This is a genomic window from Nocardioides sp. CER19, assembly GCF_029846275.1.
Taxonomy (GTDB): Bacteria; Actinomycetota; Actinomycetes; order Propionibacteriales; family Nocardioidaceae; genus Nocardioides.
Genome location: NZ_JARVWS010000003.1, coordinates 283,575 through 397,302, shown reverse-complemented (window position 1 = coordinate 397,302; position 113,728 = coordinate 283,575). Strand labels below are relative to the sequence as shown.

Below are 113,728 nucleotides of genomic sequence, written 5' to 3'. Positions count from 1 at the left end.
TCCGCTTCCGCGAGATGACCGAGGCCGACCTGCCGCTCATCGCCACCCTGGACCTCGGCGGCTCACGTGGTCCGGAGGGCTGGATCGCGTGGAATCGGCGCAACTACGACGAGCACGGCTTCGGGCTGTGGGTGCTCGAGACCCACGCCGGCGAGTTCGTCGGCGACTGCGGACTGACCCTGCAGGAGGTGGAGGGGGAGTGGTACGTCGAGGCAGGTTGGCACGTTCGTTCCGACCTGCGCGGTCAGGGCTATGCGACGGAGGCAGCGGGCGCGGTGCGACAGACCGCATCCATGGCCGGGATCGAGCACCTGATCGCGATCATCCGGCCGGACAACGTCCCCTCGCAGCGGGTGGCGACGAAGATCGGGCTCGCCCTCGAGCGTGAGGTCCACAAGTTCGGTGGGCCGGCGTTGGTCTTCGGTGCTGACCTGAGACGGTGACGAACGACTCCTGACCGAGCAGCAGGGCTGAGCGAGGCAGGGCTTGGTGTGTTCCCCATCGATGCGCGGCTCCTGAGGTCTGCCGGCCACCTGCAGCCGGTGAGGTCAGTGCACGGCGCGGAGCCCTCCGGCCGATGCTCGCCGGAGATCGACGAGCGCCGCCGCGGACGCTGCGTCGGCGGGCACGAGGACGACGACCTGCTGGGCGTCGCCGGCGGGCAGCTCGAGGATCTCACGCTCGAAGCGGAGCTCTCCGGCCTCGGGATGCCGCCAGGTCCACGTCCCGGCGTCCGGGAGCGCCGGGCTGTCCAGACGCCGGGCGAGCTCCGGGCCTGCGGCCGTCATCATCTCCGCGGTGAACAGCCCCTGCCTCCCCTCGGGCGGCCCGAGCCACAGGTCGCTGACGACCGCATCGGCGACCCGGTGCCAATCGGGGAACGTCGCGCGAGCGTCGGGGTCGAGGAAGACGAAGCGGGTCAGGTTGGGACGCGGCACATCGACGAGGCTGCTCGGCGCGATCGCGGCGAAACCGCTGGTCATGGCGAGGATGTCGCCGAGCCGGTTGCCCACGTACGCCACGCCCGGCTCGAGCATGTCGAGAAGTGCGAGGACGGGCCGGCGTACGTCCTCGCGGGGCCGCAGGTGGGCGCCACAGCCGGCGTTGAGCTTGGACAGGTGCCTCAGATAGCTCCGCTGCGAGGCATCGAGCCGCAGGGCCGTGGCCAGACCGGCGATCACCGAGGGCGATGGGTTGGTGTCGCGGCCCTGCTCCAGGCGCACCAGGTACTCCACGCTGATCCCCGCCAGCCCCGCCAGCTCGGAGCGGCGCAGGCCGGGCACGCGCCGTCGTGCACCGGCGGGCAGACCCACCGCCTCGGGCGACGTCGCGTCTCGTCTGGCCCTGATGAAGTCGCCCAGCGCTGCGCCCACGGCGTCCAATCTACGGCCCGTCGCCGCCTCGAAGGGTGGTCCTGTCAGGGCCAGCCTGGAGCCGGGCTGGTTGATGGTCGCAGGTCGGTCCAGCTTGGGAGCATGACCGAGAACCTCAACCTCGCCATCGTGATCGGCAGTGTCCGTGAGGGCCGCCACGGCCCGATGATCGCCAGCTGGGTCGCCGAGCAGGCACGGGACCACGGCGCTTTCGATGTGACGGTGGCCGACCTCGCCGACTACGACCTGCCGGTCGCGCTGCCGGAGATGCCGCCCATGAACGCCGGCGACGGCTACCCACGACCGGCCGGCCTGCTCCCGTTCACGGACCTGGTCACACGAGCCGACGCCTTCGTGCTGGTCACCCCGGAGATCAACCACAGCTACCCGGCCTCGCTGAAGACAGCCATCGACTGGCACTTCACCCAGTGGGCCGCCAAGCCGGTCGCCTTCGTCGGGTACGGCGGCGCCGGCGGCGGACGGCACGCGGTGTTGCACCTCGAGAACGTCCTCATCGAGCTGAATGCCGTCCCCATCCGCGACGGCCTGGCGTTCCCCTACTTCCGCCGTGCCTGGGACGACGGCCACCCCACCGACCCCGACGCCCCGCTCTACGCCAAGACCATGCTCACGCAGCTCGCCTGGTGGGCCGACGCGCTCAGGAACGCACGCGCCACGACGCCGTACCCGGGCTGAACGGATGAGAACCAATCGTCATTCGGTCCGCCGACTGATCCGTCGGTCAGATGGGACCCGTGATGGTCCGACCCGCACCACGTTGCACGGGGGCTCACGGCTTGCCCTGGGGTGGTTCGCCGGGTGCTGCGTCCCGTGGTCGTGGGAGCAGGAGCGTGAAGCGTGTGGAGGCCGCTGCTCCGAGGACCACACGACCGCCGAGATCGGCTGCCAAGGACCGGGCCATGCGTAGTCCGAGATTGGTCCCCTCCGGCGGAGGCCAGGTGATGGGGGTGACGCCTTCATCTTCGACGTCGATGGCCACGGTGCCGCCGGATGGCCGCGCGGCGATGCTGACGACGCCCGCGCCGTGGCGGTAGGCGTTGTCGAGAAGCACCTCCAGGATCTGGCGCAGAGCAGCCGGCGTTGCGGCGACTCGCAGCCCTGGCTCAGCGCGGACACGGACCGGCCGGTCCTGCGCGGCGAGCGGTCCGCGCCACACGTCGGCGAGGGCGTCGAGCACCGGCTCGACCGCAACTCCAGCCCCCACGCGGGGCGAGCGCGCGATCTCGAGGACGTCGTCCACGGTCTCAGAGAGGTGCTCGGCCATCCGGAGTGCGCGCGACGCCGCCGCGGGCAGGTCCTCGGCAGGACCGTTGATGCCGGTCTCGAGCTCGAGCTGCAGGCGCGTCAGCGGGGTGCGCAGCTGGTGGGAGGCATGCGCGGCGAAGCTGCGCTCACGCTCGAGATGCGCGGCGACCTGTTCGGCCGTGGTGGCCAGGGTGTCGGCGGTCTTGTCGATCTCCGGTACGCCCGAGCGGGGTGCGCGGGCGGTGAAGTCGCCCTCCCCGAGGGCGGCGGCGGTGGCGGCCAGTGCGTCCATGGGCTGGGCGAGGCGGCGTGCCTGCCAGAACGCGAACCCGCCGGCCAGGACGAAGGCGATCGCAGCGAGGCCTCCGAGTCCGAGGAGTCGCCGAAGGATGCTTGCGCGCACGGCTGCGGTCGACGAGGTGGCGACGACCACCGCGGTGACCTTCTCGTTGCTGCTCACCGGGATCGCGACCGCCATGGTGCCCGGTCCGCTGCCATCGGTCGCCGCCTGGGCGCGTGCCGCTCGGGCAGCGATGTCGGAGTGTGCCGCCCCGTTGCCCTGGAGAAGGTCGCCGGTCGAGGAGAACACGGCGAGGCTGACCCCCGACGGTGGTGCGGGCAGCTCGGCCGGGTCGCCCTGCGCCAGCGTGGGACCGATCACGGTCACGGCCCGCAACGCGGAGCGTTCGAGCGTGCTGCGCTGGGTGGCATCGGCCTCGTGCACCGTATAGAAGGTCAGCGGTATGCCAAGGAGGATCGCGGCGAGCAGCAGCGTCGAGATCGCCACCAGCAGGATCCGTCGACGCATGGGGCCAGCCTCCCACCCGCCCGCGTCGGAACGGGGCCGCTGCGTCGGTCCGACCAAACGCTAACCTGACGCTGGCCGGTCGCTGGCCGCCCGCGACCTAGCGTCGCCGGTATGCGCCACCAGACCTCCCGCGTCCTCGCCGATCTCGCCCTGGCAGGCGTGGTCTCGGCTGCACTCGCGGCCTGTGGGTCGGGCAATTCGAGGTCGACCAGCTCGCCGATGACCCCACCCACGAGCACCGATGGGATGTCGTCCTCGGCAACGACAGCAACCGCGGCGCCGCCGACGACACAGAGCACGGCGCCGGCGACGCACCCGACCGAGTTCAATCCGCCCGGAGACATTCCTGACAACGCGGTCTTCGTCGACCACGTGGCACCGGGCAGCCATGTCCATTTCACGGTGCCCGAGGGCTGGGCACAGTCGGCCCAGCACGGCACGGCCTCCTTCACCGACCACTACAACAGCATCGCGATCCAGGTCGTCGCTGCCCCACAGGCACCCACAGCGGCGTCGGCCAGGCAGGTCGACGTCCCGCAGCTCAAGGCCAGCGAGTCGCACTTCCAGCTCATCGGCATCGACACCGTCAGCCGAAAGGGCGCCGGGACCGCGGTCCGGATCCGCTACCTCATCGACTCCAAGCCTGATCCCGTGACGGGCAAGGTCGTCCGCGACGCGGTCGAACGCTACGAGTTCTGGCACCACGACCAGGACGCGATCCTGGCCCTGACCGGCCCGCGGAACGCCGACAACGTCGACCCTTGGCAGACCGTCAGCGATTCGGTGACCTGGAAGTGACCGCCGTCCCGAGTCCCACCGCGAACCCTGCCGACACGACCAGCCATGGGACCCCGCCGGCCCTGGAGGCGCGGACCCTGTATCGGTTCTTTCGGGCCGATGAGGAGGAGACGCTCGCCCTGCAAGGGGTCACCCTCGCCCTGGCGGCCGGCGAGCTGGTCGCTCTGTCCGGACCGTCCGGGTCCGGGAAGTCGACCCTCCTGAGCTGCCTCGCCGGCACCGACGAGCCCTCGGGAGGAACAGTGTGGATCGGTGGCGAGCGGATCAGCGGCCGCACCGAGGCCGACCGGGCCGGACTGCGAGCCCGCTCCATCGGCACCATGGCGCAATCGGGCAACCTGCTCGACCACCTCACGGTGGCAGGCAACATCCGCCTTGCCCAGAGCCTCGTGCGCCGCAGACCCGCAGACGCGACGCAACTGCTCGAGGGGCTGGGCATGGCGCAGAGGGCTCACGCCTATCCGGGCCAGCTCTCCGGGGGCGAGCGCGCGCGTGCCTCGCTCGCTGTAGCGATGGCCAACACCCCGCGAGTCGTGCTTGCCGACGAACCGACAGGAGAGCTCGACCAGGCCACCGAGGAACGTCTCCTCCAGCTGCTGCGCCAGCAGGCGCGGACCGGGTGCGCGGTCCTGGTCGCCTCTCACAGCCCGGCGGTGTCCGACGCAGCGGACCGGACGTTGCGACTGGCGGAAGGCAGACTCGTATGACGACCCCCAGCAACCCGGCCCCCACCAGGTCTGGGACAACGGCAACACCCCAGAGGACCGGCTACCTCGTGACCTGCGACGGAGTCGGGCGCACCTACGGCGCCGGCGAACGAGCAGTCGTCGCGCTGCATGGCGTGACCTGTGCCGTCGAGTCCGGCGGCCGGGTCGCTCTGACGGGGCCGTCGGGATCGGGCAAGTCGACCCTCCTGCATCTCATGGCCGGCCTGGATCGACCGACCTCGGGTGTCCTCGACTGGCCGGTCTGGGCCGGAACGCCCTTCGGGCACCCCGAGCGTGCCGGCGTGGTGTTCCAGGAGCCCAGCCTCATCCCGTCGCTGACGGCCTTGGAGAACGCCGCCTTCCCGCTCCTGGTTCGCGGCGAGGATCCCGCGACTGCGTTGGAGCAGGCGGCGGCCGCGCTGCGGATTCTCGGACTGACGCTGCTCGAACGCCACACCCCTGACGAACTCTCGGGCGGGCAGGCTCAACGGGTCGCGGTGGCACGTGTGATCTGCTCACGCCCCGCGTTGATCCTGGCCGACGAGCCGACCGGCAAACTCGATCGTCACAACGGCGCCATGGTCGTCGAGCAGCTCGTTGCCGCGGCCGACCAGGTCGGCGCCGGTCTGGTGATCGCGACCCACGACCCGGCCATCGCCCGTTTCCTCGACCAGCGCTGGGCCCTGGGCGACGGCGAGATGGTCGCATGATCACCCTCTGGCTCGCCGGCTTGATCCGGCGCCGCCCGACCCGACTGGCCGCGACGGCGCTGGGCATCGGTATCGCGGTCGCCCTGATGGCGGAGCTGGGTGGGTTCCTGGTGGACTCCGAGCAGACCATGACCGCTCGCGCCGCCCAAGGCGTCGCGGTCGACTGGCAGGTCCAGGTCGCACCCGGCGGATCTGCCGTCACCGTGGCCCAGCAACTCCGAGCCGACCATCGCAACACCACCGTGCTCCCCGTGTCGTTCGGTGATGCCGCTGGCCTCTCGGCGGCCACCGGCGGCACCCGACAGCAGACCGGCGCCGGAAGAGTCCTCGGCCTGCCACCCGGCTACGGCACCGCCTTCCCCGGCGAGATGCGGCTTCTGGCGGGTGCCACGAATGGGCCACTGCTGGTCCAGCAGACGGCAGCCAACCTGCACGCCGCCCCCGGCGACACCGTCACCGTCGACCTCGGGGGAGGCAAGCAACACCAGCTCAAGGTGGCCGGAGTCGTGGAGCTGCCGCAGGCCGACTCCCTGTTCCAACGGGTGGGGTCGACAGCTCAACTCGTCGCCCCACCGGACAACGTCGTTCTCCTCCCCGCCCCCGAGTTCGCCCAGGCGTACGCCGGGCAACCGACCATCACCCAGTTCCACATCGCCCGCGACCACGCCTCACTCCCTCACTCGCCGGCCGCGGCATACGCCGACGACCTCGGCGCCGCCAACAACCTCGCCGCCAGGACCGCCGGCGCGGCCACCGTCGGCAGCAACCTCGGCGCGGCTCTGGGCGCAGCCCGCGAGGACGCCGCGTACGCCCGGATCCTGTTCCTCTTCCTCGCCGTCCCCGGTGCGCTGCTCGCAGCCGGCCTCACCGGTTCGGTGGTCGAAGCAGGTGCTGAGCGACGCCGCAGCGAACAGGCACTGCTGCGCGCCCGCGGGGCGTCGACCGGACGGCTGACCGCGCTCAGCCTCATCGAGGCCCTCGTGAGCGGCGTGGTCGGAGTCGCCGCAGGCCTCCTGATCGCGTGGGCCGCCGGGTCACGGCCGGCCATGCTGTGGGACTCGATCGCAGCGGCGATCGGTCTCGGCGTGGCATGTCTCGTCGTGGCGCGACCCGCCATCCGGGACGCCCGCGCACTCTCCGCTCGACCCGACCAGTCGAGGCGCTCGCGCCCACCCTGGCTCGGCTTCGGTCTCGACGTCGCTCTCGTCGCCGCCGGGATCGGCATCTACCTGCTCGCCGGGCAGAACAAGTACACCCTGGTCCTGGCCCCCGAGGGCGTCCCGACCGTCACAGCGAGCTATTGGGCCTTCCTCGGCCCGATGCTCGCCTGGCTTGGCCTCGGGCTGCTTTGCTGGCGCCTTGCTGACGCCGCACTCCGCCACGGTCGTGGCCTCGTCACCCGCGTCGCCCGACCAGCCCTCGGATCCCTCGCACCCGCCGCCGCCTCGATGCTTGCCCACCGCCGTCGCGGCGTCGCCCGCGCCACCGTGCTGCTCGCCCTGGCCCTGGCCTATGCGATCTCGACTTCCACGTTCAACGCCACCTATCAGCAGCAAGCCGAGGTCGACGCCCAGCTGACCAACGGCGCCGACATCGCCGCGAACACCTCGCCCGGCGCCCAGACCCCGCCGACCTACGCCGCCACGCTCGCCAAGGTCTCCGGCGTACACCATGTGCAGCCGATGCTGCACCGCTTCGCGTACGTCGGCTCCGACCTCCAAGACATGTACGGCATCGACCCGACCACCCTGCCCAGCGCGACCCACCTGCAGGACTCCTACTTCCAGGGCATCACGGCCGCCGAGGCGATGAACCTGCTCCGCAGCCACCCCGACGGCGCCTTGGTCAGCGCCGAGACCGTCAACGACTACCAGCTCAACCCGGGTGATCTGCTCCGGTTGCGGATCCAGGACGCCCGCACCCACCAGTTCCGCCAGGTGCCGTTCCACTACATCGGCGTCGTCAACGAGTTCCCCACGGCCCCCAAAGACAGCTTCATCGTCACCAACACCACCTATCTGGCACAGCAGAGCCACAGCGATGCCGTCGGCAGCTTCCTGATCGACACCGGAGGACGATCCATCGCCGCGACCGCGGGCCAGGTCCGCCGGGTGGTCGGCACCCAAGGCCAGGTGGCCACGCTCCTCGACGCGCGCGGCCAGGTCGGCTCCAGCCTCACCTCCGTCGACCTCGGTCGACTCACCCGCCTCGAGCTGAGCTTCGCACTGGTCATCGCGGCGCTCTCCGGGGGGCTCGTGCTCGGGCTCGGACTTGCGGAACGGCGCAGGGGACTCGCCGTCGCCACCGCGCTCGGCGCCAGCCCGCGTCAGGTCAGGCGCCTCTTCGGTGCTGAGCCCGCCTTCGTGTTCCTCATCGGCGCCGCCGGTGGGATCCTCAGCGGCGCCGTCCTCGCCGAGCTCACCGTCAAGGTCCTCACCGGCGTCTTCGACCCGCCCCCGACCTCTCTTGCGTTCCCGTGGCTCTACCTCGTCGCTGTCGTCGCCGGGGCGGGCGCTGCGGTCTGGATGGCGACTCGGCTGGTTGTGACCCGAACACAGAACCAGGCCCGCGACCTGCTTCGGTCCCTAGGCTAGGGACATGGCGACGCTGCTCGTGGTGGAGGACGAGGAACGCATCGGCGAACTCCTCACCTCCGCGCTGGTCGCGAACGGTCACGACGTACGACGAGCCACCACGGGTGCAGAAGCGCTTCACGCCGCCAGTGCGGGCCATCTCGACCTTGCGTTGCTCGATCTCGGCCTGCCCGACATCGACGGCATCGACGTCTGCCGGGAGCTGCGCCGCAGTCAACCAGGCTGCATCGTCGTCGTCCTCACCGCACGCAAGGACGAGATGGACGTGGTCGAGGGACTCGAGTCTGGGGCCGACGACTACCTCACCAAACCCTTCCGGCTCACCGAGCTCCTCGCCCGCGTCCGCGCCCACCTACGACGCGCGAGCATCGCCCCGACAGCCGAAACCCTCGAGTACGGCGACCTCACCATCGACCTGGCCGCCCGTCGCTGCCACATCCACGGAAACGACCTGGCGCTCAGGCCCAAGGAGTTCGACCTCCTCGCCCGGCTGGCCGCCGAGCCCGACCGGGCGGTCAGCCGAGTAGCCCTCATCGACGACGTCTGGGACACCCACTGGTACGGCTCGACCAAGACTCTCGACGTCCACATCGCTGCCCTCCGGCGCCAGCTCACTGACGCTGCGGCTCACACGGAGCACGTACGCCTGCCCGCCATCACCACCGTCCGTGGCCACGGCTACAGGCTGGACACGAGAGCAGAATGACCGTCGTCACGGGCGGCCGACGTCGACCACTGGTGGAGCCGAACCTCCGCACGACGACCGCTCAGTCCGTCCGTGTCATCAAGCCCCTGCTCCGTGGGCACGTCGGCGCTTGATCTCAGCGTTGATCGCGGGAACCACCTCGTGCAGGTCGCCGATCACGGCGTACGTCGCCCTCGTGACCATGGGCGCCTCGGCGTCGGTGTTGATCGCCAGGATCGTCTTGGCAGAGGAGCATCCGGCCCAGTGCTGGATCGCACCGCTGATGCCACACGGGACGTAGAGATCGGGGGAGATGCGTGAACCGGTCTGGCCGACCTGTTCATGGTGCGGACGCCAGCCGAGGGATGTCACCACACGAGAGACGCCCAGAGAGGCGCCGAGGAGCTCGGTCAGCTCGAGCAGGTCGGCGAACCCGTCGGCCGACCCGGCGCCGCGCCCAGCGCCGACGACGACCTTCGCGGACCGGAGGCTTCCGGACAGGTCCGGCTCAGGATCCTCCGTCGACACCACGCGCGCGACCAGATCGGCGGCGGCGATCTCGGGTCGCTCGAGGACGACGTTCGCCGTTCCCGGTTGCCCTGCCGGCCGAGCGTCCACCGCGTGACCGGCCACGGTGAACACGACCGGCCGCTGCGTCAGCCGCATCTCCTCGAGCGCGGAGCCCCCGACCACCTGACGGGTCACCGTGAACGGGGCCAGGCCGGAGAACGACAGCACGTTGGCCGCCATGGGGACGTCCGCCCGGGCTGCGGTATGGGCCATCACCTCGTTGCCGCGCGGCGTGCCGGCGGCCATCACGACGACGGCGCCGGTGCCCGCGCGCACATGGAGCACGCCGGCGGCCCAGGCGGCGCCGGCGTAGCCGTCGAAAGCTGCGCCGGTCAGCGCGTGCACGTCGCGGACGCCGAAGGCTCCGAGTTGCTCCACGACGTCCGGCGCAGGCTCACCGACGACGACGGCGTCCAGTGGTACGTCGCCACCCGCTTCAGCGAGCGAACGGCCGAAGGTGAGCGCTTCCCGGGAGACTTCGGCCACGGTGCCGGCCAGGTCGGTCTCGACGAGCACGAGGATCATCGCGAGATCACTCCCAGCTGCTCGAACAGGTCGACGACGGCCGGCGCCGCCTCGGCGCCCTTGCCCAGCACCTGCACCGAGGAGGGGACCGGCGGTCGCAGCAGCAACCGCACCCGGCCCGGACCCTGGGGTTGTGAGGTGGGCTCTCGTTCGTCGATGGCCACCTTCTTCGCCCTCATCCGGCCGGGCACGGTCGGGTAGCGCGGTTCCACCCCGCCCTCGAGCACGGTGACGACCGCGGGCAGCGGAAGCCGGTAGGTCTCCACGCCGCCGGGTCCGGCGCCTCGCGCGGTGACCACGCCGTCGTCCACCGACACCTCCGTCACGCCGTTGACGACGGGCCAACCGAGCTCGTAGGCCAGCCGGATCCCGACCTGGAAGTCGCCGGTGTCCGAGGCGTCGTTGCCCAGGAGCACGAGGTCGTGGCCCTGGTCACGTACGACGGCCGCGATCTCCCGTGCGACGTCGGCCGGGCCGAACGCCTGCTGGTCGGCGACCACGTGCGTGGCCGCCGTACAGCCGACCGCGAGCGCAGCTCGAAGCTGCTCGACGGCGTCCGTGTCGCCGAGGGTCATGACCGTCGCATCACCGGTTCGCACCGCGATCTCGACCGCGCACTCCTCGTGGACGCTCATGGTGAAGCCGGCGTAGCGACCGTCGACGGCCTGGCCGTCCTCCGTCAGCACGACCTGTCCTGACGAGTCGACGACCCGCTTGACGCACACGAGCGTGCTCATCGGATGCGCTCGTTCGCAGCGTCGAATGCCGGGGTCGCGTCGGTGGAGACGACGGTGACCGGATAGAGCTCCTCCATGTACGACACCGCCAGCTCGTTGCCGACCACGGCCTCGTCAGGCGGCAAATAGGCCATCAGCAGGTGCTTGCCGAGCGACGGCGCGGGGCCGGCGCTGGTCACGTAGGGATGGGCGCCGCGGTCGTCGGTCAGAGGAGCGCCCGACCGGGTGAGGACCGGCTCGCCGCCGAGCATGTACCGCTTCGTGCCGGCCGCCGAGGTGTGGTCGTCGACCGCCATCGTGCACAGCACGCGGGCCGGCGCGGACTCGCGCTGGTGCAGGTAGGCCGCCTTGCCGACGAAGTCGGCCGCCTTGACCTTCGGGCGCTGCATGCCCGCCTCGACGATCGTGCGCTCGCCGTCGAGCTCGAAACCGAAGGCCCGGTAACCCTTCTCGATGCGTCCGGTGGTGCCATAGACGCCGATGCCCACCGGGACCGCGCCGTACGTCGTCCCTGCGTCCAGCAGGGCGTCCCACACAGCGGCCGCGTCGTCGACCGTCACGTAGAGCTCCCAGCCCAACTCGCCGACGTAGGAGATCCGCGACGCGAGCACGGGAACGCCCTTGACCTGGATCTCGCGGCAGGTGAGGAAGCCGAAGCCACCGTCCGAGACGTCCTCGGAGGTCAGCGACGCGAGGATGTCGCGGGCGCGCGGCCCCCACAGCCCGATGGTGACGACGTCGTCGGTGCGGTTCATCAGCGTCGTCGCGCCGTCTGCAGGCACGTGGTCGCCGAACCACTTCCGGTCGACCGGCCCGTGTGCCGCTCCGGTCACCACCCGGAAGTGCTCGCCGCCCAGCCGCATGACGGTCAGGTCGGACCGGAGGCAGCCGGCCGGATCGAGGACCGGTGTGTAGACGACCTTCCCGACCGGGACGTCGCACTGGGCGACGCAGACGGTCTGGACCGTCTCGAGGGCTCCCGGGCCGACGATGTCGAAGACCTCGAACGCGGACAGGTCCACGATCCCGGCCGCCTCGCGCATGCGCAGGTGCTCGGCGTTGATGATGGGACTCCACCAGCGGGCATCCCACTCGTGCTCACGGGGCATCACCGCGGCGCCGTACTCGACCACCAGACCGGCATTGGACTCGTACCAGTGCGGGCGCTCCCAGCCGCCGGTCTCGAAGAAGACCGCACCGAGCCGCCGCTGCGCGGCATGCATCGGGGCGAGCCGTCGACCGCGGTCGGACTCGTACTGCTCCCCGGGGTGGACGATGCCGTAGGTCTTGATGAACGACTCCGTGGTCCGCAGCCGGGTGTGCTCCCGCCGCATCTGGTGCGGGTGGAAGCGGGCGATGTCGCTGTGGCTGAGGTCGATCTCCGACCGGCCGTTCACCATCCACTCGGCGACGGCACGCCCGACCCCGGGGCCCTCCTTGATCCACACCGCCGCGGCGGTCCACAACCCGTTCACCAGGCTCTCGCCGAGGATCGGGCTCCCGTCGCAGGTCAGCGAGAGCAGGCCGTTGATGGCGTACCGCATCTGGGCGCCCTCGGCACCGAGCAGGTCCGGCATCAGCTCGTAGGCCTGCTCGAGCTGCGGGTCGAAGTCGTCCGGGGTGAAGGGCATCTCCGTCGGCGACAGCGTGGCCTGCTCGAGCGAGGGGATGTCCTCGGGCTCGTGCAGGATCGCTCGGTGCGCGTAGGAGCCGACCTCCATGTCGGCTCCGTGCTGGCGCTCGTAGCAGAAGGTGTCCATGTCGCGGATGATCGGGAAGGAGATCTCACCCTCCCGCTCGGCGAGCTGCGGGCAGGGCCCGACGCTGACCATCTGGTGCACCGCCGGCGTGAGCGGGATGGAGATGCCCGCCATGTCGCCGATCTTGGGGCTCCAGACGCCGCACGCGATCACGACGTGCTCCGCCTCGATGTCGCCCCGCGACGTACGCACCCGGCGGATCCGTCCGTCGTCGACGTCGAGCCCGACGACCTCGACGTTCGGTACGACGGTCAGCGCACCCGTCTCGAGCGCCCGCTCGCGCATGATGGTGCCGGCGCGCAGCGAGTCGACCACTCCCACGCCAGGGGTCCAGAACGCGCCGATGAACTGGTCGGTCTCGATGAAGGGCACCTTGTCCTTCACGAACTCCGGGTCCACCAGCTGCGCCTCGATGCCCCAGGCCCGGGCGCTCGACATCCGACGTCGGAGCTCCTCCATCCGTGCCTCGGTGCGGGCCAGCTCGAACCCGCCGGACTCGGTGAAGACACCCATCTCCTTGTACTGGCGCATCGAGTCGAGCGTCAGGTCGGTGATCTCCCGGGAGTGGTCGACGGGGAAGATGAAGTTCGAGGCGTGCCCGGTGGAGCCGCCCGGGTTCGGCAGTGGCCCTTTGTCGATCTGCACGATGTCGCGCCACCCGAGCCGCGCGAGGTGGTGGACGAGGCTGTTGCCGACGATGCCGGCGCCGATGACGACGACCTTCGCCGTGGCGGGGACGGTGGCCATGGGTCCCTCCCGGGGCCTGTTCGACGATCTGAGTGTTGCGTATCGTGCACTACGATGCGCGATACGGAACTCCTGACAGCATGGCTCGCGCCGGTCCGGGCAGTCAATCCCCGGTCCGGGCGAGCGCGACCGGTCGTCGGTTCCTGGTCGTCATCAGCGACCGCCGGCCCGAGGCAGCCACGCCTCGACCTTGGTTGCGTTGGCGTCGATCCACTTCTGAGCCGCGTCCTCCGGCGTCATGCCGTCGGCGGTGATGTACTTCGCGACCAGGTTCTGGTCGTCGGTGGTCCACTTGAAGTTCTTGATCAGCTGGTAGCCGGTGCTGTCGGCGTTGGCGAACTGCTTGCCCACGATCTTGTCCAGCTTGTAGATCGGGTAGTCGCAGTCGACCTTCGCCGGGTCCGCGTCGCAGCCCTCGGTGTACTTCGGCAGGTTCACCTTGACCAGCGGGACCTCGGCCAGGAACCACTGCGGCGAGTAGAAGTAGCCGATGACCGGCTTGTGCTGCGCCTCTCCGGTGCGGAAGGCCTGGATCAGCGCGGCCTCGCTGCCGGCGAAGACCACCTTGTAGTCGAGCTTCAGGTTCTTCACCAGCGCCTCGTCGTTGGTCACGAACCCGGGGTCGCCGTCGAGCAGCTGACCTTTGCCACCCGACTCGGAGGTCTTGAACAGCGAGGCGTACTTGTTGAGGTTCTTCCAGTCGGTGATGTCGGGGTACTTCTTCTTCATCCAGGGCGGGACGTACCAGCCGATCACGCCGTCGATGCCGATGGTTCCGGCGTCCTCGGCGACGCCGAGCTTCTTGACGTACAGGTCGACCAGCTCGGGGTGGCCCCAGTTCTCGAGGACGGCGTCGACCTGGCCGCTCGCGAAGCCCTGCCAGGAGATCTGCTCGTCGACGTAGATGTAGTTGACGATGCAGCCCAGCTTCTCCTTGGCCACCTGACCGACGACGAACGCGTCGGCCTCGTAGCCGACCCAGTTGTTGACCGCGATGTTGACGTCCCCGCACGCGGAGAGGCCCTTGGTCTCGACGTCCTCGATGTTGCCGCCGAAGGCGGGGATCACCATCGCCAGGATCACGCCGACGACGGCGACCACCACGGCGATGCGCCGGCCGGTCATCGCCGGCTCCCCTCGCCGCGGCGGGCCGCGTAGGTGGTGATCCGGTCGAGCATGATCCCGAGCAGGACGATCGAGAAGCCCGCGGCCAGGCCGCGGCCCTGCAAGGGCTGTTGCTTGAAGCCGGCGACCACGTCGTAGCCGAGGGCGCCCGCACCCACGAGGCCCCCGATCACGACCATGGACAGGACGTAGAGGAGGCCCTGGTTGGCCGCGACCGTGAAGGCCGAGCGGGCCATGGGGATCTGCACCTTCGTGATGATCTGGATCGCGACCGCTCCGGCGGACTGTGCGGACTCGACAGTGGTGGCCGAGACCGCCTTGATGCCGTCGGCGACGATCTTGATCGCCGCCGGTGCGGCGTAGGCGACGGCCGCGACGATGGCGGTGAAGCGGGTGGCCCCGAAGAGGGCCAGGACCGGGATCAGGTAGACGAACGGCGGCATCGTCTGCCCCGCGTCCAGGAAGGGCCGGATGATCCGGTCACCTCTGATGCTGCGGCCCATGAAGACGCCGACGACGGCCGCGAGGATCATCACGAACACCGTGGCGACCAGCGTGGACGTGAGCGTGACCATCGAGTCGTTCCAGAGCCCCAGCCAGCGGATGCCGGCCAGGCAGATCAGGGCCGCGACGCACGCCTTCCAGCCGCCCACGATGAGGGCGATGGCGAGGATCGCCAACCCGGTGATGAACCACGGGGACCCGGCGATGAGCTTCTCGAGGGGGTTGATGAACCAGTTGGTGAAGTGGTTCGAGATCGACAGGGTCGCGTTCGCCCAGTTCGTCGAGATCCAGTCGACCGCACGCTGCATCCCGTCGGCGATCCAGCGGCCGAGCGAGGAGTCCGGGGGCTTCGCCGCGAAGGTGAAGACCCGCGAGAGGTAGACCGCCACGACCGTGACGACGGCACCGACGAGCAGGAACTGGGCGCGTCGGACGGCCATGTCCTTGTTCTCGCTGCGCGCCAGCCGGTCGGCGTTGGTGCTCGCCGCGGTGGTGACCCGGTCGAGCATGATCGCCATCAGCACGATGCACAGGCCAGGCACGAAGGCGTCGCCGACGCGCAGCGCGTTCAGCGCCCGGACCACGGGCTGGCCGAGCCCGGGGCCGTTGATGAAGGCCGCGATCGTGGCCATCGACAGGGCGGCCATCGTGGTCTGGTTCAGCCCCACGATGATGGTGTGCTTCGCCATCGGCAGCTCGACCTTGAGCAGGCTCTGCCACCTCGTCTGGCCCATGGAGGTGGTGGCCTGGAGCGTCGTGCTGGAGACGTTCTGGAGCCCGTGGCTGGCGATCCGGATCAGGGGCGGCAACGAGTAGATCAGCGTGCAGACCACGGCCGCCGCGGCGCCGATGCCGAACAGAAGCATCAGCGGGAGCAGGTAGGTGAACGAGGGCAGCGTCTGCATCACGTCGAGCACCGGCGTGACCACGGCGCGGGCCTTCCCGTCGTGGGCGATCCAGATCGCGATCGGCAGCCCGATCAGCGCCGAGATGGCCACCGCGACCCCGATCACGATCAGGGTGTCCATGCTGTCCTCGTAGAAGCCCAGCAGTGCGAACATCACGAAGCATCCGGCGGTCAGCAGCGACATCCGCCAGCCCGCGATCAGGGCGGTGACGAACCAGGCGATCGCCAGGACGCCCAGGAACCCGATGGCCGGGTAGGGACTGGGGAAGTCGGGCACGGAGACCAGGCGCTGGAGCCACTCGACGACGGCGGACAGGACGTCGGCGATCCAGTGCGTGATCGTGAGCAGCCAGTTGTCCTGGCTGGCCGTCAGGATGTCGTTGGCGCGGTCGCCGAACCAGTTCTGGACGCCGACCTGCTCGGCGCCGCCGATCTCGAGGGTCCGCCGGCCCTGGAAGATCGCTGCCAGCACGATCCAGACACCGACGACGCCGGCCAGCATCCAGGAGCGGCGTAGGTGGATCCGGTGTCCGCCCGGGGGTTCGGGCTCGGGCGCCGTGGTCTCCGGCGCCGGGCTGGTCAGGGTGGTCATGCCGACTCGCCCCCGGCCTTCGTGTCCTCCTCGGCGACGACCACCCGCATGATCGCCTCCTCGTCGACGATGCCGACGACCTGGCCGTCCTGGACCACGCGGATCGGACTGGGTGAGTCGATCGCCGCCCGGGCCGCGTCCTGGACGACGGTGTCGGGAGCCATCGTCGGCCCGTCCAGCGGGTCACCCGGACGCGGGTCGCGCATCACCCAGCGCAGGGTGAGCACGTGCGCCCGCGGTACCTCCTGCACGAAGCGGCGGACGTAGTCGTCGGCCGGTGCGCCGATGACCTCGTCGGGGCGGCCGACCTGCACGACCTCGCCGTCGCGCATGATGAGGATCCGGTCGCCGAGCTTGAGCGCCTCCTGCAGGTCGTGGGTGATGAAGACCATCGTCGTGCCGAGCTCCGCCTGCAGCCGGACGACCTCGTTCTGCATGTCGCGGCGGATCAGCGGATCCAGCGCCGAGAAGGGCTCGTCGAAGAGCAGCACCTTGGGGTCGACGGCGAGGGCCCGCGCCAGCCCGACCCGCTGCTGCATGCCGCCGGACAGCTGGTCGGGGAAGTGGCCCTCGTACCCCTTGAGGCCGACCAGCTCGATCACGTCACGGGAGCGGGCGTAGCGCTTGTCCTTGTCCTCGCCCCGGATCTCCAGGCCGAAGGCGACGTTGTCGAGAACGGTCCGGTGTGGCAGCAGGCCGAAGTGCTGGAAGACCATCGCGACCTCCCGTCGGCGTACCTCCATCAGCTCCTTGCTCGACATCGTGGCGACGTCGCGGTTCTCGAGCTCGACCTTGCCGGCGGTCGGCTCGATCAGCCGGGTCAGGCATCGGACCAGGGTCGACTTGCCCGAGCCGGAGAGGCCCATGACGACGAAGACCTCGCCCTGCGCCACGTCGAAGGAGACGTCCTTGACCGCGGCGACGCAGCCGGTCTTGTCGAGCAGCTCGGCTCGGGACAGCTCGGCATGCGGTGAGCCGATGATCTCGTCGGCGCGCGGGCCGAAGACCTTCCACAGGTCCTTGACCGCCAGAGTGGGCTCGGCGGTGGCGGTCGCGGGGGACGCGGTCGCTGACAATGTCATGGCTGCCTTCTCTCCGGGATGGTGTGCGACGTCACGAGTTGCGGCTGTCGCCGGGCGGATAGAGCGGGGTGCCGTCGCGATGGCGGTAGTACGGCACGTCGGCGCGCTCGAGCGGTGTGTGGCCGGCGATCAGGTCGGCGGCCTTCTCGGCGACCATCATCACGGGGGCGTAGATGTTGCCGTTGGTGACGAACGGGAAGACGGAGGCGTCCACGATCCGCAGGCCCTCCACACCGTGGACCTTCATCGAGGTGGGGTCGACCACCGCCATCTCGTCCACGCCCATCTTCGCTGTGCAGGACGGGTGCAGCGCGGTCTCGGCGTCGGCACGGACCCAGTCGAGGATCTCCTCGTCGGTCTCGACGCGTCGGCCCGGCGAGAGCTCGCCGTCGTTGTAGGGCTCGAACGCGGGTTGGTTCAGGATGCTGCGCGCGACTCGGACGGCCTCGACCCACTCGCGCCGGTCGTTCGCTGTCGAGAGGTAGTTGAACCGGAGCGACGGGTGCACCTTGGGGTCGCGCGAGCGGATCCGCACCCAGCCCCGGGTGTCGGCGTACATCGGGCCGATGTGCACCTGGTAGCCGTGTCCCTCGGTCGGCGCCGAGCCGTCGTACCGGATGGCCACGGGCAGGAAGTGGAACATCAGGTTGGGGTAGTCGACATCGTCGTTGCTCCGGCAGAAGCCGCCACCCTCGAAGTGGTTCGTCGCGCCGAGCCCACGCCGATGGACCAGCCACTCGTAGGCGATGCCAGGGCGGCGACGCCACCTCAGGCCGGGCGCGATCGAGACCGGCTGCTTCGACGCGTACTGGATGTAGACCTCCAGGTGGTCCTGCGCATTCGCGCCCACCCCGGGCAGGTGCTGCACGACCGGTACGCCGTGCTGCTCGAGCAGCGCCTGGTCGCCGACCCCGGACAGCTGCAGCAGCTGCGGCGTGTTGATCGCACCCCCACACAGGATGACCTCGCCAGCGTGGGCCGTGCGCCGTAGGCGGCCACCGCGCAGGTAGTCCACGCCGACCGCCCGGTGTCCGGCGAACCGGACCTCCGTGGCGAACGCGAGCGTCTCCACGGTCAGGTTCGTCCGGTGGCGGACCGGGTGCAGGTAGGCGCGGGCCGCCGAGAGCCGGCGGCCGCGGTGGACGTTGCGGTCGAACTTCGCGAAGCCCTCCTGGCGGTAGCCGTTCACGTCGTCGGTCAACGGGTAGCCGGCCTGCTGGACCGCCTCGAAGAAGGCGCCGAACAGCGGGTTGTCCGCCGGTCCGCGCTCGAGGACGAGCGGGCCGGTGCCGCCGCGCCAGTCGTCGGCACCGCTCGTGCCGTCCTCCAGGAGGACCCGTTCCATCTTCTTGAAGTAGGGGAGGCAGTGGAGGTAGTCCCACTCCTTCATCCCCGGCTCGGTCGCCCAGCGCTCGTAGTCGAGCGGGTTGCCGCGCTGGAAGATCATCCCGTTGATCGAGGAAGACCCGCCGAGGACCTTGCCGCGCGCATGGAAGACCCGGCGGTCGTTGAGGTACGGCTCGGGGTCGGTCTCGTAGCGCCAGTCGTAGAACCGGTTGCCGATCGGGATCGGCAACGCCGCGGGCATGTGGATGAACGGGTCGACACGGAAGTCCGATCGGCCGGCCTCGAGGACGAGCACCGAGGTGCCCGGATCGGCGGACAGCCTGTTGGCGAGCGCACACCCGGCGGAACCGCCGCCGACGATGACGTAGTCGTATCGGTCTGCACCCATGAGGCTCGCCTCCCGCTCGGCCTATCCCTCGAACCAGCGCTGCTCGACGGGTCGGATGTTGTGCCACACGTGCTTGGTCTCGCGGTACTCGTCGAGGCCCGCCGCGCCGAGCTCGCGCCCGATGCCCGACTGCTTGTAGCCACCCCACTCCGCCTGCGGGACGTAGGGGTGGTAGTCGTTGATCCACACCGTCCCCATCCGCAGCCGGGCGGCGACCCGCTGTCCCTTGCCCGCGTCGTCGGTCCAGACCGCCCCGGCGAGGCCGTAGATCGAGTCGTTCGCGATGCGCACCGCGTCGTCCTCGTCGACGAAGGTCTCCACGGTCAGCACCGGGCCGAAGGACTCGTCCTGGGTGACCGACATGTCGCTGCGGCAGCCGTCGAGGATCGTCGGCAGGTAGTAGTAGCCGTCGGCCAGGTCGGGGCTGTCGGGACGCCGGCCACCGCAACGGAGGACCGCGCCCTCGGCGATGCCTCGGGCGACGTACGCCTCGACCTTGTCACGGTGCACCGCGCTGGTGAGGGGACCGGTCTCCGCCTTGTCGTCGAAGGGTCCGCCGAGCCGGATCCGCTCGGCGCGGTCGACGAGCCGGTCGACGAACTCGTCGTGGACCTGGTCCTGGATCAGCAGGCGGGCACCGGCCGAGCACACCTGCCCGGAGTGGAGGAAGACGGCCGTGAGCGCGAAGTCGAGGGCGACGTCCACGTCGGCGTCGGCGAACACGATGTTCGGGTTCTTGCCGCCGAGCTCGAGCGCCACCCGCTTGACCGTCCCTGCGGCGTCACGCATGAGCCGGCGGCCGGTCTCGAGACCGCCCGTGAAGGAGATCAGGTCCACGCGAGGGTCGGTCGCCAGCGCTGCCCCCGCGGCGGCACCGGCGCCGAGGACGAGGTTGCCGACGCCGGCCGGCAGGCCGGCCTCCTCCAGCACTCGCATGAGGTGGATCGAGCTGTGGGGTGTCAGCTCGCTCGGCTTGAGGACGAAGGTGTTGCCGGCGGCCAGGCAGGGCGCGACCTTCCACGAGACCTGCAGCAGCGGGTAGTTCCACGGAGTGATGAGGCCGCAGACACCGACCGGCTCGTGCACCACACGACTCACCACGTCCGGTCGCCCGGTGTCGACCACGCGGCCGGCGTCCTCGCCCGCGACGCGTCCGTAGTGGCGGAAGACGGAGACGACGTCGGCGACGTCGTACTCGCTCTCGACGAGCCGCTTGCCCGTGTCGAGGGACTCCATCCGCGCGATGTCGGCGGCGTCGCGCTCCAGCAGGTCGGCGACCCCCATCAGGAGCTCGCCGCGGTCCCGCGCCGAGGTCCGGGGCCAGTCGCTCTCGTGGAAGGCGGCGTACGCCGCGGCGATGGCCAGCTCGGTGTCGGCGCCGGTGGCCTCGTCGACCTCGGCGACCAACGTGCCGTCGGCGGGGCACCGGATCGCGCGGCGCGCTCCACCGGACGCGTTCCGCCACGCTCCGCCGAGATAGAGATCGGGCATGACGGCCCCTCGCTCCCCGCGCGGCGAGGAGGTTGCGTATCATGCAACCGAGTGCTCGTCGCGCAACTAGCCCTTGGACCTGAGAATGGTGTGGCGGCCCGCCCCCGTCAAGAGAGCGGAAGAGTTCTCAGCGACCGGTGGCCCTGTGGGTCGGGCAGGACGGCGCCTACCGGTGACCCCAGCCAAGACGGTGCGAGACCTCCTGCGCGGACGTCACGACCAGCGGGATCACTTCGGCCACCCGGTCCTCGGGGAGCCGGAAGGTGGGACCCGAGACGCTCATCGACGCCACGACGTCGCCGTGGGCGTTGCGCACTGGGGCTGCGACGGCCGTCAGACCCTCCTCCAGCTCGTCGATCGCCAGGGCGTACCCGCACTCGCGCACGTGCGCGACCTCGGCGCGCAGCTTGCTCCTGGTCGTGATGGTGAGCGAGGTGTAGCGGGGCAGGGACCTGAGCAGCTCGTCCAGCCGGCCGTCGTCCAGACCGCTGAGGAGCACCTTGCCGTTGCTCGTCGCATGCAGCGGGATGTGCTGACCGACCCAGTTGTGCGGCTGGAGCGCCGACGAGCCGGCGACCTGGTCGAGGTAGAGCGCGGAGCTCTCGGAGAGTACGGCGATGTTCACCGTCTCGCCCGTGTCGGCGGCCAGCTGGCGGCACACGGGGCGGGCCTCCTGCACCAGGTCGAGGCGCGCGGTCGTCGCACCCGCGAGGCGCAGCAGGCCGAGACCGAGCCGGTAGCGGCCGCGGTCGCTCGTCTGCTCCACCAGCCGGTGCGCCTCCAGCGTGGTGACCAGGCGGAACGCGGTGCTCTTGTGGACACCCAGCTCGGCGGCGATCTCGGTGACTCCGGCCTCGGCGACGCGGCTGAGCACCTCGAGGATGGTCAGCGCGCGGTCGACGGACTGGACCCCGCCGGCCGCTTCGCTCATAGCCGGAGGCTAGCGCAGAGATGTTGCGTATCGCAGCGTGGACCTCGTGCTGCGCAACACCCGTGGCCGAAGCGCCGGACCTCAGTCGCCGAGCTCCGTGCGGCGACGCGACACGTACGCCTCGAGCTCCTCGCGGACGGCTTCGTCGAGCGCCGGCGGCTCGTACTCCTCGAGCTTCTTGCGGTAGACGTCCTCGGCCCGGGCCGCTGCGTCCTTCGCGCCGTTGCGCATCCAGCGCTCGTAGTTCTCCGAGGAGGAGAGGAACGGGCGGTAGAAGCATGTGCGGAAGCGCTCGAGCGTGTGCATCGCGCCGAGGAAGTGGCCACCGTGGCCCACCTCCTGATGGGCGTCGAAGGCCAGCGACGCCTCGTCGACCTCCAACGGCGTGAACTCGTGCTGCAGCATCTGGACGAGCTCGCAGTCGATCACGAACTTCTCGTAGCCGGACACCAGGCCGCCCTCGAGCCAGCCGGCCGAGTGCATCACCCAGTTGGCACCGGCGAGGAAGGTCGGCAGCAGCGTCATCATCGCCTCGTAGCCGGCCTGCGCGTCGGGGACCTGCGAGGACGTGAGACCGCCGCCGGTCCGGAACGGCAGCCCGAAGTGCCGGGCTATCTGACCCGTGCACAGCAGCCCGATGCCGGACTCCGGCGTACCGAAGGTCGGCGAGCCCGACTGCATGTCGATGTTGGAGAGGAACGAGCCGAACACCACCGGACAGCCGGGCCGGATGAGCTGGGAGAGCGCGATGCCGGAGAGGGCCTCCGCCATCTGCTGCACCAGCGCCGCGGGGATCGTCACCGGCGACATCGCACCCATGAGGATGAACGGCGTCAGCACGACGGGCTGGTTCGCCGCCGAGTACTCGAACTGCGCCTGCAGCATGCGGTCGTCCCAGCGCAGCGGCGAGTTGCAGTTGATCAGGGAGATGATCGCAGGCGTCTCCTCGATCGCCTCGCGTGAGCCGAAGAGGATCTCCGTCATCGCGATCGTGTCCCGGGCGTTCGTGCCCGAGACGACGTTGCCCATGTAGACCTTGTCGGTCAGGGTCTGCAGCGCGTACGTCATGTCGAGGTGCCGACTGTCGAGCGGCGTGTCGTTGGGCTCGGCGATGACGCCGCCGGCCGAGTCGAGGACACCGAAGGCCTGGGAGAGCCGGGCGAAGTTGCGGAAGTCGTCCATCGTCGCGTCGCGACGTACGTCGCCCTGGCGGACGAACGGTGGGCCGTAGACGGCGCCGAAGGCCATCGCGTCGCCGCCGATGTGGACGGAGTTCGCGGGGTTGCGCGCCTGCAGATCGAACTCCTTCGGAGCCTTGGCCACCTGCTCGAGGACGAAGTCCGGGTCCAGGTGGACGGTGTCGTTCTTCACCGTCTGGCCCGCCGCGGCGAAGAGGTCCCGCGCCCGGGCGTCCAAGAACTCGACGCCGATCTCACTGACCAGACGCCGCCACCCGGCGTCGAGGGTCTCCATGGCCTGCTCCGAGAGCACCTCGTAGCGCGGCATCTGGTTGCGGAACATCAGACCTCCCGCCTAGCCTCATGATGTGGGCCACAGTTCCACAAGATGGGATCCGTGACCAGAGGAGCCCGGATGGCCGAGTCGTCGAGCGGCACGCAGGCGGTCGACCGCGCCATCGCCCTGCTCTACCTCGTCCTGGGCGCCGACCGACCGCTCACGTTCGCCGACCTCCAGGAGGCCAGCGGGCTGGCCAAGTCGACGACGTCGAGGATCCTGACCGCGCTCGAGCGCGGCGCGCTCCTCGAGCGCGGGGGCGACGGCTCCTATGTCGCCGGCAGCCTGTTCTCCCTCTATGCCGCCCGGCACGACCCGTGGGAGGAGCTCGTCCGGCTGGCCCGCCCCACGATGGAGCGCATCGGGGAGCAGACGTCGGAGACCGTGCACCTCTCCGTCGCCCGGGGCGACCGGGTCGCCCAGATCGCTCAGGTCGACAGCCGCTACCTGCTCGGCACCCGCGACTGGACCGCGATCGACGTGCCGCCGCACTCGTCGGCGCTCGGCAAGGTCTTCTACGCCTGGGGCGTGCTACCCATCCCGGAGGAACCGCTCGAGCGGCTGACCGACGCGACGCTGACGGAGCCGGAGGCGCTGTGGCGTGAGGGCGTCCGGATCCGGGCCCGCGGCTGGGCCTCGACCGACGGGGAGCTCGAGGTCGGGCTGACGGGCATCGCCGTTCCGGTCGAGGGTCCACGCGGCGACGTCGTCGCGGCGCTGGGCATCTCGGGTCCGACGGCGCGGCTCGAGCACCGCCTCGACGAGCTCGGGCGCAACCTGACGTCCCACGCCGCCCAGTTGTCGGACCTGCTGCGCGGCCGAGCGCCCGATCGCCGCGACGACCCCAAGGAGGGAGTGGCATGACACCGGAGGAGATCCTGCAGGGGCTCTACGACGAGACCCTGATCGGCAACGCCCCGCGCGTGCTGGAGCTGACCGAGGAGGGGCTCGGGCTCGACATGGCCCCGCAGACGCTGCTCTTCGACGCGCTCATCCCGTCGCTGGAGGAGGTCGGCGCCCGGTTCGAGCGCGGCGACTTCTTCGTGCCGGAGATGCTGATCGCCGGGCGCGCGATGGCGGGAGCGATGGAGCGGTTGCGCCCGCTGCTGGCCGAGACGGGGGTGGAGACCATCGGCAAGTTCCTCATGGGCACGGTCAAGGGCGACGTGCACGACATCGGCAAGAACCTGGTCGACATCATGCTCGAGGGCGCCGGCTTCGAGGTGGTCGACCTCGGTGTGCAGGTCGCGCCGGAGAGGTTCGTCGCGGCGATCGAGGAGCACCAGCCCGACATCGTGGGGTTCTCGGCCTTCCTCACCACGACCATGCCGATGTTCAAGGCCAACATGAACGCCCTCGAGAAGGCGGGGATCCGCGACTCCGTGATCGTCATGGTCGGCGGCGCTCCCGTCACCCAGGAGTACGCCGACGCCGTCGGCGCCGACGGTTACGCGGCCGACGCCTCCGCCACCGTCAAGAAGGCGAAGGCCCTGCTCCACGAGCGTCGCGCGAAGGTGCCGGCGTGATGCGGTACGACGGGGAGCCGCTGCACACGGTCCTGCGCTCGGCGAGCAAGGAGGTCGTGATCGGACACGACCAGCGCTTCTGCCTGATCGGCGAACGCATCAACCCGACGGGCCGCCGGCTCTTCCAGGAGCAGCTTCGCGCGGGGGACCTGTCTGCGGTCGAGCGCGACGTCAGGGCGCAGGTCGAGGGCGGCGCCGACGTGCTGGACATCAACATGGGCGTCCCGCTCACCGACGAGCCCGCCCTGCTCGACCAGGCCATCCGGCTGGTGCAGTCGCTGACCGACCTGCCGGTCTGCATCGACTCCTCGGTCGTCGAGGCACTCGAGGCGGGCCTGGCGGCGTACGAAGGGAAGGCGCTGGTCAACTCGGTCACCGCCGAGGACGAGCGGCTCGCGGCCATCCTGCCGCTGGTCAAGCAGCACGGCGCCGCGGTGATCGCGCTGCCGAACGACGAGGACGAGATCCCGATGGACGCCGACAAGCGCCTGGCGCTGACCGGCAAGATCATCACGGTGGCGACCGAGGAGTACGGGATCCCCAGAGCAGACCTCGTCATCGATCCGCTGGCCATGCCGATCGGCGCGGACACCGCGACCTCGCTGGTGACGTTCGAGACCATGCGCCGTATCCGCGACGAGTACGGCGTGAACATGAGCTGCGGCGCGTCGAACACCTCCTTCGGCATGCCGGACCGCCACACCCTGGGCGCAGCCTGGTTGCCGATGGCGATGAGTGCGGGCCTGACCAGCGCGATCATGGACGTGCGGACGCCGGAGATCGTGGCGGCGGTGAAGGCGGCCGACGTGTTCTTGAACCACGACGACTGGGGCATGGCGTGGATCGCTGCCCACCGGGCGAAGGCGGCAGCGCCGGCGTGACCGAGGCCGAGGCGCAACACGACGGGACCGGCCGCGTCGAGCTGTCGTTCACCGTGCGCGACCGAGAGCGCGCCACCCACCGCCAGGTGCGCGTGCCCCCGGGCGTCACCGTCTTCGACTCCGCCTCGTGGAACGGCATCGCGATCGACTCCACCTGCGGTGGCCACGGCACCTGCCACAAGTGCCGGGTCCGCATCGACGAGCGCTGCCCGACCACGCCGCACGACCTCAAGACGTTCTCGCGCGAGCAGCTCGACGCGGGCTGGCGGCTGGCCTGCCTGGTCAACGCCACCCGTGACCTCGAGGTGGAGATACCGCCGCTCACCACCCGGCCCAAGGCTGCGACCGTCGGCGTCGGCCGTCAGGTGATCCTCCGGCCGGCGATCCAGAAGAGGTACGTCGAGCTGGCGGAGCCGACCCTGGCCGACCAGCGCACCGACCTCGCCCGGTTCCTGGACGCGATCGACGACCTGGAGCCGGCGCCCGACCTGGCGGTGCTGCGCCGGCTGCCGCCGGTGCTGCGGGAGGCGGACTTCAAGGCGACGGCCGTCGTGGTCGGCGAGACGCTCATCGACGTCGAGCCGGGGGACACGACACGGGAGCAGTATGCGATCGCGTTCGACCTGGGGACCACGACCGTCGTCGCCACCCTGCTCGACGTCACCACCGGGACGCCCGTCGCGGTGGCGTCGGCGCTGAACCGGCAGCAGCCCTACGGCGGCGACGTCATCACCCGGATCAGCGCCACGATGCTCGATCCGCAGGCACTCGACCGGCTGCGCGCCGCGGCGTGCGAGACGCTGGCCGCGCTGGCCGGCGAGGTGTGCGGGGAGGGCGGCGTCGACCCGGCTCGCGTCTACGAGGTCGCCGTCGCCGGCAACGCCACGATGACGGCCCTGGTGCTCGGGATCGACCCCGAGCCGCTGGGCGTCGCACCGTTCGTGATGTCCGCCGCACAGCCGCCCGACGTCCTTGCCTCCGAGGTCGGGCTGGCGCTTCACCCGCGGGCCCGGGCGACCTTCTTCCCGGCCCTGGGGGCCTACGTGGGCGGCGACGTCGTCGCGGGCATGTTGGCCAGCGGCATGGACCGGGACAAGCGCACGCGCCTGTTCATCGACGTGGGGACGAACTGCGAGATCGTCGTCAGTGACGGCGACCGGATCCTGGCGACCGCCGCGCCGGCCGGTCCGGCGTTCGAGGGCGGCGTGATCCGGTGCGGCATGCGCGCCGCCGACGGCGCCATCGAGGTCGTGCGTCTCGGCGACGACGTCGAGCTCGGGGTCATCGGCGACGTCGAGCCACGGGGGTTGTGCGGCTCGGGGCTGGTCGACGCGGCCGCCGAGCTGGTCCGGACCGGGCTCCTCGACCGGTCGGGCCGCTTCGTCAGCGACGACGTCGCCAAGGAGGTCGCCCCCAGCCTCGCGGACCGGCTCCGGATGCTCGAGCAGCAGCGGGTCTTCGTCCTCCACCGGCCGACACCCGACGCCGAGCCGGAGGACTGCGTGGTCCTCACCCAGCGTGACGTGCGGGAGCTGCAGTTCGCGAAGGCCGCCATCTCCACGGGCTGGACGCTGCTGCTGGAGGAGCTCGGCCTGCACCAGGACGACGTGCAGCAGGTCCTGCTCGCCGGCTCCTTCGGCAGCTACCTCTCCGCCGCGGCGGCGGTGCGGATCGGGCTCGTCCCGGCTCTGCCGTTGCTGCGCATCGTCGCCGCCGGCAACGTCGCCGGCGAGGGGGCGAAGATGGCGCTGCTGTCCGTGCGCGAGCGCGCGGGCGCCCAGGCGCTGCTGGGGGAGGTGACCTATGTCGAGCTCTCGGACCGCCCCGACTTCAACGACCGTTTCGTCGACCAGCTCGCGTTCTGACCCGCCCGACCGGGTGGCGCTCGTGGCCTGCGGGGCGATCGCCGGCCCGTGCCGAGAGATCGCGGTGCGCCACGGCTGGCCGCTCGACGTCCACCCGCTCCCGCCGCTGCTGCACAACCGCCCGGCCGACATCGCCGCGGAGGTACGTCGGGCCGCGGTCCGGCTCGGCCCGGCGTACTCCTCGATCGCGGTCGGGTACGCCGACTGCGGGACCTACGGGGCGCTGGACGAGGTGTGCGAGGAGCTGGGTCTTCGGCGCCTGCCCGGGCTGCACTGCTACGACCTCTTCGGCGGGGCGGCGAACATCGAACGGCTCCTCGCTGCCCAGCCCGGCACCTACCTGCTCACCGACTTCCTGGTCAGGTCCTTCGCGAGGACGGTGGAGGAGGAGCTCGGGCTGGACCGCTGGCCCGAGCTGCGCGATGCCTACTTCGGTCACTACACGCGCGTCGTCTGGCTGGCGCAGCAGCCGGCCGAGGAGCTGCGCTCGCTGGCGCAGGCGGCGGCCGAGCGGATCGGTCTCCCGCTGACGGTGGTGGAGACCGGCGACGCGCGGCTCGAGCGCGCGCTTGCGGACCTGTGGGCGCTGGACCGCGGGGGTCCCGAGCAGCAGGTCAGTCCTGCAGCCGCCGCAGAAGGTCCTGCCGCCAGGCCTCCGTCTCGGCGAGCTGGTTGAAGGTGTAGACGTGCAGCCCCTCCACGAGGGCGGTCGGCTCGCTCAGCGTCGGAGCGCACTTGGCGAGGAACGACTCGCCCGTGAAACCGCCCGGAGCCGCCAGCCGGACGAGCGTCCGCCGGTGCTTCATCAGGAAGCGGGTGGACTCGCCGACCCCGATCTTGGTGGCCATCGACATCAGCTTGGCGCGCTCGACGGGGCCTGGTACGCCGAGCAGGAGCGGCATCGTGATGCCGCGAGCCCGCATGCGGTGGATCCACGCCCGGACGACGGCGGCGTCGAAGGTGAGGTTGCTGACCACGTGCGTGGCATACCGCCGCTTGTCCCACATGGACTGCACGGTGAGGTCGTCAGCGATCGTCGGGTGGGACTCGGGATAGCCGGTCACGCCCACGTGCGCGAACGGGCGCCCCAGCTCGGCCAGGTCCTGCAGGAGGGACAGGGCGTCGGGGTAGTCACCTGCGGGGTCGGCGTCACCGGCCGGCACGAAGATCCGCGAGATCTCCTTCCCGGTCAGGCGCTCGCAGATCGCGGCCAGCTGGGCGCGGTCGCGGACCATGCGCGCCGCGACGTGCGGCACGACGGTGTACCCGTGCCCGGCGAGTCGCTCGGCGAGGTCGAACGTCGCGTCGAGCCCCTTGGACGGGGAGGCGGTGATGGTGACGGCGACGACGCGAGGCACGTGCTCGAGCACTCGGTCCTCCGCGCTGGGTGTGGGCAGCACCTCGTACCGGGCCTGCTCGAGCAAGCGCACGATGGTTCGCCGGGACCTCGCCTTGTTGCGCAATACGGAACTCGTTTCGGGATGCGCACCAACGCCCGGAGTCTAGCCGTCGAGGTGCGTGGCGTCACGGTGCTCGCCCGGATGGGGGTTGCGCCGCGCGGCCGCGGCACTAGCGTGGCTCCCGTGGGCCGTGATGCCGACGTGGACGCCCGAACCGTCACCGACTTCCTGGACCGCCTCGCCGACCGGACACCGACTCCGGCGGGCGGCTCGGTGGCGGCCTTGTGCACGGCCCAAGCCGCAGCCCTCGTCGCCATGGTGGCGCGCTACTGCGAGGCGCCGGTGCTCGTCGAGCGGGCCGTGCGGCTGGTGGCCCGGGCGCAGCAGCTGGCGGTCGACGACGAGCGAGCCTTCCGTGCGGTCGCCGAGGTCTGGGAGGTCCCCCGAGGAGCGTGGTCCGACGACGAGGAGCGACGCTCCGCCATCGGCGCGGCCCTCCTGGATGCGTCAGAGCCCCAGGCACAGGTGGTCGAGACAGCGATCGAGGTCCTGGTGCTGATCGACCTCCTGCGCCCGGCCACGGCCGCGAGGCCCGGGCTGGCGTCCGACCTGGTCGCGGCCGGGGAGGTGGCGAGGGCCGGGTCGGCCATCGCTCGGATGAACGTGGAGTCCAACGTGCGCACCCTGCCGGACTCCGAGAGCCGCTCGCGCCTGCTGCGGCGCATGGGCGTCACGAAGGGGAGGGCCTGAATGCTGTCGGACATCGAGATCGCCAACGCGGCCGAGCTGCGCCCCATCACCGAGGTCGCCCTGGACGAGCTCGGGATCGAGCCTGCCCACCTGGTGCCCTATGGCCACCACAAGGCCAAGGTCGACCTCCGCTACCTCCAGTCCCTCGAGGGACGGCCGCTCGGCAAGCTGATCCTGATGACGGCGATGTCTCCGACGCCGGCGGGGGAGGGGAAGACGACGACCACCGTCGGGTTGGCCGACGCCCTCCGCGGGCTGGGCCTGAGGACGATGGCCTGTCTCCGGGAGCCGTCGATGGGTCCGGTGTTCGGCATGAAGGGCGGCGCGGCGGGCGGCGGGTGGTCACAGGTGGTGCCGATGACCGACATCAACCTCCACTTCACCGGTGACTTCGCCGCGATCGCGGCCGCGAACAACCTGCTGGCGACGCTGATCGACAACCACGTCCACCACGGCAACGCGCTGGGCATCGACGTCCGCTCGGTGGACTGGAAGCGGGTGATCGACCTCAACGACCGGGCACTTCGGGACGTGGTGGTCGGCCTCGGCGGGCTCGTGAACGGCTACCCCCGCGAGGACGGCTTCGACATCGTGGTGGCCTCCGAGCTGATGGCGATCTTCTGCCTGACCGAGTCCTGGGCCGACCTCAAGCGGCGGATCGGCGACATCGTGGTCGGCTACACCCGCGAGAAGAAGCCGGTCACGGCCCGCGACCTCGAGGCGCACGGCGCGATGGCGGTGCTGCTGCGGGACGCGCTCGCGCCCAACCTGGTGCAGACCCTGGAGCACACTCCGGCGTTCGTGCACGGCGGACCGTTCGCGAACATCGCGCACGGCTGCAACTCGGTGATCGCCACCCGGGCGGCGCTGCGGCTGGCCGACTACGTGGTCACGGAGGCCGGTTTCGGGGCCGACCTCGGCGCGGAGAAGTTCGTCGACATCAAGTGCCGCAAGTCCGGACTCCGTCCCGATGCCGCGGTCGTGGTCGCCACCGTTCGGGCACTCAAGTTCCACGGCGGGAGGGATGCTTCGGACCTGGGCCGCGAGGACCTCGGCGCCGTGGAGCGCGGCATGGAGAATCTTGCCCGGCACCTGCGCAACGTTCGTGAGGTCTACGGGATCCCGTGCGTGGTCGCACTCAACCGGTTCCCGACCGACACGGATGCGGAGATCGCCCAGGTGATCGACCTGGTCGACGACCTCGGCGTCCGCACCCATCCGGCGACCCACTTCGTCGACGGCGGCGCCGGCGCCACCGACCTGGCGAAGGGCGTCCTGGACCTGCTCGAGAATCCCGGTCCCATGGAGTTCTCCTTCACCTATCCCGACGGGCTCCCCCTCAAGGAGAAGGCGGAGACACTCGCCCATCGGCTCTACGGCGCGTCCAGCGTCACGTGGGACGGCAAGGCCAAGCGCCGGCTCGACCGACTCGAGGCCGACGGGTACGGCGGCCTGCCGGTCTGCGTCGCCAAGACGCAGTACTCCTTCTCGACCGACGCCACCTTGCGGGGGGCGCCGTCCGGCCACGACCTGCACGTGCGGGAGGTCAGGCTCTCTGCGGGTGCGGGGTTCGTGGTCCTCGTCTGCGGTGACGTGATGACGATGCCCGGGCTGCCGGCGAAACCTGCCGCCGCCCGGATCGACCTGCTCGACGACGGGACCATCGTTGGTCTGTCTTGACCGATGGATGGTCAGCGCGCACCTGCCGGGAGGCTCGGTCTCACCGCGACCACCCGCTCCGAGGTCTCCGGCCACGGGTCCGTCGGGCACGCGACCCGGTGCGGAGACACGTCCGGCCTGGGCGTCCAGTGGGCGCTGGGTGGGCACGCCGTCGGGGGAATCTTGGGGACAAGGCCGCTGGTGCACCTCGCACCGGTTGATCCATGCCGTGAGTGGATGGAGTTCAGCGAGGCATCGTCACACCTCCACCTGACGGTCAGGACGACGCTCATCGGCCGGCCAGCATCAGGGCGACGTACGCGGTCACGCGGTAGACCCACCGGTTCAGGCCGACCAACAGGTCGGGCAAGGGCGCCAACGGCAGCGCGCCGATCAGAGCGGCCGGTGACCAGGATCGCGAAGAACACCAGGAACCACTTGACCAGCCAGAGCCCACAAGTTCAGCTGCGGGTCCTGCGCGCCGACCAGGGTCACCGGGACGTCGGGCCCGACGGCTCCCGGGGGCTGACCGGGCCCGGCTCGGCGGGGGACCCGAGCGCAGGTCGCTGATCTCGTCGTACGACGCGCTGCCCAGATACCGCGCAACGTCGGGGCCCATGAGGGCGAGCAGGATGCCGATGACGAGGGGGACGGGGCGGTTCCCCCCTTCTCGCGCCGGGCGACGTCATGACGGGGGCGCTAAGCCGACGCACCCCGGAGCGGCGGTATCCGGAACCCACAGTGGGGTTCCGGAGAGCGCCGCCCGTGTGTGCGACTACTTGACCTCGGAGCGGCGCAGGGACAGCAGTCCGATGACGAGGGGAAGGGCGATCCAGATCATCGTGGTCGAGCCGAGCATCGCCCACTCCTTGACAGTGTTCGTGGCGCCATCGAGGAGCGCCACCTGCGTGTAGTGCCAGTCGATCCACGGCTGCAGGTCCTCGAACCACGAACGCACCTGAGCCAGGAGCGTGAGGATGCCCGGCATGACCAGTGAAGCGACGAAGTAGCCCACGATCGCGGCCGCGGAGTTGCGCAGCACGACACCGAGGGCGAAGCCGAAGGCCATGCCGACCAGGTTGTAGAGCATCACCTGGAGAGCCATGGACAACGAAATGTCCCACGCGGTGTCGACGCCTGCGAGCGCGGACCCGGCCACGTTGCCGAGGGCGCCGACCGCGAAGGCGACGGAGACGGCGCCGAGGCCCACCAGGAGGGTCGCGATCGCCTTGGCGCCGATCACGCGGCCGCGGCTCGGCACCAGCGTGAAGGTCGTGAGCCCACTTCGCTGGTTCCACTCACCTGTGACGGCCAGGATCGCGATGATCGGCAAGATCACTGACATCGGGTACCCGCTCGCCCTCACGAAGTTCTGGTAGGTGACGTCGCTGTTGAGGCCGAGGACGAGGAGCGACCCGGCCGAGATGGGCGACAGGACGCCGATGCTGATGAGCATCCAGAATCCCGAGCGGGTGTTGAACATCTTGCGCAGCTCGACCTTGACGAGTCGGGTGGTCGGGATGGGCTGAGCGGTCCGTCGGGCCGGCTCGGCCTCGATGGTGTCGGGAAAGACGATCGTGGCGGTCATGCCGCAACTCCTTCGCGTTGGGTGTCGGCAGTGAGGGACAGGAACATGTCTTCGAGCCCGGTGCCCTCGGCGGACCGGAGCTCGGTGAGGGCGATGCCAGCTGTCAGGGCCACCGCCCCGACCCGAGCAGGGTCGGCGTCCGTGCGTACCGAGCCGTCCCCTGCGAGCGTGCTGGGGATCCCGGCCCGCTCGAGGGCGTACGCGAGGTCGCGCGGTGATTCCGACCGGACGAGCGTCCCCGCTGCGGCCAGCAGCTCTTCCTTGCTGCCGGATGCGACGATCTTGCCGTTCCCGATCACGACCAGGTCGTCGGCGATGACCTCGATCTCGTGGAGCAGGTGCGAGGACAACAGGACGGTGCCGCCCTGGCTGGCAAAGGCCGTCAGCAGGTCGCGCATCCATCGGATCCCAGCAGGGTCGAGCCCGTTGGCTGGTTCGTCGAGGATCAGAACCCGGGGGTCCCCGAGCAGTGCGGTGCCGATGCCCAGTCGCTGACGCATGCCGAGGGAGTAGTTGCGCACCCGGCGCTTGGCCTCCGAAGGTGTCAGGCTGACGAGCTCGAGCATCTCGTCGACGCGGCGGCGGGGCAGACCCATGGTGTCAGCGGCGATCGTGAGGATCTCGCGTCCGGTGCGGCCTGCGTGCTGGGCAGACGCGTCCAGGAGGACGCCCACCTCGAGGCCGGGGTTGGGGAGGTCGGCGAACTGTTCTCCGTTGATGGTCGCAGTGCCGGACGTCGGGGCGGTCAGACCGACCATGACGCGCATGGTGGTGGACTTGCCGGCGCCGTTCGGGCCGAGGAAGCCGGTGACGCGACCCGGCAGGGCGGTGAAGGAGACGTTGTCGACGGCGGTGAAGCCGGCGTACCTGCGGGTCAGTGACTCAACAGTGATCATGTGACCACCCTCGGCGCGTCGCGGCGTGCGCACATCGGCATACGGGCCGGACCCATCTTGGCCATCGGGAGGAGCAGCGTCTCGTTCTTTCGGTCGGTCCCCGGGGCCTCGGCTGTCCCTAGGCTGGTCGGGTGGTCACCAACGCCCTGCGCTCGCTGTGGGCCGAGCCTCGCGCAGCCGCCGCTCCCGAACGGCTGTCGCGGGACTGGGTGCTGGTCGGGGTGTTGATGATGGCGGCGCTGCTCGAGGGCGTCTTCCGGGACGACGTCGTCTGGCGACCGTTCGCGACGATCGTGGCGGTCGGGCTCGCGCCCGTGCTGCTCTGGCGGCGTACCCAGCCCTTGGCCTGCGTCGTGGTGGGCTTCGGCACCGCGATGGCGTTGGGACTGGCGACCCTGGCGGGCGGCCCCTCGCACGTGGGGCTCAACGCAATGATCTACATCCTGGTGCTCGTCTACGCGCTGGTCCGCTGGGGCTCAGGGCGCGAGATCGTGATCGGGCTGATGTTCGTGCTGATCGCTGCGGTCATCGGTACGGTCGCCGACTACACCGGCCCGTCCGACGCCATCGGCGGGTTCGGCATCCTGACAGCGTCAGCAGCGGGCGGAGCGGCGTTCCGCTACCGCGCCGAGAGTTGGCGACGGGCGCTGGAGCAGATTCGCAGCCAGGAACGGGTAGGACTCGCGCGCGAGCTGCACGACATGGTCGCCCATCACGTCTCGGCGATCGCGGTGCAGGCGCAGGCGGGCCGGGCGCTGGCCGGGCAGCGACCCGAAGCGGGGCTCCAGGCGCTGGCGGCCATCGAAGGGGAAGCATCGCAGACGCTCGCGGAGATGCGGGCGATGGTCCGGGTGCTGCGCGAGGGAGCGCCGGCGGAGTACACCCCCCAGCCCGGTGTCGCCGACCTGGCGTCCCTCGCCCGCCGCGACCCGGTGCCAGTCGTCGACGTGGAGGTGCCGGGTGACCTGGACGAACTTCCGCTCCAGGTCGACGCGGCGGTCTACCGGCTGGCGCAAGAGGCGCTGACGAACGCCCTGCGGCACGCCCGCAACGCCTCGCGCGTGGAGATCCGGGTCGTCGAGGGTGAAGGAAGGCTGCGGCTACGCGTGACCGACGACGGACAGATCGACCCGGCGCGGCCGGCGAACCACGGCTTCGGGCTGCTGGGGATGACCGAGCGCGTGCAGCTGCTCGGCGGCACATTGCGCGCCGGGCCGGCGTCTGGCGGCGGGTGGACGGTCGACGCCGAGTTGCCGGTGGAGGTACGCCGATGACGGTGCGCGTGCTGGTGGCCGACGACCAGGACCTGGTGCGGACCGGCCTGTCCATGATCCTCGAGGCCCAGCCCGACATCGAGGTCGTCGGTCAGGCCGCGGATGGCCACGCCGCGGTCGAGCTGGCGCGCACGCTCCACCCCGACGTGTGCCTGGTCGACATCCGGATGCCCGGGCTCGACGGCATCGAGGTGACCGATCTCCTCGCCGGGCGGGGCGTCGCGGACCCCATGGCGGTGGTGGTGATCACTACCTTCGACCTCGACGAGTACGTCCACGGCGCCCTTCGGGCCGGCGCCCGAGGCTTTCTGCTGAAGGACGCTGGGCCTGAGCTGCTCGTCCAGGCCGTGCATGCCGCCGCCGTCGGCGACGCACTGATCGCGCCAAACGTCACCCGTAGGCTGCTAGCGACCCTTGCCGCGGGGGCCTCGTCGAAGCGCCGTACCCCACCGATCGATCCGCTCACCCAACGCGAGGAGGAGGTGCTGAAACTGGTCGCTGTCGGTCGCACGAACGCCGAGATCGCCGCCGAGCTGTTCATCAGCTTGACGACCGTCAAGACCCACGTCGCGAGCCTGCTGACCAAGATCGGCGCCCGCAACAGGGTCGAGATCGCGATGTGGGCCTACGACACCGGCCGCGTGGGGGACTAGAGGGCCACCCCTCCAGGAACTCCACTTGGGGTCGACTCGCGGCGCACCTCGGGCCCTCGGCTTGTAGGTCGTTGGCGGGCGACTGCCCGAGCGAGCGCGGGCCCGCTGCGGGCATCCCGGGGAAACCTCGCAGGGGCCGCACGCTCGTGCAGGTCAGGGCCGGTGTGGCCCGATCGGCTAGATGTCGTAGTAGAGCTCGAACTCGTGCGGGTGAGGACGCTGCTGGACGGGCAGGATCTCGTTGGTCCGCTTGTAGTCGATCCAGGTCTCGAGCAGGTCGGGGGTGAAGACGTCGCCCACGGTGAGGAAGTCCTGGTCGGCCTCGAGGGCCTCGAGGACGGCGCCGAGGGAGGTCGGCACCTGGTTGATCTCGGCCATCTCGTCCGGCGGGAGCTCGTAGATGTCCTTGTCGATCGGCGCGGGCGGCTCGATCTTGTTCTGGATGCCGTCGATGCCGGCGAGCAGCAGAGCCGAGAACGCGAGGTAGGGGTTGGAGGACGGGTCCGGGAAGCGGGCCTCGATGCGCTTGGCCTTCGGGTTCGACCCCGTGATCGGGATGCGGAGCGCGGCGGAGCGGTTGCGCGACGAGTAGACCAGCGAGATCGGCGCCTCGAAGCCCGGCACCAGGCGGTGGTAGGAGTTCACGGTCGGGTTCGTGAACGCGAGCAGCGCCGGCGCGTGCTGCAGGATGCCGCCGATGTACCAGCGGGCCAGGTCGGACAGTCCGCCGTAGCCGGCCTCGTCGTAGAACAGCGGCTCGCCGTTGTTCCAGACCGACTGGTGCACGTGCATGCCCGAGCCGTTGTCGCCGAAGATCGGCTTCGGCATGAAGGTGACGGTCTTGCCCGCCTCCCAGGCGGTGTTGCGGATGATGTACTTGAACTTCATGACGTCGTCCGCGGCCTTGAGCAGCGTGTCGAAGCGGTAGTTGATCTCCGCCTGGCCGGCGGTGCCGACCTCGTGGTGCGCGCGCTCCACGAGCAGGCCCGACGCCTCGAGCTGCTTGACCATCACGTCACGCAGGTCGGCGAAGTGGTCGGTGGGGGAGACGGGGAAGTAGCCGCCCTTGTACTTGACCTTGTAGCCGCGGTTGTCGCGCTCGAAGGAGTCGCCGGTGTTCCAGGCGCCGGCGTAGGAGTTGATCTCGTAGAAGCCGGTGTTGGCCTTCGTCTCGAACTTGACGTTGTCGAAGATGTAGAACTCCGCCTCGGGAGCGAAGTAGGCGGTGTCGCCGATCCCGGTCGTCGACAGGTACGCCAGCGCCTTGCGCGCGATGTTGCGCGGGTCGCGGCTGTAGGCCTCGCCGGTGATCGGGTCGTGCACGAAGAAGTTCATCGCCAGGGTCTTGGCGGCGCGGAACGGGTCGATGAAGGCGGTCGTCACGTCCGGGAAGAGGGCCATGTCCGACTCGTTGATGGCCTGGAAGCCGCGGATCGAGGAGCCGTCGAAGGCGAGGCCGTCCTCGAAGACCTCGGGACCGAAGGACGAGACCGGCACCGTGAAGTGCTGCATGATGCCCGGAAGGTCGACGAAGCGGATGTCGATCATCTCGACGCCCTCGTCCTTGATGTACTTGAACAGCTCGTCCTGGTTGCTGAACATCCGTCCTCCTTGGCTGCGCGCCTGGGGCGCAGCCTCGAAACGCTTGAGTGGTGATCCGACGGCCGCACTGTCGCCAGATCGTGCCTGAACGGTAAGCAGGCGCAGTTGCGCAGTCGTGTCGGAATTGTTTCAGCCATGTAACAGGTTCCCGGGCGCGGGGGTCCAGCGGCGTCCCCCTAGGCTGTCCCGCCATGACCGACCCGACGTACCCGACCGCCTCCTGGACCCGACGCGGCGTCGCGCTGCTCGTCGACTGGGTGGCGTCGACGCTGGTGGTGATCTTCTTCGTCGGCTGGCACGAGTACGCCTCGCCCGGTGGCCCCGAGCAGTTCTTCGTGCTCGCCGCGTACGTCGTCGAGTCGGCCGTGCTCACCGCACTGGCCGGTGGGTCCTTCGGCAAGCTCGCGACGCGGCTGCGGACGGTGCGCGTCAACGGCGACCCGCGCCCGCTCGACCTGCTGCGGGCGATCGCCCGGCAGATCATGGTCGCGGTCGTCGTACCGCCGCTCATCTTCCGGCCGGACGGGCGCGGTCTGCACGACCTCGCCGCCGGGACGGCGACGGTCACCCTCGACACCTACCGGAGCGTGTTCCGAGGAGCATGATGGGAGGCATGAACCTGCCCCCACCTCGTGTCCTGGCGGCCGGGGCCGCGGCCGCCGCCGTCCTCGCCCTGGCCGGATGTGGGGGCACCCGCGACGACGCCGAGCCGGCGACCACGGGGACGACGACCTCCGTCGGTGCCTCGACGTCCACGACGACCGCCGACTCCTCGGGCGCCAGGCGCTCCCTGGCCGACGTCCTCGCCAAGTCGATGACGGAGGGCAAGACCGCCCACATCACCGTCGACATGAGTGGCCAGGGCTCGGGCGAGGGCGATGTCAGCTTCGCCGGCGGCTCGCAGTCGATGCAGCTGAGGATGCAGGTGGGCGGGCAGAAGACCGAGGTGCGGATGGTCGACGGCGGCGTCTACGTGGCCGTCCCGGGGCAGGACGGCAAGTTCATGAAGATGGAGCTCGGTCAGGCCGGCCAGATGCTCGGCATGGACCCCTCCCAGGCGCTCGAGGAGCTCGAGAAGAGCGGCGCGGACGCCCAGGACCTCGGCAACGGCCACTGGCGGCTGTCCAAGGACGGCGTCACGACCGACATCTACGTCGGCTCGGACGGCTACCTGCAGAAGATCGTGGTGAGCAGCGGGAGCGCGCAGACCGTCACGATGACCTTCTCCGACTGGGGGAGGAAGATCACCGTCCAACGGCCCCCGGCGGCGGACACGGTGCCGATGCCCGGCCAGTGACCGGCCAGTGACCGGCCAGCGGCCGGCCAGCGGCCGGCCAGCGGCCGGTCACGGCCGGTCAGCGGCCGGTCAGCGGCCGCGCAGGTTGCCGCGCATGCCCTTCATGGACGTCGGGACCGGGCCCTTGGGGAGCGGGACCTTGCCGCGGGTGGCGTCGATCGCCTTGAGGCGGTTGAGCAGGTCGGTGATCTCGGCCGGCTTCACCTGACGCTTCTGCTTCATCACGGTGCGGACCAGCTTCGGCAGCGGCACCTGGCCCTCGCCGTCGCCCACGATGATCTCGGTGACGGGCACCTCGTAGAGCACCCGCTCGTGACGCTTGCGCTCGCTGACGAGCAGCGGGCGCAGCCTGTTCACGTTGCCCTCGCCGACCAGGACGATGCCCGGAGGGCCGACCACGCGGTGGACGACGTCCTGCTGCTTGTTGAAGGCGACGGCCGGCTCGGTCGTCCAGCCCTTGCGCAGCATCGTGAGCGCCGCGGCAGCGCCGCCGGGCTGTCCCTCGAGCCGCTTGTAGGCCGCGTGCTGGGCGCGGCGACCGAACACGATCATCGTCAGCAGGGTGCCGCCGAGGATCGCGCCGACGATCGCCATGACCAGGCCGAAGACGCCGGTGCCGGGCAGCACCCAGAACACGGCGAAGCCGACGATGGCACCGACGAGGAACGACCCCAGCAGCCACAGACCGATGGACGGGTCGGACTGCTTGGTCAGCCGGTAGGTCTCGACGATCTGCCGGCGGCGGCTCATGGTGCTCGGATCGACCTGGGACATCTGGTGCTCTCTCAGTTCAGGACGGAAGGGTCAGGCGGAGATGCCCTCGCGGGCCTCGATCGCCTGACGGTACAGGCGACCGGCCCGGTAGGACGAACGAACGAGCGGGCCCGACATGACGCCGGAGAAGCCGATCTGGTCGGCCTCCTCGCGCAGCTCGACGAACTCCTCGGGCTTCACCCAGCGCTCGACCGGGTGGTGCCGGACGCTCGGGCGGAGGTACTGCGTGATGGTGATGAGCTCGCAACCGGCGGCGTGCAGGTCGCGCAGGGCCTGGGAGACCTCCTCGCGGGTCTCGCCCATGCCCAGGATGAGGTTGGACTTGGTGACCAGGCCGAAGTCGCGCGCCTGGGTGATGACGTCGAGCGAGCGCTCGTAGCGGAACGCGGGCCGGATCCGCTTGAAGATCCGCGGCACGGTCTCGACGTTGTGGGCGAGCACCTCGGGGCGGCTCTCGAAGACCTCGCGCAGCAGGTCGGGCTTGCCGTTGAAGTCGGGGATGAGGTTCTCGACGCCGGTGTCGGGGTTGAGCTCGTGGATGGCGCGGACCGTCTCGGCGTAGAGCCAGGCGCCGCCGTCCTCCAGGTCGTCGCGGGCGACGCCGGTGATGGTGGCGTAGCGCAGGCCCATGCTCTTCACCGATTCGGCCACACGGCGCGGCTCGTCACGGTCGAGCGGCTGCGGCTTGCCGGTGTCGATCTGGCAGAAGTCGCAGCGGCGCGTGCACTGGTCGCCGCCGATGAGGAACGTGGCCTCGCGGTCCTCCCAGCACTCGAAGATGTTGGGACAGCCGGCCTCCTGGCAGACGGTGTGGAGTCCCTCGGACTTCACGAGCTGCTGGAGGTGTTTGTACTCCGGGCCCATCTTGGCCCGGGTCTTGATCCATTCGGGCTTCCGCTCGATCGGGGTCTCCGAGTTGCGGACCTCCAGCCGGAGGAGCTTGCGACCTTCGGGTGCTGGCGCAGTCGTCACGCGTTCAGGGTACGCCGAGAGCCCACTCCGTCCGCAGTCGGGACCGTTACCGCCCGGTCACCCGCGAGAGGGTGTCAGCAGCTCGATCCGCGGGCCGTGCGCGGGCTCCGGTTTGGGCTCGTAGTCGGGTGTCGACTCGTAGGGCTCCCAGGCGAGGAAGCGCTCCAGGTCGGCACGCAGCACCGGCAGCGCCTCGGCGACCGTCACGTCGCGGCCCGTCTCGACCGACAGCGTGCTGACGCCCGCGTCGGAGATGCCGCACGGCACGAACCGGTCGTACCACGCCAGGTCGACGTCGCAGTTGAGCGCGATCCCGTGCATCGTGACGCCCTTGCTGACCCGCAGGCCGATCGCACCCAGCTTGCGCTCCTGTCCGCGGTCGTCGGCGGCGTGCCAGACACCGCTGCGGCCCGGCACCCGGGCCGTGGGGACCTCGTGGGCCGCGCAGGTGCGGATCATCGCCTCCTCGAGGCGGCGTACGAAGTCGACCACCTTGACGTGGTCGGGGAGCCGGACGATCGGGTAGGCGACCAGCTGACCGGGGCCGTGGAACGTGATCTTGCCGCCGCGGTCGACGTCGACGACCGGCGCGCCGTTGGTGTCGACCGGGCGCTCGTGCGGGTCGGTCCGCTTCCCGGCGGTGAAGACCGGCGGGTGCTCGAGCAGGAGGACGGTGTCCGGCTGCTCGCCCGCGACGACCTTCGCGTGCACCTCGCGCTGCAGCTCCCACGCGGCGAGGTAGTCGATCGTCCCGATCTCCTGGAACAGCAGCTCAGTCACGCTGCGAGGGTACCTCCGAGGAAGGTCAGCTCGGCCGGCAGCACCCGACGCCAGTAGCCGCGGTCGTGGCTGCCGAAGGAGAAGCCGCCTCCGGGCCGGTGCGCGAAGCCGGAGCGGTAGCTGCGCACGGCGTCGGCGAACGGGTCGCTGCGGCCGCAGTCCACGCGGACGGGGATGCCGTCGAGCTTCCGCTGGTCGCCCATGACGGAGTAGCGGCGGTAGTCGGCGGCGTCGTCGAACCCGGAGTGCGACGCGGATGCCGGGTCGGTCCACAGGGCGGGGCTGACCGCCGCCACACCGGCCACGCGGGACGGTCCGAGCAGGCCGGCGAGCCGCAGGGCGCCGTACCCGCCCATCGACCAGCCGATGAGGGCGATCCGGTCGGAGCGCAGGTCGTGGTCGGCGAGGCGGGGGAGCAGCTCGTCGGTCACCATCGCGCCCGCGTCCTCGCCGTCGTGCGGGTGCCAGTACGACGTACCACCGTCCGGGGCGACGAGCGCGAACGGCGTCCCCGCGGCCGCCAGCGCCGCCGCTCCGCCGATCGCGGGCACGTAGCCGTGGTCGCCGCCGAGACCGTGCAGCGCGACGACCACGGGCAGCGTGCCCCCGGCGCCGCGCGGGCGCATCAACGTCCAGCGCGTCGTCCGTCCGCCCCGCGCCGCCGAGACGAACTCGTGGGTCTCCACCGAGACGCCGTGGGCGACGCCCGAGGCCCGGGCACAGCCGCCGGTCGCGAGTCCGGCGGCGGCCACGAGGACGGTACGACGGCTCAGCACCCGCAGATCCTGCCCTGGGTCTGTGGACAACGCCGGCGCCGACGCGCGGTCGGCGGGAAGAGTGTCGGCATGGATGATGCTCGGCCTCCTGCTCAGCGCCTGCTGGTCCCGATCCTCGTCGTCGGGCTGCTGGCCGGCGTGTTCGTCGTCCTGGCCTGGCCGACGACGGGGTCCGGCGGGAGTGGGACGCATCCTGGGGGTCGATCGGTTGCGACGCCGGGCGGCGCGCCGGATCGTCGGCCGGGCGGGCCGCCGCGCGTGGAGGCGCAGGCGGCGGCCGTGCTCCGTGCCTGGGACCGGCAACGTGCCGCTGCGTGGGCCGCCGGCGACGGCGGGGCGCTGGCGGCGCTCTACGTGCCCGGCGCGAGCGCGGGCGACGCTGACGTGGCGATGCTCCGGGACTGGACCACGCGCGGGCTGGCGGTCGACGCGCTGACCACGCAGCTGCTGGCGGTGCGGGTCCTCGGCCACGGGCAACATCGCTGGGTGCTGCGCGTGCGCGATCGCGTGACCGGTGCCGTGGCGGCCGGCGCCGGCCGCTCGGAGCCGCTGCCGGCAGGAGCGACCGCCGTGCGGGAGGTGGTGCTGCGCCGTCTCGGCGATGGCTGGCGGGTCGCGTCGGTCAGGCCGGTACCGACGACTCGAGGGCGGCGGTGAGGATCGCGCGGATGTCGGGGTCGCGGAACTCGAAGCCCGCGGCGATCAGCGCGTCCGGCCGTGCGTCGACCGAGGCGAGGAGCTCGGGGGAGAGCCGGCCGGCGCCCAGCCGGATGAGCGGTGCCGGGACGGCGAGCAGCGCCGGACGGCCGACCAGGCGAGCGAGCTCCGTGGTGAACTCGGCGTTGGTCGGTGGCTGCGGACAGGTGATGTTCACGGGGCCCGCGACGTCGTGCTCGACGAGGTGAGCGACGGCGCCGACCCAGTCGCGCAGGGAGATCATCGGCATGCGCTGGCGGCCGTCGCCGATCCGGGTGCCGAGTCCGGCCCGGAAGACGGGGAGCAGCTGCTGCAGCGGCGGGCTGCTCCGGTCGATGACGGGGCTGGTGCGCAGGAACGTGACGCGCCCACCGGCCTCGACGGCGGGACGGGCGGCGTCCTGCCAGTCCCGGCACACGGTCGTCATCAGCGTGTGGCCCCGGCTGTCGGCCGCCTCGCCGACCGCGTGCGATCCGTGGTCGCCGTACCACCCGATGGCGTTGCCTGCGAGGAAGGCCGGGCGTCGCTGCGACGCGGCGATCGCCTCGGCCAGCACCCGTGTGGTGATGACCCGGCTGTCGTGCAGCCGCCGGGACCACCGGTGTGAGTGCGGGTTGCCGAAGGTCGGGCTGCCGGCGAGGTTCACGACGACGTCGGCCGCCTCGACGACGTCGGGGTCGAGCATGCCGGCGTAGGGGTTCCAGCGGGACTCGCCGGCGCCCGCCGGGCGGCGTACGAAGGCGGTGACCTCGTGGCCGCGTCTGATCAGCTCCTCGCGCAGGTGCGACCCGAGGAACCCTGACGACCCGGCGACCACGACACGTGCCATGGGCCCAACCTACCGACCCCGAAATGCACCGAGTCGCGGGCTCTGACGTGCAGAACCCGCGACTCGGAGTGGAGAGGTCAGACCTCGAACGCGCCGGCCTCGAGACGCGTCTTGACGTCCCTCAGGAAACGCCCGGCGTCGGCGCCGTCGACCAGGCGGTGGTCGTAGGTCAGCGACAGGTAGACCATGTAGCGCACGGCGATGGTCTCGCCGAGGTTCGGGTCGTCGATGACGACCGGACGCTTCACGACGGCACCGGGGCCGAGGATGGCGACCTGGGGCTGGTTGATGATCGGGGTGTCGAAGAGCGCCCCGAAGCTGCCCAGGTTGGTGATCGTGAAGGTGCCGCCCGAGAGCTCGTCCGGCGTGATCTTGTTGGTGCGGGTGCGCTCGGCGACGTCGGCGATCTTCTTCGCCAGGCCGGCGATCGAGAGGTCGCCGGCGTCCTTCACGACCGGGGTCAGCAGGCCACGCTCGGTGTCGACGGCGAACGCGATGTTCTCGCGGTCGTAGTAGGTCACCTCGCCCGCCTCGGTGTTGAGGTTGGCGTTGAGCTTGGGGTGCTGCTTCAGCGCGTCGATCGCAGCCTTGGCGAAGAACGGCAGGTAGGTCAGCTTGACGCCCTCGCGGGCCAGGAACTCGCCCTTGAGGCTGTCGCGGAGGCGGGCGATGTTGGTGACGTCCACCTCCATCACCTGGGTGAGCTGCGCCGAGGTGTGCAGCGACTCGGTCATCCGGTCGGCGATGACCTTGCGCAGCCGGCTGACCTTCTCGGTCGTGCCGCGCAGCGGCGACGGCGACACCGGAGCGGCGGCCGCGGGAGCACCGGCGGCCGGAGCGGCGGGCGCTGCCGGGGCGGCGGCTGGAGCCTTGGCGGCCTCGGCCGCGGCGAGCACGTCCTCCTTGCGGATGCGACCGCCGACGCCACTGCCGTTGACCGCACCGAGGTCGACGCCGTGCTGGGCGGCGAGCTTGCGCACGAGCGGGGTCACGTAGCCGTGGCCGTCGCCCGACGCGCTGGCGGCAGAGGTGTCGGCAGAAGCCGGCGCGGCCGGGGCCTGGGCGGGCGCGGCGGCGGCCGGAGCGGCAGGCGCGGCCGGAGTCGCGGCCGGTGCGGGAGTCGGCTCCGGCGCAGGAGTCGGCTCGGGGGTCGGCGCGGGCTCGGCGGCGGGCTCGGCCTCGGCGGCGGGCTCGGCCTCGTCGGCGGGCTCGGCCTCGTCGGCGGGCTCGGCGGCGGCCTTGGGCTCGGCGGGAGCGGACGGAGCAGACGGAGCCGCCGAGGCGTCGCCCACGATCGCGAGCTCGGCGCCGACCTCGACCGTCTCGTCCTCCGAGACCTTGATCTCGAGGAGCGTGCCGGCGACCGGCGAGGGGATCTCGGTGTCGACCTTGTCGGTGGACACCTCGAGGAGCGGCTCGTCGACGGCGACGCTGTCCCCGACGTTCTTGAGCCAGCGGGTGACCGTGCCCTCGGTGACCGACTCGCCCAAGGCGGGAAGCGTGACCGAGGTGCCGGACGTGGCGCCGGTGGTCGGCTGGGTGTCGGCGGTCGGCTTCGGAGCCTCCTCGGCGGCCGGCGCGGGCGCCTCGGCGGCGGCGGGCTGCTGCGCCTCCTGCTCGACGGGCTCGGACTGCGCGGGTGCCTCGGGCGCTGCCTCCGGGGCCGGGGCGGAGTCCGCCTCGTCGGCGGCACCGACGACGGCGAGCACGGCGCCGACCTCGACGGTGTCGTCCTCGTTGGCGCGGATCTCGAGGAGCGTGCCGGCGACCGGCGAGGGGATCTCCGTGTCGACCTTGTCCGTGGACACCTCGAGCAGCGGCTCGTCGACGGCGATGGTGTCGCCCACGTTCTTGAGCCAGCGGGTGACGGTGCCCTCGGTGACGGACTCTCCGAGTGCCGGCAGTGTGACTTCAGTGGCCAATGCAGTTCCTTCGCTCGCCTCTGTTGATGCGCCTGTGATGCTTGGGGTCCGGGATTCCCGTCCGCGCCCCATCTTTGCACCCCGACACGCGGGGTCGACACCGGGGCGAGTTACCCACAAGTCACCCTCCACCGCGTGCGACACAGGGCACACTTGGCGTCATGTCGTTCCTCGACCGCTTCCGTCGTGCCTCCGGCGTCCGGATGAACCGGCCGGCCCGCGACGCTCGTCGCACCGGCTCGACCCGCGTCCGGGCCGCCGACGATGCCGACGTCGCGTACCTCGCGGAGTTCATCGCGTCGCGGCGCGGTGTCGAGGGCTTCGTCGAGCCGCGGACGGCGGTCAGCGACGTCACGCTCCTGCTGGTCGCCCACGACGGTGAGTGGACCCGACGGCGGGTGCCGTCAGCGGCGTGGGCCCACCACTTCTGCAACGACCACATGACGCCGTCGTACGACGCTGCCGTCGTGGGCATCCCGCAGCGGATGCGGGACTACAACCGCCGCAAGAAGCAGCAGGGCTGAGCCGACGAGGCTCGGTCAGCGAGCTGCCAGCGCCCGCAGGTAGTCGACCAGAGTCGTGACCGAGACACCGGTGCCGCCGAAGGCGACATGGCCATAGGCCCCGCCCCCGTTGTACGCCGGCCCGGCGATGTCCAGGTGCGCCCATGGCAGCCCGGCGGTGAACTCGCGGAGGAAGGCCGCCGCGAACAGCCCGCCACCCCAGCGGATCCAGTCGTGCTGCGCCAGGTCGGCGACCTTCGACGAGCGGATCCGCTCGTCCATGATCTCCGGGATCGGCATCGGCCAGCTCTCCTCACCGGCCGTCTTCGCGGCCGCAAGGACCGCCTCCACGACCTCCGGGGAGCCGAGCACGCCGGTGATCTTCTCGCCCAGGGCGGCGACCATGTGCCCGGTGAGCGTGGCCACGTCGATGATGACGTCCGGCTTCGCCTCGGTGGCGCGCACCATGGCGTCGGCCAGGATGAGCCGGCCCTCGGCATCGGTGTTGCTGATCTCGACGGTCGTGCCGCCGTAGAGCGACAGCACGTCGCCGGGTCGAGCGGCCGAGCCCGAGACCATGTTCTCCGCCATCGGGGCGTAGGTGGACAGCCGCACCGGCAGCCCGAGCGCAGCGACGGCGAGGGTCACCTGGACGACGGTCGCGGCACCCGCCATGTCCTGCTTCATGTCGTGCATGGAGCTGCCCGGCTTGAGCTGCAGGCCGCCGGTGTCGAACGTGACGCCCTTCCCGACCAGCGCGACGTGCGCCACCGGGTCGGCGGGCTCGTAGGTCAGCTCGACGAGCCGGGGCGGGGCGTCGGAGCTGTTGCCGACGCCGAGGATGCCGCCGCAGCCCATCTCGGCGAGGGCGACCTCGTCGAGCACGGTCACCGACACCTCCGGGGCACCCTTGGCGACGCCCTTGTTGTGCGCCGCCACGGCCGCCACGACCGCATCCGCGAACAGCGGGGGAGTCAGGTCGCTGGCCGGGATGTTCACCCAGTCGCGGGTCCCGGCCACCGCGGCGGCGACCACCTGCGCCTCCTCGAAGGCGGCCGTCGCCTCCCTGCGTCGTGCGGCCGGGCTCAGGACGATGACCTCGCCCGGCCCGCGGGACTCCGTGGGAGCCCGGTAGGTCGTGAAGGTGTAGCCGCCGAGCAGGTGGCCCTCCGTCACGGCCCTGACCAGCTCGGGGGAGTCGGCCGGCAGCGCGAGCGCGACCGACGTGGCGTTGGGGACGGCGCGCGCGGCCGCACCCGCCGCCCGGCGTACGGCGTCGGGGGCGGGGTCGGCGCCGAGGCCGACCAGGACCAGCAGGGAGGTGGCGAGGGTGTCGCCGACCGGCACGCGGACGACCTCGCCCTCCTTGCCGGTCACGCCGAGCGTGGCGAGCAGCGGCCGGAGCTTGCGGCCGTAGGCCGACGCGACCTCCTGCGCCCCGTCGGCGAGCTCCGGACCCTTCGCGCCCTGCACCACGCCGACGACGACCGCCTCCGCCCGGGTCTTGGCGGGGCTCGCGGTCCTGAGGGAGTAGTGGGCGCTGGCCGACGACACTGTCACGGGGCGCAGATTACCCGCGGCGGCGCCGCGGCCCGCCTGCGGTAGTTTGCGCGCTATGTCCGACGATCTCCTGCAGTCGCCGCTCCACGACCGGCACGCCGCTCTCGGGGCCAAGTTCGCCGAGTTCGGTGGCTGGTCGATGCCCCTCGAGTACGCCGGCGCCGGCGTGGTGAAGGAGCACGCCGCCGTCCGTGACGCGGTCGGGATCTTCGACGTCAGCCACCTCGGCAAGGCCATCGTGACGGGGCCCGGCGCCGCGGGGTTCGTCAACGCCACCCTCAGCAACGACCTGCGCCGCATCGGGCCCGGGCAGGCCCAGTACACCCTCTGCCTCGACGACGAGACCGGTGGCATCGTCGACGACCTCATCGCCTACTACCGCGACGAGGAGCACGTGCTCCTCGTCCCCAATGCCGCCAACACCGGCGAGGTCGTCCGCCGGCTCACCGCGGCCGCCCCCGAGGGCGTCACCGTCACGAACCACCACCGCGACTACGCCGTCCTGGCGGTCCAGGGCCCCAAGTCCGACGAGGTGCTCGACAAGGTGGGCCTGCCGACCGGCCACGACTACATGTCCTTCGTGACGGCCGAGTTCGCCGGCGTCGGGGTCGTGGTCTGCCGGACCGGCTACACCGGCGAGCGCGGCTACGAGCTGGTCGCCGCCAACAGCGCCGCCGGCGAGCTGTGGGACAAGCTCCTCGAGGCTGGGGCGGACCTCGGCATCCAGGCCTGCGGCCTCGGCGCGCGCGACACGCTCCGCACCGAGATGGGCTACCCGCTGCACGGCCAGGACATCTCCCTCGACACCACCCCCAACCAGGGCCGCCTCGGCTGGGCGGTCGGCTGGAAGAAGGACACCTTCTGGGGCAAGGCCGCGGTCGTCGCCGAGAAGGAGGCCGGCCCGAAGCGGATCCTGCGGGGCATCGTCGCCACCGGGCGCGGCATCCCACGGCCTCACATGCAGGTCTTCCTGAGCGCCGACGTGGCGGCCGGCGAGGTCACGTCCGGCACGTTCTCGCCCACGCTGAAGAAGGGCATCGGGCTGGCGCTCGTCTCGACCAGCGTCAACCCGGAGGCGGAGGTGAGCGTCGACGTACGCGGCCGACGTGAGGTCTTCCAGCTCACCCAGCCGCCCTTCCTCGACACCTCGGTCCGCGAGTCGTGAGCCTGCCCGACCTGCCGCCCACGTTCCGGCAGCCCGCGCCCGCCGACCGCCCGTGGTGGTGGCGGCTCGTCGACGTCCTCGGGGCCGAGGCCTCCGTCTCCGCCGAGTACGCCGACCAGCGGTTCGCGTCCCAGGGCGACGCCGAGTCCTGGGTCGGTGAGGTCTGGCGGGAGCTCGCCGAGGAGGGCGTCGACTCGGTGGTGCTGTTCGAGCACGACCGCGAGGTCTACGGGCCGATGTCCCTCCGCCCCTGAGTTCCACCAATCCACCCTCTCTGAAGGAGACCCATGGACCGGTTCTTCCGGATCACCGAGCGCGGCAGCAGCGTCGGCACCGAGGTGCTGGGCGGCGTCGTGACGTTCGCGACGATGGCCTACATCCTCATCGTGAACCCGTCGATCCTCGGCAGCCTGGCGGACTCGGGCGGCACCACCCTCGACCACGCGCAGCTGGTGACCGTCACCGCGCTGGTCGCCGGTGTGATGACGATCGCCATGGGTGTCTTCGCCAACGTGCCGATGGCGCTGGCGGCGGGTCTCGGTGTGAACGCCTTCGTCGCGTTCACCCTGGTCGGTGGGAAGGGCCTGAGCTGGCCCGAGGCGATGGGCGTCATCGTCATCGAGGGCATCGTGATGCTCGTCCTCGTCCTCGTGGGCCTGCGCGAGGCGATCATGAACGCGATCCCCGACGGCCTCAAGCGCGCCATCGCCGGCGGTATCGGTCTCTTCATCGCCCTCATCGGGTTCGTCGACGGCGGCATCGTGGCTCACCCGGAGAGCGGCACGATCGTCGCCCTCTCGCCCGACTTCGGCTCGCGCAACACCCTCGTCTTCGTCGTGGCGCTGGTCCTCATCGCCGTCCTCATGGCCTGGCGCGTCCCGGGCGCGCTGCTCATCGGCATCGTCGTCGCGGCCGTCGTCGGGATCATCATCAACGCAGTCTCCGACGGGACCCCGGTCCCCGGCGCCCAGCTGCCCGACAAGGCGTGGGCCACCCCTGACTTCGGCCTGGTCGGCAACATCAGCTTCAACGTCTTCGACGTCGTCGGGTTCGGTGCCGCGCTCGCCTTGATCGTCACGGTCCTGATGGCGAACTTCTTCGACGCCATGGGCACCGCGCTCGCCATCGGCCGCGAGGCCAACCTCACCGACGCGCAGGGCCAGCTGCCCCAGATGCGCCGCGTCCTGATCGTCGAGTCCGTCGGCGCGATCGCCGGTGGCGGCGCGTCGGCGTCCTCGAACACGATCTTCGTGGAGAGCACCGCCGGCGCCGCCCAGGGTGCGCGCACCGGCCTGGCGAACGTCGTCACCGGCGCCCTCTTCCTGCTGGCGATGTTCTTCGCGCCGCTCGCCGGGATCATCCCGGCGGCCGCCACGGGTCCGGCGCTGGTCGTGGTCGGTGCCCTGATGATCAGCCAGGTCGCGGGCATCGACTGGACCGACGTCGGCATCGCGGTGCCGGCGTTCGCGACCATCGCACTGATGCCGTTCACGTACTCGATCGCCAACGGCGTCGGTGCCGGCATGGTGCTCTACGCGCTCATCGCACTCGGCCGAGGGCAGTGGCGCCGGATCCACCCGCTGATGGCGCTCGTCGCCGCCGTCTTCGTCTGGTACTTCCTCCGCGGACCCATCTAGAGTCGCCGGTCGAGGTGCGAGCGCAGCGGGCCTCGAAACCGAGGGCCCGCCCGTACGATCCCGCCATGCGCACCTTCCGACAGGTCGACGTCTTCAGCTCCGAACCGCTCATGGGCAACCCCGTCGCTGTCGTCCACGACGCGGATGCGCTGTCCGACACCCAGATGGCGGCGTTCGCCCGGTGGACCAACCTGTCGGAGACGACGTTCCTGCTGACCCCGACCGACCGGGCCGCCGACTACCGGGTGCGGATCTTCACGCCCGGGGGCGAGCTGCCGTTCGCGGGACACCCGACCCTCGGGACAGCGCACGCGTGGCTCGAGGAGGGCGGCGTCCCGCGGGGCGAGCGGATCATGCAGGAGTGCGGCCTCGGACTCGTCCAGCTGCTGCGCGAGGACCAGCGACTCGCCTTCGGGGCGCCGGAGCCCTTGCGGTGGGGACCGGTGTCGGAGGAGGACCTCCAGCGGATCGCGGCCGGTCTCGAGATCCGGCGCGACGAGATCGTCGACGCCCACTGGACCGACAACGGTCCCGGGTGGGTGTCGGTCCTGCTCGCCGACGCATCGGCGGTGCTCGCCGTGCGTCCCGACCCGGTCAGGCTCGGCGACTTCGCCGTCGGCGTGGTCGGGATCTACCCGGAGGGGGAGTGCGCGATCGAGGTCCGGGCGTTCGTCGGCGGCCTCGGCGTCGACGAGGACCCGGTGACCGGCTCCCTCAACGCCGGCGTCGCTCAGTGGCTGACCGCCAACGGCACGCTCCCGTCGTCGTACGTCTCCTCGCAGGGGACCGCGTTGGGGCGCCGCGGACGGGTGCACGTCACCACCGATGCGGACGGCGTGATCTGGGTCGGCGGGGACACGCGCACGACGGTCCTCGGCAGCGTGACCTTCTAGAGCTGGTCTCCACCGATAGGGTGAGGCTCGTGCGGCAGTACCTCGACCTGATGCAGCGGATCCTCGACGAGGGCGTCCAGAAGAGCGACCGCACCGGGACCGGGACGCTGAGCGTCTTCGGTCACCAGATGCGCTTCGACCTCAGCGCCGGCTTCCCGTTGGTGACGACGAAGAAGGTCCACACCCGGTCGGTCTTCGGCGAGCTGCTGTGGTTCCTACGTGGCGACACCAACGTGAAGTGGCTGCAGGACCGCGGCATCACGATCTGGGACGAGTGGGCCGACGACAACGGCGACCTCGGCCCGGTCTACGGCGCCCAGTGGCGCAGCTGGCCCACGCCCGACGGGCGCCACCTCGACCAGCTCGCGCAGGTCGTCGAGGAGATCCGCCGCAACCCCGACAGCCGCCGGCACATCGTCAGCGCCTGGAACCCCGCCGACATCCCCGACATGGCGCTCGCTCCGTGCCACGCGCTCTTCCAGTTCTACGTCGCCGACGGCCGGCTCAGCTGCCAGCTCTACCAGCGCAGCGGCGACGTCTTCCTCGGCGTGCCCTTCAACATCGCCTCCTACGCCCTGTTGACCCACATGGTCGCCCAGGTCGTCGGCCTCCAGGTCGGTGACTTCGTCCACACCCTCGGGGACGCCCACCTCTATCTCAACCACCTCGACCAGGCCCGGCTCCAGCTCACGCGCGAGCCGCGGCCGCTGCCGACGCTGGTGCTCAACCCGGCCGTGACGGCGATCGACGCCTTCGACCTCGAGGACATCAGCGTGGCGGGCTACGACCCGCACCCCGGCATCAAGGCCCCCATTGCTGTCTGAGTCTCCGGACGAGCAGCTGGCCGTCCTCGGCAAGCGGGTGGTCCTCGTCGCGGCGGTGGCAGAGAACGGCGTCATCGGCAACGGACCCGACATCCCGTGGCGGATCCCGGGGGAGCAGGCCGAGTTCAAGGCGCTGACGATGGGCCACACGCTGGTGATGGGCCGGACGACGTTCGAGTCGATCGGCCGCCCGTTGCCGGGCCGCACGACGATCGTCCTCACGCGCGACCCGGAGTGGTGCTACGACGGCGTGCTGGTCGCGAACACGATCGAGGACGCGCTCGCGCTCGCCGCCGGCCTGCCCGGTGACGTCATGGTCGCCGGGGGAGCGCAGGTCTACGCCGCCGCCCTGCCGTATGCCGACCGTCAGGTCATCACCCGGGTCCGACTGGCTCCCGAGGGCGACGTGCACTACCCGGCGTACCCCGACGCGGAGTGGGCCGAGACCGGTCGCGAGCCGCACGAGCTCTATGACCGGGTCGTGCTCGACCGGCGGGCGGCCGACGGGTGAACCTCCTGCAGGGCCGGCTCGGCTCACTCGTGGCGCGGCTGCAGTGGACCATCAGTGTTCCGGCGGTGGCGACGCTCGAGCTGGCTCTCACGTGGGGCAGCCACCCCAACGGACTGATCGTCGCGATCATCGCCGCCACCCTGATCGGCGCGGTGCTGGCCTCCGTGCACCACGCCGAGGTGGTCGCCCACCAGGTCGGGGAGCCGTTCGGTTCGCTCCTGCTGGCCGCCTCGGTGACGGTGATCGAGGTCGGCCTCATCGTGACGCTGATGGCCTCCGACGGGAGCGACACCTCGGCGCTCGCCCGCGACACGGTCTTCTCCGCGGCGATGATCTGCATCAACGGCATCGCCGGCGCGTCCCTGCTCGTCGGCGCCCTGCGCCGACGGCTGGCCGTGTTCAACCCCGAGGGCACCGGGTCCGCGCTGGCGACGGTCGCCACCATCGCCGTCGTCTGCCTCGTGCTGCCGACGTTCACCACCTCGCACCCGGGGCCGGAGTTCTCCGGGGCGCAGCTGGCCTTCGCGGCCGTCTCGTCGCTAGCGGTCTACGTGCTCTTCGTCTTCACCCAGACCGTCCGCCACCGCGACTTCTTCCTGCCCGTGGCCGCCGACGGGACGCTGCGGGACCTCGACGGTGACGACCACGCCGACCCCCCGGGCATCCGCTCCGCGGTGATCAGCGGCGTCTTCCTCCTCATCGCGCTCGTGGCGGTGGTCGGACTGGCCAAGGTCGAGTCCCACCCCATCAAGGAGGGCGTGCACGCGCTGGGACTGCCCGAGGGCTTCGTGGGCGTAGTGATCGCGTTGATCGTCCTGCTGCCGGAGAGCATCGCCGCCGTCCGGCACGCGCTCGCCGACCGGGTGCAGATCAGTCTCAACCTCGCCTACGGCTCGGCCATGGCCTCGATCGGCCTGACCATCCCGGCCATCGCGGTCGCGACGATCTGGCTGGACGGTCCGCTCGTGCTCGGGCTGGAGTCGACGCAGATCGTCCTCCTGGCGATCTCGCTGCTGGTCGCCACCCTCACCGTCGTCCCCGGGCGGGCGAAGACGCTGCACGGCGGGCTGCACCTCGTGCTCCTCGCCGCCTTCCTGTTCCTCGCCGCCAACCCCTGACGCTCACGCAGCGCCGTCGGGCGCCTCACCCGGCCGCGTGAGCCGGCGGACGACGGCACCGACGACGGCACCGACGACCAGGAGGGTCGCCGACGCCGCCGCGAGCCTCCCGAGGAGCACGAGGCCCCAGCCGGCCCCGGCGACCTTGACCGCGCCGAAGCCGATGGGGACCGTGAGGAGCAGCGCCGCCGTGCCCGCGCCGCGGCCGGCCACGAACGAGGAGCCGAACGTGAAGCTGTCAGCACGGCGAGCAGCGTGAACAGCAGCACGCCGCTGGTTCCCCCTGCGACCAGGTCTCCCGCCGCGGCGTGGAGCCGCTCGCGGGCCGGTCGGCCCGGCGTGGCGAGCACCCGCCCGGCGTCGTACAGCGCGACGGCGAGGGAGAGCGCCAGGACGGGGACGAGGACGAGCGAGACGACGAGGAGCAGCACGACGATCGGCACCGCGAGGTAGCCCAGCGGGGCGAAGACCAGCGCCCCGAAGAACGCATCGGTCCGGTACTCGCCGGTGGGCGAGGAACTCGCCGGGCTCGTCGTGGGCGCGAGCCGCGCGCACAGGGCTGCGACGCCGAGGTGGACGACGGCGTAGGCGACGAAGAACCACCAGCGCACGACCTTCGGAGTGGCACGGCGGTCCGTGCGGGGGGCGCGCTCCGGGAGCAGCGCGACCGTGGCGTGGATCGTGCCGGCGGCGCCGCCGGCCAGCGCGAACAGCAGGGCGTAGCGGACGGACCAGGTCGAGTCGTGGTGGAGGGTGTCGGTCTCGTTGGTCCGGTAGTAGTGCGGCCCGAGGACGACGGACGCCAGCACGACGAGGCCGATCCCCAGCACGGTCCCACCGTGGAAGAGCAGCCGCCGGGTGCTGAGCGAGAGGCTCCCGAGCCGCCTCCGGGCGGCGCCCGCGACCCGGCCGGGGACGGCCAGTCGCCCGCCCACCGTCGGGAGCGGCCTGCCGATCGGTGGGCTCGGCCGGTCGGTGGTCACGTCGTCGGTGGTCACGTCGTCGTCGGACACGCTCTCGGAACGCTGCGTCACCGGCGCAGGTTACGGTCCGCGCGCCGACCCTGCGCAGGGATTCCGCTCAGCGGCCGAGCAGTGCCAGCGCCTCGAGCCAGGGGTCGGTCCCCGAGACCTCCTGTGGCGGCGCGAACACCCCGGGCGTCCCGCCGGGTCGCCCCGCGATCTGCCGCGCGCTCTCGAGCACCACCTGCGCGACGGCCTCCGCCGGGCGGTAGTGCTCGCCGAGCGCTGTCGCGACGTCCCAGGCGTGCACGGCGTTGTCCACGACCTGCATCCCGAGCGCGACCGACACGGAGACCTCCCTGTCGAACTCGGCCAGCCGCAGGCGTCGGTCGGGCGGCGCGTCCTGGAAGGCGGCACGCAGGCGGTCGGCTGACTCGTCCCAGCGCGGCCTGACCTCGTCCTGCCGCAGCGCCGGAGCGGCGTACGCCGAGAGCGGGGCGTCACCCGCGCTGACCGCCGCCGCGAACCCTTCGTTCTGGCCGACCATGTGTCCGACCAGTGCTCCGAGGTCCCAGTCCGTGCAGGGGGTGGGTCGGCCGAGGTCGGCCGAGGCGGCACGCGCCACCTGGGTGGTCGCGTCGTCGAGAGCCTGCTCGAAGAGCCCCCGGAGGTCGTCGGTGAAGGTCATGAGTAGACCATAAGCGCCCGTAGACGATCTGTCGTGAGGAATAATCGCCTCTCATGGACCGCCCGGACCTCGGCAAGCTGACCGCCCAGCTGCTGCGCGAGATCATCCGCCGCGAGACGCCGATCCTGGAGCGTGCCGGGCTGGAGATGTGGGACTACGTGATCCTCAGCAGTCTGCTCGCGGGCGACGCGGCGACCCAGCGCGACCTCGCGGCGGCCTCGGGACGGGACAAGACCCGACTCATCGGCAACCTCGACGCTCTGGAGGGCCGTGGGCTCGTGTCGCGCTCGCCGGACCCGGCGGACCGTCGCAACAAGGTGGTGTCGCTGACCGCCGCCGGCCGACGCCTGGTGACGGCGTGCCGGTCGGACATCAGGGCGATGGAGGGCGACCTGCTGTCCGCGCTGCCTGCCGCCGACCGGGCCGCCCTCGAACGCGCCCTGGTGCGCCTCGTCGACCTGTGAGCGGGCGGGCCAGGGGCGCTCACTAGGCTCGACGTCATGGAGCTGCGCATCTTCACCGAGCCCCAGCAGGGGGCGACGTACGACGACCTGCTTGCCGTTGCGACGACCGCCGAGGACCTCGGATTCGGGGCGTTCTTCCGCTCGGACCACTACCTGACCATGGGTGGGAGCGGTCTGCCGGGGCCGACCGATGCGTGGACCACGCTGGCCGGCCTCGCGCGCGAGACGCGCACCATCCGGCTCGGCACGCTGGTCACCAGCGCGACCTTCCGCCATCCCGGCCCGCTCGCGATCCAGGTCGCCCAGGTCGACCAGATGTCCGGCGGCCGGGTCGACTTCGGTCTCGGGGCCGGTTGGTTCGACGCCGAGCACGCCGCCTACGGGATCCCGTTCCCGGGCACCAAGGAGCGGTTCGACCGGCTCGAGGAGCAGCTCGAGGTGATCACCGGCCTGTGGGCGACCGAGGGCGGGTACGACTTCGAGGGCACCCACTACGAGATCAAGGACAGCCCCGGCCTGCCGAAGCCGGACCAGCGCAGCGGCCGTCGCGGCGGTGTCCCCGTCATCATCGGTGGCCACGGCAAGAAGCGGACCCCCGCCCTCGCCGCGGCGTACGCCGACGAGTTCAACGTGCCCTTCGCCGGCGCCGACGACGTCGCGACCCAGTTCGGCCGGGTCCGCGCGGCCGTCGAGGAGGCCGGCCGGCCTGCGGACTCGATGACCTACTCGGCGGCCCTCGTCCTCTGCGTCGGGGCCGACGAGGCGGAGGTCGAGCGCCGCGCCGCCGCGATCGGTCGCGAGAAGGACGAGCTGCGCGAGAACGGCGTGGCCGGCACCCCGGAGGAGGCGGTCGCCCGGCTGGCCGCGTATGCGGAGGTCGGCGTCGAGCGGGTCTACCTCCAGGTGCTCGACCTCGCCGACCTCGACCACCTGCGGCTGGTCGCCGCGGAGGTCATGCCTCGCGTCTGACCCAGCAGAACCGCAGCTCCTGGCAGGCCGTAGCGTCCCAGCGGCACCCGCCACGACGACGACGGCCGCGCGTCCGCCAGGGCGCGCGGTCGTCGGTGTCGCGGGTGCGGAGCGATACCCTGGGGCCATGTCCTCTGCTGCGCACTTCGGCACCGTCCTCACCGCCATGGTCACGCCGTTCCGCCCGGACGGGTCCGTCGACCTCGACGGGGTGCAGAAGGTCGCGAAGCACCTGGTCGACCACGGCCACGACGGCCTCGTCATCTCCGGAACGACGGGCGAGTCGGCAACGACCACGGTCGTCGAGGACGCCGAGACGCTCGCGGCGGTCCGCGATGCGGTGGGCGACCGGGTCAAGATCGTCGCCGGCGTCGGCACCAACGACACCCGGACCAGTGTCGAGCTGGCCGAGCAGGCCGCGAAGGTCGGCGTCGACGGGCTGTTGCTCGTGACGCCCTACTACAACAAGCCCGGCCCGCGCGGCATCCTCGAGCACTTCCGGACGGTCGCCTCGGCGACCGACGTGCCGGTGATGCTCTACGACGTCCCGGGACGCACCGGCTCGACGATCGGCTTCGACACCTACCGCGAGGCGATCACCTGGGACACCGTCGTCGCCGTCAAGGAGGCGACCGGCGACCTCGCCCGCGGCACTCGGCTGATCGATCTCGGCTACTCCATCTACTCCGGTGACGACGGCCTCAACCTCGCCTGGCTGGCGCACGGCGCCGTCGGGGTGGTCTCGGTGGTCGGTCATGCGGCCGGCGACCAGCTCCGGGCCCTCGTGGACGCGGTCGCCGCCGGCGACCTCGCCACCGCCCGACAGACGTATGCGCGGATGCTCCCCGCGATCGACGCCGTCATGGGCGTCCCGAACTATGGAGCGACCACCGCCAAGGCGGCCCTGGAACTGCTCGGAGTCCTCGACAACCGCCGCGTCCGGCAGCCCCTCGTGGCGCTGGACGAGGACGAGGTCGCCGCGCTGCGCGAGGGGTTGACCGCGGCGGGTCTCCTCTGAACCCAGTTAGGAACTGCATGTCCCACTCCCACCCGGAGCTCGCTGCGCCCGCTCCGCTGCCGAAGGGCGCCCTGCGGGTCACCCCCCTCGGTGGTCTCGGCGACGTCGGCCGCAACATGACCGTCTTCGAGTACGACGGCCGCCTGCTGATCGTCGACTGCGGCGTCCTCTTCCCGGAGGACCACCACCCCGGCGTCGACCTGATCCTCCCGGACTTCACCAGCATCCGTGAGCGGCTCGACGCCGTCGAGGCCCTCGTGCTCACCCACGGCCACGAGGACCACATCGGCGCGACGCCGTACCTCCTCCGCGAGCGCGAGGACATCCCGCTCGTCGGCTCCAAGCTCACCCTCGCCCTGCTCTCCTCCAAGCTGCGCGAGCACCGGCTGCGCGAGACGGTGCAGCACGTCGTCAAGGAGGGTGACCGGATCACGTTCGGGCCGTTCGAGCTCGAGTTCGTCGCGGTCAACCACTCCATCCCCGACGCCCTCGCGGTCGCGATCCGCACCGGCGCCGGTCTCGCGCTGCACACCGGCGACTTCAAGATGGACCAGCTGCCGCTCGACGGCCGGATCACCGACCTGCGCGCGTTCGCGCGGTTGGGGGAGGAGGGCGTCGACCTCTTCCTCACCGACTCGACCAACGCCGAGGTCCCTGGCTTCACGACGTCGGAGCGCAAGATCACGCCGGCCATCGAGCAGGTCTTCCGCGAGTCGACGCAGCGCATCATCGTCGCCTGCTTCGCCTCCCACGTGCACCGCGTCCAGCAGGTGCTCGACGCCGCCGCCGCGCACGGCCGCAAGGTCGGGTACGTCGGCCGCTCGATGGTCCGCAACATGCAGATCGCCGCCGAGCTCGGCTACCTGCACGTGCCGGAAGGCGTGCTCGTCGAGGCCAAGACGCTCGCCGACCTGCCGCCGGAGCGCCAGGTCCTCCTCTCGACCGGCTCGCAGGGCGAGCCGATGTCGGCGCTGTCGCGCATCGCGCAGAACAGCCACAACTTCGTGCGCATCGAGCCCGGCGACACCGTGCTGCTGGCGTCCTCGCTCATCCCGGGCAACGAGAATGCGGTCTATCGGGTCATCAACGGGCTCGCGAAGCTGGGCGCCAAGGTCGTCCACAAGGGCAACGCGCTCGTCCACGTGTCCGGCCACGCGTCCGCCGGTGAGCTGCTCTACTGCTACAACATCGTCCGCCCGCGCAGCGTGATGCCGGTGCACGGCGAGATCCGGCACCTGCTCGCCAACGGTGACCTGGCCCGCCTGACCGGCGTCGACAACGTCGTGATCGCCGAGGACGGCGTGGTCGTCGACCTCGTCGACGGGGTCGCGAAGATCGCCGGCAAGGTCGACTGCGGCTACGTATTCGTCGACGGCCAGTCGGTCGGCGACATCACCGAGACCGAGCTCAAGGACCGCCGGATCCTCGGCGAGGAGGGCTTCGTGTCGGTCATCGTCGTCGTCGACTCGGTCAGCGGCAAGGTCGCCGCCGGCCCCGAGATCCACGCCCGCGGCAACGCCTGGGACGAGGGCGCGTTCGACGGCATCACCCAGCCGATCCGCGACGCCGTCGACACGGCGCTGCGCGACGGCGTCACTGACACCTATCAGCTGCAGCAGACGATCCGCCGGGTCATCGGCCGCTGGGTGTCCGACACGCACCGGCGCCGCCCGATGATCATCCCGGTGGTGCTGGAGGCCTGACGGCCCGGCACGGGTCTCGATACGCCTTCGCCTAGCGGCTCCGGCTACTCGACCAGCGATCGTTCGTTGGTCGAGTGCGAGCGCCGGCTACTCGACCAGCGATCGTTCGTTGGCCGAGTGCGAGCGCCGGCTACTCGACCAGCGATCGTTCGTTGGTCGAGTGCGAGCGCCAGCGAGCGTATCGAGACCCTCAGGGCCGGCTGGCCGCGAGCCGCTGGAACCAGCGGAACGAGTCCTTCGGGGTGCGTACGAGCGTCGAGTAGTCGACGTGCACCAGCCCGAACCGCTCCCGATAGCCCTCGGCCCACTCGAAGTTGTCGAGGAGCGACCACGCCAGATAACCGCGCACGTCGACCCCCGCGTCGATCGCGCGCACGACCGCGCGCAGGTGGGTGTCGTGGTAGGCGATCCGCCGGTCGTCGTGCACGGCGCCGTCCGCGCCGACGACGTCGTGGAAGGAGCAGCCGGACTCGGTGATCCACACCGGCGGCAGCGCCGGGTAGCGGGACGCGAGGGTGGTGAGCACCTCGGTCAGTCCTTCGGGCACGATCGGCCAGCCGACGTCGGTGGTCTCGCGGCCGAGCAGCTGCCGCATCTCGAACCCGATGTCAGCGGGCACGGGGAAGTCGCCGACGGCCGGCGCCGCGTCGGTCGCCGTGCCGGGCGCGCCGATGAGCGAGGGGTTGTAGTAGTTGACGCCGTACCAGTCCAGCGGCGTCGAGATGACGGCGAGATCCTCTGCGACCGGACCGGGCATCGCCTCGGCGAAGCCCTCGGGGTAGACGCCGAGCAGCACCGGGTCGGCGAACAACCGGTTGTAGAGCAGGTCGAAGAGCCCGGCCGCGCCCTCGTCCTCGGGCGAGGCCGACGCCGGCCAGACGGGCGTGTGGTTGTTGGCGATGCCGATGCCACCCGTGACGCCGGCAGCCCGCAGCGCCTGCACGGAGAGGCCGTGCGCGAGCAGCTGGTGGTGGGCGACGGGGAGCGCGTCGAAGCCGAGGCTCAGGCCGGGCGCGTGCATGCCCAGGGCGTAGCCGAGCAGCGTCACCACGACGGGCTCGTTGAGCGGCATCCACATCCCGACCCGGTCGCCGAGGCGTTCAGCGACCACGGCGGCGTACTCGGCCATGCGCTGGGCGGTGTCGCGGCTGCGCCACCCGCCGGTCTCCTCGAGAGCCTGGGGGAGGTCCCAGTGGAACAGCGTGGCGGCGGGCGTGACGCCGGCCGCCACGAGCGCGTCGACGAGCCGGTCGTAGAAGTCCAGCCCGGCGGCGTTGACGGTGCCGGCGCCGGTGGGAAGAACCCGCGGCCACGAGATGGAGAACCGGTAGACGTCGCTGCCGAGCTCGTGGATGAGCGCGACGTCCTCCGGCATCCGGTGGTAGTGGTCGCAGGCGACCGACCCGGTGTCCCCACCGGCGACCTTTCCGGGGATCGCACAGAACGTGTCCCACACGGACGGGCCGCGGCCGTCGGCGGCGACGGCGCCCTCGATCTGGTAGGACGCGGTGGCGGTGCCCAGCTGGAAGCCGGGCGGCAGGGCGGGGAAGTCGGTCACGGGTGGCTCCTTCGAGCGAGAGCGTCGCTTCGGATGCTAGGGGTCAGCGCGCGACCAGGACGCCGACGGCGAGCAGCGCCTGGCTCACGTGGTAGGTGACCATGACGGCGACGTGCGCGCTGCCCTTGTCCTGGGCGAACTCGTTGCGGGCCAGGCCGAGGGCGATGAGGGAGTCGCTCACGACGAAGAGCGTGGCACCGAGGGCCAGGAGCGGCTCGCCGGTCAGGAACGCGAAGACGGTCATCGCCGCGATGACGAGCGTGTAGGCCAGCAGGGGCACCGCGAGCCGAGGTCCGCCGTGGCGCCAGGCCGCCGGGACCAGCGCCCGCGTCGGCCAGCTCGTCGCGATGAGGACCACGACGACGAGCGGCCACCAGACCTCGGGCGAGACGCCGAGCACCACGAAGCAGACCAGGTAGGCGAGGTGCCCGACGAAGAATGCCGCCACGCCGGCCAGCAGCCGGCGCTCGGTGTCACCGAGGAGCGCCGCGTCGCCGAGCAGCCCGAAGGCGAGCGCCACGACCAGCCAGGTGCCGGGCGCGTCGTCGAGCGCGCCGGCAACGAGCACAGTCGCGATGAGCGCGACCATCGTGAGGAGCTTGGTCCACCACTCGACCCGGAACCAGCCGCAGGCGACCGAGACCCAGTTGAGAAGCGCGAGAGCGGCGGTCAGAATCGCTGTGGCCCAGGTCACGGCGGCCAAGCATGCACCACCCGGCCGGGGACGTCACGCCCCCGCGCCGCGCTCACTCCGCCAGCAGCGGTCCGAGCGGCCCCAGGTCGATGTTGAGGTCGGACGCGGTCAGCCCGTAGCGATCCTTCAGCTCGTCCATCGCCTGCTCGAGCCGCCACAACGCGTTGCCGAGCGCGTCGATCTGGTCCTCGGAGAGGTCGCCCTCGTCGACGCGGCGCAGCGCCTGGCGCTCCATGAGCTGCCGGATCAGCTCGACGACCGTGAGCACGAGCTTGAGCAGGTCGCGCTCGACCGACTCGGCGTCGGTCTCGATCCGCTCCGGCAGGAGACGGCGCTGCTCGCTCATCGCGGCTCGTCCATCCCGGCCCGGACGGTCATGATCAGGGCGTGCAGTCGCACCTGGACCAGGTCGATGCCGGCGAGCGAGATGACCACGTCGCCGGCGAGCACGACGCCGGCGCCCAGCAGCCGGTCGAGCAGGTCGACCAGCGCGATCTCGCCCGCGGGTCGGGCCTCCACGACGTCGGCGTTGTGGACACTCATGCGTCCTCCAGGGTGGCGAACGAGTACGGCGGCCACGGACCGCCCGCTGACACGCGCGCGTCCGGATGCTCCCGCGCGAGACGCTCGACCTCGCGGGCGAACGCGTCGCCGTCGGCCTCGTCGACCAGGTAGGCGGCGTTGAGCGTCATCCGGCCCTCGTGGCCGCTGAGCCGCGGGTCCTGCGGCGGCAGTCGACGGCTCGCCACCGCCAGCCGCGACAGTACGTCGTGCAGCTCCTCGGCCGTCGCCATCGCCGCCTCGTCCTGCGCACGGCGGCCCTCGACGGCCGCCTTCCGGGCCCGCAGGTAGGCCGCGCCGCCGCCCGCGCCCACGGCCGTGGCGCGCTCCTCGGCCGCGGCCGTGGGTGCGAACGCCTTCACGCTCCACTCGGTGCGCCCCTCCACACGCGCCAGGGCCTGCACGATCTGGTCGTAGGAGTCGTCGAGTCGCGCCAGCACGCCGGCGTCGTCGAGACAGATGGTGACCAGCCGCATCGGCGCGGTGGCGCCGCGCTCGGCCGCGAAGCGGACGACGTCGTCGTGGCCGCGCGCGGTGGCCTCGAGCCACGCCAGGTCCTCGAGATTGCGGCGGAGCGCGTCCTCGCCGAACTCGTCGAGGTCGACGGTGCTCACCAGCACCGACAGGCCGCGGTGCTCGATGACCTCGAGCGGCGAGCCACCGAGCGCCCGGGTGCCGGCGACGGCGTCGGGGGAGAGGTCGCGCGTGACGGCGTACAGGTAACGACCCTCGCTCATCGGCGCCGCCCTTGCGTCTTCTGCTCGTCCTCCTCCAGGACCTCGCCGCTGGTGCCGTTGCCGGCCTCCAGCTCCTCGATCCTACGCTTCAGCTCGGCGTTCTCCTGAGCGACGCTGCGGGCGCTGCTGCTGAACATCGGGTCGTTGCGCCACCAGTCGATGCCCATCTCCTCGGCCTTGTCGACCGAGGCGACGAGCAGCCGGATCTTGATCGTCAGCAGCTCGATCTCGAGGAGGTTGATCTGGATGTCGCCGGCGATCACGATTCCCTTGTCGAGCACCCGCTCCAGGATGTCGGCCAGGTTCTGCGGCTGGATGCGACCGGCCTGGCTGTTGCCGTAGGAGCGTGCCGCGACCGGCTGCGACGGCTCGGGGAGCTCATGGCTCATCGGCCGTCACCCACGTTGCCGCGAACGAAGCGGTGCTTGCGGCGGTAGCCGACCAGGTCGCCGTTCTCGTCCACCGTCACGTGGTAGGTCGCGATCACGTCGGTCGTCGCCGGGATGCGGCGCAGCTCGAGCAGGTCGACCTCGACCACCCAACCGTCGTCGTCGCGGTGTACTGCGGTGATGCCCTCGATCTCGTGACCGATCAGCTCGTAGAGCTGGGCCGCGGCCTCGCGGGCGATCGCGCCGGCCCGGGGCCGGCGCGGCGGTGCCGCCTTGGCGGCGGCCGTCTTGGCGCCGGTCCGCGTGGTCCCGGCGTTCTTCTTGGCGGCGGTCTTGCTGCCCGCCGCCTTCCTGGCGGGCGCCTTCTTGGCGGGTGCCTCGGTCGTCTCGTCGGCCGTGTCGTCGGTCGTGGTGTCGTCGTCTTCCGCCATCACTGACCACCTTGTCGTTGCTGTCCTTCGAGCAGTCGCTCCACGAGGGCGTCCTCTTGGGCGACGGCCTCCTCGTCCGTCAGCTCGCCTGCGTCACGCAGTCGGTCGACCTCCTCCATCATGGCCTTGATCCGGCCAGGGTCGTAGTACTCCTTCTCCGCCTGCTCCAGCACCTGCTCGGCCACCCAGACCGTGCCGCGCACCGGGGCGAACGGCAGGCCGAGCAGCCCGGTGATCAGCCCCATGCCTCGCCCTCCACGAAGTCGTACGGCGCCATGGGGCCGACGAGCCGGAGCTCGATGCGCTCGTGGACCGTCTCGGCGACCACCTCGAGCACGTCCTCCAGGGTCTCGACGCGGGAGCGGTCGACGAGCAGTGCGGCGTCGAGCAGGCCGTCGAGACCCCGAGCGGGCTGCTCGGCGACCCCGACGCAGAGGGGCGCGACCGTGTCGAGAAGCTCCTGCGCGTCACCCTCGCGGATCCGCTCCACCGCCTGCGCGACGAGCTGGCCCAGCTGCACCCGCTCGGCGTGGTAGGCCTCCTCGGGAGCGTCCCTGGTGAGGTCGCGCAATCGTGCGATGTCGGGGTCGTCGGCGACGAGACCGGCCAGCAGCACCTCCTGCCGGTAGGTGGCGGTGAGCCGCAGCTGGGTGCGGCCCTGGAGGTCGGCGAGCAGCGTCGCGAGGTCGTCGGTGGACGGGGCGAGCAAGTGGTCGACGACGTCCTGGTCGTCGGCGAAGATCGACCCGAACCGCACCGGCGCGACCGGCGACTCCTCGGCCAGCGTGTCGAGCACCGTCGTGTAGGCGAGGATCTCGGCCCGCCGCCCCGGCGGGCGGTCGAGAAGCGCCGCGCTGGCGACGGCCGCCAGCTCGCCGTACGTGAGCAGGTGGACCGGCTGGTCGTCGACGCCACGGATCGACTCCGGCACGGACACCGACCGGCTCGTGATGCCGTACACGAACCAGCCGGTGTCCGTACCTGCCCCAGGCAGGGGCAGCGGCGTCGGCGCCTGCGTCCCCGTGCTCACGACTCCTCGCGCCGCGTGCTGCGGCGACTGCTGGACCGGCTGCGCCGCTCATCGTCGTCGTCGTCGCCACCACCCGTGAGCGCCTTCTTGGCGCCACGGACGGCCCCACTGACCTTCTTCGACGCGCCCGACTCCTGCATGCTGCCGATGAACTCGTCGAGCGGCTTGCCCGCACCGTGCTCGAGCAGGTCGAGCCGGTTGGTCGCCTCGGCGAACCGCAAGTAGGTGTCGACGCTCGCGATCACGATGCGGAGGTCGATCGTCAGCAGCTCGATGCCGACGAGTGCGACACGCACGTAGGCATCGACGACGATGCCCTTGTCGAGAATGATCTCGATGACGTCGGCGAGGCCGCTCGGCGCGGGGCGCTGCAGGTAGCCGCCGCCGCTACGACGCGACTGGCTTTGGACTGTCATGTCTGCTCCCTCTCCGTCTGTTCCTGCGGGTCACCGGCGCGCACGACGGCGCCGGGCGGGCTGCTTGTCCTCGGACTCCTCCTCGGACTCCTCCTCGGACTCCTGCTCGGAGTCCTCGGGCTCGCCCTCGTAGTCCTCGGCCTCGTCCTCGGGCTCGGCCTCTTCTTCGGGCTCGCCCTCGTCCGCGGCCTCTTCGTCGTACTCGTCCTCGGGCTCGGCCTCTTCTTCAGGCTCGCCCTCGTCCTCGTAGTCCTCGGCCTCGTCCTCGGGCTCGCCTTCTTCTTCGGGCTCGCCCTCGTCCGCGGCCTCCTCGTCGTACTCGTCCTCGGGCTCGGCCTCTTCTTCAGGCTCGCCCTCGTCCTCGTAGTCCTCGGCCTCGTCCTCGGGCTCGCCTTCCTCCTCGGGCTCGCCCTCGTCCTCGTAGTCCTCGGCCTCGTCCTCGGGCTCGCCTTCCTCCTCGGGCTCGCCCTCGTCCTCGCCCTCGTCCTCGTAGTCCTCGGTCTCGTCCTCGGGCTGCTCCTGGTCCTCGCCCTGCTGGGACTGCTCCTCCTCGAGCGCGTCCTCGTGGGACTGTACGACCTCGCCGTCGTGGATCTCGCCGCGCCAGCCCTCGAGCTCGTCCTCGTTGAGGATTGTCTGGGTCATGACGTGCTGGCGGAACCGCTTCAGCTCCGAGCGGGCCCGGCGGCCCTGGGCGCGCCAGATGTTTCCGGTGCGCTCGAACAGCCCCTGTGGGAAGTACTCGAGCGTCAGGGAGATGCGGGTCAGGTTCGGCGCGATCTCGTGGAACGTGACGGCGCCGTCGACGTGCCCCTTCTGGCCCTTCGACCGCCAGACGATGCGCTCGTCCGGCACCTGGTCGATGATCGTGGCCTCCCACGTCCGGTGCGACCAGACGATCTGGGCCTTCCAGTTGAGCTTGGTGTCGTCCTGGGCCTCGACCTTCTCGACCTTCCGCATCATCTGCGGGAAGCTCGCGAACTCGGTCCACTGGTTGTAGGCGACCGACACCGGGACACCCACGTCGATGTCCTCCAAGATGGTGGTCGCCTTGGTCTCGGGCTTGCTCTTGCCCTTGCCACCACCTCCGCCGCCGGTGATCTTGTCCTTGATGCCCGAGAACGCGCCCTTGAGGGCGCCGCCGGTGGTGGAGCCGCCCTCGACCTTCGACTTCAGGGCGCCGCCGACCAAGCCCGAGACGGGGCCGCCGCCGGCGACGTCCTCGAGCTTGTCGGTCAGGCCGTCCATGTGGGAGGAGACGGCGCTCATCGCGCGGTCGCCGAGCGTCTTCAGGAGCTCGCCGGACGCGTCCTTGAGGCCCTGGGTGCCATTGCTCGCCATGCGATCAGCTCCTCGACCGCGACGTCGACTTCTTGGCCGTCGTCTTCTTGGCAGCGGACTTCTTGGCCGGCGCCTTCTTGGCGGCCGACGACGTCTTCGCCGGAGCCTTCTTCGCGGCCGACGACGTCTTGGAGGCCGATGCCTTCGCGGCCGACTTCTTGGCGGGCGCCTTCTTGGCCGGGGCCTTCGTAGCCGGTGCCCTCTTGGCGGGGGCCTTCTTCGCCGGCCGGCGCGGGGGCTGCTCCTCCTCGGGCTCCTCCGACTCGTCCTCAGGCTCTTCGCCGGCCTCGTCCTCCGGCTCGCCCTCGTCCTCGGGCTCGTCCTCGTACTCGTCCTCGGGCTCCTCGGACTCAGCCGACTCGTCCTCAGGCTCGTCCTCGTACTCGTCCTCCGGCTCCTCGCCCTCGTCCTCGTCCTTCGACGAGCCGCCCTCGCGCAGCGACGAGGTGAGCGCCTCGACGCGCGCGGTCGCCATGTTGACGGCGGCGCTCTTGGCCGCGTCCATGAGGCGTCCGCGCAACTGGTCCTCGAGCTTCTTGATCTCGGGGTTGTCGTTGAGGCCCGCGAGCAGCGCGCCGGGCTTGGCGCCGGCCAGCTTGCCGCCCGCCAGCAGGCTTCCGACGGTGATCGCGAGCTTGAGCTTCTTCGTCCGACCGAGCAGATAGCCAGCAGCCACCGCGGCCGCGACCCTGGATGTCGCAGGCATGTGTCCCTCCCTTTGCGGAGCCGCGCCGTGCGCGGCTCCCTGTTCTGGGTCTGGGCGATCCCTCTGTCGCCCATGGCGGAGTCGGTACCCGGGGACTTTCGTCCCAAACCGACGGGGGAATCGGGGTCTCGTCAGGTCAGGTCACGAACTCGAGCCATCAGGTCGATGCTCGGGAATTCGTCGTTCCTGATCTTCTCCATGAGGACGCCGGCGTACGCCGGGACGTCCTCCGGGGCCAGGATCTCCTCGATGAGGTCCATCATCGTGGTGGACGGGTAAGGATCCCGGCGCACCTTCTCGATCAGCAGCGTCACCAGCTCGTGGTGGACGTCCATGTCGCCGTTCTGCTGATCCCTGTCGTTCTGCTCGGCCACGGGCCCTCCCAGATCCGTAGGTGCATGGAACCAGCCGGTACCCACGCTTCACGCCGCCGTCACCCGCGACACGCACCCTTGTGATGCCTGTGACTGGTGGGGTTCTGAAATAGGTTGGTCACATGGCGACCCGTACGTCTTCCCCGCCGGGGTCGCGGAGCAAGAGCACGTCCTCCTCGAAGGGGGGACGAGCTCCCAGCACGCGTGCCCGGAGTGCCGGATCCACCACGAAGCGATCGACCTCGCGCACGGCCCGCAAGCCGGCGGCGCGAGGTTCGTCGAAGCGCCCAGCGCCCCGCGCCGTGCGCAACGGTCGAGGCCCGGTCGCCGGCCTCTTCCTCGCCCTCTTCAGGGGCGTCGCGGCCATCTGGCTCGCCGTCGCGGGCGGGATCGGCTCGATCGCGCGCAGCGTCGGGCACGGCGCCCGTGACCTCGACCCGGAGCACCGCCGGGACGGTGCGGGGCTCTTCGTGCTCGGTCTCGCCGTCGTCGTCGCCGCCGCTGTCTGGTTCGGCATCGAGGGCGGCATCCTCGGCTTCGTCCGCACCATGGTCACCGGCAGCGTCGGAAAGGTCGGCTGGCTCGTGCCGCTGGCGCTCGTCTACGTCGCCGCCCGCACGATGCGCGACCCCGAGGGCGCCGGTCCGGCCGGCCGCCAGGTGATCGGCTGGTCCGCGCTCGGCCTCGGGGTGCTCGGCATCGTGCACATCGCCAACGGAAACCCGCAGCCGCAGGGCGGCAACGCGGCGGCTCTGCAGGACGCCGGTGGCGCCATCGGCTACGTCGTCAGCGCGCTGCTGCTCGACCTGCTGCGCTCCGCGTACGTCGTCGTCCCGCTGCTGCTCCTGCTCGCCTTCTTCGGCGTGCTGGTCGTGACGTCCACGCCGCTCTACCAGGTCCCCGAGAAGCTGGCGGCCCTCCGCGACCGCGCGCTCGGCCGCGAGCACGACGAAGCGGAGGAGTTCAGCGTCGGCCCGCACGACACCCAGCCCATCGCACGGCGCAAGCGGAAGATGGACGACTCGTTCATCGACCCGGACATGGGCGACCCGGCCTACGACAGCCCGGTCCTCGAGGACCGGGAGATGCGCAAGCGTCGGCGCCGCGGCCAGAAGGTCGACCTGGACCAGTTCTTCGCCGACGACCCGTTCGCCGCGGGGGAGGGCGAGGCCGCCGAGGCGGGTGTGGAGGCAGCCGCGGAGGCCGTCGAGCCGACGGTGCGCCGCGCCAAGCCGGGCGCCCGCCAGGACAAGGCGGAGAAGACGGAGCTCGAGCCGCCGCCGCACAGCCCGCTCCCGCCTCGCGTCGAGCAGCTCTCGCTGTCCGGCGACATCACCTACACGCTGCCGGCGAACGACCTGCTCAAGCAGGGTTCGCCCCACAAGGCGCGGTCCAAGGCCAGCGACGACGTGGTCGGCCGCCTCACCCAGGTGCTCGACGAGTTCAACATCGACGCCGCGGTCACGGGTTACACCCGCGGCCCGACGGTCACGCGCTACGAGGTCGAGCTCGGCCCGGGCGTCAAGGTCGAGAAGATCACGAACATCCAGAAGAACATCGCCTACGCGGTGGCCAGCGCCGACGTCCGGATCCTCAGTCCGATCCCCGGCAAGTCGGCGGTCGGTGTCGAGATCCCGAACATCGACAAGGAGATCGTCACCCTCGGTGACGTGCTGCGCTCCAACACCGCCCGCAACGACCACCACCCGATGGTCGCCGGCCTCGGCAAGGACGTGGAGGGCGGCTTCGTCGTCGCCAACATGGCGAAGATGCCGCACCTGCTGGTGGCCGGTGCCACCGGCTCCGGAAAGTCGTCGTTCATCAACTCGCTGATCACCTCGATCCTCATGCGGGCCACGCCCGACGAGGTGCGGATGATCATGGTCGACCCCAAGCGGGTCGAGCTGAACGCCTACGAGGGCGTGCCGCACCTGATCACGCCGATCATCACCAACCCGAAGAAGGCCGCCGAGGCGCTGGCGTGGGTCGTGCGCGAGATGGACATGAGGTACGACGACCTCGCCAACTTCGGCTTCCGCCACATCGACGACTTCAACAAGGCGGTGCGGGCAGGGAAGGTCGAGGTGCCCCTCGGCAGCGAGCGCGAGCTGGCGCCCTACCCCTACCTGCTCGTCATCGTTGACGAGCTCGCCGACCTCATGATGGTGGCGCCGCGCGACGTCGAGGACTCGGTCGTCCGCATCACGCAGCTCGCCCGTGCGGCCGGCATCCACCTGGTGCTCGCGACGCAGCGGCCGTCGGTCGACGTCGTCACCGGCCTCATCAAGGCCAACGTGCCGTCGCGGCTCGCCTTCGCGACGTCGTCGCTCGGCGACAGCCGCGTCATCCTCGACCAGCCGGGCGCGGAGAAGCTGGTCGGCCAGGGTGACGGCCTGTTCCTGCCGATGGGCGCGTCCAAGCCGATCCGGGTCCAGGGCTCGTGGGTCGGTGAGGGCGAGATCGCCGCGGTGGTGAAGGCGTGCAAGACGCAGCTGGAGCCGTCGTACCGGGAGGACGTGACGGCGCCCGCCGCGTCGAAGAGGGAGCTCGACGACGACATCGGCGACGACCTCGAGCTGGTCGTCCAGGCGGTCGAGCTGGTCGTGTCGACGCAGTTCGGCTCGACCTCGATGCTGCAGCGCAAGCTGCGGGTCGGCTTCGCGAAGGCCGGTCGTCTCATGGACATCATGGAGAGCCGCGGCGTCGTCGGCCCGAGCGAGGGCTCGAAGGCACGAGACGTGCTCGTCAAGCCCGACGAGCTGGACAGTGTGATCGCAACGCTTCAGGGGGAGATGTGAGCGAAGCGCGAGGCCACTGCGGCCTGTACTTGGTGTTCAAAGGCGAGGCTGTGGCCGAGCTGCGAGTGAACGGGGAGGCACTGTGAGCGACATCCAGATCGGCCGCAACGGGCGGCTGGCCGCGGTCGTCGGCGGTGTCGCCGGCGTCCTCGCGCTGGCCTTCCTCGTCCGCCACCACGGCGTCGTCGACCTCGCGCTCGGGCTGGTCCTGCTGGCGATCGCCGGCGCCCAGCTGTGGAGCGCGTGGGACGCGCGCACGCCGCTGCTGGTCGCCGACGACCACGGCGTCCGCGTCCGTCTCGGCCGGGTCTGGCAGGGCATCCCGTGGCGGGAGCTCGACGAGGTCGAGCACCTGCCGCGCCGCTCCTGGTGGCGCGACGGCCGGCTCGTGCTGCTGCCCCAGGACGACGACGCCCAGATGGCGGCGCTGCCCGCCGCCGGTCGGCGCCACGCGACGCTCTCGCAGAGGCTCTACGGTGCCCCGTTCGCCGTACCGCTCGGACTGACCACCGTCGTCGCGGGTGGCAGCCGCGACCTGTCCACGCGGCTCGCCGACCTCGCCGGTGACGACACCACGATCGTGGAGATCGACCCGGGCGTCGAGGACGCGGCCGTTGCCCACGACGGGTCCGAGAGCATGTCCGAGAACACCGAGAGCGCGCCCGAGCCGACCCGCGCGGTCGACCGCGACCCGCTCACGGACACCGCCGAGCGCCCGGCCGTCGCCAGCCCGACGCCGTCGCCGCTGCGCGAGCCGACCGTCGCCGTCCGCGCCGAGGTGACCCGCGACTTCTCGACGATCGGCGCCAACGCTCTCAAGCTGGACCCGTCCGAGACCGACGACGAGGGCGACGCCGCGCTGCCGGAGGCCGGGCACCTGCACCGCCCCTTCTTCGGCTGGCTCGGCGGTCACGACGAGGGCGTGACGCCGATCGCGAAGCCGGGGGAACCGGTCGAGCCGCTCGTCGTCGAGGACCTCGGCCCGACGCCGGCCGCCGAGCCGGTCATCGGCCCCGAGCTCGCGGCCGCCCGCACCCGGATCGGCCTCTCGGTCGACCAGCTCGCCGAGCGCACCCGGATCCGTCCGCACGTCATCGAGGCCATCGAGGTCGACGACTTCGGCCCCTGTGGCGGCGACTTCTACGCCCGCGGGCACCTGCGCACCCTTGCGCGGGTCCTCGGCATCGACGCCCCGCCGCTGCTCCAGCACTACGACGCCACCTACGCCGACGCCCCCATCGACCCGCGCCGCGTCTTCGAGTCCGAGCTGGCCACGGGTGCGGGTGGCCCGATCCGCCGCATGAAGGGCGGTCCGAACTGGTCGGTGCTGGTCGCCGCCGTCATGGCGATCGTGCTGGCCTGGTCGATCGCGCGGCTCGTCCTGGACGGCTCCTCCACCACCCCGCCGCCGGCACCCAGCCTGGGCAGCGGCTCGGCCGGTACGTCGAACCCCTACGGCAAGCTCGCCCCGGCCGTCCCCGTGACGATCAGCGCCGCCGGCGGGGGAGCCGAGGTCGTCGTACGGGATGGCAGCGGCGACGTGGTCTTCTCCGGCTCGCTGGCCTTCGGCGAGTCGAAGACGCTGCGGGCCTCGCCGCCCGTGCGGATCCAGGCCTCCGACGGCTCGACGACGGTCGCCGTCGACGGCGGCAAGGCGGCGCCGGTCGGCAAGACCGGTCAGGCCGCCCAGCAGACCTACACCGCCGACTGAGCTCGCTCACCCGCCTGCGGGGCGTTGGGATGAACGTCCCGGCGGCCCGCACGGCTATCGTGAACCCCGATCATGACGACTGACACTCAGCACTCCGTGGACCTCTCCGTCGCCCTCGTGACCCTGGGCTGCACCCGCAACGAGGTGGACTCCGAGGAGCTGGCCGGTCGGCTTGCCGCCGGCGGCTTCCGGCTCGTGAGCGACCCGTCCGAGGCGGACACCGTCGTCGTCAACACGTGCGGATTCGTCGAGCAGGCCAAGAAGGACTCCGTCGACACGCTGCTCGAGGCGGCCGACCTGAAGGACTCCGGCAAGGCCCAGGCCGTCGTCGCCGTCGGCTGCATGGCCGAGCGCTACGGCAAGGAGCTCGCCGACAGCCTGCCCGAGGCCGACGCGGTGCTCGGCTTCGACGACTACCCCGACATCGCCGCCAAGCTGCGGGCGATCGTCAGCGGTGAGGCGCACCACCCGCACACGCCGCAGGACCGCCGCCTGCTGCTCCCGATCTCCCCGGCGGAGCGGGACGCCTCGGCCGTCTCGACGCCCGGTTTCGACGATCTCCGCGCCCGCCTCGACGACGGCCCGTGGGCGCCGCTCAAGCTGGCCAGCGGCTGCGACCGGCGCTGCACCTTCTGCGCGATCCCCAGCTTCCGCGGGTCCTTCGTCAGCCGCCGCCCGAGCGACGTCCTCCACGAGGCGCAGTGGCTCGCGCGGCAGGGTGTCAAGGAGCTCTTCCTGGTGAGCGAGAACTCGACGTCGTACGGCAAGGACCTCGGCGACCTGCGGCTGCTCGAGGCGCTGCTGCCCGAGCTCGCGGCCGTCGACGGCATCGAGCGGGTCCGCGTCTCCTACCTGCAGCCGGCCGAGACGCGCCCCGGGCTGGTCCAGGCCATCGCCTCCACGCCAGGCGTCGCGCCCTACTTCGACCTCTCCTTCCAGCACGCCAGCAACGCGGTGCTGCGGCGGATGAAACGGTTCGGCGACCCCGACAGCTTCCTCGGGCTCCTCGACACCGTGCGCTCGCTGGCACCGACCGCCGGCGTCCGCTCCAACGTCATCGTCGGCTTCCCGGGCGAGACCGAGCAGGACCTCGAGATCCTCTGCGACTTCCTCGTCGCGGCCCGGCTCGACGTCACCGGCGTGTTCGGCTACTCGGACGAGGACGGCACCGAGGCGGCCGCCTTCCCCGACGAGCTCAAGCTCGACGAGGACGAGGTCCGCGCCCGCTTCGAGCACGTCCAGGCGCTCGTCGAGGAGCTGAACGCGCAGCGAGCGGAGGAGCGCATCGGCGAGTACGTCGACGTGCTGGTCGAGACCGTCGACGAGGGGACGGTCGGCCGGGCGGCCCACCAGGGCCCCGAGGTCGACGGGACCACCCTGCTGCTGGAGTCGACCGCGACGGTCGGCGACATCGTCCGGGCCGAGGTCGTGGCGACCGACGGCGTCGACCTGGTCGCGAAGGCCGTGTGAGGACCGCACCGATGACCGAGACCCAGGCCAGCAACCTCAACGTTCCCAATGTCCTGACCACGCTCCGGATCGTCCTGGTGCCGTTCTTCGGCTGGGCCCTGCTGGCCCAGGGCGGCGAGGACGCCTGGCTGCGGCTGCTCGCGTGGTTCATCTTCTGCGTCGCCATGATCACCGACAAGATCGATGGCGACATCGCGCGCAAGCACAACCTGATCACGAACTTCGGCAAGATCGCCGACCCGATCGCCGACAAGGCGATGACCGGCATGGCGTTCATCGGCCTGTCGATCGTGGGCGACGTCTGGTGGTGGGTCACCATCGTCGTCCTCCTGCGCGAGTGGAGCGTGACGCTGCTGCGCCTGTCCATCCTGAGCAAGGTGGTCATGGCGGCCGATCAGCTCGGCAAGATCAAGACGACCGTCCAGGCCGTCGCCCTCGCCGGGCTGTGCCTCCCGCTGCGCGACCCCGACCTCGCCGACTGGTTCCACGTGCCGGGCGAGGTCCTGTTCTACGCCTTCCAGGCCTGCCTGGCGGTCGCCGTGGCGCTCACCCTCTGGTCGGGCTACGAGTTCTACGCGAATGTGTGGAAGCAGCGCCACGCGATCCGCTCCGCCTAGCTGCGCGTAGCCCGGGGGGCCCCGAGCCGGCATCGGCAAGACCTGCCGAGGGCCGACGCCGAATGTCGTCGGCACGTTAAAAGTTCGTTCACCTGGGGGATACGCAGCAGCGCCGAGCCGTCGTAGGGTCGCCCAGTCATACGAGGCTCGGGCGGGACGCACGAGCCTTCTTGCTCCATCCCTCGGAGGCGTCATGTCCCGTCGTACCCCCGCTCGCCTCGCAGCGAGCACCCTCGGTCTGGCCCTCGGCGCGGCCGGCCTGAGCATCGTCACCACGTCCGCCGCCGACGCCGCCGACCCGGTCGTCGTCAACCTGGTCGGCATCAACGACTTCCACGGTCGGATCAACGCCAACACCGTCAAGTGGGCGGGAACCGTGGAGCAGGTGAAGGCCCGCGGCACGGCGGCCGACACGCTGTTCGTCGGCGCCGGCGACCTGGTGGGCGCCTCCGAGTTCGCGTCGGCGACCGCCAACGACCAGCCGACCATCGACGTCCTCAACGAGCTCGGCCTGGACGCCTCCTCGGTCGGCAACCACGAGTTCGACAAGGGCTGGGCGGACCTGCGCGACCGCATCATCGCCGGCGGCTCCAACGCCAGCTGGGACTACCTCGGCGCCAACGTCTACGCCAAGGGCACCCAGAACCCGGTGCTCCCCGAGGCGTTCATCAAGGACGTCGGCGGCATCAAGGTCGGCGTCATCGGCGCCGTCACCGAGGAGACCAAGTCGCTGGTCAGCCCGGGCGGCATCGCCGACCTCGACTTCGGGCCGATCGTCCCGGCGATCAACCGGGTCGCCGACGAGCTGACCGACGGCAATCCGGCGAACGGCGAGGCCGACGTCCTCGTGGCGACGGTCCACGCGGGCGCGATCAAGGGCGCCGGGTCGTCGTACGAGGAGCAGGTGCTGCAGAACGGCGAGTTCCGGGACATGGCGCTCAACCTCTCCCCGAAGGTCGACGCCGTCTTCCAGGGCCACACGCACCAGGTCTACGCCTGGGACGCCCCGGTCACCGGGGGTGACCTGCCGACCCGGCCGCTGCTCCAGACCGGCAACTACGGCGACAACGTCGGCAACATCCAGCTGACGGTCGACCCGGCCACGAAGCACGTCCTCTCCTACACCAAGCAGAACGTCGCCCGGGTGACCACGCCCGACGCCGACCTGATCGCCAAGTACCCGGTGCTCAGCCAGGTCAAGACGACCGTCGACGCCGCGCTCGCGAACGCGGCCGCCATCGGCAACCAGCCGGTGGGCTCGGTCACGGGCGACATCACGACGGCGCTGCCGAACCCGTCCCAGCCGCCCGCGGCCGGCGGCACCGGCAACCGCGACGACCGCGGCAGCGAGTCGACGCTCGGTGACCTCGTCGGCAACGCGCTCCGCGACGGCATCCCGTCCGACATCGGCAAGGCCGACCTCGGCATCGTCAACCCCGGCGGCCTGCGCGCGGAGCTCCTCTACGCCGGCGACACGTCGACGAACCCCGCGAACACCGACGGCGTCGTGACCTACGCCGAGGCCAACAACGTGCTGCCGTTCGTCAACAACATCTGGCTCGTCGACCTCAAGGGCTCCTCGCTGAAGAAGGTGCTCGAGCAGCAGTGGCAGCCCGCCGGCTCGTCGCGTCCGTTCCTGGCGCTCGGGCTCTCGGACAACGTCCAGGTCACCTACGACCCCAACGCGTCGGCCGGGTCGCACATCACGTCGGTCACGATCAACGGCCAGCCGCTCGACCCCGACGCGACCTACACGGTCTCGACGTTCAGCTTCCTCGGCACCGGCGGCGACAACTTCGGCGCGTTCACGGAGGGCACCCCGCACGACACCGGCCTCGTCGACCGTGACCTGTGGATCTCCTACCTGCAGAGCCACCCGCACCTGGCGCCCGACTTCGCCCGCCAGCAGGTGGCGGCCACGGGCCTGCCCGCAGCGGTCGGCGCCAAGCAGCACTACGAGTTCACGCTCAGCAAGCTCGACCTGACGTCGGCCGGTAGCCCGGCCAACACCACGCTGGCCATCACGGCCGACCGCGGGCACGGCTCGCTGGTGAAGGTCGGCACCGCGACGGTGTCGGGTGGCGCGGCCAGCGTGTCCTTCGACCTCCCGGCCCAGGTCAAGGACGGCGTGCTCACGCTCGTCGCGCAGCCCAGCGGTACGACCGTCACGATCCCGGTCGCCAGCAAGAAGTAGCACCAGGACCACCTTCGTCGGGGCCGGCAGCGGCCCCGACGAAGGCCGACCACGACCACTACGTCAAACCTCGGAGAACCCATGTCGTCCTCACGCCGCGTCGGCATCGCCGCCGCGCTCGGCGGCCTCGCCGTCACCGCCCTCACCCCCCTCCTCGTCTCCTCGCCCGCGCACGCCAACCCGGGCGGCACCGGGCTCGTCATCAGCGAGGTCTACGGCGCGGGCGGCAACAACGGCGCCGTCTACAACGCCGACTTCGTCGAGCTCTACAACCCGACCGCCTCGGCGCTGTCCCTCAGCGGACTCGCGGTCCACTACCGGTCGGCCAGCGGCGGCTCGGGCGGATCGCCGTTCGCGCTCTCGGGCTCGGTGCCCGCCCACGGGCACTGGCTGATCCAGATGAGCGGCGCGGGCAGCAACGGCGCGGCGCTGCCCACGCCCGACGCGACCGCCGGCTTCAACATGGCGGCGGCCGGTGGCCAGGTGGCGCTGCAGCAGGGCACCGCGGTCATCGCGACGTCCGGCGACGTCAGCACGACGACCGGGCTCGTCGACTTCGTGGGCGCGACCGGCGCGAGCAGCTTCGAGAAGGCCGCCACCAAGTCGGCGGCCACCGCCACCCAGTCGCTCAACCGCACGGCCGGCGGGATCGACACCAACGACAACTCCGCCGACTTCGCTCTTGCTGCGCCGACGCCGACCAACAGCGGAACGCCGGGCGGTGGAGGGGACGAGCCGCCGCCGACCGCTCCGATCGACGCCACGATCGCCCAGATCGAGGGGACCACCGACACCTCGCCGTACGCCGGCGCCGCGGGCGCGCTCGGCACCCAGAACCTCACCACCCAGGGTGTCGTGACGGCCACCTACACCGGCTCGGGCTCCTTCAACGGCTTCTACCTCCAGACGCCGGGGACGCCCGACACGCCCGGTGCCTCCGACGGCATCTTCGTCTTCGGCTCGCAGGCCGCGGCCCTCGTGCACCGAGGCGACAGCGTGCGGATCACCGGCCGGGTCCAGGAGTTCAACGGCCTGACCGAGTTCTCCGTCAACACGCCGGTGACCGACAACCTCGCGGTGCTGCCGACATCGCTCGGCGAGGTCACGCCGCTTGCGGTGAGCGACTGGTCTGCGCTCGACACCGACGCCGAGAAGGAGGCCCACGAGAGCGAGGTCGTCGACCCGACCGCGCTGAAGTTCACCGTGTCCGACAACTACGACACCAACGTCTCGGGCACCTTCGGTCTCGCCGTCGGCGACCACCCCCTCGTCACGCCGACCGAGGTGGCCGATGCGCAGGACGCCGCCGCGATCGCCGCGGCCAAGGCGGACAACGCGGCGCGGGCGATCGCCCTCGACGACGGCTACTCCGGTGACTTCTTCACCAACACGACCGGCAAGAACACGCCGATGCCGTGGCTGACGCTCGACCACTCCGTGCGGGTCGGCGCCTCCGCCACCTTCCACCAGCCGGTGATCCTCGACTTCCGGAAGAAGGAGACCAGCGGCACGGTCTCCGGGGACCCCGCGCAGTGGACCCTCGAGCCGCTCGCCCAGGTGACCGGCACGGGCGACGACGTGGTGTCGTTCTCCGACACGCGGGCCGACAACCTGGCCCCGAAGCAGGTCGGCGGAGACATCAGGATCGCCACCTTCAACGTGCTCAACTACTTCCCGACCACCGGTGACGAGTTCGTCAACCAGCTGGGCGGCAAGTGCACGTTCTACACCGACCGGGCCGGCAACAACATCGCCACCAACCAGTGCGGCTACGCGTCCACCGGCGCCGGCGACGGCCCGCGCGGCGCGGCCGACGCCGCGAACCTCAAGCGCCAGCAGGACAAGATCGTGCACGCGATCAACACCCTCGGCGCGAGCATCGTCTCCCTCGAGGAGATCGAGAACTCGGTGAAGTTCGGCAAGGACCGCGACTACGCGCTCTCCACCCTGGTCGACGCGCTCAACGCCGAGGCCGGCTCGCAGGTGTGGGCCTTCGCGCCGTCGCCCGCAGCGGCCGACCTGCCGTCGCTGGCCGAGCAGGACGTCATCCGGACCGCGTTCATCTACAAGCCCGCCGCGGTGACGCTGGTCGGTGCCTCGCACGTCCTCGTCGGCTCCCAGCCGTTCGCCTCCGCCCGCGAGCCCCTCGCGCAGGGCTTCAAGCGTGCCGGCGCTCCCGACAGCGACGCCTTCGCGGTCATCGTCAACCACTTCAAGTCGAAGGGCTCCGGCGTCGACGACGGCACCGGCCAGGGCAACTCCAACCCCGACCGCGTCGACCAGGCCAACGCCCTGGTCGGCTTCGCGAACGGCGTCGCCGGCGACCTCCACACCGACAAGGTGTTCCTGACCGGCGACTTCAACGCCTACTCGCAGGAGGACCCGATCCAGGTCCTCGAGGGGGCCGGCTACACCGAGCTCAACGGCGCCTTCAACGGCGGAGAGTCGACGTACTCCTTCGACGGCATGGACGGCTCTCTCGACCACGTCTTCGCCAGCCCGGCCGCCAAGGCCTGGGTCACGGGCGTCGACGTGTGGCAGATCAACGCCCAGGAGTCGGTGGCCTACGAGTACAGCCGCTACAACTACAACGCCACGCTGCTCTACGACGACAGCCCGTTCCGCGCCTCGGACCACGACCCCGAGGTGATCGGTGTCGACCTGCCGGAGATCTCCTACACGCCGACCGTCGACGCCGCGGACACCACCGTCGTCTTCAGCAAGGCCGCCGCGGAGGTCGCGATCACCGTGACGGCAGACGGCGTCGTGCCGACCGGCACCGTGTCGGTGCTCGACGGCGACCAGGTCGTCGGCACGGGCACGCTGGTCGACGGCCGGACGGTCGTCACGCTCGCGAAGAAGTCCTACAAGCGCGGCACCTACACCCTGACCGCCGCCTACTCGGGTGGCGGCCGGGTGCTCCCCGGCACGGACACCTTCACCCTGACGGTGACGAACCCGGCCGGTCAGTGATCTCGGGGCCCGGGCCGGTGGTGCCCGGCCCGGGCCCCTTCCAGCCGTCGCTAGCATCGGCGACGTGACAGACCTGGCGAAGCGCGTCCACCTGCTGCTCCGTGCCGAGGGCGGCACGGTCTCCACCGCCGAGTCGCTCACCGGTGGTCGGCTGGCGGTCCGCTTCACCGACGTGCCGGGGATCTCGGAGACGTTCCTCGGTGGCGCGGTCACCTACGCGACCCCGCTGAAGACCTCGATGCTGGGCGTCGACGAGGAGATCGTGGAGGAGCACGGGGTCGTCTCGGCCGAGTGCGCCGAGGCCATGGCCAGCGGCGTCCGGGCGATGACCGGGGCGACGTACGGACTGTCGACCACGGGGGTCGCCGGGCCGGACGCGCAAGAGGGCAAGCCGGCGGGCACGGTCTACGTCGGGATCGCCGGGCCGGGGTTCGTCACCTCCGAGCTCGTGGAGCTGGACGGGGACCGCACCGAGATCCAGGAGGCCTCCTGCGAGGCGGTCCTCGCCGCGCTGGAGGTGCGCCTGCGGGAACAGACTGCTCTCAGGTAGCGTTGGGGCAACGTCAGCGCAGGGTCACCCTGCGGTGGCAGCAGGACAAGGCCCGACGCGGCCCGATGTGAGGAGGCAGTCCGCATGGTGCTGTTCCGTCGACTTCTCGGCGACGTGCTCCGCGCGCAGCGGGTGGAGCGCGGCATGACGCTGCGCGAGGTCTCCGCGGAGGCTCGCGTCAGCCTCGGCTACATCTCCGAGATCGAGCGCGGTCAGAAGGAGGCCTCCTCCGAGCTGCTCGCCTCGCTGTGCGGCGCCCTCGACGTGCGCCTCTCCGACGTCCTGCGTCAGGTCTCCCACGCGGTCGCCGTCGAGGAGGCCGCCATCGCACCGACGCCCATCCCGGTGCGCGCCGCCGGCGCCGAGGTCGTCGCCTCCGCCGCCTGAGCTCCGCGTCACCGCGCAGGCTGGCAGTTGGGGCAGAAGTACGCCGGCCGCGGCCTGCCCTCGCGCCCGCCCATCTCGATGCGGCGGATCGGCGTCCCGCACCGCCGGCAGACCGCCCGCTCGCGGCCGTAGACCGCCAGCGGACCCGGTCGCTCCATCGCCTGCTGCAGCTTGAGCCTGGCCACCCGGACCGTTCGCACCAGGTCGGGCACGTCGCCGACCCGTGTCATCGGGTGGATGCCCATCGTGAAGCCGGTCTCGGCCGCCCAGATCGTGCCGAGGCCGGCCAGGCTGGTCTGGTCGCGCAGCGCGTCGAACACCGGCTCGTCGGGGTGGGTCAGCAGACGGCGCACGGCCTCGTCCTCGTCCCAGTCGGCGCCGAGGAGGTCGGGGCCGAGGTGCCCGACCGCCTCCTCCTCCCCGGCGCGGGGGAGCACCTCCACGATGCCGAGCAGGAACCCGACCGCCTGCGTCGCATCGGTCTCGAGGACCACGCGCGCCATGTGGGCCGGCTTCGGCCACCGCTGCCCGGGACGCAGGGTCGCCCACGACCCATCCATCTTCAGGTGCGTGTGCAGCGTCCAGTCGGCGCCGATGCGGGTCAGCAGGTGCTTGCCGCGGGTGACGGTCCCCGTGACCGGCTGCCCGGCCAGGTCGACGGTGGCGTAGCGGGGCACCCGTACGTCGGTGCGGGTGAGCACACCACCGGTCAGCGCCCGGTCGAGCCGGCGCGCCGTGCGGAGGACGGCGTCACCTTCGGGCATCGCTGATCCGCAGCCCCTTCGGTGTCGCGACGAAGCCGGCCGACTGCAGCGCGTGCCGCAGCGGCGTGTCCCCGGCGCCGAGCAGGCGGTCGCCGTCGGCACGCTCCACCGTCAGCCGGCCGAGCGCACCTCGGCGTACGGCCTCTGCGAGCGCCCCGGCGGCCGGGTCGAGCCGCTCGGGCTCCTCGCTCCAGGTGAGCAGGGTGCGCCCGCCGCGCTCGACGTAGAGCACCAGCTCGCCGTCGACGAGGACGACGAGGGCGCCGGCCTTGCGCCCGGGCCGGTGTCCCGCCGGGCCGGTCGTGCCTGCGCCGTCCTGAGCCTGTCGCGGGGTCGAGGCCGGCCACGGCAGCGCGGCGCCGTAGGGGTTGGCCGGGTCGGTCGCCGCCAACGCCACCGCCACCGGCTTGGCACCGTCGTCGGCGGGACGGCTGTAGGTGCGCAGCCGGTCGACGGATCCGGCAGTGCCGAACTGGGCGGCGCCCAGCCCCTCCACGAAGTAACCGCGCCGGGCTCGGCCGGAGTCCTCGAAGGCGCTCAGCACCTTGTAGACGGCCGCGAACCCGCCGGGGACCCGCTCGCTGACGACCGCGCCGCGCGTGACGACGCCGTGCCGCTCGAGCAGGCGCTCGGCCGCGGCATGGGCGCGCCGGGTCGGATCGGGATCGATCTCGGGCAGCAGCGCCCAGCGACCGGCCGTCTCGGGCGGCCCCGTCCGGGCCGGCATCCGGGCTCGACCACCGCTGAGCCGGGCACGCGGCGGCTGGCGGCGGGTCCGGTGCGCGGGGGTGCCCGAGCCGGTGAGCGCCCGCAGCGGAGCCAGCGTGTCGTTGCCGATCCGGCCGGTCCAGGCGAGGTGCCACAGCACTGCGCTGAGGCGAGCGTCATCCTGGGAGCCGACCGCGTCCGAGAGCTGCCGGAAGAACCATGCGCCACCGGGCGCGAGCGCCTGCAGGACTGCCTCGGCGAGCTCGGCGTCGCGGTGGTCGAGGCCGTCGAGCGGCTCCGGCTCGGGGAGGGTGAGCTCGGCGGTGTCGGCGGCGTGGAGCGAGACCCAGCCGTCGGCACCGGGTAGCGGACCGTGCCCCGCCCACAGCACCTCGCCGCTCGCGGTGAGCTCGTCGAGGTAGGAGGGCTCGTAGTCCACCACCCGTGCGGCCAGCACCAGCGGTTCCAATGCACTCGCCGGGACCGGGCAGCCGGCGAGCTGGTCGACGACGCCCAGGACGCCGTCGATGCCGCGCAGCCCCTTGGAGCTCGCCGACACCCGCTGCCACGCGGGTAGGAAGCGGCCGAGCGTCGCCGGTTCCACCGGCTCGATCTCGTGCCGCAGCCGGGCGAGCGAACGGCGGCGCAGCGTGCGCAGCACGTCGGCGTCGCACCACTCCTGGCCGCCGACCCCGGTCGACCCCATCGTGGCGGCCGGCCGGAACTCGCCGTCGAGCACACGGCCGCGCGCCTCGAGCCGCTGCAGCGTGTGACGCACGACGGCGACCCCGAGCCCGAGCCGGGCCGCCACCTCGTCGGCGGTGAACGGCCCGTGCGTCCGGGCGTAGCGCGACACGAGGTCACCGAGCGGGTCGTCGACCGGTTCGAGGAAAACCGCCGGCACGCCGGGCGGCACCGCCACGCCGAGGCCGTCACGCAGCCGGCCGACGTCCTCGACGACCGCCCAGCGCTCCTCGCCGGCCACCCGCACAGGCACGACGCGGCGGGCGGCGACGAGGTCGTCGATCCACGCGGCCGCCTCGGGGGCCGACCGGTCCCGCACCTCCTCGGTCGTCAGCGGGCCGAGCAGGCGGATGAGGTCGACCACGCCCTCGGCGCCCCGGGCCCGCCGGTCGGGCGCCAGGCGCTGCAGCTCGGCCTCGAGCTCGGCGAGCACGTCGGGGTCGAGCAGCTCGCGCAGCTCGGCCCGCCCGAGCAGCTCGGCGAGCAGACCCTGGTCGAGGGTGAGCGCGGCCGCCCGCCGCTCCGCGATCGGGGAGTCTCCCTCGTACATGAACTGGGCGACGTAGCCGAACAGCAGGGTTCGCGCGTAGGGCGACGGCGCGGTCGTGGCCACGTCGACGACCTGCACCTCGCGGCGCTCGACCCGGCGCAGCAGCGCGACGAGAGACGGCAGGTCGTAGACATCGCGCAGGCACTCACGGACCGCCTCGAGGACGATCGGGAAGGAGGGGTACTGCGCCGCCACCTCCAGCAGGGCCGCCGACCGCTGCCGCTGCTGCCACAGCGGGCTGCGCCGCCCCGGGTCGCGGCGGGGGAGCAGCAGGGCGCGTGCCGCGCACTCGCGGAACCGGCTGGCGAACAGCGCCGACCCGCCGACCTCGGTCGTGACGACGTCCTCGATCTCGGCCGGGTCGAACACGACGACGTCGGCTCCGGGCGGCTCCGCCTCGGTGTCCGGGATCCGGATGACGATGCCGTCGTCGGAGGCGACCGCCTGCCCGTCGACGCCGTAGCGCTCCCGCAGCCGGGCGTTGATCGCGAGCGCCCAGGGGGCGTGCACCGGGGTGCCGTAGGGGGAGTGGACGACCAGCCGCCAGTCGCCGAGCTCGTCGCGGAACCGCTCGACCAGCAGCGTCGTGTCGCTCGGGAGCACCCGCGTGGCCTCGCCCTGCTCGGTGAGGTAGGAGACCAGGTTGCCGGCGGCCCACTCGTCCAGGCCGCCCTCCCGGGCGCGCGCCTCGGCCCTCGCGGGCGGTAGCGCGGCCAGCTCGCGGGTGAACGCGCCGATCGCCTCGCCGAGCTCCGCCGGTCGGCCGAGGCTGTCGCCCTTCCAGAACGGCAGCCGCCCGGGGACGCCCGGTGCCGGCGTGACGAGCACCCGGTCGTGGGTGATGTCCTCGATGCGCCAGCTGGTGGCACCGAGCGCGAACACGTCGCCCACCCGTGACTCGTAGACCATCTCCTCGTCGAGCTCGCCCACCCGGCGACCCGGACCCTCACCGGCGGCGAGGTAGACGCCGAACAGGCCCCGGTCGGGGATCGTGCCGCCGCTGGTCACGGCGAGGCGTTGAGCACCGGGCCGGCCGGTCAGCGTGTCGGTGACCCGGTCCCAGACGATCCGCGGCCGCAGCTCGGCGAACTCGTCGCTGGGGTAGCGGCCCGCCAGCAGGTCGAGGGTCGCGTCGAAGGCGCTCCGTGGCAGCGACGAGTACGGCGCCGCGCGCCTGACCAGCTCGAACAGCTCCTCCGCGCGCCACTCGTCCATGGCCGTCGCGGCGACGATCTGCTGGGCGAGGACGTCCAGCGGGTTGGCCGGGACGCTCAGCGACTCGATCGCCCCGGTCCGCATCCGCTCGACGGCGACGGCCGTCTGGGCGAGATCGCCGCGATGCTTGGGGAACAGGATGCCGCGGGAGACCTCGCCGACCTGGTGTCCGGCCCGGCCGACGCGCTGCAGCGCGCTGGCCACGCTGGGCGGCGACTCGATCTGGACGACGAGGTCGACCGAACCCATGTCGATGCCCAGCTCGAGGCTGCTGGTCGCGACGACGGCCGGCAGCCGGCCGGCCTTGAGGTCGTCCTCGATGAGGGCCCGCTGCTCCTTGGACACCGACCCGTGGTGGGCCTTGGCGATGACGGCGCCGGCGCCGTGGCTCTGCCCCGACTGCGCCATCAGCTCGGCCGGGGGCGCGCCGTCGCGGTCGACGCCCGACGCGATCTCGTTGAGACGCGCGGTGAGCCGCTCGGCGAGCCGGCGGGAGTTGGCGAAGACGATGGTCGACCGGTGCCGGCCGATGAGGTCGGCGACGCGCTCCTCGACGTGGGGCCAGAGGGAGCTGCTCCGCTGCGGGTCGTCGGACTCCTCGTCGTAGTCCTCCGGGGCGGTCATGTCCTCGACCGGCACCACGACCTGGAGGTCCCAGCGCTTGTCGGCGGGCGGCGCGACGATCTCGACCGGACGGCTGCCGCCGAGGAAGCGGGCCACCTCCTCGAGCGGGCGCACGGTGGCTGACAGGCCGATCCGCTGGGCCGGCCGCTCGAGCAGGTCGTCGAGCCGCTCGAGGGTGAGGGCGAGGTGGGCGCCCCGCTTGGTGCCGGCGACGGCATGCACCTCGTCGAGGATGACCGTCTCGACACCGCGCAGCGACTCGCGGGCCCGGCTGGTCAGCATGAGGAACAGCGACTCGGGCGTGGTGATGAGGATGTCGGGCGGCGCAGTGGTGAGCCTGCGCCGCTCGTTGGCCGGCGTGTCGCCCGAGCGGACGCCGACGCGGACCTCCTGCGTCGAGACCCCGAGCCGCTCCGCGGTCTGGCGGATGCCGACCAGCGGGGTGCGCAGGTTGCGCTCGACGTCGACGGCCAGCGCCTTGAGCGGGCTGACGTAGAGCACGCGGGTCCGCTTCGCCTTCTCCGGCGGCGGCTCGGTCAAGAGCCGGTCGACGGCCCACATGAACGCGCTCAGCGTCTTGCCGGAGCCGGTCGGCGCCACGACGAGCGCGTGACGCCCCTTGCTGATCGCCTCCCACGCGCCCTGCTGGGCGGGCGTGGGCTCCGCGAACGCAGCCGAGAACCACACACGGGTGGGCTCACTGAAGCGCTGCAAGGGCATGCCGCCATCTTTGCGCACGGCACCGACAGCGGCCGGCGTACGGCTGCCGATCCCAGCGGCCCGAACTGCTCAGACCCGGTCGCCGCCGGCCGTACGTCTAGCCGCCACCCCTCACCGAGAGCAGACATGAACAACACGACCATGCCCGGGCGCGGTCGCATCGCGGCCCTCGTCCTCGCCGTCGGCGCGCTCGCGCCGCTGACGGTCGCCCTGCCCGCCTCCGCCTCCGCACCTGCGGGCGGGCACCTGGCGCACGCCCACCGGGGCCGGCACACGGGCTGCCGCCGAAGGCGGTGTGGCTCCGCGACGTCTCCCGCTCGTTGAGAGCCGTGCACCCCTACCTGGCCGCACGCGCACGTCAGGGCGGCCGCCTGGCCATCGTCCTCGGGATCGACAACGTCGCCCTGGCCACCCACTACGACTGGCCGAAGGGCGTCCGGCCGACGCTGTCGGTCGCCCGGCCGACGCTGTCGGTCGCCCGGCAGGCCCGCGCCCTCGGCATGGCCGTCTTCTTCGTGACCGGCCGCCCCAACAGGGAGGTCCGGCGGCTCGTCGGCCCGCTCCGGAGGGCCGGCTTCGAGTGGAACGGCCTCTGCGGACGCCCGCGAGGCGTGCGGGTCAGGGTCGCCAAGCAGCGGTGCCGCCAGGCGATCTCGGCACGCGGCTACACCGTCACCGCCAACATCTCCAGTCACCAGCTGGCGTTCTACGGTGGCTACTACGAGCGCGGCTTCATGCTCCCCAACTACGGCGGCCGGCTGACGTAGCTACCTCGGCCACTCCTCGGCCAGGAGGGCGTAGCCGTAGGCATCGACCCACTCGCCCGACCGGTGCAGGGACTCCCTGACCAGGTGCTGCTCGCGGCGCATGCCGAGCCGCTCCATCAGCCGCCACGACGGCTCGTTGTCGGCGAAGCACAGCGCGACGACCCGACGCAGCCCCAGCGGCCCGAAGCAGAGGTCGACGAGGGCGCGGACCGCCTCCGTCGCATAGCCGCGGCCGCCGTACGCCGGGTCGAGCGTCCATCCCAGCTCCGCCTGCGTCCCGCGGGCCCGCTCGGCGATCTCGTGTTGGGCGTAGGCGTCCTCGATCCTGATCATCGTGTCACCGACGACGGTGCCGTCCCGCTCCACCATGATCATCTGGTCGAGGTGACCGCGCTCGATGAAGGAGGCCCGGTGCTCGGCCAGCGTGCCGGGCGCGGCGGAGAGCCAACGGGTGACGGCCGGGTCCCGACGGTAGGCCCAGATCGCCTCCAGGTCCGGCTCCGTGCCGCGTCGCAGGGTGAGGCGGTCGGTGCGCAGCGGCCACTCGACGGCGCCCAGGGGATCGGTGGTCATGGGCACATCCTGCGCGATCGTCGGTGTTCTCGGGCAAGGTGTGCCCGTGGATCTCGTCCTCGACCTCAGCGATCGCGGCGACCGGGCCGGCGCGCTCTACCGCGCGCTGCGCGACGCGGTGCGTGACGGACGGCTGGCCCCTGGCGACCGGCTGCCGGCGAGTCGCGCGCTGGCCGGCGACCTGGGGATCTCTCGCACCACCGTGGCGACGGTCTACGAGCGGCTGGTCGCCGAGGGGTTCCTCGACGCCCGGGTCGGCGCCGGCACGTTCGTCAGCGCGGTCGCTGCGACGCCGTCGCGCTACGCGACGGGAGCGGTGCGGCCACGCCCCGGCTGGCGGTGGGCGCCGGTCCCCGTGAGCGGCGAGAGCGCGGTGCCGGTCTACGACTTCCGGGTGGGGATCCCGGACGCCTCGCTGTTCCCCTTCGACACATGGCGCCGCATCCTCGCCGCCGAGTCGCGGCTGCACGGACACCATCCCGGGGCCTACGGCGGCCCGGCCGGCCTGCCCCGGCTGCGCGAGGCGATCGCCCGGTCGGTCGCCTACGGGCGCGGCGTTCGTGCCGACCCCGACGAGGTGGTCGTGACCAGCGGCACCCAGCAGGCTCTCGACCTGGTCGCGCGGGTGCTCGTCGAGCCCGGTGACGTCGTCGCGGTCGAGGACCCCGGCTATGCCTCGGCGCGCGACCTGTTCGCCTCCCACGGTGCGAGGGTCGTGCCGGTCCGGGTGGACGGCGAAGGGCTCGTCGTCGACGAGCTGCCCGACGAGACCCGGCTGGTCTACACGACGCCGAGCCACCAGTTCCCGCTCGGCGTCGCGCTGAGCCTGGCCCGCCGCCGGCAGCTGCTCGCCTTCGCCGCCAGCCGTGACGCGGCGGTGGTCGAGGACGACTACGACAGCGAGTTCCGCTTCAGCCAGCGACCGCTCGAGCCGCTCCACGCGCTCGACGAGGGCGGCCGCGTGATCTACGTCGGCACGTTCTCGAAGTCGCTGCTGCCGAGCCTGCGCGCCGGCTACCTGGTGGCGCCGGCCAGCGTGATGGACGCGCTGCTGGCCGCGAAGCAGCTCACCGACGGGTTCGGCTCGACCCAGCCGCAGGCCGCGCTGGCGCGCTTCCTCGAGGAGGGGCTGCTGGCGCGGCACGTCCGCCGGGCCGCGAAGGTCTACGCCGAGCGTCGCGAGCTCGTCCTCGACGCGCTGGCCGGGATGCCGGTGGAGGTCGTCCCATCGGCCGCGGGGCTCCACCTCGCCGCGTTCGCCGAGGTCCCGTCCGGGCTCGCGGAGCGGGCGCTGGCCGCCGGCGTGGCCGTCGACACCATCGGTCAGCACCGGATCGGTGCCGGGCGCGACGGCGTGGTGCTCGGCTACGGCGCAGCGCTCACCGAGGCGATCAGGCCGGGACTGGCGCGACTGGCCCGGGCCGCGGGGTGGACCTCCGCCTGACGACCGTCCACACCAGCCCGCCGGCGGCGAACAGCAGCGGCCCGACGACGTGCGTCCCGGTCATCGCCAGGAGTGCGAGGGCGGCGACCAGCGACACCAGGGCGCACCACCAGGCCGGCGTACGGCGCGGGAGGAGGCGCAGCGCGGAGGCGGAGCCGACGACGTAGATGAAGGCGAACGTCCCGGTGGCGAGCAGGAGGGGCGCGTCCGTGGACAGGCCGAACACCGCCATCGTCGCGATCGTGCCGAACGCGGTCACGGCGATGACGGCCAGCGCCCGCCGCGGCACCTCGCCCGAGCCGCTCCCGGCGGCCAGGACGCGCGGCAGTCCGCCGTCGCGGGCGAGCGCCGCGCCCAGCCGCGAGCCGCCGGCGAAGTAGGCGTTGACCGCCCCGAGCGTGAGCAGCACCGCGACGACGGTCGTCACCGGACGGGCGCCGCCGCCGAAGCCGAGCACGAGCAGGTCGGACAGGGGAGCGGGACCCGTGTGCGGACCGAGGACCGCCACCGTGGCGAACGCGATCCCGAGGTAGAGCACGCCCACCACGACCAGCGCGATGGCCGTCGAGCGGCGGATGTCGCGGGCCGGGTCGGCGTACTCGGCGGACAGCGAGGTCAGGACCTCCCAGCCGGCGAACGCCCAGACCAGAAGCCCGGCGGCGCGGCCCACGGCCGTCCAGCCGTGCGGGGCGAACGGCGTCAGGTTGGCGGCGTGGGTGTGGGGGAGCGCGACGAGGACCGCCACGGCGAGCAGCAGCGCGATGGTCGCGGCGATGCCGAGCTGGACCCGACCCGAGATCCTGATGCCGAACCAGTTGAGCACCGTCACGAGGGCGACGATCCCGGTGGTGGTGGCGAGGCTGGCCGCGCGGCCACCGCCGACGGCGTCGGCCACGTAGGACCCGGCGAACCCGGCGGCCGCGGGAGCGCCGACGCCGATGGTCAGGTAGAACGCCCAGCCGACCATGGTGGAGACGTGCTCGCCGAAGGCGAGCCGGGCGTACGTCGACACGCCGCCCCCGTCGGGGTGGCGGGCGCCGAGCGCGGCGAAGGTGGCGGCGAGCGGCACCGAGAGCACGATGAGGGCGATCCACGCGACGAGCGAGGCGGGCCCGGCCTCGGAGGCCGCGAGGGCGGGGAGCGAGATGACGCCCGTGCCGAGCACGGCACCGAGCGTGAGAGCGGCGCCCTGGGCGACGGAGAGGCCGGTGCGAGTCACGATCGGAGACTATGGGTCGGCGGCGGTCTGCCGCGTGGCCAATATCGGCCCGTTCGGATGGACCAATCCGAATCCCGTGTGCGGGCCGTCGGCGGGCCGTCCTAGGGTCGGGACCGTGTCCGACCAGACGTCCATGATCTCCGCGCGCGGCCTGCGCAAGTCCTTCGTGCAGCGCTCGCGCAAGGGCCCGGGCATCGAGTTCGAGGCGGTGCGCGGCATCGACGTCGACGTACGACGGGGCGTGGCCTTCGGCTTCCTCGGCCCGAACGGCGCCGGCAAGTCGAGCACCATGCGGATGATCTGCTGCGTGTCGCCGGTGAGCGGCGGCGAGCTGCGCATCTTCGGACTGGATCCGGCGACCCACGGTCCGGAGATCCGGTCCCGGATCGGAGTGTGCCCGCAGGAGGACACGCTCGACAACGAGCTCAACGTCTGGGAGAACCTCTACGTCTACGGGCGCTACTTCGGCCTCCCGCGTGACGTCGTCCGGGACCGGATCGACGAGCTGCTCGACTTCGTGCAGCTGACCGAGAAGGCGCAGGCGAAGGTCGACGACCTGTCCGGAGGGATGAAGCGCCGCCTGACGATCGCCCGGAGCCTGATCAACAAGCCCGAGATCCTCATCCTCGACGAGCCGACGACCGGCCTCGACCCGCAGGCACGCCACGTCATCTGGGACCGGCTGTTCCGGCTCAAGCAGCAGGGCGTGACCCTCGTGCTCACCACGCACTACATGGACGAGGCCGAGCAGCTGGCCGATCGCCTGGTCGTCATGGACAAGGGCGTCATCGTCGCCGAGGGCTCGCCGCGCGAGCTGATCGAGCAGTACTCCACCCGCGAGGTCGCCGAGATCAGGTTCGGCGTCGGCGAGAACGAAGCGCTGGCCCCGAAGGTCGAGGACCTGGCGGAGCGGGTCGAGGTGCTGCCCGATCGCCTGCTGCTCTACACCGACGACGGCGAGCGGGCGCTCCAGGACGTCCTGGGCCGTGGGCTGCGCCCCGAGACCACGCTGGTGCGCCGGGCCACGCTCGAGGACGTCTTCCTCCGGCTGACCGGACGGAGCCTCGCGGACTGATGGCGACCCCGATGCCGCTCAGCGGCGCCCTGCGACTGGTCGACTACTGGGCCATCGTCTACAAGCGCACCTGGAAGGGTGGCGTCATCACGTCCTTCGTGACGCCGTTCTTCTACATCCTCGCGATGGGCGTCCTGCTCGGTGACTTCGTGACGGCCGACCCCGCGCAGCTCGACGGGGCGCCGTCCTACCTCGCCTTCATCGCCCCGGGCATGGTCGCGGTGCAGGCGATGACGATCGCGATCAGCGAGACGACCTACCCGGTGATGGGCATGGTCAAGTGGCAGCGGATCTACTACTCGATGATCGCCTCGCCGCTCAGCGTCGGCGAGATCGTGCTCGCTCAGCTCGGCTTCGTCCTCGTCCGGGTGCTGTTCTCCTGCGGCGTCTTCCTGGCGGTCCTGGCACCGTTCGGCGTGTTCGAGTCGGTAGGCGGCACCCTCGCGGCACTGCCCGTGCAGCTGCTCATCGGGCTCGCCTTCGCCACGCCCGTGTTCGCGTTCGCCGCCGGACTGGACAACGAGTCGGCGTTCGCCCTGATCTTCCGTCTCGGCATGATCCCGCTGACGCTGTTCTCCGGCACGTTCTTCCCGATCGGCAACCTCGGGCCGGTGCTGGAGGCAGTCGCCCGGGTCACCCCGCTCTGGCAGGGGGTCGACCTCACCCGCATGCTCGTGCTCGGTGACGTCGACTGGGTCTGGGCGGCGGTCCACGTCGTCTACCTGGCCGCGCTCGCCGCCGTCGGCTGGTGGCTGACGGTGCGCCGGCTGACCCGACGGCTGGTGAAGTGATGGCGCTGGTCAACACGGCCGTCACGACCGCCGTGGCGCGGCCGGTGCGTCCCGGCGAGGCTGTCGGCCTGCTGGTCTACCGCAACCTCTTGTCCTACCGAAGGGCCTGGTTCGTCTTCGCGACGGGCTTCCTCGAGCCGGTCCTCTACCTGTTCTCGATCGGGATCGGGGTCGGCAGGATCGTGCACGGCTTCGAGTTCAACGGCGAGGCGATCGACTACCGAGACTTCGTCGCGCCCGGCATGGTCGCGGCGTCCGCCATGAACGGCGCGCTCCTCGACGCCACCTTCGGCTTCTTCTTCAAGCTGAAGTACGACAAGCTCTTCGACCAGATGCTGGCCACGCCGCTCACGACGCTCGACGTGGCCCGGGGCGAGCTGGCCTGGTCGTTGCTGCGCGGCGGGATCTACTCGGCGGCCTTCGTGGTCGTCATGCTCCTCATGGGCCTGGTCGGCTCGTGGTGGGCGGTGCTGGTCGTCCCGGCCGCGCTGCTCATCGGGCTCGCGTTCGGCGCCGTGGGGATGGCGCTGACGACGTTCATGCGGTCGTGGCAGGACTTCGAGTACGTCACCCTCGGCATGCTTCCGATGTTCCTGTTCTCGGCCACGTTCTTCCCGGTCACGGCCTACCCGGACTGGCTGCGCTGGGTGGTGGAGTGCACACCGCTCTACCGCGGCGTGGTCCTCTGCCGGGAGCTCACGACCGGTGCGCTCTCGTGGGGCTCCGCCGTCTCCGTGGTCTATCTGGTCGCGCTCGGGGTGGGCGGGCTGGTCGTCGTCCGCCGGCGCCTGGATAGGTTGTTGCTGAAATGAGGCACACGGAGTTCTGGGCACGGATGGAGAAGGCCCTCGGGCCCGGCTACTACGACGTGTGGGCCGACCAGTACGTCATGAGCGAGCTCGGCGGCCGGACCGCGCGACAGGCGCTCGACGCGGGGTTCACCCCCAAGGAGGTGTGGCGCGCGGTCCACCACGCCCTGGAGCTTCCGCCCAGCGAGCGCTGACCACCGACACGCCGCGAAAATGGATGGGTCGAACATCTGTTCGGGCTAGTGTGATTCCACACGCGGCGCTCTGGTCGAGGATTTCCACAGGCCCGACGAGCCGTATCGAAGGTTGTCGGCGGTCCCGTCTAGCGTCACGCACGACGACACGGAACCCAACCAACGAAGGCACGAGGCAAAGTGGCAAAGGCTCCCGGACCCAAGGTCCAGGCGGGAAGGAACATGATGGCTGGTGGAGGAGACCGCGAGAAGGCGCTCGACGCCGCGCTCGCCAACATCGAGAAGCAGTTCGGCAAGGGCTCGGTCATGCGACTGGGTGACGATTCCCGTGCTCCGCTCGAGGTGATCCCGAGCGGCGCGATCGCGCTCGACATCGCGCTCGGCATCGGCGGCCTCCCGCGCGGCCGCGTCGTGGAGATCTACGGTCCGGAGTCCTCCGGTAAGACGACGGTCGCCCTCCACGCGGTGGCCAACGCCCAGCGCAACGGTGGTGTCGTCGCGTTCATCGACGCCGAGCACGCGCTGGACCCTGAGTACGCGAAGGCCCTCGGCGTCGACACCGACGCCCTCCTGGTCAGCCAGCCCGACTCCGGTGAGCAGGCGCTCGAGATCGCCGACATGCTGATCCGCTCGGGCGCGCTCGACCTGATCGTCATCGACTCCGTGGCGGCGCTCGTGCCGCGCGCCGAGATCGAGGGCGAGATGGGCGACAGCCACGTCGGTCTCCAGGCCCGACTCATGAGCCAGGCGCTCCGGAAGATGACCGGTGCCCTCAACGGCGCCGGCACGACGGCGATCTTCATCAACCAGCTCCGCGAGAAGATCGGCGTCATGTTCGGCTCGCCCGAGACCACGACGGGTGGACGGGCGCTGAAGTTCTACGCGTCGGTCCGTCTCGACGTGCGCCGCATCGAGTCGCTCAAGGACGGCTCCGACGTGGTCGGCAACCGCACCCGCGTCAAGGTCGTGAAGAACAAGGTCGCCCCACCGTTCAAGCAGGCCGAGTTCGACATCATGTACGGCAAGGGCATCAGCCGTGAGGGCGGCCTCATCGACGTCGGTGTCGAGGCGGGCCTCATCCGCAAGGCCGGCGCGTGGTTCACCTACGAGGGCGACCAGCTCGGTCAGGGCAAGGAGAACGCCCGCACCTTCCTCAAGGACAACCCCGACCTCGCCAACGAGATCGAGAAGAAGATCCTCGAGAAGCTCGGCGTCGGCCCGACCGTCGACAGCCCCGAGGGCGTCGAGCTGCCGGCCGACCCGATCGGTGTCGATGACTTCTGATCCGTGGACGAGCGGTGAGGCCCCCGACCCTTCGCCAGGCTCAGGCCGACGCTGGGTCGGGGATGTCACCCTCGGCGTGGACGTGTGGACCCGGAGGGGCGCCGACGCGGTGCCCCCGCCGGAGGACGAGGTCGCGCAGGGGCCTGACGCGGACGCCGAGGCGGTGGCCCGCAAGATCCTGCTCGACCAGCTGACGGGCCAGGCGCGCAGCCGGAAGGAGCTCGCGGACAAGCTGGCCAAGCGCAACGTGCCCGACGAGATCGCCACCGGCCTGCTCGACCGGTTCGAGGAGGTCGGGCTGGTCGACGACCAGGCCTTCGCGCGACTGTGGACCACCAGTCGCCAGTCGTCCAAGGGGCTCGCCCGGCGGGCACTCGCCCAGGAGCTCCGCCGCAAGGGCGTCTCCGAAGAGGTCGCGCGCGAGGCGCTCGACGAGCTCGACCCCGCCGACGAGGAGGCCGCGGCCCGGTCGTTGGTGCAGCGCAAGCTGCGCTCGATGAGCCGATTCGACGACACGACGAAGGCGCGACGCCTGCTCGGGATGCTCGCGCGGAAGGGCTACCCCTCCGGTCTCGCGATGGCTGTCGTGCGGAGCGAGATCGCGGACATGCCAGAATCCGAGGCGTGACACTCCTCGACAAGCTGCGCGTCCCGCCCGGACCGGTCGACCTGTCGTCGTACTCGACGTCGGCGACTCGCGGATTCAAGGGTCGCAAGCAGGACGGCGAGGAGCGACTGGCCGAGCTCGGTCCCCGGCTGCTCGACCTGCAGACGAAGCTCTTCGCCCATCGGGGGCGGTCGGACGCCAAGCGGCTGCTGCTCGTCCTGCAGGGGATGGACACCTCGGGCAAGGGCGGCGTCCTCAAGCACACCATCGGCCTGGTCGACCCGGTCGGCGTGCGGATCACGTCGTTCAAGGCGCCGACGGCCGAGGAGCGCGCCCACGACTTCCTGTGGCGGATCGAGCGCGCCGTGCCGGAGGGTGGCTACGTCGGCGTCTTCGACCGGTCGCACTACGAGGACGTCCTCATCGGACGCGTCCGCTCGCTGGCTCCGCCCGACGAGATCGAGCGCCGCTACCAGGCGATCAGCGACTTCGAGCGGCGGCTCGTCGACGACGGCACGGTGGTCGTCAAGTGCATGTTGCACATCTCGCCCGCGGAGCAGAAGCAGCGGCTCCTGGCGCGCCTCGACGACCCGACGAAGCACTGGAAGTACAACCCCGGAGACGTCGACGAGCGCCAGCTCTGGGATGCCTACACGGAGGCCTACGAGATCGCGCTCGAGCGCACCAACGCCGAGCACGCGCCGTGGTTCATCGTGCCGAGCGACAAGAAGTGGTACCGCAACTACGCCATCGCCGAGATCCTCCAGGAGGCGCTGGAGTCGATGGGGCTCGACTGGCCGCCCGCCGACTTCGACGTGGCGGCCGAACGCAAGCGGCTCGCCGAGGACACCATCGGGGAGCGGGACGCGTGACGCTTCCGGTCGTCCGCGTCACCCGCTACGTGACGCCGCTGCGCGAGGGCGGCAGCCTGCCCGGCATCGTCGAGGCCGACGACCTCGGCACCTACGTCTGCAAGTTCCGCGGCGCCGGCCAGGGGTTGCGGGTCCTGGTCGCAGAGGTGATCGTCGCCGGCCTGGCCCGCGCGCTCGGGGTCCCGACCCCTGACCAGGTCGAGCTCGAGCTCGACCCGGAGATCGCCCGCTACGAGGCCGACGAGGAGGTCCAGGACCTGCTCAACGCGAGCAGCGGCGCCAACCTCGGTATCGACTTCCTGCCCGGCGCGTTCGGCTACGACGCCGCCTACGAGCCCGATCCCGAGCTCGCCGGTCGGGTGCTCTGGCTCGATGCGCTCACCGCCAACGTCGACCGCAGCTGGCGCAACCCCAACCTGCTGGTCTGGGGCGGCACGATGCAGGCGATCGACCACGGGGCCTCGCTCTACTTCCACCACTCCTGGCCGGGAGCTCCGGGCAGCCCGGAGCGGTTCGCGGCCCAGCCCTACGACATCTCGGAGCACGTGCTGCGCGGGTTCGTCGAGCAGGCTCGTGATCAGGACAAGGCGCTGGCCGGCCGACTCGGCGACGACGTGCTGGGCGCCGTGCTGGCCGCCGTACCCGACGGGTGGCTCGAGCCGGTGCCGGGTGCCGAGGACGCGGCCGCGCTGCGCGAACGCTACGTGACGTTCCTCCGAGCACGGCTCGACGGTGGGCGGGGGTGGCTGCCCGCATGAACCCCTACCAGTACGTCGTCCTGCGCTGCGTGCCTCGCGTGGAGCGTGAGGAGTTCGTCAACGTCGGGGTCGTCGTCTACTGCCCCGAACAGCAGTTCCTCGGCTGTGCCTGGCGGCTCGACGAGGAGCGGCTGCGCGCGCTGGCGCCCGAGCTGGACCTGGCTCACGTGCGAGCGGCGCTGGCGGCCGTCGAGATGGTCTGCGCCGGCGAGGCGCACAACGGCTACGGCGAGGCCACCCGCGCCACGGCGTACGGCGTCCGCGTCCTCGGCGACACCCAGAGCTCGCGCTTCGGCTTCCTCAAGGCGCCGCGCAGCACGGTCCTCCAGCCCGGCCCGGTCCATGGTGGCGTCACCGTGGACGCCCCGGCCGAGCTGGAGCGACTGCTCGCCCGGCTCGTCGGCTGACCCCGGCGCGACGGGTCAGGGAGAAGTCGCAGCCACTGCCAGGGCGCCTTGCCGACGTGGCCGCGCAGCCAGCGCACCGATCCCAGGACGCCGTCGACGTGGTCGGCCGTCGTGCTCTGGACCGAGGCCCTCAGGGCGCCGCCGCGGCACGTGAGCGTGAGACGTCCGGGTCGGCTGGCCGGGACAGAAGGAAATGGCCCCCTAGACCGGGACGAGCTCCACGGCGCCGACCGCGTAGCGGGCCAGGATCGTCCGGGCCAGCTCCGGGTGGGCGCCGAGCGGCTCGGCCACCGCGATCGCGCCGGCCTCGAGGGCCAGCTCGGCCGCTCGGTCCGGCAGCGAGCCCGGCGCCAGGAACAGCGAGGCCACGGCGATGTGCCGGCGGCCCTCGGCGCGGAAGGCACGCACCGCCTCGCCGGTCGCCGGCGGCGCGGCCGAGGCGTACGCGGCGACGACCGGGAGCTTGTGGTGGGTGCCCCAGAGCCGGGCGAGCCGCGCGACCGAGGCGTTCGCGAGAGGGTCGCTCGAGCCGGCCGCCGCCAGCACCAGCGCGTCGAGCTCGCGGACCCGCGCCTTCTTGAGGGCCGCCCGGAGCCGCTCGTCGATGATCTCGAGCAGCCGCGTCTCGTGACCGAGGACCGCGGTGGCGCGGATCTTCACCGACGGGTGGCGCTCGCCCGCCGCGGCGACGGCCGCCGGCACGTCGACCTTGGCGTGGTAGGCCTCGGTGAGGAGGAGGGGGACGACCACGATCTCGTCGTGGCCCTCGCGGACGAGCTTGTCCACGACCTTGTGGAACCCGGGGGAGGAGAGGTCGAGGAAGGCCTCGGCGATGCGCAGGTCGGGGCGCATCGCGCGGACCTCGTCGACCAGGGCGGTGATCGTCGCCGCCGAGCGGGGGTCGCGCGACCCGTGCGCCAGGGCGATCAGAGCGGGAGCAGCCATGGTGTGCCGCCTTTCGTGCTGCGAGAGGGGCTCAGGGGAGCCCGGTGGGAGAGATCAGGTGTGGATGCCGCACTCGGTCTTGCCGGTGCCGGCCCAGCGCCCGCTGCGCGGGTCCTCGCCGGGGGCCACTCGGCGCGTGCACGGTGCACATCCGATGGACGGATAGCCGTCGTAGACGAGCGGGTTGACGAGCACGCTGTTCTCGGCGATGTAGCGGTCGACCTGCTCGTCGGACCATCGGGCGATCGGGGAGACCTTGACCTTGCCCTTCTTGGCGTCCCAGCCGACGACGGGCGCGATCACCCGGTTGTGCGTCTCGGCGCGGCGCAGCCCGGTCGCCCAGGCGTCGTACCCGTCGAGCGCCTCCTGGAGCGGCTGCACCTTGCGCAGCTTGCAGCACAGGTCGGGGTCCGTCTTGTAGAGGTCCTTCCCGTACGTCGCGTCCTGCTCGGCGACCGACTGGACGGGGGTGATGCTGATCAGGTTGACGTCCAGCGTCGCGGCGACGGCGTCACGGGTGCCGATGGTCTCGACGAAGTGGTAGCCGGTGTCGAGGAAGACCACGTCGACGCCTGGCACGACCTTCGCCGCGAGGTGGGCGAGCACGGCGTCGCCCATGGACGACGTGATGCAGAAGCGCTCGCCGAACGTGGCGGCTGCCCACTCGATGATCGTCTCGGCCGGCGCGAGCTCGAGCTCGGCGCCCCAGTGGGAGACCAGCTCCCGGAGCTCCTCGGGCGAGCGTCCCTCCGTGTGCGCGCCCTTGAACTCGCGGGCGGCGAGGGTGGTCGCGGTGCTCATGCCGTCACCACCTCCAGGACCTTGTCGCCGCGGACGAGCGTCTCGTCGGCGCGCAGGACCCACGTCGTGAACGTCTCGCCGGCCTCGCGGTCGGCCAGGTAGTTCTCCACGAGCGTGCTGACGTAGTCGTCGAGGTCGACGCTGGCCACCTTGTGGGCGCGGAGCTTGCGGCCGAAGTTGGCCTGCAGCCCGACGGCGCCGCCCAGGTGCACCTGGAAGCCCTCGACCTGGTCGCCGTTCCGGTCCACCACCAGCTGGCCCTTGAGCCCGATGTCGGCGAGCTGGGTCCGGGCGCACGCGTTCGGGCAGCCGTTGACGTTGACCGTGATGGTGGCGTCGAGCTCCGGGAAGCGGCGCTCCAGCTCCGCGATCAGGTCCGCCGAGCGCTGCTTGGTGTCGACGATCGCGAGCTTGCAGAACTCGATGCCCGTGCAGGCCATCGTGTTGCGCCGCCAGTTCGACGGCCGCGCAGAGAGCCCGATCCCGTCGAGCGCCGCGACGAGGGCCTCGACCCGGTCGGGCTCGACGCCGATGAGCACGATCTTCTGGTACGGCGTCAGCCGGGCGCCTTCGACCCCGTACTGCTCCATCAGCTCGGCGAGCTGGGTCAGGAGCGTGCCGGAGATGCGACCGACGACCGGGGCGACGCCGATGTAGCGACGCCCGTCCTTCTGCTCGTGCACGCCGATGTGGTCGCGGTAGCCGAGCGGCGACGCCGGCGACGGGTTGGTGGTCAGGGGCTGACCGAGGTACTCGTTCTCCAGCACCTCGCGGAACTTCTCGGTGCCCCAGTCGGCGACGAGGAACTTCAGTCGCGCCTTGGAGCGCAGCCGGCGGTAGCCGTAGTCACGGAAGATGCCGGCCACGCCCGCCCACACGTCGGGAACCTGCTCGAGCGGGACCCAGACACCGAGCTTTCCGGTGAAGTGCGGGTTGGTCGACAACCCGCCACCGACCCAGACGTCGAAGCCGGGGCCGAGCTCGGGGTGGACGGTGCCGACGAAGGCGACGTCCTGGATCTCGGGGGCGACGTCGTGCTGCGGGTGGCCGGTGATGCCCGTCTTGAACTTGCGCGGGAAGTTCGAGAACCGCGGGTCGCCGATGTAGCGCCGCTTGATCTCCTCCAGCGCCCAGGTGCCATCGATGATCTCGTCGGCCGCGACGCCGGCGACAGGGGAGCCGAGGAAGCCACGCGGGCTGTCGCCGCAGGCCTCGAGCGTCGTCAGGCCGACCTCGAAGAGCTCGTCCCAGATCGTCGGGACGTCCTTGATGTCGACCCAGTGGTACTGGATGTTCTCGCGGTCGGTGACGTCGGCGGTGTCTCGGGCGAAGCGCTGGCCGATGGTGCCGAGCACCCGCACGGCCTGCGGCGGGAGCAGCGCGCCGTCGGTGCGCACCCGCATCATGAAGTAGCGGTCGTCGAGCTCCTCCTCGCCCAGCGACGCCGTCTTGCCGCCGTCGATGCCGGGCTTGCGCTGGGTGTAGAGACCCATCCAGCGGAACCGGCCGCGCAGGTCGGCGGGGTCGATGGAGTCGAAGCCGCGCTTGGAGTAGATGTGGAGGATCCGGTCCCGCACGTTGAGCGGGTCGTCGTCCTTCTTGGACTGCTCGTTCTTGTTGAGCGGCTCGGTGAAGCCGAGCGCCCACTGGCCCTCGCCCCGCTTCGGGCGGGGGATCTCGGTGCGCTTCGCGAATGCGGGCTTGTAGCGCAGGTCAGGCATGAGGGATCACGGTCCTTCGCTGAGAGTGCGCCGCAGCGTGGGCGGCGCAGGCAACCGTCGGTGGAGAAGAGGTCGGGGGAGGTCAGCGAGGCCAACACATCATGCTGCGGGTGCGCCCGAAGTCCACGTGGCGACGAACCACGAGGTGCGCATGAGTTGCAGCAGTGACCATGTCAAGGAGTCTCAGGGTTCGGACCGCCGTCCCACAACTCCAGATCTCGTGATGTGAGATCGATGCCCACGATACGAGACGGTAGCCGTTCCTTGCCCCGTGGGCTGCGACCCAGGTCACACCGCGTCCGGCCCTCGGGAGAGGATTGGTCGGCCCCCGCGACCGTCACTAGGCTCAGCCCCATGGCCGACGTCAACGCCCTCACGAGCAGTGCTTACTCCCAGGCTCTGGAGGTCATCGCCTCCGTGGAGCCCCGCGTCGCCGAGGCCACTCGGCAAGAGCTCGCCGACCAGCGCGCCTCCCTCAAGCTCATCGCGAGCGAGAACTACGCCTCGCCGGCCGTGCTGCTGACGATGGGCACCTGGTTCAGCGACAAGTACGCCGAGGGGACGGTCGGGCACCGCTTCTACGCCGGCTGCCAGAACGTCGACACGGTCGAGGCGCTGGCCGCCGAGCACGCGCGCGAGCTGTTCGGCGCCGAGTACGCCTACGTGCAGCCGCACTCGGGGATCGACGCCAACCTGACCGCCTACTGGGCGATCCTCGCCCACCGGGTCGAGGGTCCGTGGCTGCAGAACGCGGGCGTGAAGAACATGAACGACCTCTCCGAGACCGAATGGGAGAGGCTCCGCAACGAGCTCGGTAACCAGCGCCTGCTCGGCATGAGCCTCGACGCCGGCGGTCACCTCACGCACGGCTTCCGGCCGAACATCTCCGGCAAGATGTTCCACCAGCAGCAGTACGGCACCGACCCGGAGACCGGCCTCCTCGACTACGACGCGCTCGCCGCCAAGGCCCGCGAGTTCAAGCCGCTCATCATCGTCGCCGGCTACTCCGCCTACCCGCGCCGGGTGAACTTCGCGAAGATGCGCGAGATCGCCGACGAGGTCGGAGCCACCCTGATGGTCGACATGGCGCACTTCGCCGGCCTGGTCGCCGGCAAGGTCTTCACCGGCGACGAGGACCCGGTCCCGCACGCCCACGTGGTGACCAGCACGTCGCACAAGTCGCTGCGCGGCCCGCGCGGTGGCTTCATCCTGGCCACCGACGAGTACGCCCCGTCCGTCGACCGCGGTTGCCCGATGGTGCTCGGCGGCCCGCTCTCGCACGTGATGGCGGCCAAGGCCGTCGCGTTCGCCGAGGCCCGCCGCCCGGAGTTCCAGACCTACGCGCAGGACATCGCCGACAACGCCAAGGCGCTGGCCGAGGGTTTCCTCAAGCGTGGGGTCAAGCTCGTCACCGGTGGGACCGACAACCACATCGTGCTGCTCGACGTGTCGTCGCTCGGCATCACCGGTCGGCAGGCGGAGTCGGCGCTGCTCGACTCCGGCGTGGTCACCAACCGCAACTCGGTCCCGTCCGACCCCAACGGCGCCTGGTACACCTCCGGCGTCCGTCTGGGCACCCCTGCCCTGACGACCCGTGGCCTCGGTGCCGACGAGTTCGACCAGGTCGCCGACCTGATCGTGAACGTCCTCAAGAGCACCTCGCCGGGCACCACGTCGGCCGGCGCACCGTCCAAGGCGTCGTACGTCATCGCCGACGGGGTGGCCGAGAAGACCAAGGCCGCCGCCGCCGAGCTGATGGGCAGGTTCCCGCTCTACCCGGGCCTCGACCTCAGCTGAGCCGGCCGCAGCCCATCCGGGCGAGCACGCGGTCGAGGGCCTCCGTCACGAACGTGGCGGAGGCCTTCGTCATGACGAGGGGCGGCTTGATCTTGAGGACGTTCTTGTGGTCGCCGGTCGGCTGCACGATGCAGCCCTCGTCGAGCAGCGCCTCGCAGACCCGGTGCGTCAGCTCCGTGGCCGGGGTGAACGACTCCCGGTCGGTGACCAGCTCGACGCCGAGGTAGAGGCCGAGGCCGTGGACGGCGCCGATGACGTCGTACGTCGACCCGAGCGCCTCCAGCCCGGCCTTGAGCGCGTCGCCCACGGTCGTGGCGTTCTCCTGCAGGTGCTCGCTCGCCATCACGTCGAGCACCGCGAGGCCGATCGCGGAGCTGACCGGCGACCCACCGGCCGACGAGAAGAAGCTGCCCTCCGCCGCGAACGCCTCGGCGATGGGGCGCGTCGTGATGACGGCGCCGAGCGGCTGCCCGTTGCCCATCGCCTTCGCCACCGTGATGATGTCGGGCACCGCGCCCTGCTGTTCGAAGCCCCAGAAGTGGTGGCCGAGGCGGCCGTAGCCCATCTGCACCTCGTCGCTGATGCAGACGCCGCCGAGCGCCCGGACGCGGTCGAAGACGCCCACGAGGTAGCCGTCCGGGAGCAGCACGCCGCCGCCGTTGCCGAAGATCGGCTCGAGGATCACGCCGGCGATCCGGTCCGTGTCGAGGCCGGCGAGCTGGGCGTCGAGGTCGGCGAGGTAGCCGGCGGCCGCGCGCGGGCCACGGTGGGTACCGCGGATCGCGTTCGGCGCGTCCATCAGCTCGACCCAGTCGGGCCTGGTCCCGAGGGCACGGGGGTTGTCGCCGAGGCTCGTCGTGATCGCGTCGGAGGCGAGGGTCCACCCGTGGTAGGCCTCCCGGGCGGCGAGGATCCGGGGCCGGCCGGTCGCGGTCGTCGCCAGTCGCAGGGCCAGGTCGACCGCCTCGCTGCCGCTGTTGACGAGGAAGACCTGGTCGAGGCCGTCGGGCGCCAGGTTCGCGAGCCGCTCGGCCAGCTCCACGGCGGCGCCGTAGTGGAACCGGGAGTTGGTGTTGAGCAGCGACCACTGCCGCGCCGCCGCGGCCGTGAGTGCGGGATGGGCGTGGCCGGTGGTCGCGACGTTGTTGACGGCGTCCACGTAGACCTGGGCCCGCGTGTCGACGAGGTGCTCGCGCCAGCCGCGCTCGATCTGGGGCGGTGCGTCGTAGTAGTGCTCCTGGACCGTCGCGAAGAAGGCGTCGCGCCGGGCGAGCAGGCCGGCCGGGTTGGGCTCGCGGGCGGCCACGTCGACCCCCAGGACCGGCGACGGGTCGGGGGAGAGGCGGCGCCAGACGTCGGCCGCGTGCGGCGTGACGAACGCGGGCGGGCGGCCCGGCAGCGCGCTCACCTGGATGCTCACGACCGGCGCGACGGTGGCGCCGTCCGCGTCGACGCCGTCGACGAAGACCCCGGGCGGCGCGGCCGCGAGCCGCGTGCCGAGCGGCAGCGCGACCTGGACGCCGAGCGCGAGGACCTTGCTCGTGTTGCGGCGGGCCAGCGGCGTGGCCCGGGTGAGCCGGTACTCGCCGTACCGCGTGACGCTGCCGGGCCGCAGCAGGCGCCCCTCCACGTCCGGGTCGAGCCACGCGCCGTCGTCGAGCAGCGGGCTGGTGGTCGAGAGGTCGAGCGGGGTCAGGTCCGCGTCGAGGAGGCGGGGGAGCGGCGGCGGGGTCAGCTGCTGCCCGCTGGCCCGGACCAGCCAGGTCAGCTCCTCCGCGTCGAGCGCCGCGGCCCGCTGGAACGCACCGACCTCCTCGGCCTGGCGCGCCTCGGTGTAGTCGTTGCCGCCGTCGAGCGCCACCTGCTCGGCGCTGCTGGCGACCAGGACGCCGGTGCGCAGGACGACCAGCGGCCAGACGGCGGTCAGCTCGGCGTCGGTGAGCGGGGCCTGCTCGGTGAACGCCCCGACGACCGCGAGCACGGCCGTCACGTCATCGGCCGTCTTGCCCAGCACGCTCGTGGCGGTGACCGCGAGCTCGGCGGCACGCCAGCTCGTCATCACGTCGCCGAAGTCGATCACGCCGACCGACCCGGTGTCGTCGAGCACGGCGTTGTCGTCGGTGAGGTCGCCGTGGATCACCTGCTCCGGCAGCTCGGCGGCGACCGACCGGAGCCGGGCGGCGGCCGCGTCGGTCGCCGCGAGGAGCTCCGCGCTGACCGATCGGGGCAGGTGGGACTCGAGGGATGCCAGCACGTCGCTCGCGACCCGGAGGTCCCACTGGGTACGCCGGCGTGTGCCCGGGTGGGAGAAGCCGGCGAGCGCCGCGGTGAGCGCGCCGGCGGTCGCGCCGAGCAGCCGGCAGTGGTCGAGGTCGAAGCCGTCGAGCTCGAGGAGCGGCGTGCCGTCGACGTAGGTCAGCACCCGCGCGAGCAGCCGCTGCCCGCCGACCTCGACCGTCTCGACCGTCGCCCCGGCCAGCGAGGGTACGACGGCCGGTGCTCGCAGCCCGGCATCGGCCGCGGTCGCGAGCGCGGCGTTCTGGGCGTCCACCTCCGCCGGTGCCGCCGCCGCGTTGGCCACCTTGAGCACGACCGTTCCGGTGGACGACTCGATCCGGAAGTTCCGGTCCTGCTGGCTGCCGAGCTCGAGCACGGGCCCGGTCAGCCCCCAGAGCCGAGCGGCGATCTCCGCCGCCTCCTCGCGGTCCACCACCGGCCGCGCCAGGCCACCCAGGTCGGTCATGTGCGGATCATGCCGCACGGCCGTCATGGCTGGAACACGACCTCCACGGAGGCGGGGTCGCCGGCGGCTCCCTGACCCGACCCCTGCGGGCTTCACTCGGAGCGCGACGCTAGTCGGCGTCGAGGCCGCGCTCGATGGCGTAGCGGGTGAGCTCGACCCGGTTGTGCATCTGGAGCTTGCGCAGGGTGTTCTGGACGTGGTTCTGGACCGTGCGGTGGGAGAGCACCAGCCGCTCGGCGATCTGGCGGTAGGACATGCCTTTGGCCACCATCCGCAGCACTTCGGTCTCGCGGTCGGTCAGCGCCGGCTCGGCCGGGTCGAGCGGCGTCTCGGAGCGGCGCTGGAACTCGCCCAGCACCAGTCCGGCCAACCCCGGCGTGAAGACGGGGTCGCCCTGCGCCACCCGGCGTACGGCGGCCAGCAGCTCCTCCCGCGACGCCGACTTCACCAGGTAGCCGGTGGCGCCGGCGGTCACCGCGGCCAGGACGTCGCCCTGCTCACCGGAGGCCGACAGGACGAGGACCCGGACCGACGGGTCCTGGCGGACGATCTCGCCGGTGACCTCGACGCCGTCGGGAGCCGGGATCTGCAGGTCGAGCACCACCACGTCCGGACGCGCCGCCGGGAAGCGGGCGAGCGCCTCACGGCCGTTGGCGGCGACCGCGACGACCGAGTAGCCCGCCTGCGCCAGGTCGCGCTCGACGGCGTCGCGCCACAGGGGTTGGTCGTCGACCACCATCACGCGGACCACGGCGGCTGCCTCCACGGCGCTCACGACGCGGACCCCAGCGGCGCGGCGACCCGCGGGACCACGAACTCCCACTCGGTGCCGAACGACCCGGTCACCAGGGTGGCCGTGCCCCCGAGGTCGGCGATCCGCCCCCGGATCGACTCGCTCACGCCGAGCCTCCCCTGCGCGACGGCCTCGTCGAGCCGGCCGGTCGGGATGCCGGGGCCGTCGTCACGCACGGAGAGCTCGACCCGGTCCGCGAAGGCCTGCAGCAGCACCCACGCCGAGGCGTCCTCGCCGACGTGGCGCCGGACGTTGTCCAGGCAGGCGCGGGTCGCCGCGACCAGCTCGTCGGACACGGCGGCCGGCAGCTCGACCGGGAACGCCGGCGCCGACACCGTGACGCACGCGGAGCGCTCCAGCCGGGCGAGCTCGGCGACCAGGTCGACGTACTCACGGGGAAGGGCGGCGTCGGCGGCGTCCTCGGCCCGGATCAGGCCGCGCAGCTGCCGCTCCTGCTCGCCCGCCAGCCGGCCGAGGTCGGCCAGGTCGCCGCCCAGCTCGCGGCCGCGGCGCTGGACGAGCGCCAGCACCTGGAGGACGCCGTCGTGCACGGCGCGCGCGAGGCGGGACCGCTCGGCGGCGATCGCCGCGGCGCGCTCCGCCTCGTCCCGCTCGGTCGCCATCCGCTGCAGGGACCCGCACATGTAGCCGACCATCACGCCCCCGATGACCAGCAGGAACGCGTTGCCGTAGTCGGACCCGTCGACGTCCTGCCGGGCGAGGTCGGCCGACGCGAGCAGCACGCCCGCCACGAGGCCACCCGTCGTCCGGTAGGCGATGCCCCACGCGACCAGGGCCGCGATGACCCAGTAGCCGGGGAGGCTCATGCTGACGTCGTCGCCCTTGACCCACGGGGTCGCGAGGAGCAGTGCGAGGCTGAGCCCGACGTCGGCGACCAGCAGCGCCGGGGTGCGGCGCCGCGGCGCCGCGTAGGCCCAGGTGGCGAAGCCGGTCCACAGCGCCATCACGACGAGGCAGGCGGCGCCCGCGATCGGGCGCTCGAAGCCGTGCGCCCGGACGACGCTCATCGCGACGGTGTTGCCGAGGAGCACGACCCGCAGCACGGCGACGGCGCGGAACAGCCGGTCGTCGACGGCTGTCGCGGCGGGCGACGACCAGGGGCTCACAGGTCGAAGTGTGCAGCAGAACCTGAGTATCCGTACGGATCTCAGGGGAGGTGGCGCCGGCCGAGACTCGACGCATGGACACTCCCACCACCTCGAAGAACACCACCGCCTTCTTCGCGCAGTCGGCCATCGCGTTCGGCTCCGCGCTGCTCGCCATGCTCATCGCCATCTACTACCTGCCGGGCGAGGGCTGGCCGAAGGCCTTCCTCGCCCTCGGCACGCTGTTCCTCACGACGTCGTCGTTCTCGCTGGCCAAGTGCGTGCGGGACGCGCAGGAGAACCAGTACGTCGTCTCCCGCCTCGACCAGGCCCGCGTCGACCGGATCCTCGCCGACCACAACCCGTGGAAGGACGCGGGCTGACCGCTCCGGGACCGGGTCCCGGGCCCTGGCACAGGATCCGTGCCGGCTGTGAGACTCGCCGGCATGGTTCCTGTCCGCCGGACCGCGCTCGTCGCCGGCATCCTCTACCTGGTCACGTTCGTCGCCTCGATCCCCGCCGTGTTCCTCCTCGACCCGGTGCTCAACGACGCCCACTACATCGTCGGCTCCGGGTCGGAGGGTCGCGTCGTGCTCGGCTGCCTGCTCGACATCGTCAACGCGGTGGCCTGCGTCGGCACGGCCGTCGCGCTGTTCCCGATCGTCCGGCGCCAGAACGAGGGCATCGCCCTCGGCTTCGTCACCTCCCGGATGTACGAGGCCGCGGTCATCATGATCGGTGTCGTGAGCCTGCTCGGTGTGGTCACCCTGCGCCGCGACGGCGCGGACGGGGCCGACACGGACACGATGGTGTCGGTCGGACGCGCGCTGGTCGCCATACGCGACTGGACGTTCCTGCTCGGGCCGAGCCTCGCGCCCGGGTTCAACGCGCTGCTGCTCGGCTACCTCATGTACCGCTCCGGGCTCGTTCCTCGCGTCATCCCGCTGATGGGCCTCGTCGGCGGGCCGCTGATCATCGCGGCCACCGTGGCGCGGATGTTCGCCGGTCAGGACCGGCTCATGGTCCTCGCCGGCATCGCGACGGTCCCGATCTTCCTCTGGGAGCTCTCCCTCGGCCTCTACCTGACGTTCCGGGGGTTCCGGCCCTCACCGATCACTGCAGGGCTCGCCGTACCAGCCTGACGGCCTCCTCGGTGTCGAGCCCGAGCGCCCGCACTCGCTCGGCGTACGCCGCCGCGGCGGCCCTGGCCTCGCGGTCGACGCCCGCGCCGGCCACGAAGCTGCCCGCCCGGCCGCGGGTCTCGATGAGCCCGGCCTGCTCGAGCTCGCGGTAGGCCCGGGCGACGGTGTTGGCGGCGACCCCGAGGTCGTCGGCCAGCCGCCGCACCGTCGGGAGCCGCACCCCGGCGGCGAGCTCGCCGGTCTCGATCCGCTGCGCGTACGACGCGCGGATCTGCTCGAACGGCGGCTCGGTGCCCAGTGGGTCAACGGTGATCACGCGGACATCCTTCACGCCTCGGCGCGGACGCGCGACGGGATGGCGAACCAGGACACGACGGCGCCGCCGGCGAGCAGCCCGGCGCAGACGAGCATCGCCCGGTGGAAGGAGTCGTCGAAGACGCCCGGATCGGCGTACTCCGCGCCGTGCAGGCCGACCGCGATCGGCAGGGCGGCGACGGCCAGCAGCGACCCCGCCCGGGCGACCGCGTTGTTGACGCCGCTGGCGATGCCGGCATGCTCGTCCGGTGCGGCGGCGAGCACCGTCGCCGTCAGCGGCGCCACCATGATCGCCAGGCCGAGCCCGAACACCACGACCGCCGGAAGCACGTCGAGCGCATAGCTCACGCCCGGGCCGATCCGCATCATGAGGAGCGTGCCGACCGCCATCACGGCAGGCCCCACCGTCATCGGGATCCGCGGTCCGATGCGTTGCGCGAGCCGTCCGCCGACCGGCGCGAGGAAGAGCATGATCACCGTCATCGGGACGAACGCGGCGCCCGCGGCCAGCGCGCCGTAGTCGCCCACGGTCTGCAGCTCGATCACGACGAAGAAGGTGAGCGCGCCGAGCGCGCCGTAGACCAGCAGCGTCATCGCGTTCGACGCGCTGAACGTGGCGTTCCGGAACATCTCCAGGCGCAGCATCGGCTCCGGCTCGCGCGCCTCGACGAGCACGAACCCGACGCCCGCGGCAAGGCCGCCCACGGCAGCGATCCAGCCACCGACGCCGCCCCACTCGATGAGCGCGTACGTCGTCCCGCCGAGGGCGAGCGCGGCGAGCACCGCGCCGGCCACGTCGAAGCGTGAGGAGGCGTGCGGGTCTCGCGTCTCGGGCACCGCGCGTACGGCGACCAGCACCGTGACGGCGGCGATCGGCAGGTTGAGCAGGAAGATCCAGCGCCAGCTGGCGTACTCGACCAGCCCGCCGCCGACGAACGGACCGATCGCCGCGGCGATGCTGCCGAGTCCCGACCACGCGCCGATCGCCGGCGCCCTGTCGTCGGGCGCGAAGGCGCCCTGGATCATGGCCAGGCTGCCCGGAGTGAGCAGGGCGCCGCCGATGCCCTGGAGCGCCCGGGCGGCGATGAGCACCTCCGGGCTCGGTGCCATCCCGCACAGCAGGGACGCCGCTGCGAACCACACCACACCGACGACGAACACCCGGCGGCGGCCGAACCGGTCGCCGAAGGAGCCGCCGAGCAGGATCAGGCTGGCCAGCAGCAGGAGGTAGGCGTTGGTGATCCACTGCAGGGCGGCGAGGCTGGCGCCGAGGTCCTTGCCGATCGTGCGCAGGGCGACGTTGACGACCGTCCCGTCGAGCATCGCCATCCCGGAGCCGAGGGTGGCGGCGGCGATGACGGCCCGTCCGACGGGTGTGCCCATCCGCACGGCCGAGGTCTCGGGAAGGGTCACGCGGGAGACGCTAGACCCTGGTGGAGTCGTCATGTGAGGCTCGACCCCGTGGTGGGCAGCGATGTGACGGACGCCGTGGTCGTGGGAGCGGGCCCCAACGGGTTGACCGCCGCAGCGGTGCTCGCGCGTGCCGGTCTCGCGGTGCGTGTCTACGAGGCGGCCGACACCGTCGGCGGGGGCGCGCGCACGCGGGAGCTGACCGAGCCCGGCTTCCGGCACGACCCGTGCTCGGCGGTGCATCCGCTCGGCATCGGATCGCCGGTCTTCGAGGCGCTCGACCTCGGGCGGCACGGACTCGAGTGGCTGCAGCCGGAGATCCCGATGGCCCACCCCTTCCCCGACGGTACGGCGGCCGTGCTGGCCCGGTCGGTGGAGGAGACCGCAGCCTCGCTCGGCCCCGACGCCCGCGCCTACCGCCGGCTGATCGGCCCGCTCGCCGGGCGGTGGGACGAGCTGGCCGGCGACGTCCTGCGGACGCCGTGGGCGGCCTGGCCGGAGCACCCGCTCCGGCTCGGCCAGTTCGGCCTGCGAGCCGGCATACCGGCAGCGCTCCTGGACCGGATCTTCCGCGGGGAGAAGGCCCCGGCCATCCTCGCGGGGCTGACGGCGCACTCCATGGCCCCGCTCACCTCGCCGGTGGGGACGGCGATCGCCACCGTCTTCGCGGTCACCGCGCACTCGTCCGGCTGGCCGATGCCGCGCGGCGGGTCCCAGTCGATCGTCGACGCGCTGGCAGCCGACGTCGTGGAGCACGGCGGCGAGATCGTGCTCGGGCACGAGGTGCGCAGCCTGGCCGAGCTGCCCACCGCTCGGGCCTACGTCCTGGATGTCTCGCCCACCGCACTGGCGCGGATCGCCGATGGACGCCTGCCGGCCCGGTTCCGCTCGAGGCTGGAGCGCTACCGCTACGGCCCCGGCGTCTACAAGATCGACTACGCGCTGACCGAGCCGGTGCCCTGGACGGCGGAGCAGTGCCGCCGCGCGGGGACCGTCCATCTCGCGCCCACGTTCGGCGCGGTCCGCTCCGCGCTGTCGGCCGTGCGGGCGGGCCGCGTGCCGGACCCACCGTTCCTCATCACCGCGCAGCCGACGCTGGTCGATCCCTCCCGCGCGCCGGCGGGCGGCCACACGTTCTGGGTCTACGCCCACGTGCCCCACGGCTTCGACGGCGACCTCACCGAGGCGATCGAGCGGCAGCTCGAGCGGTTCGCGCCGGGGTTCCGCGACGTCGTACGGGCCCGGCACGTGACCAGGCCGGCCGACCTCGAGGCGGGGAACGCCAACTACGTCGGCGGGGACATCGCGTGCGGGAGCGCCGCGGGGCTGCGGCTGGTCGCGCGGCCGCACGCGAGCTGGACGCCGTACGCGACGCCGGACCCGACGGTCTACCTGTGCTCCTCGGCGACGCCGCCGGGGCCGGGCGTGCACGGCATGTGCGGCTACCACGCCGCCCGCGTCGCGCTGCAGCGGCGGTTCGGGACCCGGATCCCGGTCGTTCCGACCCACCGCTCCTAGGGCACCAGGGGAGGGTGGACTGGTTCGTCGCCGAGCACAGCTGGCTCGCCCGTGCGCTCTTCCAGCGCTCGCTCGCGGCCGTCTACGCCGTCGCCTTCGTCGCGGCCGCCCGCCAGTACCGCGCGCTGCTCGGCGACCACGGCCTGACCCCGGTCCGCCGCTACCTGAGGGCAGTGTCGTTCCGGCGGTCGCCCAGCCTCTTCCACCTGCACCACTCGGACCGGACCTTCCTCGGCGTCGCCTGGGCGGGGGCCGCGCTGGCAGTGGCGACCGTGGCCGGTCTGACGGACGTCGTCCCGCTTCCTGCGGCGATGGCCGTCTGGGTGGTCCTCTGGCTGCTCTACCTCTCGATCGTCAACGTGGGGCAGCGGTGGTACTCCTTCGGCTGGGAGTCCTTGCTGCTCGAGACCGGCTTCCTCGCCGTCTTCCTCGGCAACGACGACACCGACCCGCCGCTGCTCACCCTCCTCCTGCTCCGGTGGCTGCTGTTCCGTCTGGAGTTCGGCGCGGGGCTCATCAAGATGCGCGGCGACCCGTGCTGGCGCGACCTCACCTGCCTCTACTACCACCACGAGACCCAGCCGATGCCCGGTCCGCTCAGCTGGTACTTCCACCACCTCCCGAAGCCGCTCCACCGCGCGGAGGTGGTGGCGAACCACGTCACCCAGCTGGGCGTCCCGTTCTTCCTGTTCCTCCCGCAGCCGGTGGCCGGTGCCGCGGCCGCAATGATGATCGTGACCCAGCTCTGGCTCGTCGCGAGCGGGAACTTCGCCTGGCTCAACTGGCTCGCCATCGTGATCGGCTTCTCGGTGCTGCCCGATGCCTGGCTCGCGCCGCTGCTCCCGGGCTCGGCGACCCACGCGTCGGCCGGCACGCCGGTCCTCTTCGCGGCGGTCGTCTGCGCGCTCACCGCGGTGGTGGTCGTCCTCAGCTATTGGCCGGTCGCCAACCTGCTGTCGCGGCGGCAGCTGATGAACACGTCCTTCAACCGGTGGCACCTGGTCAACTCCTACGGCGCCTTCGGCAGCATCACCAAGCGCCGCTACGAGATCGTCATCGAGGGCACGAACGAGACCGCCTGGGGACCGCGGACCGACTGGCGGGAGTACGAGTTCCGGGGCAAGCCCGGTGACCCGCGCCGGCGACCGCGCCAGTTCGCGCCCTACCACCTGCGGCTGGACTGGCTGATGTGGTTCGCCGCGCTCTCACCGGCGTACGTCGACCCGTGGTTCGCGGCGCTGGTGCAGCGCCTGCTCGAGGGCGACCGGCAGGTGTCCCGCCTGCTGCGGCACGACCCGTTCCGCGGCGAGCCGCCGCGCTACGTGCGAGCCTCTCTCTACCGCTACCGGTTCACCACCCGGCGCGAACGGGCCGACACCGGCCGATGGTGGGCGCGCGACCGGGTCGGCGACTTCCTGGAGCCGGTCCGGCTGCGGGGCTCGCGCATCAGTCGCTGACTCAGGAGCGCATCCGCATCGACTCGCAGACCCCCTGCACGTCCACCTCGTGGGAAGTCCCATCGAGCGAGCGCATCGTCCCGGTGTAGCGACCGTAGAGCTGGAAGTAGTCGATCGCGAGGAGCCCGAGCTGGTGCTTGACGTCCTTGCGGCCGTCGGGTGTGAACGTGACGTCGAGCCGGCGGTCGGCCGAGCGGATCCGCCAGGGTGCGAGGTCGTCGGGCGATGTGGGGGAGAAGTCGATGTCGGCCAGCGGCTCGGCCGCGCCGGGCACCCAGAGGCACGACTCCTCCTGCTCCCCGGGCAGCTCGGGGCGGCGCGCGAAGTTGGCGCCGATGATCTCGCCGGCCGGCGTACGGCTGGCGAACGTGCCCCAGACCCACGTGGTGCGGTAGGGCAGGAACGACTTGTGCTCGTCGAGGATGGCGAGGTCACGGCTCGGGTCGAAGACGATCTCGCGGTCGCCGACCCGGAGCGCTCCGGACACGGGGAAGACCGCCTTGTGCGTGTACATCGCGCCACCCGGGAGCCGTGAGCTGACCGACAGCGCGGGAGAGGCGGCGGACCCGTCGACCTCGAGGACGCCCGAGAGGGCCGGCTCGGACCCGGTCGCTGCGATGTCGACCGTGATCCGGTGCACCGAGCCATCGGCGGCCAGGTCGTAGCGGATGCCGTAGCCCTTCGCCGCGATCTCCGGGCGGCTGCCCCACAGCGCCCGGGGGATGCCGAGCGACCCGCCGCGGGCGTTGCGAGCGTGCTGGTGCAGGGCGCCGGAGGCCTTGTCGCGCACGTAGATCTCCGAGCTGGCGAGGTAGTGCGCGTCCTGCAGGATCATCGACGAGTAGATCTCGGGGTGGACCAGCGTCCAGCCCAGCCACTCCTTCAGCCGCAGCCACCGCCAGCGGCGGGCGGCGCCACCGAACTCGTCCAGCGGGTTGGCGTCGGTGGGGCGGTTCGCGAAGCGGCCGTAGTGCCGGGCGCCGTTCTCGACGAGCCGGTCGATCTTCTCCATGGCGGGAAGATAGCGGCCCGCCGCCGCCCTCAGCCGAAGGTCTCCACGACGCGCTCGGCCAGCAGTGCGAGGCCGACGACGACCATCGCCACGCCGGCGATCCTGGTCGTCGCCCGCGCCGCACCCGGCCGGGCACCGAGGACGCGGTCGGAGGCGTACCCGAGCGGGAAGTAGAAGGTGGCACACGCCGCGATGAACACCGCGCCCAGCGTCGCGAGCTGCACCGCGACCGGCCAGCCCGCGGACGGGCGCGTGAACTGCGGGAGCACGGAGAGGAAGAGCAGCAGACCCTTGGGGTTGAGTGCGCTCACCCCGGCGCCACGCACGACGTAGCGCAGCGGCGAGGCACCGGCCACCATCTCCGGGCCGCCGTGCCCGATCTCCGCTCGGCTCCGCAGGGCCTTGGTCCCGAGGTGGACCAGGTAGGCGGCTCCACCGACGGTGAGGACCAGCAGCGCCGTGGACGAGCCGGCGACCAGCGAGCCGACGCCTGCCGACACGACGAGCGTCACGGCCGCATAGCCCAGGAGGAGGCCCCCGACAGCGGGCAGCACGACGCGGTCGCGCACGGCAGCGGCGAGGATGTAGG

At 71.6% G+C, this 113,728-nt stretch carries 105 protein-coding genes and 1 pseudogene (2 of these 106 only partly in view); 55 read left to right on the top strand and 51 right to left on the bottom strand.

The features are described 5' to 3' along the window. A protein-coding gene (locus QDS12_RS17385) for a GNAT family N-acetyltransferase (protein ID WP_279881284.1) crosses the window boundary here: on the top strand, positions 1–443 show its 3' portion. It extends 25 nt beyond the left edge of the window; 443 of the gene's 468 nt are visible here — the last part of the coding sequence; its start codon lies beyond the left edge, outside the window; it ends in the stop codon at positions 441–443. A 105-nt stretch (positions 444–548) separates the two neighbouring features. Here the strand turns inward: QDS12_RS17385 and QDS12_RS17380 are convergent, their stop codons facing one another. Next, a complete protein-coding gene (locus QDS12_RS17380; protein ID WP_279881282.1) occupies positions 549–1,373 on the bottom strand; it encodes a helix-turn-helix transcriptional regulator in 825 nt (274 codons plus the stop codon). 102 nt (positions 1,374–1,475) lie between these two features. Here QDS12_RS17380 and QDS12_RS17375 point away from each other — a divergent pair, with 102 nt between their 5' ends. Next, positions 1,476–2,069, top strand: coding sequence for an NAD(P)H-dependent oxidoreductase (locus QDS12_RS17375; RefSeq protein WP_279881280.1), 594 nt, complete (start codon positions 1,476–1,478; stop codon positions 2,067–2,069). Positions 2,070–2,163: 94 nt separating this feature from the next. On the opposite strand, the gene QDS12_RS17370 is transcribed toward QDS12_RS17375, so the two are convergent. Next, complete coding sequence (locus QDS12_RS17370; RefSeq protein WP_279881278.1) at positions 2,164–3,447, bottom strand: HAMP domain-containing sensor histidine kinase; 1,284 nt, start codon at positions 3,445–3,447, stop codon at positions 2,164–2,166. Positions 3,448–3,558: 111 nt separating this feature from the next. Here QDS12_RS17370 and QDS12_RS17365 point away from each other — a divergent pair, with 111 nt between their 5' ends. The 5 genes from QDS12_RS17365 (at position 3,559) to QDS12_RS17345 (ending at position 8,962) form a co-directional block, all read left to right on the top strand. Then, positions 3,559–4,245, top strand: coding sequence for a hypothetical protein (locus QDS12_RS17365; RefSeq protein ID WP_279881275.1), 687 nt, complete (start codon positions 3,559–3,561; stop codon positions 4,243–4,245). After that, positions 4,209–4,952, top strand: coding sequence for an ABC transporter ATP-binding protein (locus QDS12_RS17360; protein ID WP_279881273.1), 744 nt, complete (start codon positions 4,209–4,211; stop codon positions 4,950–4,952). The genes QDS12_RS17365 and QDS12_RS17360 overlap by 37 nt, the downstream gene beginning before the upstream one ends. A 134-nt stretch (positions 4,953–5,086) precedes the next feature. Next, on the top strand, positions 5,087–5,662 hold the full coding sequence (locus QDS12_RS17355; protein ID WP_279881271.1) for an ABC transporter ATP-binding protein: 576 nt from the start codon (positions 5,087–5,089) through the stop codon (positions 5,660–5,662). Next, a complete protein-coding gene (locus QDS12_RS17350; protein ID WP_279881267.1) occupies positions 5,659–8,256 on the top strand; it encodes an ABC transporter permease in 2,598 nt (865 codons plus the stop codon). The genes QDS12_RS17355 and QDS12_RS17350 overlap by 4 nt, the downstream gene beginning before the upstream one ends. A 4-nt stretch (positions 8,257–8,260) precedes the next feature. Then, complete coding sequence (locus tag QDS12_RS17345; protein ID WP_279881265.1) at positions 8,261–8,962, top strand: response regulator transcription factor; 702 nt, start codon at positions 8,261–8,263, stop codon at positions 8,960–8,962. Positions 8,963–9,040: 78 nt separating this feature from the next. Here QDS12_RS17345 and QDS12_RS17340 read toward each other — a convergent pair whose 3' ends face one another. From QDS12_RS17340 to QDS12_RS17295, 10 genes are all read right to left on the bottom strand, one after another. After that, positions 9,041–10,036, bottom strand: coding sequence for an electron transfer flavoprotein subunit alpha/FixB family protein (locus QDS12_RS17340; protein ID WP_279881263.1), 996 nt, complete (start codon positions 10,034–10,036; stop codon positions 9,041–9,043). Next, a complete protein-coding gene (locus tag QDS12_RS17335) occupies positions 10,033–10,773 on the bottom strand; it encodes a hypothetical protein (RefSeq protein ID WP_279881261.1) in 741 nt (246 codons plus the stop codon). The genes QDS12_RS17340 and QDS12_RS17335 overlap by 4 nt, the downstream gene beginning before the upstream one ends. Continuing rightward, on the bottom strand, positions 10,770–13,280 hold the full coding sequence (locus tag QDS12_RS17330) for an FAD-dependent oxidoreductase (RefSeq protein WP_279881259.1): 2,511 nt from the start codon (positions 13,278–13,280) through the stop codon (positions 10,770–10,772). Before QDS12_RS17330 ends, QDS12_RS17335 begins: the two co-directional genes overlap by 4 nt. Before the next feature lie 153 nt (positions 13,281–13,433). Beyond that, positions 13,434–14,405: an ABC transporter substrate-binding protein gene (locus tag QDS12_RS17325; protein ID WP_279881256.1), complete on the bottom strand. Its 972-nt coding sequence runs from the start codon at positions 14,403–14,405 to the stop codon at positions 13,434–13,436. After that, the gene (locus tag QDS12_RS17320; protein WP_279881254.1) at positions 14,402–16,408 is read right to left on the bottom strand and encodes an ABC transporter permease subunit; all 2,007 of its coding nucleotides are present in this window, start codon (positions 16,406–16,408) and stop codon (positions 14,402–14,404) included. The genes QDS12_RS17325 and QDS12_RS17320 overlap by 4 nt, the downstream gene beginning before the upstream one ends. Further along, positions 16,405–17,490 (bottom strand): glycine betaine/L-proline ABC transporter ATP-binding protein, encoded by a 1,086-nt coding sequence (locus QDS12_RS17315; RefSeq protein WP_279881251.1) that lies wholly within the window; start codon positions 17,488–17,490, stop codon positions 16,405–16,407. The genes QDS12_RS17320 and QDS12_RS17315 overlap by 4 nt, the downstream gene beginning before the upstream one ends. A gap of 31 nt (positions 17,491–17,521) precedes the next feature. After that, positions 17,522–19,225 carry a choline dehydrogenase gene (gene betA, locus QDS12_RS17310; protein WP_279881249.1) on the bottom strand — a complete coding sequence of 568 codons (1,704 nt, stop codon included), beginning with the start codon at positions 19,223–19,225 and terminating at the stop codon, positions 17,522–17,524. 21 nt (positions 19,226–19,246) lie between these two features. Further along, a complete protein-coding gene (locus QDS12_RS17305) occupies positions 19,247–20,716 on the bottom strand; it encodes an aldehyde dehydrogenase family protein (RefSeq protein ID WP_279881247.1) in 1,470 nt (489 codons plus the stop codon). Positions 20,717–20,882: 166 nt separating this feature from the next. Next, complete coding sequence (locus QDS12_RS17300; RefSeq protein WP_279881245.1) at positions 20,883–21,647, bottom strand: IclR family transcriptional regulator; 765 nt, start codon at positions 21,645–21,647, stop codon at positions 20,883–20,885. Positions 21,648–21,728: 81 nt separating this feature from the next. After that, positions 21,729–23,168 (bottom strand): trimethylamine methyltransferase family protein, encoded by a 1,440-nt coding sequence (locus QDS12_RS17295; RefSeq protein WP_279881243.1) that lies wholly within the window; start codon positions 23,166–23,168, stop codon positions 21,729–21,731. 72 nt (positions 23,169–23,240) lie between these two features. On the opposite strand from QDS12_RS17295, the gene QDS12_RS17290 reads away from it, so the two are divergent. Genes QDS12_RS17290 through QDS12_RS17270 form a run of 5 tightly spaced genes read left to right on the top strand, consistent with a single transcriptional unit; the run spans position 23,241 to position 28,110 of the window. Beyond that, positions 23,241–24,026: an IclR family transcriptional regulator gene (locus QDS12_RS17290; protein ID WP_279881241.1), complete on the top strand. Its 786-nt coding sequence runs from the start codon at positions 23,241–23,243 to the stop codon at positions 24,024–24,026. Then, entirely contained in the window at positions 24,023–24,688 is a 666-nt protein-coding gene (locus tag QDS12_RS17285) for a corrinoid protein (protein WP_279881239.1), read from the top strand. Before QDS12_RS17290 ends, QDS12_RS17285 begins: the two co-directional genes overlap by 4 nt. Continuing rightward, positions 24,688–25,569, top strand: coding sequence for a dihydropteroate synthase (locus tag QDS12_RS17280; protein ID WP_279882190.1), 882 nt, complete (start codon positions 24,688–24,690; stop codon positions 25,567–25,569). Before QDS12_RS17285 ends, QDS12_RS17280 begins: the two co-directional genes overlap by 1 nt. Beyond that, the gene (locus tag QDS12_RS17275; RefSeq protein WP_279881236.1) at positions 25,566–27,434 is read left to right on the top strand and encodes an ASKHA domain-containing protein; all 1,869 of its coding nucleotides are present in this window, start codon (positions 25,566–25,568) and stop codon (positions 27,432–27,434) included. The genes QDS12_RS17280 and QDS12_RS17275 overlap by 4 nt, the downstream gene beginning before the upstream one ends. Before the next feature lie 13 nt (positions 27,435–27,447). Next, positions 27,448–28,110: a DUF1638 domain-containing protein gene (locus tag QDS12_RS17270; protein ID WP_279881234.1), complete on the top strand. Its 663-nt coding sequence runs from the start codon at positions 27,448–27,450 to the stop codon at positions 28,108–28,110. On the opposite strand, the gene QDS12_RS17265 is transcribed toward QDS12_RS17270, so the two are convergent. Beyond that, positions 28,049–28,858 carry a methylenetetrahydrofolate reductase gene (locus tag QDS12_RS17265; protein WP_279881232.1) on the bottom strand — a complete coding sequence of 270 codons (810 nt, stop codon included), beginning with the start codon at positions 28,856–28,858 and terminating at the stop codon, positions 28,049–28,051. The two genes, QDS12_RS17270 and QDS12_RS17265, sit on opposite strands and share 62 nt — an antisense overlap. Before the next feature lie 159 nt (positions 28,859–29,017). Here QDS12_RS17265 and QDS12_RS17260 point away from each other — a divergent pair, with 159 nt between their 5' ends. Then, positions 29,018–29,584, top strand: coding sequence for a cyclodeaminase/cyclohydrolase family protein (locus QDS12_RS17260; RefSeq protein WP_279881230.1), 567 nt, complete (start codon positions 29,018–29,020; stop codon positions 29,582–29,584). Further along, a complete protein-coding gene (locus tag QDS12_RS17255) occupies positions 29,585–31,264 on the top strand; it encodes a formate--tetrahydrofolate ligase (protein WP_279881228.1) in 1,680 nt (559 codons plus the stop codon). Positions 31,265–32,018: 754 nt separating this feature from the next. Here QDS12_RS17255 and QDS12_RS17250 read toward each other — a convergent pair. Both QDS12_RS17250 and QDS12_RS17245 read right to left on the bottom strand, forming a co-directional pair. Then, the gene (locus QDS12_RS17250) at positions 32,019–32,831 is read right to left on the bottom strand and encodes an ABC transporter permease subunit (protein WP_279881226.1); all 813 of its coding nucleotides are present in this window, start codon (positions 32,829–32,831) and stop codon (positions 32,019–32,021) included. Continuing rightward, the gene (locus QDS12_RS17245; RefSeq protein ID WP_279881223.1) at positions 32,828–33,727 is read right to left on the bottom strand and encodes an ATP-binding cassette domain-containing protein; all 900 of its coding nucleotides are present in this window, start codon (positions 33,725–33,727) and stop codon (positions 32,828–32,830) included. The genes QDS12_RS17250 and QDS12_RS17245 overlap by 4 nt, the downstream gene beginning before the upstream one ends. Positions 33,728–33,858: 131 nt before the next feature. Between QDS12_RS17245 and QDS12_RS17240 the strand changes: the two genes are divergently transcribed. Further along, entirely contained in the window at positions 33,859–35,001 is a 1,143-nt protein-coding gene (locus QDS12_RS17240; protein WP_279881219.1) for a sensor histidine kinase, read from the top strand. Next, a complete protein-coding gene (locus QDS12_RS17235) occupies positions 34,998–35,654 on the top strand; it encodes a response regulator transcription factor (RefSeq protein WP_279881217.1) in 657 nt (218 codons plus the stop codon). Before QDS12_RS17240 ends, QDS12_RS17235 begins: the two co-directional genes overlap by 4 nt. 177 nt (positions 35,655–35,831) lie before the next feature. Here the strand turns inward: QDS12_RS17235 and glnA are convergent, their stop codons facing one another. Beyond that, complete coding sequence (gene glnA / locus QDS12_RS17230; protein WP_279881215.1) at positions 35,832–37,256, bottom strand: type I glutamate--ammonia ligase; 1,425 nt, start codon at positions 37,254–37,256, stop codon at positions 35,832–35,834. 191 nt (positions 37,257–37,447) lie between these two features. Between glnA and QDS12_RS17225 the strand changes: the two genes are divergently transcribed. Both QDS12_RS17225 and QDS12_RS17220 read left to right on the top strand, forming a co-directional pair. Further along, entirely contained in the window at positions 37,448–37,861 is a 414-nt protein-coding gene (locus QDS12_RS17225; protein ID WP_279881214.1) for an RDD family protein, read from the top strand. Between the two features lie 8 nt (positions 37,862–37,869). Further along, the gene (locus QDS12_RS17220; protein ID WP_279881212.1) at positions 37,870–38,553 is read left to right on the top strand and encodes a hypothetical protein; all 684 of its coding nucleotides are present in this window, start codon (positions 37,870–37,872) and stop codon (positions 38,551–38,553) included. Positions 38,554–38,622: 69 nt separating this feature from the next. On the opposite strand, the gene QDS12_RS17215 is transcribed toward QDS12_RS17220, so the two are convergent. The 4 genes from QDS12_RS17215 to QDS12_RS17200 are packed head-to-tail and all read right to left on the bottom strand — an operon-like array spanning position 38,623 to position 41,855. Continuing rightward, a complete protein-coding gene (locus tag QDS12_RS17215; protein ID WP_279881210.1) occupies positions 38,623–39,327 on the bottom strand; it encodes a DUF4191 domain-containing protein in 705 nt (234 codons plus the stop codon). 30 nt (positions 39,328–39,357) lie between these two features. Beyond that, positions 39,358–40,299, bottom strand: coding sequence for a lipoyl synthase (gene lipA / locus QDS12_RS17210; protein ID WP_279881208.1), 942 nt, complete (start codon positions 40,297–40,299; stop codon positions 39,358–39,360). 57 nt (positions 40,300–40,356) lie between these two features. Then, positions 40,357–41,079: a lipoyl(octanoyl) transferase LipB gene (lipB, locus tag QDS12_RS17205; protein ID WP_279881206.1), complete on the bottom strand. Its 723-nt coding sequence runs from the start codon at positions 41,077–41,079 to the stop codon at positions 40,357–40,359. Further along, complete coding sequence (locus tag QDS12_RS17200) at positions 41,076–41,855, bottom strand: alpha/beta fold hydrolase (protein ID WP_279881204.1); 780 nt, start codon at positions 41,853–41,855, stop codon at positions 41,076–41,078. The genes lipB and QDS12_RS17200 overlap by 4 nt, the downstream gene beginning before the upstream one ends. A 69-nt stretch (positions 41,856–41,924) precedes the next feature. Here QDS12_RS17200 and QDS12_RS17195 point away from each other — a divergent pair, with 69 nt between their 5' ends. After that, on the top strand, positions 41,925–42,512 hold the full coding sequence (locus QDS12_RS17195; RefSeq protein ID WP_279881202.1) for a hypothetical protein: 588 nt from the start codon (positions 41,925–41,927) through the stop codon (positions 42,510–42,512). Here the strand turns inward: QDS12_RS17195 and QDS12_RS17190 are convergent. Together QDS12_RS17190 and sucB are read right to left on the bottom strand one after the other, a co-directional pair. Next, a complete protein-coding gene (locus tag QDS12_RS17190) occupies positions 42,478–43,380 on the bottom strand; it encodes a TIGR01777 family oxidoreductase (RefSeq protein WP_279881198.1) in 903 nt (300 codons plus the stop codon). The genes QDS12_RS17195 and QDS12_RS17190 overlap by 35 nt on opposite strands. Before the next feature lie 77 nt (positions 43,381–43,457). Then, positions 43,458–45,302 carry a 2-oxoglutarate dehydrogenase, E2 component, dihydrolipoamide succinyltransferase gene (gene sucB, locus QDS12_RS17185; protein WP_279881196.1) on the bottom strand — a complete coding sequence of 615 codons (1,845 nt, stop codon included), beginning with the start codon at positions 45,300–45,302 and terminating at the stop codon, positions 43,458–43,460. 161 nt (positions 45,303–45,463) lie between these two features. On the opposite strand from sucB, the gene QDS12_RS17180 reads away from it, so the two are divergent. After that, complete coding sequence (locus QDS12_RS17180) at positions 45,464–45,826, top strand: hypothetical protein (protein WP_279881194.1); 363 nt, start codon at positions 45,464–45,466, stop codon at positions 45,824–45,826. Between the two features lie 15 nt (positions 45,827–45,841). On the opposite strand, the gene QDS12_RS17175 is transcribed toward QDS12_RS17180, so the two are convergent. Further along, on the bottom strand, positions 45,842–47,365 hold the full coding sequence (locus QDS12_RS17175; RefSeq protein WP_279881191.1) for a leucyl aminopeptidase: 1,524 nt from the start codon (positions 47,363–47,365) through the stop codon (positions 45,842–45,844). Between the two features lie 55 nt (positions 47,366–47,420). Between QDS12_RS17175 and gcvT the strand changes: the two genes are divergently transcribed. From gcvT to QDS12_RS17140, 7 genes are all read left to right on the top strand, one after another. Beyond that, on the top strand, positions 47,421–48,530 hold the full coding sequence (gene gcvT, locus QDS12_RS17170; protein ID WP_279881189.1) for a glycine cleavage system aminomethyltransferase GcvT: 1,110 nt from the start codon (positions 47,421–47,423) through the stop codon (positions 48,528–48,530). Continuing rightward, the gene (locus QDS12_RS17165; protein WP_279881187.1) at positions 48,527–48,784 is read left to right on the top strand and encodes a hypothetical protein; all 258 of its coding nucleotides are present in this window, start codon (positions 48,527–48,529) and stop codon (positions 48,782–48,784) included. Before gcvT ends, QDS12_RS17165 begins: the two co-directional genes overlap by 4 nt. Before the next feature lie 33 nt (positions 48,785–48,817). Continuing rightward, on the top strand, positions 48,818–50,167 hold the full coding sequence (locus QDS12_RS17160; protein ID WP_279881184.1) for an NCS2 family permease: 1,350 nt from the start codon (positions 48,818–48,820) through the stop codon (positions 50,165–50,167). A gap of 65 nt (positions 50,168–50,232) precedes the next feature. Then, a complete protein-coding gene (locus QDS12_RS17155) occupies positions 50,233–51,060 on the top strand; it encodes a PhzF family phenazine biosynthesis protein (protein WP_279881182.1) in 828 nt (275 codons plus the stop codon). Between the two features lie 29 nt (positions 51,061–51,089). Further along, positions 51,090–51,884, top strand: a complete 795-nt coding sequence (locus QDS12_RS17150) for a thymidylate synthase (RefSeq protein WP_279881180.1) — start codon at positions 51,090–51,092, stop codon at positions 51,882–51,884. Further along, positions 51,874–52,395, top strand: a complete 522-nt coding sequence (locus QDS12_RS17145; RefSeq protein WP_279881177.1) for a dihydrofolate reductase — start codon at positions 51,874–51,876, stop codon at positions 52,393–52,395. The genes QDS12_RS17150 and QDS12_RS17145 overlap by 11 nt, the downstream gene beginning before the upstream one ends. Further along, positions 52,392–53,513, top strand: a complete 1,122-nt coding sequence (locus QDS12_RS17140) for an ionic transporter y4hA (protein ID WP_279881175.1) — start codon at positions 52,392–52,394, stop codon at positions 53,511–53,513. Before QDS12_RS17145 ends, QDS12_RS17140 begins: the two co-directional genes overlap by 4 nt. A 1,080-nt stretch (positions 53,514–54,593) precedes the next feature. Here the strand turns inward: QDS12_RS17140 and QDS12_RS17135 are convergent. Beyond that, on the bottom strand, positions 54,594–55,163 hold the full coding sequence (locus QDS12_RS17135; protein WP_279881173.1) for a TIGR03086 family metal-binding protein: 570 nt from the start codon (positions 55,161–55,163) through the stop codon (positions 54,594–54,596). A 53-nt stretch (positions 55,164–55,216) separates the two neighbouring features. Here QDS12_RS17135 and QDS12_RS17130 point away from each other — a divergent pair, with 53 nt between their 5' ends. The 4 genes from QDS12_RS17130 to QDS12_RS17115 all read left to right on the top strand — a co-directional run bounded on the left by QDS12_RS17130 (position 55,217) and on the right by QDS12_RS17115 (position 59,317). Then, positions 55,217–55,627, top strand: coding sequence for a MarR family winged helix-turn-helix transcriptional regulator (locus QDS12_RS17130; RefSeq protein ID WP_279881171.1), 411 nt, complete (start codon positions 55,217–55,219; stop codon positions 55,625–55,627). 36 nt (positions 55,628–55,663) lie between these two features. Then, positions 55,664–56,596 (top strand): LLM class F420-dependent oxidoreductase, encoded by a 933-nt coding sequence (locus QDS12_RS17125; protein ID WP_279881168.1) that lies wholly within the window; start codon positions 55,664–55,666, stop codon positions 56,594–56,596. Between the two features lie 127 nt (positions 56,597–56,723). Further along, positions 56,724–57,614: a 4-hydroxy-tetrahydrodipicolinate synthase gene (dapA, locus tag QDS12_RS17120; protein WP_279881166.1), complete on the top strand. Its 891-nt coding sequence runs from the start codon at positions 56,724–56,726 to the stop codon at positions 57,612–57,614. Between the two features lie 17 nt (positions 57,615–57,631). Further along, entirely contained in the window at positions 57,632–59,317 is a 1,686-nt protein-coding gene (locus QDS12_RS17115; RefSeq protein WP_279881164.1) for a ribonuclease J, read from the top strand. Positions 59,318–59,507: 190 nt separating this feature from the next. On the opposite strand, the gene QDS12_RS17110 is transcribed toward QDS12_RS17115, so the two are convergent. The 13 genes and pseudogenes from QDS12_RS17110 to QDS12_RS17050 form a co-directional block, all read right to left on the bottom strand. Continuing rightward, positions 59,508–60,875 carry a GH1 family beta-glucosidase gene (locus tag QDS12_RS17110; protein WP_279881162.1) on the bottom strand — a complete coding sequence of 456 codons (1,368 nt, stop codon included), beginning with the start codon at positions 60,873–60,875 and terminating at the stop codon, positions 59,508–59,510. 43 nt (positions 60,876–60,918) lie between these two features. Beyond that, the gene (locus QDS12_RS17105) at positions 60,919–61,569 is read right to left on the bottom strand and encodes a lysoplasmalogenase (protein ID WP_279881160.1); all 651 of its coding nucleotides are present in this window, start codon (positions 61,567–61,569) and stop codon (positions 60,919–60,921) included. Positions 61,570–61,621: 52 nt separating this feature from the next. Further along, positions 61,622–61,915, bottom strand: coding sequence for a gas vesicle protein K (locus QDS12_RS17100; RefSeq protein WP_279881158.1), 294 nt, complete (start codon positions 61,913–61,915; stop codon positions 61,622–61,624). Next, positions 61,912–62,112 (bottom strand): gas vesicle protein, encoded by a 201-nt coding sequence (locus QDS12_RS17095; RefSeq protein ID WP_279881156.1) that lies wholly within the window; start codon positions 62,110–62,112, stop codon positions 61,912–61,914. The genes QDS12_RS17100 and QDS12_RS17095 overlap by 4 nt, the downstream gene beginning before the upstream one ends. After that, positions 62,109–62,867 carry a GvpL/GvpF family gas vesicle protein gene (locus QDS12_RS17090; RefSeq protein ID WP_279881153.1) on the bottom strand — a complete coding sequence of 253 codons (759 nt, stop codon included), beginning with the start codon at positions 62,865–62,867 and terminating at the stop codon, positions 62,109–62,111. Before QDS12_RS17090 ends, QDS12_RS17095 begins: the two co-directional genes overlap by 4 nt. Next, positions 62,864–63,256 (bottom strand): gas vesicle protein, encoded by a 393-nt coding sequence (locus QDS12_RS17085; protein WP_279881151.1) that lies wholly within the window; start codon positions 63,254–63,256, stop codon positions 62,864–62,866. The genes QDS12_RS17090 and QDS12_RS17085 overlap by 4 nt, the downstream gene beginning before the upstream one ends. Beyond that, positions 63,253–63,687, bottom strand: a complete 435-nt coding sequence (locus QDS12_RS17080) for a gas vesicle protein (RefSeq protein ID WP_279881148.1) — start codon at positions 63,685–63,687, stop codon at positions 63,253–63,255. Before QDS12_RS17080 ends, QDS12_RS17085 begins: the two co-directional genes overlap by 4 nt. Then, complete coding sequence (locus tag QDS12_RS17075; RefSeq protein ID WP_279881146.1) at positions 63,687–63,932, bottom strand: gas vesicle protein GvpG; 246 nt, start codon at positions 63,930–63,932, stop codon at positions 63,687–63,689. Before QDS12_RS17075 ends, QDS12_RS17080 begins: the two co-directional genes overlap by 1 nt. Continuing rightward, positions 63,923–64,717, bottom strand: a complete 795-nt coding sequence (locus tag QDS12_RS17070) for a GvpL/GvpF family gas vesicle protein (RefSeq protein ID WP_279881145.1) — start codon at positions 64,715–64,717, stop codon at positions 63,923–63,925. The genes QDS12_RS17075 and QDS12_RS17070 overlap by 10 nt, the downstream gene beginning before the upstream one ends. A gap of 203 nt (positions 64,718–64,920) precedes the next feature. Continuing rightward, positions 64,921–65,091, bottom strand: a pseudogene (gvpJ, locus tag QDS12_RS22680) (gas vesicle protein GvpJ); the annotation flags it as partial. A 72-nt stretch (positions 65,092–65,163) separates the two neighbouring features. Further along, positions 65,164–66,474: an SRPBCC family protein gene (locus QDS12_RS17060; protein ID WP_279881142.1), complete on the bottom strand. Its 1,311-nt coding sequence runs from the start codon at positions 66,472–66,474 to the stop codon at positions 65,164–65,166. Positions 66,475–66,478: 4 nt separating this feature from the next. Continuing rightward, positions 66,479–67,180, bottom strand: coding sequence for a hypothetical protein (locus tag QDS12_RS17055; protein ID WP_279881140.1), 702 nt, complete (start codon positions 67,178–67,180; stop codon positions 66,479–66,481). 131 nt (positions 67,181–67,311) lie between these two features. After that, positions 67,312–67,554, bottom strand: coding sequence for a hypothetical protein (locus QDS12_RS17050; protein WP_279881139.1), 243 nt, complete (start codon positions 67,552–67,554; stop codon positions 67,312–67,314). A gap of 122 nt (positions 67,555–67,676) precedes the next feature. On the opposite strand from QDS12_RS17050, the gene QDS12_RS17045 reads away from it, so the two are divergent. From QDS12_RS17045 to QDS12_RS17010, 8 genes are all read left to right on the top strand, one after another. Continuing rightward, positions 67,677–70,352 (top strand): DNA translocase FtsK, encoded by a 2,676-nt coding sequence (locus tag QDS12_RS17045; RefSeq protein WP_279881138.1) that lies wholly within the window; start codon positions 67,677–67,679, stop codon positions 70,350–70,352. An 82-nt stretch (positions 70,353–70,434) separates the two neighbouring features. Further along, entirely contained in the window at positions 70,435–72,063 is a 1,629-nt protein-coding gene (locus QDS12_RS17040; protein ID WP_279881137.1) for a helix-turn-helix domain-containing protein, read from the top strand. 72 nt (positions 72,064–72,135) lie between these two features. Further along, complete coding sequence (gene rimO, locus QDS12_RS17035) at positions 72,136–73,533, top strand: 30S ribosomal protein S12 methylthiotransferase RimO (RefSeq protein WP_279881135.1); 1,398 nt, start codon at positions 72,136–72,138, stop codon at positions 73,531–73,533. Positions 73,534–73,544: 11 nt separating this feature from the next. Continuing rightward, the gene (pgsA, locus tag QDS12_RS17030) at positions 73,545–74,150 is read left to right on the top strand and encodes a CDP-diacylglycerol--glycerol-3-phosphate 3-phosphatidyltransferase (protein ID WP_279881133.1); all 606 of its coding nucleotides are present in this window, start codon (positions 73,545–73,547) and stop codon (positions 74,148–74,150) included. Between the two features lie 193 nt (positions 74,151–74,343). After that, positions 74,344–76,344 carry a 5'-nucleotidase C-terminal domain-containing protein gene (locus tag QDS12_RS17025; RefSeq protein ID WP_279881130.1) on the top strand — a complete coding sequence of 667 codons (2,001 nt, stop codon included), beginning with the start codon at positions 74,344–74,346 and terminating at the stop codon, positions 76,342–76,344. Between the two features lie 81 nt (positions 76,345–76,425). Next, entirely contained in the window at positions 76,426–79,317 is a 2,892-nt protein-coding gene (locus QDS12_RS17020; protein ID WP_279881128.1) for an ExeM/NucH family extracellular endonuclease, read from the top strand. Between the two features lie 64 nt (positions 79,318–79,381). Next, positions 79,382–79,867 (top strand): CinA family protein, encoded by a 486-nt coding sequence (locus tag QDS12_RS17015; protein ID WP_279881127.1) that lies wholly within the window; start codon positions 79,382–79,384, stop codon positions 79,865–79,867. A gap of 84 nt (positions 79,868–79,951) precedes the next feature. Further along, positions 79,952–80,254, top strand: coding sequence for a helix-turn-helix transcriptional regulator (locus QDS12_RS17010; protein ID WP_279881124.1), 303 nt, complete (start codon positions 79,952–79,954; stop codon positions 80,252–80,254). Positions 80,255–80,262: 8 nt separating this feature from the next. Here QDS12_RS17010 and QDS12_RS17005 read toward each other — a convergent pair whose 3' ends face one another. Both QDS12_RS17005 and QDS12_RS17000 read right to left on the bottom strand, forming a co-directional pair. After that, positions 80,263–81,018, bottom strand: a complete 756-nt coding sequence (locus QDS12_RS17005; protein WP_279881122.1) for a DNA-formamidopyrimidine glycosylase family protein — start codon at positions 81,016–81,018, stop codon at positions 80,263–80,265. Beyond that, positions 81,005–85,579, bottom strand: a complete 4,575-nt coding sequence (locus QDS12_RS17000) for an ATP-dependent helicase (RefSeq protein WP_279881120.1) — start codon at positions 85,577–85,579, stop codon at positions 81,005–81,007. The genes QDS12_RS17005 and QDS12_RS17000 overlap by 14 nt, the downstream gene beginning before the upstream one ends. A 329-nt stretch (positions 85,580–85,908) precedes the next feature. Here QDS12_RS17000 and QDS12_RS16995 point away from each other — a divergent pair, with 329 nt between their 5' ends. Further along, positions 85,909–86,346, top strand: a complete 438-nt coding sequence (locus tag QDS12_RS16995; RefSeq protein WP_279881118.1) for an HAD family acid phosphatase — start codon at positions 85,909–85,911, stop codon at positions 86,344–86,346. Here QDS12_RS16995 and QDS12_RS16990 read toward each other — a convergent pair whose 3' ends face one another. Then, complete coding sequence (locus QDS12_RS16990; RefSeq protein WP_279881116.1) at positions 86,347–86,919, bottom strand: GNAT family protein; 573 nt, start codon at positions 86,917–86,919, stop codon at positions 86,347–86,349. A gap of 46 nt (positions 86,920–86,965) precedes the next feature. Here QDS12_RS16990 and QDS12_RS16985 point away from each other — a divergent pair, with 46 nt between their 5' ends. After that, the gene (locus tag QDS12_RS16985; protein ID WP_279881114.1) at positions 86,966–88,363 is read left to right on the top strand and encodes a PLP-dependent aminotransferase family protein; all 1,398 of its coding nucleotides are present in this window, start codon (positions 86,966–86,968) and stop codon (positions 88,361–88,363) included. Here QDS12_RS16985 and QDS12_RS16980 read toward each other — a convergent pair. After that, a complete protein-coding gene (locus tag QDS12_RS16980) occupies positions 88,311–89,582 on the bottom strand; it encodes an amino acid permease (RefSeq protein WP_279881112.1) in 1,272 nt (423 codons plus the stop codon). The two genes, QDS12_RS16985 and QDS12_RS16980, sit on opposite strands and share 53 nt — an antisense overlap. Before the next feature lie 133 nt (positions 89,583–89,715). Here QDS12_RS16980 and QDS12_RS16975 point away from each other — a divergent pair, with 133 nt between their 5' ends. From QDS12_RS16975 to QDS12_RS16935, 9 genes are all read left to right on the top strand, one after another. Further along, a complete protein-coding gene (locus tag QDS12_RS16975) occupies positions 89,716–90,657 on the top strand; it encodes an ABC transporter ATP-binding protein (RefSeq protein ID WP_347882193.1) in 942 nt (313 codons plus the stop codon). Next, positions 90,657–91,448 (top strand): ABC transporter permease, encoded by a 792-nt coding sequence (locus tag QDS12_RS16970; protein ID WP_279881107.1) that lies wholly within the window; start codon positions 90,657–90,659, stop codon positions 91,446–91,448. The genes QDS12_RS16975 and QDS12_RS16970 overlap by 1 nt, the downstream gene beginning before the upstream one ends. Then, positions 91,448–92,260: an ABC transporter permease gene (locus QDS12_RS16965; protein ID WP_279881105.1), complete on the top strand. Its 813-nt coding sequence runs from the start codon at positions 91,448–91,450 to the stop codon at positions 92,258–92,260. Before QDS12_RS16970 ends, QDS12_RS16965 begins: the two co-directional genes overlap by 1 nt. Further along, positions 92,257–92,451: a DUF3046 domain-containing protein gene (locus tag QDS12_RS16960; protein WP_279881102.1), complete on the top strand. Its 195-nt coding sequence runs from the start codon at positions 92,257–92,259 to the stop codon at positions 92,449–92,451. The genes QDS12_RS16965 and QDS12_RS16960 overlap by 4 nt, the downstream gene beginning before the upstream one ends. A 225-nt stretch (positions 92,452–92,676) precedes the next feature. Beyond that, positions 92,677–93,735 carry a recombinase RecA gene (gene recA / locus QDS12_RS16955; RefSeq protein WP_279881100.1) on the top strand — a complete coding sequence of 353 codons (1,059 nt, stop codon included), beginning with the start codon at positions 92,677–92,679 and terminating at the stop codon, positions 93,733–93,735. A gap of 82 nt (positions 93,736–93,817) precedes the next feature. Then, on the top strand, positions 93,818–94,363 hold the full coding sequence (locus tag QDS12_RS16950; RefSeq protein WP_279881099.1) for a regulatory protein RecX: 546 nt from the start codon (positions 93,818–93,820) through the stop codon (positions 94,361–94,363). Continuing rightward, complete coding sequence (locus QDS12_RS16945) at positions 94,360–95,214, top strand: PPK2 family polyphosphate kinase (RefSeq protein ID WP_279881097.1); 855 nt, start codon at positions 94,360–94,362, stop codon at positions 95,212–95,214. The genes QDS12_RS16950 and QDS12_RS16945 overlap by 4 nt, the downstream gene beginning before the upstream one ends. Beyond that, positions 95,211–95,972 (top strand): HipA family kinase, encoded by a 762-nt coding sequence (locus QDS12_RS16940; RefSeq protein ID WP_279881095.1) that lies wholly within the window; start codon positions 95,211–95,213, stop codon positions 95,970–95,972. The genes QDS12_RS16945 and QDS12_RS16940 overlap by 4 nt, the downstream gene beginning before the upstream one ends. Beyond that, positions 95,969–96,379 (top strand): DUF3037 domain-containing protein, encoded by a 411-nt coding sequence (locus QDS12_RS16935; protein WP_279881092.1) that lies wholly within the window; start codon positions 95,969–95,971, stop codon positions 96,377–96,379. Before QDS12_RS16940 ends, QDS12_RS16935 begins: the two co-directional genes overlap by 4 nt. Before the next feature lie 201 nt (positions 96,380–96,580). On the opposite strand, the gene QDS12_RS16930 is transcribed toward QDS12_RS16935, so the two are convergent. From QDS12_RS16930 to QDS12_RS16920, 3 genes are read right to left on the bottom strand one after another with little or no spacing between them, the layout of a single operon-like run. Continuing rightward, positions 96,581–97,324 carry a sirohydrochlorin chelatase gene (locus tag QDS12_RS16930; RefSeq protein WP_279881089.1) on the bottom strand — a complete coding sequence of 248 codons (744 nt, stop codon included), beginning with the start codon at positions 97,322–97,324 and terminating at the stop codon, positions 96,581–96,583. A gap of 54 nt (positions 97,325–97,378) precedes the next feature. Further along, positions 97,379–98,125, bottom strand: a complete 747-nt coding sequence (locus QDS12_RS16925; RefSeq protein WP_279881087.1) for a phosphoadenylyl-sulfate reductase — start codon at positions 98,123–98,125, stop codon at positions 97,379–97,381. Next, positions 98,122–99,846 carry a nitrite/sulfite reductase gene (locus QDS12_RS16920; protein ID WP_279881085.1) on the bottom strand — a complete coding sequence of 575 codons (1,725 nt, stop codon included), beginning with the start codon at positions 99,844–99,846 and terminating at the stop codon, positions 98,122–98,124. The genes QDS12_RS16925 and QDS12_RS16920 overlap by 4 nt, the downstream gene beginning before the upstream one ends. A gap of 354 nt (positions 99,847–100,200) precedes the next feature. Between QDS12_RS16920 and QDS12_RS16915 the strand changes: the two genes are divergently transcribed. After that, entirely contained in the window at positions 100,201–101,643 is a 1,443-nt protein-coding gene (locus QDS12_RS16915) for a glycine hydroxymethyltransferase (protein ID WP_279881083.1), read from the top strand. On the opposite strand, the gene QDS12_RS16910 is transcribed toward QDS12_RS16915, so the two are convergent. From QDS12_RS16910 to QDS12_RS16900, 3 genes are all read right to left on the bottom strand, one after another. After that, positions 101,636–104,386: an aminotransferase class III-fold pyridoxal phosphate-dependent enzyme gene (locus tag QDS12_RS16910; protein WP_279881080.1), complete on the bottom strand. Its 2,751-nt coding sequence runs from the start codon at positions 104,384–104,386 to the stop codon at positions 101,636–101,638. The genes QDS12_RS16915 and QDS12_RS16910 overlap by 8 nt on opposite strands. A gap of 109 nt (positions 104,387–104,495) precedes the next feature. Then, a complete protein-coding gene (locus tag QDS12_RS16905; protein ID WP_279882188.1) occupies positions 104,496–105,125 on the bottom strand; it encodes a response regulator transcription factor in 630 nt (209 codons plus the stop codon). Positions 105,126–105,157: 32 nt separating this feature from the next. After that, positions 105,158–106,306, bottom strand: a complete 1,149-nt coding sequence (locus tag QDS12_RS16900) for a DUF5931 domain-containing protein (protein WP_279881078.1) — start codon at positions 106,304–106,306, stop codon at positions 105,158–105,160. 74 nt (positions 106,307–106,380) lie between these two features. Between QDS12_RS16900 and QDS12_RS16895 the strand changes: the two genes are divergently transcribed. After that, positions 106,381–106,668 (top strand): YiaA/YiaB family inner membrane protein, encoded by a 288-nt coding sequence (locus QDS12_RS16895; protein ID WP_279881075.1) that lies wholly within the window; start codon positions 106,381–106,383, stop codon positions 106,666–106,668. Between the two features lie 63 nt (positions 106,669–106,731). Continuing rightward, a complete protein-coding gene (locus tag QDS12_RS16890; RefSeq protein WP_279881073.1) occupies positions 106,732–107,427 on the top strand; it encodes a DUF4386 domain-containing protein in 696 nt (231 codons plus the stop codon). Here the strand turns inward: QDS12_RS16890 and QDS12_RS16885 are convergent. Together QDS12_RS16885 and QDS12_RS16880 are read right to left on the bottom strand one after the other, a co-directional pair. Then, the gene (locus QDS12_RS16885) at positions 107,399–107,743 is read right to left on the bottom strand and encodes a GntR family transcriptional regulator (RefSeq protein WP_279881071.1); all 345 of its coding nucleotides are present in this window, start codon (positions 107,741–107,743) and stop codon (positions 107,399–107,401) included. The genes QDS12_RS16890 and QDS12_RS16885 overlap by 29 nt on opposite strands. Before the next feature lie 11 nt (positions 107,744–107,754). Next, positions 107,755–109,155 (bottom strand): MFS transporter, encoded by a 1,401-nt coding sequence (locus QDS12_RS16880; protein ID WP_279881068.1) that lies wholly within the window; start codon positions 109,153–109,155, stop codon positions 107,755–107,757. Positions 109,156–109,203: 48 nt separating this feature from the next. Here QDS12_RS16880 and QDS12_RS16875 point away from each other — a divergent pair, with 48 nt between their 5' ends. Next, the gene (locus QDS12_RS16875; protein ID WP_279881066.1) at positions 109,204–110,670 is read left to right on the top strand and encodes an NAD(P)/FAD-dependent oxidoreductase; all 1,467 of its coding nucleotides are present in this window, start codon (positions 109,204–109,206) and stop codon (positions 110,668–110,670) included. A 14-nt stretch (positions 110,671–110,684) separates the two neighbouring features. Then, positions 110,685–112,127, top strand: coding sequence for a lipase maturation factor family protein (locus QDS12_RS16870; protein WP_279881064.1), 1,443 nt, complete (start codon positions 110,685–110,687; stop codon positions 112,125–112,127). Between the two features lies 1 nt (position 112,128). On the opposite strand, the gene QDS12_RS16865 is transcribed toward QDS12_RS16870, so the two are convergent. Together QDS12_RS16865 and QDS12_RS16860 are read right to left on the bottom strand one after the other, a co-directional pair. Beyond that, complete coding sequence (locus QDS12_RS16865) at positions 112,129–113,139, bottom strand: DUF2804 domain-containing protein (protein ID WP_279881062.1); 1,011 nt, start codon at positions 113,137–113,139, stop codon at positions 112,129–112,131. A gap of 29 nt (positions 113,140–113,168) precedes the next feature. Beyond that, positions 113,169–113,728 carry the 3' portion of a LysE family translocator gene (locus QDS12_RS16860; protein ID WP_279881060.1) on the bottom strand. It continues 73 nt past the right edge of the window, so 560 of the gene's 633 nt are visible here — the last part of the coding sequence; its start codon lies off the right edge, out of view; the stop codon is at positions 113,169–113,171.

What these genes read in the sequence shown, in the direction of transcription:
- QDS12_RS17375 (WP_279881280.1), top strand. Translation starts at nt 1,476, where the DNA reads ATGACCGAGAACCTCAACCTCGCCATCGTGATCGGCAGTGTCCGTGAG.
- QDS12_RS17370 (WP_279881278.1), bottom strand. Translation starts at nt 3,447, where the DNA reads ATGCGTCGACGGATCCTGCTGGTGGCGATCTCGACGCTGCTGCTCGCC.
- QDS12_RS17365 (WP_279881275.1), top strand. Translation starts at nt 3,559, where the DNA reads ATGCGCCACCAGACCTCCCGCGTCCTCGCCGATCTCGCCCTGGCAGGC.
- QDS12_RS17350 (WP_279881267.1), top strand. Translation starts at nt 5,659, where the DNA reads ATGATCACCCTCTGGCTCGCCGGCTTGATCCGGCGCCGCCCGACCCGA.
- QDS12_RS17345 (WP_279881265.1), top strand. Translation starts at nt 8,261, where the DNA reads ATGGCGACGCTGCTCGTGGTGGAGGACGAGGAACGCATCGGCGAACTC.
- QDS12_RS17340 (WP_279881263.1), bottom strand. Translation starts at nt 10,036, where the DNA reads ATGATCCTCGTGCTCGTCGAGACCGACCTGGCCGGCACCGTGGCCGAA.
- QDS12_RS17335 (WP_279881261.1), bottom strand. Translation starts at nt 10,773, where the DNA reads ATGAGCACGCTCGTGTGCGTCAAGCGGGTCGTCGACTCGTCAGGACAG.
- QDS12_RS17330 (WP_279881259.1), bottom strand. Translation starts at nt 13,280, where the DNA reads ATGGCCACCGTCCCCGCCACGGCGAAGGTCGTCGTCATCGGCGCCGGC.
- QDS12_RS17325 (WP_279881256.1), bottom strand. Translation starts at nt 14,405, where the DNA reads ATGACCGGCCGGCGCATCGCCGTGGTGGTCGCCGTCGTCGGCGTGATC.
- QDS12_RS17320 (WP_279881254.1), bottom strand. Translation starts at nt 16,408, where the DNA reads ATGACCACCCTGACCAGCCCGGCGCCGGAGACCACGGCGCCCGAGCCC.
- QDS12_RS17315 (WP_279881251.1), bottom strand. Translation starts at nt 17,490, where the DNA reads ATGACATTGTCAGCGACCGCGTCCCCCGCGACCGCCACCGCCGAGCCC.
- betA (WP_279881249.1), bottom strand. Translation starts at nt 19,225, where the DNA reads ATGGGTGCAGACCGATACGACTACGTCATCGTCGGCGGCGGTTCCGCC.
- QDS12_RS17305 (WP_279881247.1), bottom strand. Translation starts at nt 20,716, where the DNA reads ATGCCCGATCTCTATCTCGGCGGAGCGTGGCGGAACGCGTCCGGTGGA.
- QDS12_RS17300 (WP_279881245.1), bottom strand. Translation starts at nt 21,647, where the DNA reads ATGAGCGAAGCGGCCGGCGGGGTCCAGTCCGTCGACCGCGCGCTGACC.
- QDS12_RS17295 (WP_279881243.1), bottom strand. Translation starts at nt 23,168, where the DNA reads ATGTTCCGCAACCAGATGCCGCGCTACGAGGTGCTCTCGGAGCAGGCC.
- QDS12_RS17290 (WP_279881241.1), top strand. Translation starts at nt 23,241, where the DNA reads ATGGCCGAGTCGTCGAGCGGCACGCAGGCGGTCGACCGCGCCATCGCC.
- QDS12_RS17285 (WP_279881239.1), top strand. Translation starts at nt 24,023, where the DNA reads ATGACACCGGAGGAGATCCTGCAGGGGCTCTACGACGAGACCCTGATC.
- QDS12_RS17280 (WP_279882190.1), top strand. Translation starts at nt 24,688, where the DNA reads ATGCGGTACGACGGGGAGCCGCTGCACACGGTCCTGCGCTCGGCGAGC.
- QDS12_RS17255 (WP_279881228.1), top strand. Translation starts at nt 29,585, where the DNA reads ATGCTGTCGGACATCGAGATCGCCAACGCGGCCGAGCTGCGCCCCATC.
- QDS12_RS17250 (WP_279881226.1), bottom strand. Translation starts at nt 32,831, where the DNA reads ATGACCGCCACGATCGTCTTTCCCGACACCATCGAGGCCGAGCCGGCC.
- QDS12_RS17245 (WP_279881223.1), bottom strand. Translation starts at nt 33,727, where the DNA reads ATGATCACTGTTGAGTCACTGACCCGCAGGTACGCCGGCTTCACCGCC.
- QDS12_RS17235 (WP_279881217.1), top strand. Translation starts at nt 34,998, where the DNA reads ATGACGGTGCGCGTGCTGGTGGCCGACGACCAGGACCTGGTGCGGACC.
- glnA (WP_279881215.1), bottom strand. Translation starts at nt 37,256, where the DNA reads ATGTTCAGCAACCAGGACGAGCTGTTCAAGTACATCAAGGACGAGGGC.
- QDS12_RS17225 (WP_279881214.1), top strand. Translation starts at nt 37,448, where the DNA reads ATGACCGACCCGACGTACCCGACCGCCTCCTGGACCCGACGCGGCGTC.
- QDS12_RS17220 (WP_279881212.1), top strand. Translation starts at nt 37,870, where the DNA reads ATGAACCTGCCCCCACCTCGTGTCCTGGCGGCCGGGGCCGCGGCCGCC.
- QDS12_RS17215 (WP_279881210.1), bottom strand. Translation starts at nt 39,327, where the DNA reads ATGTCCCAGGTCGATCCGAGCACCATGAGCCGCCGCCGGCAGATCGTC.
- QDS12_RS17195 (WP_279881202.1), top strand. Translation starts at nt 41,925, where the DNA reads ATGGATGATGCTCGGCCTCCTGCTCAGCGCCTGCTGGTCCCGATCCTC.
- QDS12_RS17190 (WP_279881198.1), bottom strand. Translation starts at nt 43,380, where the DNA reads ATGGCACGTGTCGTGGTCGCCGGGTCGTCAGGGTTCCTCGGGTCGCAC.
- QDS12_RS17180 (WP_279881194.1), top strand. Translation starts at nt 45,464, where the DNA reads ATGTCGTTCCTCGACCGCTTCCGTCGTGCCTCCGGCGTCCGGATGAAC.
- gcvT (WP_279881189.1), top strand. Translation starts at nt 47,421, where the DNA reads ATGTCCGACGATCTCCTGCAGTCGCCGCTCCACGACCGGCACGCCGCT.
- QDS12_RS17160 (WP_279881184.1), top strand. Translation starts at nt 48,818, where the DNA reads ATGGACCGGTTCTTCCGGATCACCGAGCGCGGCAGCAGCGTCGGCACC.
- QDS12_RS17155 (WP_279881182.1), top strand. Translation starts at nt 50,233, where the DNA reads ATGCGCACCTTCCGACAGGTCGACGTCTTCAGCTCCGAACCGCTCATG.
- QDS12_RS17135 (WP_279881173.1), bottom strand. Translation starts at nt 55,163, where the DNA reads ATGACCTTCACCGACGACCTCCGGGGGCTCTTCGAGCAGGCTCTCGAC.
- QDS12_RS17130 (WP_279881171.1), top strand. Translation starts at nt 55,217, where the DNA reads ATGGACCGCCCGGACCTCGGCAAGCTGACCGCCCAGCTGCTGCGCGAG.
- QDS12_RS17125 (WP_279881168.1), top strand. Translation starts at nt 55,664, where the DNA reads ATGGAGCTGCGCATCTTCACCGAGCCCCAGCAGGGGGCGACGTACGAC.
- dapA (WP_279881166.1), top strand. Translation starts at nt 56,724, where the DNA reads ATGTCCTCTGCTGCGCACTTCGGCACCGTCCTCACCGCCATGGTCACG.
- QDS12_RS17115 (WP_279881164.1), top strand. Translation starts at nt 57,632, where the DNA reads ATGTCCCACTCCCACCCGGAGCTCGCTGCGCCCGCTCCGCTGCCGAAG.
- QDS12_RS17100 (WP_279881158.1), bottom strand. Translation starts at nt 61,915, where the DNA reads ATGAGCGAGCAGCGCCGTCTCCTGCCGGAGCGGATCGAGACCGACGCC.
- QDS12_RS17095 (WP_279881156.1), bottom strand. Translation starts at nt 62,112, where the DNA reads ATGAGTGTCCACAACGCCGACGTCGTGGAGGCCCGACCCGCGGGCGAG.
- QDS12_RS17090 (WP_279881153.1), bottom strand. Translation starts at nt 62,867, where the DNA reads ATGAGCGAGGGTCGTTACCTGTACGCCGTCACGCGCGACCTCTCCCCC.
- QDS12_RS17085 (WP_279881151.1), bottom strand. Translation starts at nt 63,256, where the DNA reads ATGAGCCATGAGCTCCCCGAGCCGTCGCAGCCGGTCGCGGCACGCTCC.
- QDS12_RS17080 (WP_279881148.1), bottom strand. Translation starts at nt 63,687, where the DNA reads ATGGCGGAAGACGACGACACCACGACCGACGACACGGCCGACGAGACG.
- QDS12_RS17075 (WP_279881146.1), bottom strand. Translation starts at nt 63,932, where the DNA reads ATGGGGCTGATCACCGGGCTGCTCGGCCTGCCGTTCGCCCCGGTGCGC.
- QDS12_RS17060 (WP_279881142.1), bottom strand. Translation starts at nt 66,474, where the DNA reads ATGGCGAGCAATGGCACCCAGGGCCTCAAGGACGCGTCCGGCGAGCTC.
- QDS12_RS17055 (WP_279881140.1), bottom strand. Translation starts at nt 67,180, where the DNA reads ATGCCTGCGACATCCAGGGTCGCGGCCGCGGTGGCTGCTGGCTATCTG.
- QDS12_RS17045 (WP_279881138.1), top strand. Translation starts at nt 67,677, where the DNA reads ATGGCGACCCGTACGTCTTCCCCGCCGGGGTCGCGGAGCAAGAGCACG.
- rimO (WP_279881135.1), top strand. Translation starts at nt 72,136, where the DNA reads ATGACGACTGACACTCAGCACTCCGTGGACCTCTCCGTCGCCCTCGTG.
- pgsA (WP_279881133.1), top strand. Translation starts at nt 73,545, where the DNA reads ATGACCGAGACCCAGGCCAGCAACCTCAACGTTCCCAATGTCCTGACC.
- QDS12_RS17025 (WP_279881130.1), top strand. Translation starts at nt 74,344, where the DNA reads ATGTCCCGTCGTACCCCCGCTCGCCTCGCAGCGAGCACCCTCGGTCTG.
- QDS12_RS17020 (WP_279881128.1), top strand. Translation starts at nt 76,426, where the DNA reads ATGTCGTCCTCACGCCGCGTCGGCATCGCCGCCGCGCTCGGCGGCCTC.
- QDS12_RS17010 (WP_279881124.1), top strand. Translation starts at nt 79,952, where the DNA reads ATGGTGCTGTTCCGTCGACTTCTCGGCGACGTGCTCCGCGCGCAGCGG.
- QDS12_RS17005 (WP_279881122.1), bottom strand. Translation starts at nt 81,018, where the DNA reads ATGCCCGAAGGTGACGCCGTCCTCCGCACGGCGCGCCGGCTCGACCGG.
- QDS12_RS17000 (WP_279881120.1), bottom strand. Translation starts at nt 85,579, where the DNA reads ATGCCCTTGCAGCGCTTCAGTGAGCCCACCCGTGTGTGGTTCTCGGCT.
- QDS12_RS16990 (WP_279881116.1), bottom strand. Translation starts at nt 86,919, where the DNA reads ATGACCACCGATCCCCTGGGCGCCGTCGAGTGGCCGCTGCGCACCGAC.
- QDS12_RS16975 (WP_347882193.1), top strand. Translation starts at nt 89,716, where the DNA reads ATGATCTCCGCGCGCGGCCTGCGCAAGTCCTTCGTGCAGCGCTCGCGC.
- QDS12_RS16970 (WP_279881107.1), top strand. Translation starts at nt 90,657, where the DNA reads ATGGCGACCCCGATGCCGCTCAGCGGCGCCCTGCGACTGGTCGACTAC.
- QDS12_RS16965 (WP_279881105.1), top strand. Translation starts at nt 91,448, where the DNA reads ATGGCGCTGGTCAACACGGCCGTCACGACCGCCGTGGCGCGGCCGGTG.
- QDS12_RS16960 (WP_279881102.1), top strand. Translation starts at nt 92,257, where the DNA reads ATGAGGCACACGGAGTTCTGGGCACGGATGGAGAAGGCCCTCGGGCCC.
- recA (WP_279881100.1), top strand. Translation starts at nt 92,677, where the DNA reads ATGGCTGGTGGAGGAGACCGCGAGAAGGCGCTCGACGCCGCGCTCGCC.
- QDS12_RS16935 (WP_279881092.1), top strand. Translation starts at nt 95,969, where the DNA reads ATGAACCCCTACCAGTACGTCGTCCTGCGCTGCGTGCCTCGCGTGGAG.
- QDS12_RS16930 (WP_279881089.1), bottom strand. Translation starts at nt 97,324, where the DNA reads ATGGCTGCTCCCGCTCTGATCGCCCTGGCGCACGGGTCGCGCGACCCC.
- QDS12_RS16925 (WP_279881087.1), bottom strand. Translation starts at nt 98,125, where the DNA reads ATGAGCACCGCGACCACCCTCGCCGCCCGCGAGTTCAAGGGCGCGCAC.
- QDS12_RS16920 (WP_279881085.1), bottom strand. Translation starts at nt 99,846, where the DNA reads ATGCCTGACCTGCGCTACAAGCCCGCATTCGCGAAGCGCACCGAGATC.
- QDS12_RS16915 (WP_279881083.1), top strand. Translation starts at nt 100,201, where the DNA reads ATGGCCGACGTCAACGCCCTCACGAGCAGTGCTTACTCCCAGGCTCTG.
- QDS12_RS16910 (WP_279881080.1), bottom strand. Translation starts at nt 104,386, where the DNA reads ATGACCGACCTGGGTGGCCTGGCGCGGCCGGTGGTGGACCGCGAGGAG.
- QDS12_RS16905 (WP_279882188.1), bottom strand. Translation starts at nt 105,125, where the DNA reads ATGGTGGTCGACGACCAACCCCTGTGGCGCGACGCCGTCGAGCGCGAC.
- QDS12_RS16895 (WP_279881075.1), top strand. Translation starts at nt 106,381, where the DNA reads ATGGACACTCCCACCACCTCGAAGAACACCACCGCCTTCTTCGCGCAG.
- QDS12_RS16890 (WP_279881073.1), top strand. Translation starts at nt 106,732, where the DNA reads ATGGTTCCTGTCCGCCGGACCGCGCTCGTCGCCGGCATCCTCTACCTG.
- QDS12_RS16865 (WP_279881062.1), bottom strand. Translation starts at nt 113,139, where the DNA reads ATGGAGAAGATCGACCGGCTCGTCGAGAACGGCGCCCGGCACTACGGC.